The sequence below is a fragment of the Paenibacillus sp. genome (genome assembly GCF_048976745.1).
Lineage (GTDB): Bacteria > Bacillota > Bacilli > Paenibacillales > Paenibacillaceae > Paenibacillus.
Window position 1 is genome coordinate 173,015 of sequence record NZ_JBHGUU010000006.1, and the last position, 115,343, is coordinate 288,357.

Sequence of the window (115,343 nt, forward strand, 5' to 3'; positions counted from 1 at the left end):
ACAGGCTGGAGTGAAACCGGAGATGGGCAAGATTCTGGTTACGGGTGCAACGGGTGGTGTTGGAAGTATGGCAGTTGCGATTCTGGCGAAACTTGGCTTTGAAGTAACAGCCAGCACAGGCAAGAAGGATCAGGAGGAGTCATTGCTCCGAAACTTGGGTGCCTCAGAGGTGATTACTCGTGAAGAAGCTGATGCTCCAGCCAAAGGAGCCATGGGGAAACAGCTATGGGCGGGCGTTGTTGATCCAACAGGAGGACCAGCTCTCGCGGAGCGATTGAAACAGATTCAATACGGAGGTGCGTTAGCGGTATCCGGGTTAACAGGCGGCACAGCTTTTGAATCTACGGTACTCCCGTTTATTTTGCGTGGTATCCAGCTTATTGGTATAGACTCTGTATTTTGCCCAATGGAACGTCGGGAACGGCTGTGGGAACTGCTTGGCGGAGAATGGAAACCGGAGCGCGCGCTGGAACTGGGAATCCGGGAAATTTCCTTGGATCAGTTGCCTCATACGCTGGAGACGATACTCCAAGGTGGTGCAGTAGGTCGGACTGTGGTCAATACAATATCAGATCTGCCATCCGCATAAGATTCTATGTCCTTAGACATGCTAATTCTACCTGATTGGGTCACAGTATACGTGGCTGGAAAGGAAGGATTGGCATGTGGTTTGGTAGAAAAGGGCGAAATATAGTTCGAAGAACAATGAAGTCGGTACTTGTAAGTGGAGTGCTGATCACGAGTGTCTGGTCCCTGGTGGCTTGTTCGGCATCATCCATTGAGCAGGAGCGGAAGGTCTACACCCGCGAAGCAACACATGAAGGAAATGTGCGAGCACAGAGTCAGGGACACGGATTAAACGGTGAATTGGTGAGTGAGATCAGTAAGAGTTTTGAAGCCAAAGGCATTCAGCTGATGAATAATATGTTTGAAGATGATGGCCATGGTGGGATCTCTTATATGTACTTGTTGAATGGAAGTGGCAGGCACATCGTAAAAGTCCATATTTTCAGTGATGCAGCAACCCGGGCTGCCAGCATGAGACAAATGTATAGTGAGAATCGTGATGAGGCTGTCTTGGAGAATGCGCTTGGCCGGACAACGATTCGAAGCAAAGGATACGTCTCACTTGTTTATACAGCTTCGGGTGGGGAAAAGGACAAGTATGAACAGGATGTGTTGCAGGTGTTCCAACATGTGCTGGGGCAACTAAGGTAAGTACAGCGAGATCCCCTTCGTACTTTACAGCTGAAAATAAACCCAAAAACCCGTCTGATCCTTCAGACGGGTTTATATATTTCACGCATCACATGCCGCAGCTCGGGCAAGATGAGTTTTTCCATGGCCAATTTGACAGCTCCTTTGGAGCCTGGCATGGAGAATACGGCTGTGCGTCCAATCGTTCCAGCGACAGCTCTGCTCAGGATCGCAGCGGAACCGATATCTTCAGTGTAACTGAGAAAACGGAAGATCTCACCAAAGCCGGGGAGTTCCTTGTCGAGTAGTGAGGATACTGCTTCGTAAGTTGTATCTCGGGGTGCAATTCCTGTTCCGCCGCTAAGCAGCACGGCTTCAATATCATCACGAACCGCTGCATCTTGCAGGATGCTTCGAATGTTCTCTGTTTCATCAGGTGTGATGATGTATTCAACAATCTGATAGCCCGCTTCACTCAGAAGCTGGTGCATGAGCTGACCACTGGTATCGGTGTCTTTGGTGCGCGTGTCAGACACGGTAACAATCATGCAAGATACCGTGGTCGGCGCTTCCTGGCGATGTTGTTCCACTGAATTAGTCATGAAACTTCCTCCTTCAATCCACATGTCCTCCATAGCATAGACCATCCGTTAGAATCAGGCAATGTACTGGGGAAGAGTTGAACGTTATTGCACAACGAATACGGGATGGTGTACACTCGCTAGATACAGAGATCAGGTTACAAGAAGGACAATCAGAGAGGTGTAAACGCATGAATGAAACGATTTTAAAAGAACAATCCATACCTGTATATATACTGTCAGGTTTTTTGGGAAGTGGCAAAACAACACTGCTTGTTCAGTTGATTGAACATTGGCAACAGCAGGGTTTGCGTCCCGCAGTGGTTATGAATGAGTTAGGCGAGGTCAATCTGGATGGTCAGATTGTGGATTCCACCGTTCCCATGACAGAGATGTTAGGTGGGTGTATCTGTTGTACCGTACGTGGTGACTTGGGATTGCAACTTGCCGATCTCGTTCAAGAGGAGTCACCTGATGTGATCATCATTGAAGCAACCGGTGCGGCGAACCCAATGGAGATCCTGGATGCGGTCACGGAGACCTCACTCTACATGCGTCTGGAATTGAAAAGTCTCATTACTGTTGTGGATGCAGCACATCTGTCTGGACTGTATCAGGAGCAGAAGGGGCAGACCTTTAAACTGATGCAGGAGCAGATTCGTTGTGCATCTGTGCTTCTCTTGAATAAAACGGATCGGGTGAGTGCACAGGAACTGAAGGATCTGGAACAGCTTTTGGCAAAATGGAATGGCTTCGCACCTGTAATCCCTACGGTCAAATGTGAGGTGGAGATGGATCTGTTGCTTCGCAGCGGGGCAGACGTACACGTGCGTGATTCAGCTTCTGAAGTAGGTAAACATGCTCAACAAGAGCATCATGTGCATACGGAAACCTGTGATACACATGGCTGCAGTCATGGACATGAACATCATACGATCCAAGGTGATGCTACAAATACTGACGCTTCCTATAGCCATGACCACGGTCACGAGCATGTAGCTCCTCATGCCTCACACGAACATGTCATGGTGTACACGCACTATTTCAGTCATCCGGTGAACAGCGAGGCGTTTGAACAATTTGTATCTGCATTGCCACGGGATGTGTATCGAGCAAAAGGCATTTTATCTTTTAGTGACACGGCGAGCCGCTTCTGGTTCCAGTATGCCTACCGCGAATCCGATTATATGAAGATCACACCTCAGGGAGATGTCCCTAATGTTGCTGTGTTTATAGGTGAACATTTTGACCAAACTGTCATTCGTGACCAATTACTGGAATTGGAAGCGATAAAGTAGGTTAGATGATTCAACATTCCTCCGTCCTGGGTATTAAGAAGCATAGCAAACTTTGCCTGGGAGGTAACTTTAAATGACACAACAACAATATCAACAATGTATCGATGCTTGCCTGGAGTGTATGAATGCTTGCAACATATGTTACATATCGAGTCTGAAAGAATATGATCTGGCGATGCTGCGTGATTGCATTCGTTTGAATCGGGAATGTGCGGAGATCTGCAGTTTTGCTGCACAAGCAATGACACGGGGAAGTGATTTCATTGCTGAAATATGCGAATTGTGTGTGAAAGCTTGTGAGGCTTGCGCCGCAGAGTGTGGCAAACACCACCATGACCACTGCCAAGCATGTGCAGAGGCTTGCCGCAGATGTGCAGAAGCTTGCCGGTTGATGGCAGCAGTAGCGTAAATATTAATGCTTTGAAATATCATAAAATTAAAATTATGTTGGTCCCCTCAGTGAATGTAGCGGAACCTAGGACATCTGTGACGATGTGCTTAGACGTTATCTTCTGGAGGGGATTTTTAAGGTACAATTTTGTGCGCCAGCGAGTACATTCATCTCGACGTAAATCCTCTGGTTGCCATCTCAGACCAAGGTATGTATAATGATGGCAATGAATTGAAACGAAGAATATCCATGATCGGGAGAGTAGCCAGATCCATACATGACAGCGAGCCGGGAGAGGTGGAAGCCGGTATGACATGACCTGAGTGAACCGCACCCGTGAGATGGTTATCCGAAAAGATGTACGTATCCCGATTGGGGATAGGCCATATCTGTCTGAGGGTAACCCGGCTTGCGACCGTTATACGCATTGAGCGGAACAGGTTCTACGGGTATGCATGCTGATGCATATGAAGTGCAACTGTTCACCTAGAGTGGTACCGCGGGAACTGTTAAGTCAGCTCTCGTCTCTTATGTAGAGACGAGAGCTTTTTTGTGTTTATTTTCAGCCAATAATGAATGGATAAGGAGTGTTCAATATGTTGATGAAGCAGGCTGCGGCCGATATTGCCCCTTTAACGGGATTGAATGAAGAAGAGGTTCTAAGATTACTCGAAATTCCACCTCAGGCGGAGATGGGGGATGCAGCATTCCCTTGTTTTGCATTGGCGAAGCCATTAAAAAAAGCACCGGCAGTCATTGCGACTGAACTCGCAACTGGATTGCAGGCCTCTGGAATTGAAGCGACTCCCGCCGGGCCATATGTAAATATCCGTTTCAATCGGGAGAAGATCGCGCCCAATCTGTTAAAGGAACTGGGGAATGCTGCATTTGGTAAGCTTCAGCTTGGTCAAGGTTCGCGTGTTGTGATTGATATGTCTTCCCCTAACATCGCAAAACCCTTCGGAATTGGACATTTGCGTTCTACTGTAATCGGTGCAGCACTGTATCGGTTGTATAACGAAGCGGGTTATACCTCTGTAAGTGTGAATCATCTGGGAGACTGGGGCACTCAGTTTGGCAAGCAGATCGCAGCGTACAAACGGTGGGGCAATGATGAAGCTTTGCAGGAAGACCCGATCCGTACGTCTCTGGAACTGTATGTGCGCTTTCACGATGAGGCGGAGAGCGATCCTTCTCTGGAGATTGAGGCACGGGACTGGTTCCGCAAGCTGGAGCAAGGGGATGAAGAAGCACAGCGGTTATGGGCGTTCTTTGTGGAAGTGAGCATGCAGGAATTCAATCGGATGTATGAACGTCTGAATGTACAGTTCGACCATACGCTGGGAGAGAGCTTTTACAATGACAAGATGGGTGCGGTGGTTGAAGAACTCCAGGCGAAAGGTTTGCTTGAAGAGAGTGATGGAGCACTCGTGGTACGTCTGGAGGACGAGAACATGCCCCCGTGCCTGATTATCAAAAAAGACGGAACGACAATTTATCCCACACGGGATTTGGCTACAGCGGTTTATCGTCATGAGGTGATGAAGGCAGATCGGTTGTTGTACGTGGTCGGAGGCGAGCAGAAGTTACATTTCCGGCAGGTATTTGCGGTCCTATCCCGCATGGGGCATGAATGGTCTGCGAAGTGTGAACATATCCCGTTTGGATTGATGCGTTTTGAGGGACGGAAAATGTCCACACGCCGCGGTAAAGTCGTCTTCTTGCAGGAGGTGTTGGATGAGGCAGTCGCTCGTGCCTTGCAGATTATTCAGGAGAAAAACCCGAATCTGGAGAACCCTCAGAAGGTAGCCGAGGCTGTAGGGGTAGGTGCCATTATCTTCGGTGATCTGCGTAATAATCGGTTAAACGATGTGGACTTCTCACTGGAAGATGCGGTGAGTTTTGAAGGAGAGACCGGACCTTATGTGCAATATACCCATGCCCGGATTCAAAGTGTGCTTGCCAAGGCAGAAGAGGCAATCCGCGTGGAAAATGAAACCCATCTGACCAACCCCAGCCTTGCAGATGGTGAGAATGAAACAGTGAGCACTTCATTCTTGATCGGAGATACCTCTTGGGCGTTGCTGAAACTGCTTGGTGAATATCCTGAGTATCTGGCAAAAGCAATTCATCGGAATGAGCCTTCGGTCATTGCCAAATATACAATAGATGTAGCTCAAACGTTCAACCGCTTCTATCACGCCGAACGGATTGCGGATGCGTCATCTGATGTAAGGTCCTTCCGGGTGGCATTGGCCAAGCGTACTGCTGAACGACTCTCGCATAGTCTGTATTTGCTTGGTGTGCAGGCTCCAGAACGGATGTGACGCCAAGTGATATGGAGTAAACGTGGACTTTCCAACAATTCTGATCAAGTTGCACCAGACTCATCAGATGGAGGTATATTGCTTCAACAAGTGAGCAAACAATTAGGTAACACTCAGGTATTGAATCAAATTAATCTGGAAGTGAAGCAAGGAGAATGTGCTGTGTTTGTTGGCCGAAACGGCTCAGGCAAAAGTACATTGTTACGTATACTGGCGGGTATTTTGTTACCTGATACAGGGTCGATTCAGCGTACATTGAAGGATTCTGAGAAGTATGCAGTAGATGGCCTGCCGCGTGTACCTTTCACCTCAAGAGAGTACTTGTGGGACATGGGGCGGATTCGGGGCATTCGCCCCGAAATACTGCGTGAGCGGATTAGAGAACTTAGTGAACTTTTATATCTGGATACCGCGATCGATCAGAAGTTATCTCTATTGTCAAAGGGCACACTGCAAAAAGTGAATTTGATTCAGGCCCTGTTACCTGGACCGGGTGGTCTTTTGTTGCTGGATGAACCGTTATCCGGTTTGGATATTCCAGCTCAGGAGGCAGTTGTATCCTTATTGGGGCAATGGAAGGATGAAGGGACATCCATCGTTACAGCTTGTCATGAACCTTTGCTTATTGAACGTTTGGCAGACCAGGTGATTGTGTTGAAAAAAGGCCGTGTGCTCCGCTACTGGAGTCGTGAGGATATACTACAAACCGGTGAACCAGTTGTACGTATTCAAAGTCTGACGAAAGCTGGTGAGGATCTAGCTAACGATCCATCCAGTGTACAACAACCGGGAGTACTGTCTTTAGTTCGTAATACGAGCTTGGGGAACGCAAAATCTTGGGTGTGGGATTGGAAAGTGGTTCAAAAATCAACAGATGATGTCCTCAGAATGATCCTGGCATCTGAAGGTTCGGTTGTGTCTGTACAACAGGAAGAAAGTCAATTACATATGGAAAGTCTGCTGGAAGGACAACATCCAGCTGCACATGCGAGTCTTGGAGGTGTCACAGAATCTGTGGACTTAAGCTCTTCCATGGATGATGCGGGGGGAGAAGCCGAATGATCTATCTGACCGGATATTTGTTAAGGCATCACATTCGCTCACAGAAATATTTTGCACCCGTTATCTTGTATATCATCACCATGCTGCTGATCTATTCCTACAAACCCAACCCAATAGCGGACAGTTACAGTGTCACGGCTATGTTGTTATTTCTGGCAGCAGCTTGGCATGGAGTCATGGTGATGAATACCGAACCTGCGAAGCAGGTTCAATTACTCGTCCTTCATGCAGGGAGCAGGCGTAAGGTTGTAATAAGTCAACTCATCTGTGCCTGGACAATGCAATTCATTCTCACCGCAATCACTGTGCTGTATCCCGTGTTCGCTGGAATGTTCGAAAGACAACCGACAGGTGAGGAATGGATGATGACCTGGTTAGGACATCTGGGATTATCGTTGCTGGGATTGGGCATCAGTGTATTCTTTCAAAAATCGTACATTCCCATGCTTAGTCGCAGTATGCCTGCCCTCATTATTGTATTATTACTTTCATTTATCCAAGGTTCCTTAAGTGAACGTTTGCCTGAATCGTTAGATTGGCTTGGGCGTATTCTTCCACCAGCCTTTTATCTGGTTCGTGAGATGATGTTATTTGATGAATCAAAGATGGACTCGTTTGTTTCGGTTATGCTTTGGACTGTGCTCTACGCAATGGGGTTACTGATTATCCATGTGTGGCTGTCCGGTAGAAGAGATCTGCGGGGTTAGAAGACGCGCTTCCTGATAACTTGAATGTTGCTCTTGGTTTGGTTAGGATAGAGGGACATGGAATGGATACCATTGTACGGTTGAAGGAGGCGCTCGCAATGCAAAATACAGATATCCAGAATGGTGACATGCTGGACAGCGAACACTCCAGGGAATTGTTTGCCTATTACGGATTGGCAGTTTACTACGGGCAGGCGCTTGAACAGCAGCTGGTCAATCTGATTTTATTAATGAAAATGTCTCAGGGCAAGGCTGTGTCTGAAGAAGATCTGGAAGATCTGTACGAACGAAAAATGAGTAGTTCACTGGGGCAGCTCATTCACGAAGTGCGCCATCATTTTACATTCTCTGAGGAAGAGACTCGCCAATTGAATGAATTATGGCAGCAACGTAACCGTATCGTACATCATTATTTCAAGGAACGCATTCATGAGACATTCAGTCCGGAAGGACGTTCACGCATGATTAAGGAATTGGAGGATTTCAAAGACCGTGCACAGGAGTTGGAGATTCGTCTTCAGCAATATACGGGTGCCTGGATTGCAGAGCTTGGTCTGGATGCCGAATCCGCAGCAGCTCTGCAAACGCTGGAGCGTATGCATACCGAGAGTATGCAAGCAAGGGCTTTGGAAGAGGATGAATGACAAGCAGAAGGATAACGAAACGCTGGATATTAATTATGGCTCTGACTGTAGTATTTGTTGGAATCCTATGGACCGTGGTTACGGCAGTACGAATATCTTCATATACGAATGAGGATTCATCGAGGGTATCGGATGCAGCAATCATTCTGGGTGCAGCCGTGGAGGGAGATAACCCCTCACCTGTATTTCGTGAACGTATCGAACACGGGATTGAATTATATCGCCAGGGTACGGTTCGGAATTTGCTTTTCACAGGTGGATCAAGTGGTGAAGGAGAACATACGGAAGCTGAAGTTGGTCAGAAGTATGCCATCACACATGGAGTAGATCCTGCGAACATTCGCATAGAGACCACATCCAGAATCACCGAGGAGAATCTGGTCAATTCAATTCCAATCGGTGAACAGGCCGGTTATGAAACGTATACGATTGTGAGTGATCCTTTGCATATGAAACGAGCCATGAAGCTGGCTGCTGGACTGGGTATGGATGCTGTACCTTCTCCGACACGAACAACAGCTTATCGAACCTGGCGCAGCAAGTTTCCTTTTCTCGCAAGGGAGACCATGATGTACATGGGGTATACGATCAAAGGATGGATAGACAATCCGCAGCAGCCGTGAGGTTGTGCGCGGATTGTTTTTTGTCTGGGCGAAATAAACAGTAACAGAACAAAGTCCAGATAAAAATAAAAAAACTGATCTACACCGCGAACCCCTAAGGTAGCCGTGTAGATCGGTTTTTGTGTTGCCTGTTGAGCGCATATATATTATGCATTTCCTCCTGCAAATGAGGCTGATGTTTGAACAGTCTTGCCCGACGGATTCTCCGCAGTTACGATCGATGCTGCTTGCGTACCTTGCTGAAGCTGATACATCTTATAATAGCGGCCTTTAAGCTCCATCAGTTCATCATGTGAACCCTGCTCAACGATACGCCCACGATGCAGAACCAGAATCTGATCTGCCGAACGAATGGTGGAGAGACGGTGAGCAATGATGAAGGTGGTACGTCCTTTTTTGAGGACTTCAAGTGCGTTCTGAATGAGTGCTTCCGTTTCCGTATCAATATTGGCAGTTGCTTCATCCAGAATGAGGATGGCCGGATCAAACGCCAGTGCCCGAGCAAAGGAGATCAACTGACGTTGTCCAGCAGACAATGTGCTTCCTTTTTCGATAACAGGTTCGTCAAAGCCTTGAGGCAAATGAGCCAGTATACGTTCAGCACCTACATCACGCAGCGCCTGTTCAATTCGTTCACGGGAGATCTTCTCATCGCCGAGACTGACATTGGAAGCAATGGTGCCTGTGAACAGATACGGGTCCTGCAATACAATCCCCATATGCTCGCGAATCCACTGTTTAGGCAGATCCTTGACGTTCTGACCATCGATTGTGATCTTGCCTTTTTGCGGATCATAGAACCGGAACAGCAGATTGATGATTGAGCTCTTACCCGAACCGGTGTGACCGACCAGAGCCACCGTCTGACCTTGTGATGCTTTGAACGAGATATTGTTAAGCACGAAGTCCTTTTTATAGGCAAAGGATACATCGTCGAAGACAACATTCCCCTTGTATCTTGGCATGGAGCCATCGGTTACGGCTTCTCCCTTTTCATCCATCAGCTCAAAGACGCGACCAGCGGATACGAGGGAGGAGTCCAGGTTGGCGAGCTGATTCACCATTCCGGTAATTGGCTGGAACAAGCGGCCCAGGACATCAACGAAGGCATACAGAACACCCAGGGAGATAATACTTGTGCCATCCAACACGCTGGAACCGAAGTACCACAGGACCACCGCAAAGGCGATATTCCGCAATACGTTAACCAGGTTGTGTGAGGTGAAGGCATTCAGGTTGAGCATTTTGTTCTGGTGTTTCATATAGTCATCATTCAGATCCTCGAATTCCTGTTTGGTTTGTTTCTGATGGCGGAATACGCGGATAATGGACATCCCCTGAATGGACTCGTTAATGATTGCATTGATCTCACTCAGTCGTGACCGAATGATCGTGTTGTAACGAGTGGCGAATTTACGATAGAGCACAATCCATGTAATGAGCATCGGTACCACGAATAATGAGATCAGACCCAGACGAACATCAAGCAGGAAGAGTGCAACATACACACCTGTAATCGTGATGATCCCTGAGAAAAAGTTCGAGAGAACAGCAACGAACAGATCCTTGACGGCCTCTGTATCGTTCGTGACCCGGGATACAACCTTACCTGCGGGCAGGTTATCAAAAAAGTGCACCGGCAGTCGCTGGATGTGGGCATAAACATCGTTACGCAGTCGTTGAATGACCTTGTTGGCCGAGGACTGCAGCCAGAATGTTTTACCAAACTCCATAATGACCGAAATCACGAGGAAGATCATGTAATACACAATTAATTGATAGATGCTGGGCATCTCCGGTTTGTAAAAAGCAAACAGTTCACCAGCGGACAGGGGTGCTGCCGCATATTGGCCCGTCACTTCACCTGCGCGTGTAACCGTGAGGGTTCCATCCGCATATGTGCGGTCCCCGTCAGGTGCATTGACCGGTTCGTTTACAAAATAAAAACTCTTGCCGGCTTGTAATACCCGCACTTCGGAACCTTTTTTTTCATCCGGTTCGAACAAGCCTTCGCGTTTATAGTTCTTACCATTGTAGACTGCGGCTTCATCTGAAGCTGTTGTCTCATAGAACGGTTGCTCAATCGCGAGCAAGTGATTGTCGATCATGGATTTGGCGATGAACGGCCCGGCAAGCTCGGCCGCAACACCAATGGTAAGCATAATTAATGCGGCGATAAATGTTCCTTTGGCTTTCAAGGCGTAATCAAGCAGCCTTTTGCCTGTATTAGACTTCAATGAATTGACCTCCTACGTGGACAGATTGGACTCGACCTGTTGCCGTTCATACTGTTCACGGTACCAGCCGTTCATGGCTAACAATTCCTGGTGAGTGCCTTCTTCCGTAATTTTTCCGTGCTCCAGAACGATGATTCGGTCAGCATGTTCAATAGCAGACAGGCGATGAGTCGAGATCAGCGTGGTTTTACCCGAGCGTTTGTTGCGAATATTTTCAATGATTTTGGCTTCGGTACGTGCATCGACAGCAGACAAGGCATCATCGAGGATCAGAATGTCAGGATTAGCAATAAAGGCACGCGCCAGCGATACCCGCTGTTTCTGTCCACCGGACAACGAGATTCCTTTTTCACCAACGAGTGTATCCAGTCCATCGGACAAGGTTCCCAGATCCCCGTCAAAAGCGGCGGTACGAATGGCCTCCATGATGACTTCATCACTGGCTCCAGGTTTACCGAATTGAATGTTTTGACGAACGGATTTGGAGAACAGAACCTGTTCCTGTGGTACGTACCCGATCCAGCTGTGCAAGTCATCTTTGGCGATCTCCTGAATCGGATGACCCGAGATGCTTAATGTGCCCGAACCGGCAGGGTATTCATGAAGCAGTTGTTTGAGCAGAGTAGACTTACCACTACCCGTACGACCCACAACACCCAATGTTTGGCCCCGTCGCAGCGAGAAGCTGATATGACTGAGATTGTCAACTGTGGAGCTGGGATAACGGAAAGTAACGTCCTGCATCGCAATTTCTTCCGGATTCGTAACATGAGTTGGTTGCTCCACATCCTGTACAGCGGGCTCTACCGATAAAGTCTCATTGACCCGATCAAGGGAAGCGCTACCGCGCTGCATCAGGTTAATCAACTCACCGATGGCGAACATGGGCCAGATCATCATCCCCAGGTACATATTGAACGATACGAGATCCCCCAAAGTAATTTCATTATGAAATACAAGATATATGCCGTAGGCAAGTGCAATCACATAACTGAGTCCAACGAAGAGTCGGATCGTCGGTTCGAACAGGGCATCCATTCTGGCAACAGCCAGGTTTTTGCGATACACATCTTCGGTTACGTCGGCGAACCGTTTCTCGTCCAGACGTTCCTGCACATAGGCACGCACAACACGAATCCCTGCAATGGATTCCAGCACTTGGTCATTCATATCTCCGAATGCATCCTGTGCGAGGGTATAACGTTGATGTACAGCTTTACCATAGATCATCATGGCAATGGCGATAAAAGGCAAAGGCAGGATTGCCGCCAAGGTCAGTTTCCAACTAACCAGGAAACCCATGGCGAACAATACGGTGGCCAGAAAGGCTGTAGAGTCTGTTAAGGTCAACATGCCGAAGCCTGCTGTAGTGGCAATGGAACGAAGATCATTGGTGGCCCGAGCCATCAGATCTCCCGTTCTGTTTTTCTCAAAAAAAGGAGGAGTCATCCGTAACAAGTGGTCCATAAAGCGTGAACGGAGCAGCCGTTCCACCAGATTGGCACCTCCAAACAGTTTGTGCATCCAAACGTATGTAACCAGATAGATAATGATGACCGTTCCCAGAATAAGCAAGATATAACGGGTAAGTGAGGTGCCGGTAATGGAACCGCGCACAATCTCATCTATGGCATTGCCAAGAAGACGAGGGGGCAGCAGTTCGGCAATGCCCACCAGAATAAGCAAGATGACACCGGTTAGGTATCGTTTGCGTTCCAGCCGGAAGAACCAGGCCAGGTTTTTAAGTACAGAGAACAAGTGTTATCCCTTCCTTTCGATGTCCGAGAAATGCAGATTCCGTTCATGTATGCCGAAATGTACCCACAAAAAAAGACATACCGCACGCAGGCGGTATGTCTTCATATAATCATACGGCAGCATGGCTCCGAGAACAGAGCCGTCACCATATATAAGTTCGATTGTGAGTAAACATCACAGAGGTTCTAATGAAAGAACGCCTTGTCATGCCGACTTATGAACGGAATAATGATTTCGGGTGTGCTCCGGTATTTAATTGTGTGCTGAATTGACCTATCATATGTTTGTTAAACACCGTAATCACCCTTTCTTTTTTGGAAATAAATACAATGTAGACCTCGTATGTTTGCATCTTAACACCAGCTTTTACAATCTGTCAAACATTTTTCACAACTTAATTTGTCTTCATATGCTCTCCCGGGTTTGTATTCAAGTCCCTGTCGAGATATGATGGAACATATATATACAGAAGGAGCTGACACCGAATGAGTACCATACATGTATCCGATCAAGCTGCTCGCTGGTACAAGGAAGAACTGAATTTGAACGAGGGAGACAGCATTCGATTTTTTGCCCGTTATAGCTCTGGCGGAGGTCTTCATCCTGGATTTTCGCTCGGCATTGCTGTGGAGAAACCAAGACATCCTGCGGATCAGACCGAAGTGTCGGGGATTCAATTCTTTATGGAAGATCATGATTATTGGTATCTGAAAGGGCACCAACTGCATGTCGATATCGTTGATGAAGGTCAGGATATCGAATATCGTTATACCGAAATCTAATTCTTGAAGTATCTCTAGGTAATAGGTGAATTACAGGTCGCCACCGGCTTCCGAGTAGGAGGAGGGGATAAGCAGTGAATCTGCCACCACGAGATTTGGCCCAGTATATCGCAAAACGCTCTCATATTGTTGTTAAAGCAGCGGTGCGGGCTGAGAACGAACAAGGTGAATTACTGCTGATTCAGCATGCCGGGCACGGTCATTGGCGGCTGCCAGCCGGTGAGATGCGCCCGGGGGAGGCCATTGAAGATGCTGCACATCGGGAGTTATGGGAAGAGACAGGTTGGACTGCTGGTACCATGACTCTGGAAGGGCTGTATTCGGGGCCTGATCTTCGGTATCTGCATTCCAGCGGAGATGAAGAGTATTACGTCATTGCCTTGTTCCATACACTGATCATTCAGAATGACCTTGTAGAATCGCGTGTAAATAGTGATGCGGGTCTGAAGTTTTTTGCCATGGAGTCGTTACCACCTCTGAATGAGATTAGCCGAATCCTGTTAGCGCGGGATATTACAGAATAACGCGGAATAATGCGGAATAAAATAAGTGCTGACGCAAAAAAATGACCTTGGCATCCACGATAAAGTGGGTACTGAGGTCATTTTTGTATTCGGGATTTTCACGCACTCCATGATGAATTACACCTGATCCAGCGGTTCATCATCCATCGCAAAATCAAAATCATCAATATCAAATACCTGTACAGGTGATTCGGACTCAATGATACGTGCGATCAGTTCAACCTGATCGGTAAGAATCGGGATACTTAGACGCTGGGATGTCAGCAGCAGTTCGGTCTCAATGGGATCGAAATACTCCCCGTACTGTGCCGTATCTATTGCATTGATAATGGCAATGGATACTTGGTCACCAAATAAAATGGAGGGGCTTTTGGCCCATGGAACAAGTAACGCACGTTCTATTTTTTTCTTATTCAGTGGTTCCTCGAAATAAGAAATCATTTCATTGATTTTGGATTTCACATGTTGATCATCTGCCGGGTTATCCATCATGGGATCAGGACTGGTCTGGAATTCATATAGCTCAAGGATGGTGGTATAAGGAACAATATATTCAACAGGCGCGGGCGGCGCTAGCAATTGACCGTAAATGGCCACCATCACGGCTTCTGTAATAAACTGACGTGACATGGTTCCTTAATCCTCCTGCGCCATTAATAGTTGCAAAGTGAACTCGTGTACATCATTTGCCTGAATAGAAGTATATCACACAACGGTGGGAAATACAGCCAATCTGCAGAGCATGTCAGGACACGACCCTCACCACTCGAATCAGGATTTGCCCAGTAGCAATGATAAAATACCTGCTGCAATCAATGGTCCCACAGGTACACCCTTGAACAAGGCAACCCCAAGTACCGTTCCGATCAACAGTCCTGCAACGATAGTTGGCTGTGTCCCCATCAGCGTAGCGCCACGTCCTCCTAGATATGCCACCAGTAATCCTACACCAATGGCGAGCAGTGACTTCCAGTGCAGGAAAGACTCCCCGATCGTCTGCAGACTCATCTTGCCACTGGCAAGAGGTGCCATCACGCCAATAGTCAGAATGATGATACCCAGAGTGAGTCCGTATTTTTCAAGCCATGGAAATGCCTGATTCAGGTTCAGGACTCGTAGTAACAACAGAAATACCATCGCTACGGTCACAGGTGTGTTGCTGCTGATAATCCCGAGAGCCGCAAATACAAGCAACAGCAGGGAGGTCATATCCATGGTTTTCATTTCCCTTCAGTCTGTCCACGTTGTCTGCTAACGATATGTTCCGCAATGTACCGTCCATGCCAGCGTCCGGATTCAATAAAGACTTCATTGGCATTACGCCCCGAAGCGATGACTCCGCCCACATATACACCAGGTACGCTGCTTTCCATCGTTTGTGCGTCATATAGAGGTTTATCCATATCATCAGACATCTCCACACCTACCGAGGTGAGTAGTTGACGATCCGGACGGAAACCGGTCATTGCCAGAACAAAGTCATTATCCAGTTCACGAGTGGAACCATCCGTGTGTATTATACGAATCGAATCATCCAGTATTTCATTCACGCGTGATTCTAGGTGCAGGGTGATACGCCCTTTTGTCACCATGCTCTCGAATAACGGACGTACCCATGGTTTAATATGCTGGGACAGACCACTGCCGCGATAAACCATATCAATATGTGCTCCGACCCGAACCAGTTCCATGGCCGCGTCAACGGCTGAGTTGCTTCCGCCAATAATGGCGACACGTGTACGGGTATAAGGGTGGGCTTCCCGGAAGTAGTGAGTTACTTTATCTTTATCTTCTCCAGGGATGCCCAGATAGTTAGGATGGTCAAAATAACCGGTAGCTACAACGACATTACGTCCAACATGTACGATGGCCTCCCCGCGGCGATTGAGCGTATGTACCTCAAACGTGCCATCATCCTTGCGTTTAATTTCACGGGCTTCCTCATAGTTATGAACACGCAGACCAAAATGTTCGGCTACCCTGCGATAATAGGCAAGTGCTTCATAACGAAAAGGTTTATCATTAGGTGTGCTGAACGGAACGTTTCCGATCTCAAGCAGCTCGGCTGTGCTGAAAAACTGCATATGGGTTGGATACAGATAAATAGATTGAACGATATTGTATTTCTCAACGATCACAGCGGACAGTCCCAGCCGCTCACATTCAATGGCAGCAGATAGACCGCATGGGCCTCCGCCGATAATAATGACATCTTCCATGTTCTTAATCCTCCTTATTTCAAGCAATATAATCCTACCGTAAATAACGAGCCAATGCCAGTTCAAGCGTGAGTTTAACTCAGACAAGCTTAATTGAATCCAAAGGAGTTGACGTGGAGAGAAGAAAAGAATAATATCAAATTAGATATTTATCTAATCGAAAGTGAGATGAACGATGATGCAGCTGGAGAAAATTGTGGCTTATCATAAAGCGTTGGCTGACCCGACCCGGCTTCGCATGCTGCTGTTGCTGGCACAGGGTGAACTGCACGGACAGGCACTTGCCGAGCGGTTGAATCTGTCACAGCCAACCGTGACACATCATGCATCCAAGCTGAGAGAGGCGGCGCTGATTAAGGAGCGACGGGAGAAAAATACAGTGTATTTCACACTGAATCCTTCGTTTATCCGTGAGAATGCACAGGCCTCGGTTGATTTTATCTTTAAGCGAGAGGAGGTTACAGATATGAGTGATGTGAACGAAACATTGAAAGCGTCGGTCATGAGAAATTTTTTCTCCAAAGATGGACGACTGCGTCAGATACCGGCTCAATACAAGAAAAAACTGATTGTACTTGGTCATCTGGTCGAGCAGCTTGAATTCGGTCGGAAGTACACGGAGAAAGAGATTAATACATTTATACAGCAGTATCATGAGGATTTTGCGACCATTCGACGGGAGTTTATCATGCATCAGTTCATGTACCGTGAAGAGGAGATCTATGAACTGAATCCGAAGGAAATGTGGACGCGCTGGGATCAGGTCAAATAGATTTCATTGGTAAATTATTTAATTTGGGCTTGACAACTACAGAACGAAGTGTGTAACATATGGATAATTCTACAAGGGAGGCGATTGTTTATGACAAACTTAAATGCAGTATACGTTAATTTGAATATGAACAGCGTCTCCGGAACGGATCAAAGCATGTAATTTTGCGTTAGTTGGATAGCAGTATCCATTTTAACGTGAAGTATCACATGCTCAGATGAAGCCACGGGTGACGCACCCGTGGCTTTTTTGTTTGCCGATAAAAGGGTGTTCCTGAATTGTTTATAGCGGATGGCTATGTATGCTATCCGGTATATCTACGAGAAGGGATGATCTTCGATTCGGCTAACTGCTTATTGCCGCGGGTGTATTTCTACTCGTGGTTTTTTGTTTTGATCTGAACCGGAGATGATTGTTCACTTGGCTTGAATGAAGTAAACAAACTTATTTTGGGAGGAATTTTTATTTTAGATAATCATATTGAGAAGTACGGCTGGTCTGCAAAGTGGCAGAAACTGTGGCAAGAGACAGGAATGGGAGAGCAGGAGAAAAAGCCAGCCAGGATTGTCGCAGACCATGGACATCTGCAACGTTTGGTTACAGAAGAGGGTGAATGCTGGGGAAGAATATCGGGCCGAATGCGTCATGATAGTCTGGATACCAGCTTGGTACCAGCGGTTGGAGATTGGGTGGCGATTACAGGTCAGGCAGGTGAAGAAGCGATTATTCACAATCTGGTGCCACGTCAGAGCAGGGTATCGAGACAGGCGGCAGGTCCGGTGACCAAGGAACAATTAATCGCCGCAAACGTAGATACACTGTTAATCGTGGCTGCACTTAATCATGATTTCAACCTTAGACGACTCGAAAGATACGTGATGATGGCTTGGAATGGTGGCGTAAGGCCAGTCATTGTCTTGAGCAAAAGTGATCTGTGCAACAATGTGGAAGAACAGATCCGAAGTGTAGAAGGAATCGCTCCTGGTGTTGAAGTGCTTGCGATATCTGCAGTGGAGGGTCACGGCAAATCGTTACTGGAACGATATTTGCAACCAGGGTTGACTGTTGCGCTTACAGGATCTTCTGGCAGTGGCAAGTCTACCCTGGTGAACTGGATGATGGGTGAGGATGTGCAGCTTACACAATCCGTCCGCGAGGGAGACAGCCGTGGGAGACATACGACAACACACCGGGAGATGTTTGTACTTCCACAGGGAGCCGTATTGATCGATACGCCAGGAATGCGGGAGCTTAATCTCTGGGATGAAGGCAATGACGGGCTGTCGCATGCGTTTGGAGAAATTGAAGAGCTTGCAGTCACGTGCAGATTTCTGGATTGCAGTCATACACGGGAAGCTGGATGCGCAGTGAAAGAGGCCATACAGGATGGTTCATTGGATGAGAAAAGACTGAATAATTATCTGAAAATGCAGAAGGAATTGCAATATCAGCAACGCAAGGAAGAAGTGGCATCCAGAAGGCGTACCGCCTCCAGCAAACCGGCCAATAGTCGTAAACCCAAGCACTCCCGTAGTGTGAAAGAGTGGGAGGAAGCCTGAAATCAGGCGGGCATCATCCGGCACCTTGCATAAGATAGGTCAGGAGGGATGTCATTATGCCAGATTACAGGATTATTGTAGATCTGTCTGACCACATGTTATATCTTCTGGATGGCAATCAGGTGATCAAGGGTTATCCTGTGGCAACCGGAAAGATGCTCACACAGACTCCTAGCGGGGAGTTTACTATTATTAACAAACAATCTAATCCAGGTGGGCCATTTGGTGTGTTGTGGATGGGACTATCTGCACCCCATTATGGCATACATGGAACCAATGAGCCTTGGTCTATTGGCAAATCCGTCTCGCATGGTTGTATACGCATGTACAACTCGGATGTACTGGATCTGTCTTCCAAGGTATCTGTAGGTACGAGAGTGACAATCCGGCCGTAGGGCCGGATTTTACTTTAGAAGAGGTAGTTCAAAAAGTCTACTTTTGATTACGAATCATGCCTAGCGGCATCAGGACTATCAATTTGGAAATTAAGAAAGAAGAACATATAATATGGTAAAACTATGGAAGTTACGAGAGAAAGCGAGTGATAGCTATGCTGATCAGGCCGGCGCGTGAAGGGGATGCGCAAGGTATAGCCCATGTACATACAGAGAGTTGGAAAACAACGTATCGGGGAATTGTGCCCGACGATTTTTTGGATCATTTGACTATAGAATCAAGATTGTCTCAGTGGGAGAAGACCATTCGTTCTGGCGAAAAGGATCAGATTCTGGTGGTAGCTGAACAAGATGATGGGAACATTATCGGATTTGCTTGTGGGGGTAAGGAGCGTGAAGGCAAATTACCTTATGATGGAGAGTTGTACGCTATATATTTGCTGAAGGAAGTGCAACAAATAGGGATAGGTCAGCAATTGGCGACACATGTTGTTAATCATCTGCAAATCCAAAATATGAAACGTTTGATCATATGGGCTTTGGAGCGTAATTCAGCATGTCGCTTCTATGAAAAGATGGGAGGCACACCCGTCCAGACACAGTCCATTCGCATTGGTGGTCAAGATCTGATCGAAGTTGGCTACGGATGGGAAGACTTAAACCTCTTTGGAGAGAAGAGCCTGCCCGATTGTTGAAAGACGTTCAGATGGCGACAGAATACTGTGGGGTGCATTTTTTCCGTAAGCTTAAAGAATGGAAGAGCTGATTCAGGGCTGTACGTTTGCGTAAATCTGAACAAGGTTAATGATGTATTACACCGTTGTGCAGGTGTGACATCTAATCTTGATCAGGAGGCGTATTTACATGACTTTAATGGACACCGAACATACAACATGGACGAAACAATATATTAATGGCCAATGGGTAGATGGCTCCGGTGAGAAAACAATGGAGAATATCAACCCTTATACGGGAGAAGTTTTTTCCACATGGCGCTCTTCCAATAAAAAAGATATAGATAAGGCTTATGAGTCAGCTCAGAAAAATTCGATGGAATGGGCGAAGTCATTACCTGCTGCGAAAGAAGAGGTACTGCGTAAAGTTTCATCCCTGATGGCAGAGCGAAAAGAGGAGATCATTCAACTCTTGATCACGGAATCCGGGAGTACCCGAATCAAATCGGAGGCGGAGTTTGCAGCGGCCCAACGTATTGTGGATGAAGCAGCATCTTTTCCTTATCGCATGAAGGGTGAGATCATCCCGTCCAATACCCCTGGGAAAGAGAACCGTGTGGTTCGTGAGCCGAAGGGAGTAATTGGTGTTATCGGGCCGTGGAACTTCCCTTTGCATCTATGCCTTCGATCTGTAGCTCCAGCGATTGCTCTTGGTAATGGTGTAGTGATTAAACCAGCATCAGACACTCCAATTACGGCAGGCTGGCTCATTGCCGATTTGTTTGAACAAGCGGGTCTGCCTGAGGGTGTGCTGAATGTCGTTGCCGGAAGTGGCAGCGAGATCGGGGATTACTTTGTTGCTCATCCGGTTCCCAAAGTGATTTCATTTACCGGTTCCACAGAAGTTGGACAGGGGATTGGTAAACTGGCGGGTGAACATTTAAAAGAAACGGCACTGGAACTAGGCGGCAACAACGCCATGGTTGTGCTGGAAGATGCGGACATTGAACGTGCTGCCGAAGCCGCGGTTTTTGGCAAGTTTCTGCATCAGGGACAGATATGCATGGCTTTGAATCGGTTCATTGTGCATGCCGATATCTACGACCAATTCGTCGATTCATTTGTTAACAAAACGAAAAATGTCCAGGCAGGTGATCCAACGGATGCCAAAACACTCGTGGGTCCTCTCATTCGGGAAAAAGAGGTAACACGATTGCTGGAGCTTGTGAACAAAGCCAAGGACGAAGGCGCACGGTTATTGCTCGGGGGGACCAGTAAAGGCAGTTTACTGTCTCCTACTGTACTTGCTGATGTTAAACCTGAACAAGATATCGTACAGCAGGAATTATTTGGCCCCGTGGCAGTGATCATGAAGGCTCAAGATGAACAGGAAGCTGTACGTTTGGCGAATGATACTCCTTATGGACTTAGCGGGTCCGTATTCACCCAAGATCTGAATAGAGGATATGAGGTTGCCCAGCGCATTGAATCTGGTATGGTGCATGTAAATGATCAGTCTGTGAACGATGAAGCGCATGTGATGTTTGGCGGTGAAAAAGCTTCAGGGATTGGACGTTTCGGTGGGGATTGGGCTATTGAGAAGTTTACACGCACTCGCTGGATCAGCATTCAGCACCAATATCGGGAATATCCGGGAGTGAAATAAGTCGAAAAAGGTTGAAGTGGCAGAGATATTTATGAATGATTAGAATGGGTGCAAAAAGATCGACAAATCATGCGAAAGTCCGTATCCAGCTTGGTGGAACGGGCTTTTTGCACAATTTTACACCGCAGCAAAATACGGCTTAATATAAGAACGGAAAAGCTGTTTGGGGCTGACGCTATCTGGTTATTTATGGATACACGGAAGAATCGATCCGTAAATCCAATGGCAAAGGGGCTTGTCATTCATGTCCATTGACCGCTTTATTCTGAGGAAACTGAATACCTGTCAGGAAGAACATACACGTGCCAATTTGGTTCGGCTGTTTGTCATTCGTATTCGTAAAGCCGAGATTGCGGAAGAACATGATGCCGCCTATGTCCTTAGCAAACTGCACTGATGGATGATCATGATTGCGATTGGTTGTTCATGTGCATACAACTCAAAAAAGGAAGCTTGTCTTTAGCGACAGCTTCCTTTTTCATGTCTTGTAATGAATGTGGTTTGAGTGACTCCTTTTAATATAACGATAAAGCAAGGGAGTCGTTTTCACTTCGACTGTGGAGAATGGCCTCTCCATTTACAATTTCAATACTAATTAAAGAATGCAGACATTTTTGAATGGCGCGTTTACCGTTGCTAATCTTATGCTCCAGAGCACTGCTAAGCAATCTTAATGTCTTCTGCATAGGTTGTTTGTTTTCTTGATTAAAATATACAGGGATTGATTTGTTTTGAAAGGTTATTAGGGTTCTCACTTGAAATCACCTCACGGTTGTTATTTCATACAGGTAATATTAAATACCAATGCTTAAAATTACCTTAAAATCAGCTTATGAAAACATAAAGGTGGGTAATGTTTGAAAAGTGTTCACAATTCAATTGTGGGCGAAGGAATAAAAGTCCTGAAAAATGAAACTTAATTTCCATTTAAATGGAACAAAAAATAAAAAGTTTCGTATCCTCGCAATATTTAAATGCATAACTGCCACGAAAGTTCTGAGTCGAATGTACGATATTTTAATATATACGTGGGTCATATGTAACAAAATTACAGGTGGTACATTGCAAACAGGGTGTTTATGTAAGAAAATAGGGTTGATATACCGATTCATTCTCTTTTTTTTGATTTAATCTGACAGTAGGACAATTTACATATGAGACCATGGGAGGGATTCGGATGATTCTAACCGTGTATTCCGGCCGCGAGGAAGGTGAATGGTTCGACATCGATGTTCCGGATGAATGTACCATTGTACATTTAAAGACATTACTCGGCGTTCGCATTTTTGGACAGGCACCGGGAGACGGCATTCAGTACATCCTTGAAGCCAAGTTTCCGGAAGGTCTGTGGTTCTCTCCGCAGAACGCACAGCAGTTGATGGAAACAGGGCTGCGACAAGGCAGTTGCGTACGTGTCCAGCGGGCTTTTTCAACGACTTCGGAAGATGCGCCTGTATATGGAAGACGTTCATTGTTTCAACAGGACAGCAACGAATAGGGCTTTTGAACGTATACATTCTATTGAACGAACTAAAGGAGGTCTTCTCTTCGTGAATGTGTTATATCAGCGTTCTCCAAGAATGACACCGGTTCTCAAGGAAGAAGGACTCGAAATACTCAGGCCTCCAACAGAACCGAGCAAACCCACGTTTTCCATGATATCCATTATTGTGCCGATCATGATGACCATGGTCAGCATTGGTTTCTACGTATATATCAATATGACCGGCAAAATGGGCAACAGCAGTTATATGATGTTTCAGATGATGACGGTCATGATGATGCTTACTTCTTACACCATTCCATTCTTCGTGTATCTGAGCAACAAGAAATCATATCGCAAAAAATTGGAAGAACGAAAAACAATGTATCTTGCCCAACTGGACAAACACCGGGAAGAACTGAAAGAAGCTCAGGCGGAGCAAGTGAAGAGCCTGTACGAAATCCATGGTGATCCGGGTGTGTGTCTTCAAGTGGTGAAGAACCGGAACAGTTCCTTGTGGGAGCGTTCACCAGAGGATGATGATTTCCTTCAGGTGCGCATTGGTACCGGAGAGATTCCATTCCGAATCAAACTACAGGTCCCGCGGATTGATGGTTACGAGAAGGATGAGCTGATTGAAGCGGCCCATGAACTTGCGGCTGAATTCCAGACGGTACCGGATGCTTCCATTACATTGCCATTGTTCCAATCGAAGGTTATGGGACTTGTCGGTGATCGGGAGGAAGTGCTTGCTTCCCTGCGAGTCATCATCTCACAACTGACGGTACGCCATTCCCCGGATGAACTGAAGCTTGCTGCTTTTTATGAAGAAAAGGACAGCAAGGAATGGGATTGGCTTCGTTGGATGCCCCATATCTGGGATGAAGACCAGGGACAACGCTATATGGCCGACAGGCACAGCGGTGCGCATCAATTGGCGGACAGCTTGTTTTCCGTGTTGAACCGGCGCCGTAACAATAAGGAAGACCGCTACAAGAAAAGCATACAAACGCCGTGTTACGTTGTGATTCTCTCCGATACGCAATTGATCGAAGAAGAACCGTTACTTCCACTGCTACTGGAGTCGGCTCAGGACATCGATGTATGCACCATCATACTGGCTAATCGCAAGGAGTCTCTACCGATGCATTGTCAGTTGATTATGGATGCCTCCAAAGGCAAAGGCGTGTATATCAAAAAAACGGAAGATGCGGATGTTATTCAACAAACGTACAAGCCTGATGTGATCACGAAGGAAATGGCAGAGGCGCTTTCCCGTTATATGTCACCGATCCGCTTAAAGCGGTCATCTGCTTCAGATATCCCGCAAGTACTTCCGTTATTCGATATGCTGAGCACGTCACGCGTGGAAGATCTGGATGTGGTGTCCAGATGGGGACAGACAAGGTATCCTGACACACTGCCCGTGCCAATGGGTGTACGAGCTGGCGGCAAAAAAATAGCGATAAACCTTCATGACAAAATTGAACGTCAGGGTCATGGCCCCCATGGTCTGATTGCAGGTACAACCGGGTCAGGCAAAAGTGAAGTCATCCAGTCCATCGTAGCTTCACTGGCTGCTGAATTCCATCCCCATGATTTGGCCTTCATGCTGATTGACTACAAAGGTGGCGGGATGTCCAATACATTTGTTGATCTTCCTCATGTGGTGGGGACGATCACCAATCTGGATGGAAATCTGATCGAGCGGGCGAATATCTCACTTCGTGCCGAACTGGTCAGAAGGCAAAAAATATTAAATGATGCGGGAAACCTCCAGCATATTGATGAATATTACAAGATTCTGCGCTCCAGACATGAACAGCCACTTCCACATCTGGTTATTATCATTGACGAGTTTGCTCAATTGAAGCGAGATCAGCCGGAGTTTATGGATGAATTGATCAGTATCGCGGCCATTGGCCGGACACTTGGGGTTCATCTAATTCTGGCAACCCAAAAGCCAGCTGGTGTTGTGGACGATAAAATATGGAGTAATTCGCGTTTCCGGATTTGCCTTCGCGTACAGAGTGAGGGAGATAGCAGGGACATGATCAAGATTCCAAATGCTGCCTGGATTACGAAGCCTGGTCGCGGATATTTCCAGGTTGGTAGTGATGAAGTGTTTGAAGAAATGCAATTTGCCTGGAGTGGTGCACCTTATAACCAGCAGGAGGATTCAACGACGGTATTACCTGTTATGGAAGTGCGTCTGAACGGTAAGCGGGAGCCCCTGTTAACGGGAGAGCGCAGAGCTGTTCTTAAAGGCGAAGATGTTCCGAAACAGCTTCAGGTATTTATTGATTATGTTGCGCAGTCTGCAGCGGATGCGGGTATCCGTCGTTTGCCAGGACCATGGTTGCCACCTCTACCAGAGACATTGGAATGGGAAGGTCTTCAGGAATGGCAGGAAGAAGAGAATCGTGATCTGCTGCTTGATGGCGGGGCCAGTGGTCTGAAACCACTGGTTGGTTTGCTGGATGATCTCCCTAATCAGCGCCAACAACCGCTCGCATTGCCTGTGGATCAAGGGCATCTGGTCGTTTACGGCATGCCGGGACTGGGAAAAACAACATTTGTTCAGACCTTGCTCATGTCTCTGGCCCGTTCCCACAGAACTGAGCCATGGCATGGTTACATTATCGATATGGGGCGCATGATGAAGGACTTTGCAGCACTACCTCAGATCGGTGGCGTGATGATGGCTGAAGAGGAAGACCGAATCAAACGGTTATTCCGCTATATCCTCAAGCTGTCAGCGCAACGTAAGGATATCATCTCGGAGGCGGGGGTCAAAACGATTTCGGCTTACCGTCGGACAGCTCACGCGGCTGTCCCGCAGGTTGTGGTCGTTATCGATGGTTATCTTTCATTCCGCAATGCCTATCCAGAAGAAAATGAACTTCTGGAGACGATCCTGCGTGAAGGCGGAAGTCTGGGTATCACCTTTGTGCTTACTGCCAATCGGGTAACAGATGTATTTGAAAAATTCAGAAGCAATATTCCCAATGCGGTTTCATTTGAGTTATCCGATCCAAGTGATTATTATTATGCCGTGGGAAGACCTTCCAAGGCGCCAAGCCAACTTCCGCCAGGAAGAGGTCTGGTCAAAGGGCAGGTGCCTCCGTTGATGTTCCAGGTGGCATTACCTTCTTCCGGGGCAGATGAGGGCAAGCGTTCATCGGCATTGCGTCGTACGATCGCTGAGATTCGCCAAGGCTGGACAGGGGAAGAAGCGCCGCAGATTGCTCCGCTTCCGGAAGAGATCAAGCTTAAGGATCTGCTCATTCGGACAGGATCATATGGTCAGGCTTGGGATACCTCATCTGTAACTGTCCCTGTGGGACTGCTTACGGACGATCTGGAGCCATTCCAGCTTAATCTGCTAGAAGGTCCGCATTTCATGGTAACGAGTCCGATGGAAGGCGGCAAAACGACATTTTTGTTGACATGGATGTTATCACTGGCTTATCATGCTTCTCCGGAAGATGTACAAATATATACAGTAGATATGCGTTATGGCTCAGGTGGGCTGGGGGAAATCAGCAGTTTGCCCCATATCCGTGGACATGTATCTCGAGAAGAACAGCTTGCACCTGTGATTCAACAGTTGTACGATGAAGTTCTGAAAAGAGGCGAGATTTCCGGTGGACCGGAACTTGTGCTTGTCATCGATGATGCGGACACCTTGTCCAAGCAACTAAACGATTTTAATGTAAAAGATCAATTGGGAGCGATTGTTCGTCAAGGAAGGGATCGTGGTGTACACGTGATTCTATCCGGGGTTCCGGCAGACTTCCCGACCTTTGGTTCTGACTGGGTAACAGATGTGAAGGCTTCCCAGAGCGGAATGCTGTTCGGGACTTTAGACCCTAACGACCTCTCGTTCTTCCGTATACCTTATTCGGAATCCGGAGGTAGTTCAGGTGGGCTAAAGGTACTGCCTCCGGGTCAAGGTTATTATGTAAAACGTAAATATTCCAGGGTTAAAGGTGCAGTTCCATGTGATGACAGCTGGAAAATGACCGATTGGATTTCTGAAATTCGTGACCGATGGCATGTTGTAGTTTGAGGGGAGGTGGCTCATAATGTTGACGGTTCATGATTCTAAGCAAAAGGTAGTCACGTTGCAAACAAAAGAACTTTTTTTCCTGGCCGGTATTCTCGGTTCAGACCGACTGCTTGGTGTGGAAGATCCGTTTCGCGGCTATATGGCGGAGGATATCGCGATGGAGTGGGAGCATGTTAAAACCTCCCTGCTTGACAAAGGATATCTGATTCGGGATCAGGATACCGATGAGCTGATCATGACACCGACCGTTTTCTCCAGGGTAGCCATTGCCGGATTGTCCGATAGAGCTTGTTGGATTCGCTACACGATCAACGGCAAGTCGCATGAGAGCTATATACATTGCACGGATGAGCGGGTCGTTGAAGTTTCCCGTGTTGACGACGTACCGGACTCGTTCCGGCTCAGCGACCTGGGGAGTGTTCGTGAAGCGATTGATGTTCTGATAGAGCGGATGAAATGGAGCGGCCATTCTCCAGCGGAGAAACCGGCCCTAATGTGCTCCAAGAAAAAATTTTATGATGTCATGAATGAGCTTGAAAACAGCGGGGTACAGACCGTAGCAGAGGAACTCGAACAGGAGACAAGTGATCCTGAGGGCTCACTTGCACTGGCACGCTGTCTGGTGGGTAAGGAGTCAGACGGGGAGCTCAGGTTGCTCGTATGGAATGAAGATGGGTGGAAGTCGCAGTCAGCAGCCTTTGCTGCAAGTGCGGTATCCAACTGGTTGTTCCGGATGAGCACTGCGGCTTCAGATGATTGGCTTGTTGCAGCACTGACGACTAGAGAACAGTTTCACGAGATGCTGCTGGACTGGCTTAAACAGCCTGCAGGGGAAGAGGAAAGGTGATGGTAAATGCGCATTCGTGTGGAACCGGATGTGCTTCGGGCACTGAGCAAGCAGATTCAGTATGCAGCGGAGCAAATACAGCAAAAGATGACAGTGTTGGATCAGGCGATTCATTCGCTGGAGTGGGAGGTTGAATCCCGCGCAGCGGTGATGAATGAATGGAATCACAGTAAACGACTGGGCGAGGATGCGCTTCGTCGATTAATGGACTTAAGCGTACAGCTGGGACGCAAAGCATTGTTATTCCAGCAGGCAGACATGGAGTATCGTTCCGTGCTGAGTCATGTGAACACAGCCTATGGTAATGCGGTCAATATGCTGAATGTTCTTCAGAACAATCGTACAGGAGAAATCATGCCTGCACATTCTGCAACTGTAGCTGTAGTATCCGATCCCCTTTCCGCAATGGCGGCCGTATATCGTGCACAGGATGCCGCTCCGCCTGACGGCTCCCCGGCTACACTGGTCCAGGCCATGCAACCTGAGCCTGTAGCATGGAGATTCACAGATCCTTCCTTTCGGGGAAGAAGAGGGACAGAGCCTGTGGTTTCCTGAACAGGAGAATAAAAGTAACAGCAGAAAGTGAATCTTTTTTTGTAAATAGGCTGTTAGGAGAAGTTTCAAGTGCTGAAAATGGGGTAAATAGGATTAGGTCCTTCGGCTTTTGTCCGATCGATCCTGGTATAGTACAATTTGAACAAGTCAAAATTTAATTGCACAAACCAAGGAGGAATTTACCAATGGCAGGACGTATTTTAGTTACCCCAGAGCAGCTTGATCAGGTTTCCAATCAATTTAAACAAAGCGGTGAGCAAAGTCAGCAAATCGTATCTACCTTGACTCAATCCATCACAAGCATGGAAGGACAATGGGAAGGTATGACCAAGCAACGCTTCTTCCAGGAGTTCCAAGAAGCTAGCAAACAAATGCAATCCTTCGTTCAAACGCTGAACAGCATCAGCGCTGAACTTACAGCTATTGCTAACAAATTCCGTACAGCTGACCAAGCTCGTTAATCTGCTTTACATAGATCAGGCCGATTTGAAATCTGAATTCGCCCTGAGATTATAGGCGGGTAGCAAGCTGAAGATGTACAACTACAGCAAAAACCGGGCGTTGTCACAACACCCGGTTTTTGCTGCAACTATGACACTAGGACAGAGAGAGGGATAAGCATGTCTTTTCAACCAAATCCCGGGGATGAAGTGGTGATTAACGACATTGCCTATACGATTGGGCAACATCCGGCTGCGCCGGGCCTGGCTTATGCCCAAGCCGGAAGGCAGGGGATTGTTTATCAGTTGTTACCCCGAAATGGTTCCATTCATGGGGCCAAAGCACTAAAAGTATTTTTTCCAAAATTCCGTATTCCAGCTATGGTATATCAGTCTGAGCATATGGAGTCTTATAGTGAACTGCCAGGTTTGCAGGTATGCAAGCGTGATGTGCTCACTCCGGAAAGAAACGGAGCGCTCATTGGAAAACATCCCGATCTGTTATATGCGGTGTTGATGCCATGGGTGCAAGGTCAGACCTGGTTCGATGTGATCAGTGATCAGAGACAGTTGACGGCTGAGGAGAGCCTGAAGCTGGCCAGAGCGCTTGCTGGAACGGGTTCGGCTATGGAACAACGTGGACTGGCTCATTGCGATATGTCCGCTCCCAATGTAATGATTCCGTTTTTTTCCGAAGTGGAGAACCTGGGGAAGGCGTCTGCGGTAGAACTTGTGGATGTCGAGCAGATGTACGGTTCCAAGATGGATCGTCCTGATGCCCTGCTTGCCGGGTCGCCCGGTTATGCAGCCCATCGAACAGTGCACAGCGGTTTGTGGAGTTCATATGCTGACCGATTTGCCGGAGCTGTTATCATTGCTGAAATGTTAAGCTGGTCGGACCCCGTGATTGTAGAGAGAGCGTGGGGCGAAAGTTATTTTGACCAGCATGAAATGCAAACGGTGAGTGAACGGTATTATGCGATGCGGGAGTCCCTAGAGAAACGTTGGGGTTCCAAACTGTCCGATCTGTTCATTCGAGCTTGGGAAAGTCACGATCTGAGCAGCTGTCCGACGTTTGGCGAGTGGTATGTTGCATTGGCTGCGGTAAATGTGGATCAGGCCAATGCTGCTGCTGCGACATCGGAAGAAGAAGCTGCCAATGCGTCCGAAGCTGACGAGAATCTGAAAAAGAGCTCAGAACCAGTAAGTGAACCGGTGAATACGAAAGACGGGGACATTCCTCAAACGCCACAATCTCCCGATCAGGAAGCGGTTGTGAACCGTCTGTTCCTGCAAGCAAGATCCTTGGAGGATGAAGATAAACCGGCTGCGGCATTGGAAGTGTATCGTTCGCTTTATCATTTCATACCTCATAACAGCGCGATGCAGATGGAAGTCGAGGCTGCAATTAAGGAACTGGATGCCAAGCTTAATCCAAAAGAAGACACAGACAAGCCAGTACCTGTGCCATTCTACAGATCCAAAAAGTTCATGATTTCCTCCGCTGTGCTTATTGTATTGCTGGCAGGTGGTGTGCCAACCGTCAAAATACTTGCCGATCAGGCAGAAGTGAAGCAGAAAGAACAGCAGGAAGCAACACGATTGGCAGAGGTCAAGGCTGCGGAAGAGGCTGAAGCTGCAAAGGCAGCTGCGCTCAAACAGCAGGAAGAGCAAGAGAAGCAAAAGGCCGCAGAAGCTGCGAAACTGGAAGCAGAGGAAAAGAAAAAGCTTGCGGAAGCCAAACAGAAGGAAGCGGAAGCAAAGAAAAAAGAAGAAGAACGTAAGGCATTACAGGCCAAATACGACAAACAGGCGAAATATGAGGCCTATCTGGTGAAGCAGGAACAGCAGAAAAAAGAAGCTGCCAAGAGAGCGCAGCAGGAGAAGTACGATAAACAGGCAAAATATGAAGCTTATCTGGTCTGGAAAAAAGAGAATGATGCCAAGCTTGCAAGACAGGAAGCGGAGCGTAAAGCGGCAGCGGAAATAAAAAGGCAGCAGGAGATTGCTCAGAAAGCCGCGCTCAAGAAAAAACGTGCCCAGAATGTGGTCACATTGATTGCTCATTACAATAAAACGTATAATGCACAAAAAGGCAGAAAAATTGAAAATGCGGAAGCGTATGCCCGTGATTTCAAAAATCTATATAATACCGATGCTGCTTATTTCAAAGGGGTCGGCAAAGTGGCTGCTCGAATGAGTGCCATTAACAAATTCCTGAGCAACACTAATTATACGTTGCCCAACTTATAAAATAACACGTGAATGACGGAGGTGACTCACCCTAGATGAACTACACGATTCAAGCATCACAGCGTACACCTGCACTTATTATATATTTAATTGATATTAGCGCCTCCATGAATATGGTTCTGGAAAATCGTCGACGGATTGACGTCGTCTATGATGCCTTATCTCTCGCGATCCGCCAAATGGTATTTCGCTCTACAAAGGGTAATCGTCTGACACCTCGCTATCGCATAGCCATATTGGCATACAGCGATGATGTATATGACTTGTTAAACGGTATCAAAGGAATTGACGAGATCGCTGCAGTTGGTTCTCTGCCTGACTTGACACCGAAACGGTTTTCGGATTCTGCGAAGGCTTTCTTGCAGGCGGAAAAGATTCTGCAGGCCGAAATTCCGAATATGCAGGATTGTCCTGCTCCACTTGTGTGCCATATGACCGATGGGGTAGCCACAGGTGAAGATCCCGAGCCCATTGCGAAAAGAATCATGGGCATGAGTGTACCTGATGGCAATGTGCTGGTGGAGAATATTTTTATATCGGATCATCTGCTGGAAGGACCAATTGCTGAACCTAGAAGGTGGAAGGGAATCTCTTCGGAAACCAATCTACAGGATGAGCATGGTGAGAAGCTGCGGAATATGTCATCCGTCCTGCCCGAAAGTTATCGGGAAATGCTTGTTGAAGCTGATTATTTGCTTGCACCCGGTGCACTCATGATGCTGCCAGGTACCTGCGCAGAATTGGTATCGATTGGGTTCCAGATGTCCGCTGCTACGCCTGTGAGATAGGAGGGGAATGATGAGAGGGATGCGTTTGGCAACATTGTCTGCTGGAGATAAGGGGGGCCATGCCGAGCAACGGCATGGCAACTTTCGCTATGTGAGTGTACAGACGGGAGAACAGCCACTAACCCGCTATCAGGGCACGTTTAAGTGCAGATATGGTTATGGCAGAGCGGCTGAGACGGTACATCAGGGAGATACCGGACAAGACTTTGCTGCGGTACGTATGAAAGGAAATGTCTGCAATTTTGTATTGTGTGATGGGGTAGGCATGAGTTATCTGGGAGATTTTGCAGCGCGTTTTCTGGGGAATGCCTTGCTGGATTGGCTGGAAACCACGCAATACCCGACGGAAGAGGGCGTTGAGCGACTTCTTCATGATCTGACTCTTCCCGCATCCGAGCAGCTGGAGAAACTGCAGCCGCTGGACAGTTCCCCTCTTTTACTTCGGGAAGTACTGATGGAGAAGCGAAGTCGGGGCAGTCAAGCCATGTACGTATGTGGGCGGATTGAGCGTACAGGAGGCGGCCGTAAAAGTCGGGTTTGGCTTGCGTGGCAAGGGGATTCCCGTATTCGCCTCTGGCGTAATGGTCAGGAACAGTCTGCATTATTTCAGAATCACTGCAAGACAAATGAGCGCTGGTCTACACTTGAAGGACCTGTTGGTGGTAAGCCGCACATCTACGAGACAAAAGGGTCCGTAAACGATTCCCTGCGCCTTCAGTTATATACAGATGGACTCAATGATCTGGATGCTATCCAAGCTTATGTCCCTGATGAACACATTCAGGTACTGCTGGACGCTACACATACCGGCGGTCTGGAAGATGATGCCGCTTTCATTGAGTTGGAATGGTGAGTGCAGGATATCAAGTTGTGGTTCGATCCTTAAGCTGCTGTGACATTGGTGTAGTCCAAACGTGAAAAAACTTGCTGGTGTTGATTTAAAAGACACTCTTTTTGGGTAATCTTGTGAAGAATTGGCTAATGAAAGCTTGAACGTACATTCTTACATAATTGCTAATCAAAGGAGTGGAATGGATAATGACACAACAAAACGGCAGGTCACGGTTTCAAGGTAAGGTTGCGATTATTACCGGAGCAGGCTCCGGTATTGGAAAGGCCACTGCGGTCAAGCTGGCAAAAGAGGGTGCACATGTTGCATTGTTTGATTTGGTGAATGATCGAATCTCGGAAACGGAAGCAGAGATTAATGCGCTGCATCCCGGTGCGGCAAGAGCATTTGATGTAGACATTTCCGACCCGGCACGTGTGGAAAAGGCTGTGCTGGAAACCGTAGAGTTATTCGGCGGTTTGGATATTGTTTTTGCCAATGCGGGCATTAACGGTGTGTCGGCACCCATTGAGGAGATTCAGGTTGAAGATTGGCAGCAGATTATTACAACCAACCTGAATGGTACATTTTTCACCATTAAATATGCATTGCCTCACGTGAAAAAACGGGGTGGCGGCAGTATTATTATTACGAGTTCCATCAACGGGAATCAGCGCTTCTCAAGCTTTGGCATGTCGGCGTACAGCACGTCCAAGGCAGGGCAGGTTGCTTTTGCCAAGATGGCTGCACTGGAGCTTGCGAAGTTCAAGATACGTGTGAATGTGATCTGCCCAGGAGCGATTGCAACGAATATCGATCAAAGTACGGTCAAAACGGATGACCTGCAACAGATCATTATTCCGATGGAGTTCCCGGAAGGACAGCAACCGCTTGCAGACGGGCCGGGTCAGCCGGAACATGTTGCCGATCTGGTAAGCTTCCTCGCATCGTCCGAATCCAGACATATTACCGGAGCAGAGATTGTCATTGATGGTGCCGAGTCATTGCTCAGTTAAGAATGAGCATGTTGAACAATTTTCATTTTGGTAAATAACTGTGTCTGCGATAGTCGTTCCTCTGGAACGGCTTTTTTTGTTATAATGCTAACATTCGATTAAAGAACTGAAGAGCATTAGGGTACATTCATTAGGAGCGATCATATGCAGATAGAGTTACCAATACAAGAGATTATTCCTGAGTTAAAACAGTTATTTCGGGATCAAGATACAGGTGTGTTAATTGCAGAGCCGGGGGCGGGGAAAACCACGGTTGTACCACTGGCTTTGTTGGACGAGCCATGGGTTGCGGGACGGAAAATCATCATGCTGGAACCCCGAAGGCTGGCTGCGCGTTCGGCTGCGTCGAGACTAGCGGCTACGCTTGGGGAAAAAGCGGGGCAGACCGTAGGATATCGTGTACGCATGGATACCCGGGTGAGTCAGGAGACGCGCATTGAAGTGGTGACGGAAGGGGTATTGACCCGGATGTTGCAACAGGATCAGGGTCTTGAGGATACGGCGATGATTATATTCGATGAATTCCATGAGCGTCACCTACACGGTGACTTGGGTTTGGCTCTGGCATTGGAATCCCGAGCGATGTTACGTCCAGATCTGAAATTGCTGGTCATGTCGGCTACCCTTGATCCTGTTCCTGTCTGTGCATTGCTTGGTGAAGGTACAAGATCAATTCATTGTCCAGGTCGCACATTTCCGGTGGAAACACGATATGTGCCGAGACCAGCAGCCATGCCATTGGAACCATTCACGGCTCAGACGGTGATCCGGGCATTAACCGAACAGGAGGGGGATGTGCTTGTTTTCCTTCCAGGCGCAAGAGAGATACACCGCACAGAGCGGGAATTATTAAGCGGTTCTCTTCCTTCACATGTGAAAGTTCATTCTCTCTATGGCAGTATGCCGGTGGAACAACAGGATGAGGCCATACGTCCGGCGGCTGAGGGTACGCGCAAAGTGGTGCTGTCCACCTCCATTGCGGAATCCAGCCTTACACTTGCTGGCGTTAAGATAGTGGTGGATGCAGGGCTGAGTCGTGCATCGGCATTCTCGCCGCGAACGGGCATGAGTCGGCTTGTCACCCTGCCGGTATCCAAGGCGTCAGCCGACCAACGGCGGGGGCGTGCGGGGCGAATTGCCCCGGGGGTGTGTTACCGGCTATGGAGCGAAGAGATCCATGGGGGACTGCCTGAGGCAGCTCGCCCGGAGATCACCTCCGCGGATCTTGCGCCGCTGGCGCTTGAGCTTGCCGTCTGGGGTGTCCAGTCCCCAGCAGAGCTGCAATGGCTGGACACCCCGCCTGACGCCGCCTACGGCCAGGCACAGGCGCTGCTGCGCCAGCTGGGCGGCCTGGATGACGCAGGCCGCATCACGCCCTTCGGGCGGCGGATGAACACGCTCGGCGTGCATCCGCGACTGGCCAGCATGTTGCTCCGCGCGGCGGAGCTTGGGCTGACCAGTTACGCCAGCATGCTGGCGGCACTGCTGCAGGAGCCTGCCGGCCTCCGCAGCAGTGGCAGTGCAGGCGCGGGCACGGACCTCCGCCCGCGCGTAGAGGCGCTGCTGACCGCGGACAGCAGCGGCATGCCGCAAGCGGCAGCGGCTGCCCTAGACGGCGCGGCCGTGCGGCGCATGCTCCAGGAGAGCCGCCAGCTGCGCTCGGCGCTCGGCCCGGCGGCCGATCCGGTACGGCCGGATGAAGACAGCTGCGGATTGCTGCTGTCCTTCGCCTATCCGGACCGGATCGGGCAACGCCGGGAGGACGGCCGCTATCTGCTGAGCAGCGGCCGCGGTGTGCGGCTTGCAGCGACAGAATCGCTGAGCCGTTCAGCGTATCTGGTCGCAGCCGAGGCCGACGACCAGGGCGCAGATGCGCGCATCCTGCTGGCTGCGCCGTTGCAGGAGCAGACATTGTTGCAGGCAGGTCAGCATCTGCTGCACACTGAAGTGCAAGTGGCCTGGGATTCCAATACCCGCAGCGTACGCGCACATAAGAGACTTCGTATTGGAGCCATTGTGATGAAAGAGAGCAGTATTGCACAGCCACCTGAAGATCAGGTGCTGGAAGCATTGTTAACCGGAATACGAACGGAAGGGCTGGATTGTTTGCCTTGGACCAAAACATCCAGACAACTTGCGGACAGGCTGCGGTTTCTGCATCTCCATCTACCCGAGTGGCCAGACCTGATCGAAGATGATCTGACCGAAGAGTTGGCAGAACATCTGACACCTTATCTGACAGGCATGCGTTCGGCGGCCGACCTGAAGAGATTGTCGATGCAAGACGTATTGCTTGGTGGCCTGAGCTGGGCGCAACGACAACAACTGGACGATGAAGCTCCGACGCATATACAGGTGCCCAGTGGTTCACGTATTCCTGTGGACTACAGTCGTCCAGAGGCCCCTGCTCTGGCGGTAAGATTACAGGAGATGTTTGGACAACAGGAGACACCGCGTATAGCTGGTGGGCGAGTCCCGTTGACCATCCATTTGTTATCGCCGGCTCAGCGACCTGTACAAGTCACACGAGACTTGGCTAATTTCTGGCGAGAGACATACTTTGACGTCAAAAAAGATCTGAAAGGTCGGTATCCGAAGCACTATTGGCCGGATAATCCACTTGAAGCAGTCGCCACCAATCGAGCCAAACCACGGGGGAAATAGATAAATTATTTTTGTTTTTTCAGATATCAACGACATGTGTCTGGAGCAGAAGGTGAAGCGGGAGGGCTAACGAACCTGTGACGTCTTATTCAGCGATTTGAAGCACCTACAGCAATCTAAGGAATCTGAGACACGTTATATTCGAATAATTAGCGTTTACTACGGGTTTGTCAGGTGATTTTGGTAAATAACGTGTCTCATGTTTCTTACCCAATAAACGGAGGACGCAATTGCAAAATAAGACGATCTCAGTTCCTTAGAAAATCGTCTGGATCATTCACCAGGATCAGCCAGCCTGTACTTCAAGATGTTCTGGACGCCGACGTCCTCCCACGTAAGAGTATGCCTGACAACGTATCACATGCCTGAGTTGGAGCGCGCACCCTGATGAGGAATGAAAAGGAGAGAGCCTCAGCCGTTCATTGCTATTAACACATATTATATTGACTTGCAAACGTTTGAAAGAAACGAAGGCGGGTAATAACATAACGAACCACTCAATAAGATGAGGAGGGATTCATTATGCAAAAGAAAATCGTAGGTGTGTTTAATACAGAACGTGAAGCATCACAGGCTATCGAGGGTTTGAAGGCACAAGGATTCACTTCAGACGAGATCTCCGTTGTTACCCAGGATCGGGATGAATTGAAGGCGATTCGGGAAGAGACAGGTACCAAAGCCCCTGAGGGTGTGGCTGCAGGTGCAGCAACAGGTGGTGTACTTGGTGGCGTAGCGGGTCTGCTTGCAGGGATCGGTGCACTTGCTATACCCGGCATAGGTCCCATTCTGGCCGCAGGTCCGATTGCAGCAGCATTTACCGGTGCAGCTGTGGGTGCAGGAGCTGGCGGATTGGTGGGTGGACTTGTGGGTCTTGGGATTCCGGAAGAGGATGCTAAACAGTATGAGGAGTATGTACAGAATGGCAAAATTCTGCTGCTTGTAGACTCCACCGATCGGGATACCGATGTGTACGATGTGTTTAGCAGCAACAGCCAACTTAATCGGGACAGAGCGCAAGTTCATGGTACAGATGTACCTGCTGAACGGCCGGATCTGGATATGGAAGAACGCAGACTGGAAGCTCAAACCAAAGCAGCGCGATTGGGTAACAATACATTCCTGTAATCTTACCGCATTCGGTTGATACGAAATAGAACCAAATGATATTATATCTGCCAAACGGAATGACATAAATGATCCACAAGCTGGTCATTAGCCGGTTTCCTTAAGGGAAGCCGGCTTTTGTCCCTGTGTTGCATGGAGTTCAATAATGGCGACTGGTGTTTTCACCCAGTCAAGCAGGGAATAACAATACATATAACAGTACAGCCAAAGCGAGTCCAATCACCAGTAACATCAAAGTGAGAAATCGAATTAATCCTGTCGATGCCAGAAACGTCTGCTCATTGATTTGTGTACGCTTCCGATGATAGGCTGCTGCCGAATACACAATGATGGATATACCACCAATCAGAGATGTGATCCCGGTAATCATCGCCGCAATATGTGCGAGACGATCATACGCCGACGAATTGAAGCCAAGTCCGGCAGCAAGAAAGCCGATACCCGCCATGGCAATACCTGTGCGAACCCAGGCCAGAAAAGTTCGTTCGTTAGCCAGATGTTGCTGAACATATTTGGAGTCGATAGTGGCGATGTCCTTGTCAGCTAAAGAAATATGAATCACCCCGTTCATCAGATATACGACTTCATTTTCATTATATCTTTTATCGTAAAACCAAGAAAGGATGGCTGAATGTATGCCTCGCAAAGAACGAATTACAGAAATAGAGAGCTTAAGGGGAATCGCCTTTGGAGCGGTGGTTCTTCAGCATTCCATCGCACATTACTCTTTTGTCCCGGAAACGAAACTGGAGGATGGCGTGTTACTGGCGATACTGTTGATGCTCTCCAAATTTGCAGTTCCTTTATTCATATTCATAACAGGGTTGGTACTGTTTTATAACACGGGAGACAAGCTGCATTATGGCCCGTTCATGAGAAAAAGAGTAAACGACGTCATTGTGCCTTATCTGATCTGGTCACTCATTTATTTTACACTTGCACCGCGTGGCTGGACCGGATTCGGATGGAATGATATCCCGGACCTAGGCCTGAAGTTGATGACGGGCAAAACAACTTCACACTTTTGGTACATCATTATGTTGATCCAGTTTTATCTGTTATTTCCGCTCTTTTTGCGTGCAATTCGTTTTGTATATCACCGATATCAGGCCAAGGGGCGTATGATCGCATTATTAATTTCTGGTGTGGTGTATCTTGTGCTTGCAGATCAATTAAGAAACATCGCCAAATTCATGGAACGGCTGAATATCCCGGTGCTGACAGATGCTTTTACAACGTATGCAGACCGTAATTTCCTCTATTTCTTTTTTTATTTTGTACTTGGTGCAGCAGCGGGGTTATCCATCCAGCATTGGAATGAATGGATTCATCGATTGCGCTGGATATACTGGACAGTGTTTATTGTTCTGGGTCTTAGGTTTACTTACTTATTAATGCAGGAGTTTCAGAAGCCGGAGGGAATCAAAATTACGTTTTATACGGTCAGCCTGATCCGCCCTGATATGGCACTCTTTCTGATCGCTTCCATTATGGTCATGTACCAGTTGTCCGGGAAACTGCATAATCTCAGGGCTACACGATTGCTCGGATGGATTGGCGGTGTATCGTATGGCGGTTATCTGATGCATATGTTGATGCTGCGATACAGCTATATTCCGGATGAGTTGTTCTATGTTGCTATGGGCTGGAACCCTGTTGTTCGCATGATCATTACCTGGTTGCTCGCTCTTACATTATCCTGTGTGCTGACATGGCTCATCTCGCGTATAAGTTGGGGTAAATGGATTGTGGGAGCCGTGCCGAAATCTGTCCATACCAAATGAATCCATCAACATATGAAAAATTCATAACAGAATCACAACTGTACAGGGTCAATTTTGGTATAGGAATTCAGGATTGGCTACACAGGATTCAGGTGGTAGGATACAGGATTCAGAAGTTCCTGAAATAAAACAAACTTTTCAATACTATTTAAAATTTCAATACATGAAAAATTCACAAAAGAAGACTTTTTTCCGTGCTTCCTCAGACTATTCCGTATCCACACGGTTTCATGCTCACCCTCTTTGAAGTTGGATAAAGGGGAGGTAAAGCGGAGAAAGATGGCAGAACCCGAACATAAGTTTTATAATACTAGATAAATAGGTTCTGACAGGAGGGGAATGAACGTGGCTTTTATGATTGCACAGCGGGCATTTATCAAGCTGTATCTGATTACGATGGTTGAACAGCACAGGGGGTATGGTTACGAGATGCTGGAGGCGATGAAGCAGGAATTCAAAGACTACGGTTATGTTCCACCCCAGAGCGAGATATATCGGGCACTGCATGAATTGGTACAGCAGGGGGTATTTTATCGCACGAAGAAGCTGAAAGGTAATGATCCTAAGGTCGATTTTCAGGAAATCGTTCTATATCATTTCACGGATGATGGTGCGGAGAAAGCGGAGTTATACAAGAAACAGGTCAAAACGGATCTGGATCGTTGTCTCGGCATGTTACACAAGGCAGAAGAGGACAATTACGGTACGAAAGGAAGATGAGCATGAACAGACAGTTACAGTGGGGTGTACTCGGTACGTCAACCATTGCCAAAAATGCAGTCATTCCAGCAATCCAACAGTCCGAACGTGGTGAAGTTTTGGCGATTGCCAGCCGTAGCAAGGAAAAGGCGGATGCCCTAGCCGGAGAACTCGACATTGCCAGATCGTATGGCAGTTATGAAGAGCTCATCGCTGATCCGGACATCGAAGCCGTCTATATTCCTTTGCCTAACCATATGCACAAAGAATGGACCATCAAAGCGGCACAGGCTGGCAAACACGTGTTGTGTGAGAAACCAGCTGCCCTGAATGCAGATGAATCAGCAGAAATGATTGAGGTGTGTGAGCAGCATGGTGTTCTTTTTGCAGAAGCGATTATGTATCGATATCACCCCAAGCACAGACGTGTGCAAGAGATTATAGCCAGTGGGGAGATTGGTATCGTCAGAGCCATCCATGGTAACTTTACGTGTAATACCGCTGATGACAAGGAAAATGTAAGGTTCAAAAGAGAGATGGGCGGCGGATCTTTATTCGATCTTGGCGTGTATCCGATCTCGGCAGCCCGGATGTATCTGGGACAGGAACCGGAAGCGGTGACCGTACACGCTTTATTCTCGGACGAGCATGATGGCGTGGATATGATGGCCTCGGGACTGGTCGAATTTCCGAATTCGGTAGCCTTAACTTTTGATTGTGGCATGTGGGCTTCAGGACGAGCGGAGATGGAGATTCTCGGGACGGAAGGGCGGATTGAACTGCCAAAAGTGTTTGGCTGGGAGAACAGTGATATTCCACCTCAGATTATTGTGCACACCGATTCGGTTAGCCGTGAGGAGCGTGTGTCGGTGTCGAATTCCTATGTGCTTCAGGTGGAGACATTTGCAACGGCTGTGCTTGATGGAGCAGCCCTACCTTTCAGTCCGGAAAATACCATTCAAAACATGCGCGTGATTGATGCGTGCCTGGAATCCGCCCGAACGCGTCAACGTGTGCAGATGGACCATTAGATTAGGCCAAGTGAGATTAAACATACTAGAAAATGCAGACTCCATCTTCCAGGATGAGAGTCTTTTTTTCTGTCTTATAATGTTATAATTATAATATTTTACAATTTAAACGTCTGAATTTGATATTTATACCAAATTGATGTGATATAAATAGTCATGAGATGACTTGTTTACTATAATCTAGCAGAACGAACAACCAGAAAATTACAGCTTGCAGGTTGCATATCGTGACAACGTTCATCTACTTTGAAGGATCGGGAGGCCGGATTATGAAAAAGCTGATATCCACCGCATTACTGGCATTGTTGTTAACGTTTGTTTTCCTCACAGGTTCACAGTTCACTCCAGTCGGACAGCAGAAGGCGTCTGCTGCAACATGTACCATCATCAATACGTTTACGGGTGTAGCTAACTATTTGAGTGCAAACGGAACGTTGCCATGTAACTTTATTACCAAATCACAAGCCACAGGACTCGGGTGGGTAGCGTCACAAGGAAACTTGGCGGTAGTGGCTCCCGGAAAAAGCATTGGCGGAGACATATTTGGCAATCGGGAAGGGCTACTACCAGCGGCCAGCGGACGTACATGGCGTGAAGCAGATATTAACTACACCTCCGGTTTCCGTAATTCGGATCGAATTGTGTATTCCAATGATGGACTCATCTACAAAACGACAGATCACTATGCATCATTTACACGCATGAAATAGAGGAAGCAGCAGCCATGAACACCGTGATTCTGAATGGGGATGGACCAACTACCGAATTAGCGAAGAACGACTGGGGGATGAAGCAGGCCGGGTACGAGATTTGATGTTGGAAGTACAGGTTGAACAGGCTGGATTTCAATTACGTGTTGAGAAATAGGCAGCAGATAAAGGCAGTTCAAATATAATCCGTCGAGCCAAACAGACCACATGTGGTCTGTTTTTTTGTGTTATAGGAGGTTGTCTAAAAATTGTTCAAAAAGTCCTTGTGTTGGTTACGAAGCATCTGAAAGAAGAACGAGATTGTACTTTACCTAAAAGACGTTAAAATTATTTTCACGGAGGTATTGATTTCTGCAAAATGTACGTTAAAATAAAATTAACATGAAAAATATTTTAACGTTAGGGAGTGGAAGTTCATGAATGATAGCACAGCCGTAGGCAAGCAAGGTATAGGGGAATTAATACGAATCAGGCCTTATATGCAGTTTATGCTTAGTAAAGTTGTATCCCGATTTGGTGACTCCATTGATTCGATTGCATACAGTTGGATGGTGTACATTCTGACCGGTTCAAAAGTGCTGATGGGTACATTGCTGGCGGTGAATTTTTTGCCCAGTATCTTTCTGGGTCTGTTCGCCGGGGCTTTGGTAGATCGCATGTCTCTCAAAAAAGTGATTGTGATCACCAATACCGGCCGGGGGTTGTTCGTGGGTATTACAGCGCTGCTGTTTGGACTGGGGCAACTCGAAGTCTGGCATCTGTTTGTCATCACGATTCTGAATTCTTTGCTGGAATGCTTCACTACTCCTGCGGAAGTGTCCAGTGTTCCCCGATTGCTTCCCCAATCGATGCTGCTTTCGGGTAATGCCATGTCTTCTTCCGCAACCCGAGTGGCCGAACTCGCAGGACTTGCAGTAGCTGGTACCCTTATTGCTTTAATAGGCATTGCCTGGACGATCCTGATTGATGCGGGGTTGTTTGCGCTTAGTGCTTTAATAATGAGCCGAGTTGGCTACCCTGAAGGTTCAACATCTGCTAACAAAGAAGATAAGACATCATCTGATGTGAATTCTGTTCCATCCGAAAAACGTAGTATATTCTCCGAAATGGCGGAAGCTTTTTATTTTCTTCGTAAACATGCCTTATTATTAATTGTCTCCATCTTGTTTGCCTTCGTTAATTTCTGCCTGATGCCGTTCAATGTGCTCCGTACACCCTATGTGATTGAAACGTTGCATGCTGGCGCTGGGGGATTAAGTCTGCTCAGTGGACTGATGGTAGGAGGCATGGTGCTTGGTGGGGTGTGGATGACGCAGAGGGGTGCCAATTATCGTAAAAGTGTTCTGGTCATCAGCGGTGTTGTTATGTTAGGTCTCAGTTATGCCATGACGGCACTCCCGGCTTATATGACCTCCTTCCAACTGCCTGTTGCAGCAGTCTTTTGTCTTCTGATGGGATTGGGTATTCCACTGGCTACGACCCCGCTGGCGACGTATCTGATGGAGGTTACCCCTTCCGAAATGCTGGGCAGAGTGTATGCTCTACAGAGTATGCTCGTCGTGAGTGTCGCCCCCCTTGGAAGCCTGGCTTCGGGAGTACTTGCAGATTGGATGAGCATGCCTGTTCTGTTTATCGTCTTCGGTATTATGCTTGCCATGTCCGCAGGTATGCTGTTATTTAGCAAAAGTTTTCGAAGTGCTCTGTGAAGTATATTCAGAAGCAATCATTAGCTGATTTTCTGTATCCATTCATTTCCGGCTCGTTTTGACCGAAGCCCAGACGGAGCGGTATAATAGAGACATTGATGGACAACAGGTACCCCGGAAATGAGGATACAGGAATGGAGCACAAGGTTCTTTCAACCATTGAAGAAATTAAAATCTACTCCGATCCGTATCGGATACAGATTATGAATATGTTTAACAGGCAGGGCAGACCATCCACTGTCAAAGAAATCGCCGACCAGATGGGTGAGGTGCCAGCCAAAGTTCATTATCATGTAAAAAAGCTGGAGAAAATTGGTCTGCTGACGATCGTTTCCACGCGTGAGATTAATGGCATTATCGCAAAATACTACGAACCATTCTCCGGAGAAATCCATCTTCGTCATGAAGATGAAGACAATGAAAATTCACCCCTGAAACAGGTGTTTCGGTCTGAAACACTCAAATTATTAAATGAGATGTTCGAACAGAGTCGTCAGCGGTTCATGCATCAGGCTGAAAACGAAGATCGGATGTTTCTCTCGGACATGACGCTGTATGCAACTCGTGAGGAAGTAGAGCAGTTATATAAAGACATCATAAAACTCTGTGAACCCTATACAACGAAAGAGAATCAACAAGGGGAACAAGAGGTCTTTCAATTATTTTCTGCCCTCTCTAAACCTATAATGCAGACACCTGCTTCCAAGACAGATACGAAAGAGAAAAAGAAAGCCACTTCGGGTAAGTCTAAATCAACTCCGAAAGCATCCCGATCTGTTTCGAAGCGGCAGGAATCTGCATCATCTGATAATGAGTCGGAAGAATAAGCGGACGGAAAGTGTTCAGTGATTTGGTTGAAAGTAAGTAACGGCAACACGTGGGTGACTACATTGGAGAAAACTAGAAAAAGCCGCCATTGGCGGCTTTTTGATGCGTGATGAGGATGGCTACGGGTGAGCAGCCTATTGAATTCAATTCAATTTTGACGCTTACCGTTTCAGTTCATAACGATGTTACATGTTCTCATCATAGTCCTTCACATCACGCTTGGCTGCCGTTGCAGGGGAGTTGGATGTGCCGTATTCTTCGACCGCTTCCCAGGCATCTGCATTGTCGAACTTGCCGGCGTTACGCTGTCTTCCTTCTCCAGCACCACTTGGAGGCATGGTCATTACTTCTTCTTCAACGGGCCGATCGTTGCTGATATCCCGATTAGGCGTGTCATCAATACAGTAAGCGGTATAGGGGATAGCTTCGAGTCGTTCAAAGGGAATATCTTCTCCGCACGTTACACAGGTTCCGTATGTACCTTGTTCCATACGTTCCAATGCGTCGTTCACTTGATTGAATTCGTCTGTTAATGTATCGTCGATCGCCAGATCACGGCTGCGTTCAAATGTTTCCGTACCGGCATCTGCCGGATGATTATCATAGGAGGACAGCTCACCTGTTGAATCTTTCAGCGATTCGACTGGAGCACCGTCTTCCATGCTGGATTCAAAATGGCGCTGCAAGTTTTCGCGTTGCTCTAAAAGGGCGTTTTTTAAATCTTGACGTTGATCTTGGGTTAATGTACTCATAAGAACATGCTCCTTTCCCGTTGTGGGGTGTAGAGAGTCTTTACCCGAATTGCATGAAAAGCAATCATTTTCGTGATTAATAGGGGCGTATCATTTTATATCTGACGGATTATGTGTTATAAAAAATAGAGAGAGAAAATGCCGTATGTTCTGTATAGGAAATAGAACCACGGCTTGGCTTATAATGGAGGTTGTCAATATGGATGAACATATGAAACGAAGATTGGATAAACAAAGACAATTGTTTAAACAATTGGGTGTACAGCTAGATGCGTTATCGATACATGAAAAACAATTTAATTATAAACTTCGTGGTTATGATCCGGATGAGGTAGATGCTTATCTTGATCTGGTCATCAAAGATTACGAACGTTTCTATGCCAATATTGCAGATCTGATGGACAAATGGCAAGAGCAGCAGTTAACAATCCGCGATCTCAAGTCGTCCGCGAAACCGGTGGAAGATCCGACCAAGATTGATCGCAAACAGCTGGATGATATTGTGAAACAACTGGAATACAGTGTGCGGCAGCTCAAGATCAGAGCACGTCCGGAAAAGGATCTGTTCTCTGAATAACGTCAGCATGTCCTGAATTATATTAAATAAAGGTGGTTAATCATGAGTACTCATTTTTCGGTCAGTGTGCATTGTTTGTTGTTACTGTCACTCAGCGCGCCTGAACGAATCACGTCTGCACACATTGCAGGTAGCGTGAATACCAACCCTGTCGTCGTCAGACGTATTCTGGGCGGGCTGAAAAAGGCGGGATTAGTGAACTCTTCTCCTGGAACAAGAGGTTTCTATCTGGCAAAGCCGGCAAGTGAAATTACGTTGGCCATGATCTATCAGGCTGCCAAGGACGAAGGTCCGTTGTTCCCAATTCACGGAAATTGCAACCCGGATTGTGAAGTGGGCTTGCATATTGACAGCCTGCTGACCAATCTGTATCAGATTGCCGAGGAGAAGGTAGAGCAGTTCTTTGCATCCATTACACTTGAAGATATGGAACGTTCCAGTTCACAGATGCAAGCTGTTTCATCGCAGACAGAATAGATTGTAATAAGGACTTAAAGTACAAATTCAAAAAGGGTGGTGTTCAGTACCGAGAAGATGGGATGAAGCTAGAAATAGAGTAGCGGAGCGTAGGAAACTATGTGAGGAACGGACATTTCGGCTGAATTCCATATTCGATGCTGATGATGCACTAGGCATCTTTCGTAATCAAAAGCGGACTTTTTGAACAACCTCTTAAAGGAAAGGTGGGTTGTGATATGAAAAAAATTGTAGTCATTTCCGATACGCATTGTTCACGTAAATCACAGAAGTTACCTGCCAGGCTCGTTGATGTACTTGCGAGTGCCGATCTCATTCTTCACGCCGGTGACTGGTCGGATTGGAGCGTATACCCATTGCTTAGTGAGTATGCACCTGTTGAAGGGGTAGCTGGTAATACGGACCCGTCCGAAATTGCTGAAAAACTGGGATATTCCCGCATTGTTGAAGTCGAAGGACTGCGTCTGGGTCTTGTGCATGGTCATCTCGGGTCAAAGGGTACGGAGCAGAATGCCATTCACACCTTTGCAGGCCAGCATGTGGATGCTGTGATCTACGGACACTCACACATCCCGGTGATGCATACCGTGGACAACACGCTGGTATTTAATCCGGGGTCACCTACGGATAAACGTTTTCAGAAGCAATACTCATTTGGAATCATGACAATAGATCAGGGTAAAATACAGGCTGAACACGTGTTCTTTGATCGGGAATAGAGAGAGAGAGAGGATTTAATCCTTATATATAAAATAAATGATTGTACAAGGCATCTTTGAACAGAATTGAACTCTGTTCCAAGGATGCCTTTTTTGATATGAGATCATAAACTGATCTTGAGAAGTTATCTCTGAATGGGGAATGTGCGCTGTTCGTTATCTGTCATTCATCTGTTGCCGTTTTCCCCTATGGGGACGTTCAGTGGAGTGATACAATGCCTTTACGACATAAAATGAATACGTTTACATAAGGAGATGGATCATGATGAAACTGTCTGTATTCACCGTGGCTACCCCTGACCTGAATGCAGAAGAATTGGCATCGGCTGCGGCAGCAGCGGGGATTGATGGAATAGAGTGGCGTTTCCGCGGAATACCTGAGGATGCGATATCCGAGGAGCCTTCTTACTGGAGAAATAATCGATGCTCGGTAGATCCAAGCCGCTGGCAGGAACAGGTTCCTGTTTTTCGTGAAGCGGCGGTAGGGCAAGGCAGGAAATCCATTGCACTTGTACCTTATCTGAACTGTGGAGATTTGTCTGCCACCGAGCAGGCGTTTCAGGCTGCGGCTGGATTAGGAGCATCTATGATGCGTGTGGGTGTTCCAGGATATGATCGCAAAACCAGTTACCCTGAGTTGTATCGTAAAGCCGTTGATTACCTGAGTGAAGTGCAAGATCTGGCCAAACAGTACAACATCAAGGCGATTGTCGAGACGCATCATCAGACGATTGCACCGACGGCATCACTGGCCTATCGGCTTGTGCAGTCGTTTGACCCGCAGCATGTAGGTGTTTTGTACGATCCAGGCAATATGGTGCATGAAGGATATGAGAATCATCGGATGGGACTTGAGTTGTTAGGCCCTTACCTGGCTCATGTGCATGTGAAGAATGCCGGGTGGTTCGAATCCGAAGGGAAAGATTCGCAAAAGGCTGATGTGACTGAGAAGAGCGGCGGAGTGGCGCTGAATACAGCATGGAACTGTCACTGGACGCCGCTGACTGAAGGCATGGTCGATTGGGTGCAGATGGTCAGGGATCTTCGTGCCGTCGGGTATGACGGATATTACGGCATTGAGGACTTTAGTGGTGCCTTGGATTCCAAGGCGATGTTACAGCATTTTGCAGACGTATTCGCCGAAATTGAGCGTCGTGTGGACGAGGAGGAGCAGTCATGAGTATCGTACGAGTAGCGGTTATTGGTATAGGTAACATGGGGGCAGCACATGCCAGAACGTTGGTGGCTGGAGAAGTACCTGGTGCAGAACTGGTCGCGGTATGTGATGTAAGAAAAGAGATGGAGAGCTGGGTATCGAGTCATCTGCCGGCTACGGTCACCTATTGGCAGGATGCAGAACAGATGATGGCTTCGGGTACGATTGACGCAGTCATTGTTGCAACGCCACACTACGATCATCCCGAACAGGCCATCCAGGCTTTCCAGCATGGCTTGCATGTCATGATCGAGAAGCCGGCCGGTGTGTATACGAAACAGGTACGCAAGATGAATGAAGCAGCCGCAGCCAGTGGTAAAGTTTTTTCCATGATGTATAACCAGCGGACCAACCCGCTCTACATTAAACTAAGAGACTTGATTGCGTCGGGGGAACTTGGTGAGGTACGTCGTACCAACTGGATTATTACGAACTGGTACCGATCCCAGAGTTACTATGATTCAGGCGGTTGGCGGGCAACTTGGGCAGGTGAAGGCGGCGGTGTGCTGATTAATCAGGACCCGCATCAACTGGATCTGTGGCAATGGACCATCGGCATGATGCCGGTGCGAATGCGTGCTTTCTGTTCGTTTGGCAAATATCGGAATATTGAAGTGGAAGATGACGTAACCGCTTATGTGGAGTACGAAAATGGCGCAACGGGGGTCTTTGTAACGACTACGGGCGAAGCACCAGGTACGAACCGATTCGAGGTCAACGGAGACCGGGGTAAAATCGTGATCGAAGATGGAAAGCTGACGTTCTGGCGACTTCGCGAATCAGAGCCTGAATTCAATCAGCGTTTTACCGGAGGTTTTGGACAGCCAGAATGCTGGAAGTGTGAAATCCCGATTACGGGTGTGGAAACGGGTCATCCAGGTCTGATTCGCAACTGGGTAGATGCGATTCGTACAGGCGTACCCCTTATTGCTCCCGGTGAGGATGGTATACACGGATTAACATTGTCGAATGCGATGCTGTTGTCTACCTGGACGGATAACTGGGTGGATCTGCCAATCGATGAGGATCTGTTCTACGAGCATCTGCAGGAACGCATTGCTGGTTCAACGACGAAGAAAGACAAGGCATTGAGTGGCAGTCAACCTGCTGATCTGAGTCAGACGTTTAAATGAAGATGTCATATAAGACGAATTCATTGTAAACAAAATTTTATAATAGGGATGGGATGACATGGCTAAAGACGGAATGTTTTATGCACCAAAAAGTGTCACAAAAGAGGTCGTATGTGGTCCGGGTGAGTTCACGATTGCTGCTGTAGCGCTGGATCATGGGCACATCTACGGCATGGTTGGCGGATTGTTGGAGGCTGGGGCTACCCTCAAATGGGTATATGATCCAGACCCGGCGAAGGTAGAAGCATTTCGGAAGCAGTATCCACAGGCTCAAGTCGCTGGATCGGAAGCCGAAGTGCTCGCCGATGATGAAGTGTTATTAGTGGCAAGTGCAGCAATCACTTCAGATCGTGCGCCGCTTGGCATGAGAGTTCTGGCCGCAGGCAAGGATTATTTTACAGACAAAGCCCCATTTACCACGTTGGAGCAGTTAAAGCTTGCACGAGAAGAAGTGAAACGAACGGGCAAGAAGTACATGGTGTATTACAGTGAACGACTGCATGTGGAAAGTGCGATCTATGCGGGGCAGCTCATCGAACAAGGGGCAATCGGTAAAGTAGTGCAAGTTATGGGTACAGGCCCGCATCGCCTGAATGCCGGAGGAAGACCCGACTGGTTCTTCAAGCATGAGCAGTATGGCGGCATTCTCTGTGATATCGGGAGTCACCAGATCGAACAATTTCTGACGTTTGCCTCATGTACGGACGCTGAGGTAGGGTTTAGTCGCGTGCATAACTTCAATCACCCACAGTTCCCGGAATTGGAAGACTTCGGTGAAGCTTCGCTGATTGGTGACAACGGAGCATCCGGTTACTTCCGAGTGGACTGGTTCACACCGGATGGTCTGGGCACATGGGGCGATGGGCGTACAGTTATTCTGGGAACGGATGGTTATATCGAGTTGCGGAAGTATATCGATGTAGCGAGAGAGCCGGAAGGTGATCAAGTCTATCTGGTAAACCATGAAGGCGAGTTTAGATACAGTGTGAAGGGCAAAGTCGGTTACCCGTTCTTCGGTCAGCTCATTCGTGATTGTCTGGATCGCACCGAGACAGCCATGACACAGGAACATGCATTCAAAGCGGCAGAACTCTGTCTGATTGCACAGCATAAAGCGATGAGCGAGCGTGTGGTCTGGAGTAGCGGAGCGAAGTAAATGTTAGGTGAAGGAGCGCAAGGGGAGAAAAGTTTGATCACTGAAGGTTATCGGCAATTCTTCTATTGTTGAGTGAGGAAAGAGCAGCCCAGGTGTGAACTGCATCCTACGTGTTAGTTAAGGCTAACATATGGGGCAGTTTACTCGGGCTGCTTTTCTGTTTTCGTGACTTCGCAGATGGATTATTATGGGGTATATTATATGTAGTTCGGATATTCGTTAAAAAGAAAGGTGTTTACGAAGTTCGTATATATGATGTTATGTGCAATCAGCTTAAATAAGAGAAAGAAAGAAGGAGATAGATGATTCAGAGTAGATATTTATTTGTATCGCGTGAAAGCAAAGTCGTGAAGATCGCTCGTCCTATAGATCATAAATATAAATCTGTTCCTCAGTTAGCAGGTGAGGACGTACTTGAAGTAATCTTGTATTACAGAAATAAAGATAGAAAGCCACATGAGCTGCTGATGGTGGAATTTGATAGATTCCGTTTGGATTCTCAGGGGAATTATGTACAGACAGAAGAGGATAGAAAAAGAGCTTTACATAATTTTCATTCTTTTGGAATGGCCAATTTGCTTGAAGGATTAGAAGATGAAAAGGAAGACAAGCCACTACCTATACCTGTTGCTCCAATAATTCCAACAGCTGCAGAGAAAAGATCATTATACGATTATATAAATGAGAAACTACCGAATTTTTCAGACGATGCTCCCTATGTAATAGAAAATAAAATCAAAGCTGCTAAAGAGAAATATGAAGAGTTCAAAAGCATGGCAAGGAAATCAAGAAATCCTTCTAAGTAGTTCGAAGAAGAAGCCGACAACACATAACATAATATTCAAGTAGCGGCTCCTTTCGGAGCCTTGGTCTGCGGGAGGGATTTCAAAGGGGAATTTCAGCAGACAACCCCTGTGGGGTTCATGAATACAGGAACGTTATAGGAAATCTGCCAAAGTCCAAACAAACATTTAGGAGAATTAAATGGAGCGTAAATACGAGGAAATCAGAGAGTACAACGAAGAGGAGATTAAAGAAATACTAGAACGACAGGTGTTGGAAGAGCTGATTTTGGTATCGCTATCGGTGGGAATGTATCATCCCAATTGGAGGGCTGCTCAGAATCTGTGTTTGAAATTAGCCGAACATTCTCATCCTCATGTTAGAGCAAATGCAATACTGGGATTAGCTCATGTTGCACGAACCAAAGGAGAGCTTAATAAAAGAATAGTAAAGCCAGTGATATTACAAGAATTGAAGAATAACGAAGAACATAGAGGGACAATTATAGATGCAATAAGTGACATAAACCATTTTTTAGAATGGAACTTGGCTGGAAAGCATGATTTGTAGGAGATTCATAGAAGTGGCTGACATCCTATAACATAATATTCACGCTGCGGGCATACGTCCTTGATTCGGCGTTCGCCGGACATCCAGCATACGCTGGGGCGTGAATACAGGAACTTTAGGTGAAAGATCGGCAGTATCTTAAAAACATAAAATGAAATGAAAGAGGAACAAGTATGACATTGATAGGACTTATAAGACATGGACTAACAGATTGGAATTATGAATACAGGGCACAGGGACAAGTCGATATACCTTTGAATGATGAGGGACGAAGACAAGCTGAACTACTTTCTAAGAGAATGGAGAACGAGGAGTGGGATTATATTTATTCAAGTGACTTATCAAGAGCACTCGAAACAGCAGAAATGATAGGAAGGATTAAGAATGTTGAAGTGATAACTGATCCACGATTAAGAGAAATGAACTGCGGTCTTATTGAGGGAACAACTGAACAAGATAGAGTTAGTAAGTGGGGATACGGATGGTCCAAACTAGATCTTGGTATAGAATCAAATGCTGAGATAATCACAAGAGGAATGGAATGCCTAATGGACATTTCTGAAAGACACCCCGACAAAAAAATATTGATAATAAGTCATGGAGCACTAATTGGACTGACTTTAAAGAAACTAATTCCGCACATTGATACAGAAGAACAACTCCATAATACATCGGTAACAATTTTAAATAAAGACCCATTCAGATGGGATTGTCAATTATATAATTGTATTTCTCACTTAAACGTTGAATATTAGGAATAGCAAAATCGAAGAAGGCCAATTAATTATCTAACATTGTATTCACGCAGCGGGGCTATCGCCCCTTGGTTGACAGATGTATAATTATGGAGGAAACACAGTCAACAAACGCCCAAGCCTAAGGTAAGAGTTATCTAAGGATTGGGCTTTCGTGAATATCAGAACGTTAGGTGGCATAGCGGAAACCATCTCTTTAAGAGGGTGAAGCCATGCAACCGGTCAATCGAACCCAGACGCAGACCATTGAAGTGCTTGAGAACGAATATTGGGACGAACTGAATTATGCATCCTCATCAGTGACCCAAGTACATCAATTAAGGAAAAAACTTTCTCCTTAGTCATCAAGAGGGATACCAGAGAAGCGGATTCATAATAAAGTGTAAACCAAAGAATATTTCTATTATGGAAAAGAGAGGATCAAATGAATTATCATTTTGGTTTTTCATGGAAGGGTCTGATCATCTTTTTATTGCCCATGATACCCAATATATTTTATTTTTTAATTCCGGCGTTAGATATATTAGGAAACCATGCAAACAGCCATTTGATTTTGGATGTTTTGGAGCACGGAAGTCAGGCGATATTTTTCTTTCTTCTAATATTTGTTGTTAGAAAACAAGCATCTGAAATGCGATGTCCGTATATAATTGGTATGGCAATAATGTTGATTTTTTATTATGGGCTATGGATATTTTATTTTACAGGCAACGCAAACTCGATTATTTTTTTGGGGATGTCCGTTCTCCCAGTCGTATATTTTATATTAGCTGAGATTTGGATTCAAAATTTTCTGGCTATTGTACCAACAGTACTTTTTGGTATGGTGCATGTCATTAATACATATTTGTCTATTGCGAATTAAAGGGAGGACAACAATCTTCTTAAATTATGATTATGCGTTCAGCATGTATTCTATATTAAGGATTAAGTCCCGAATGGTGAGGCGTAAACGGATTTGATAGGAGCAAAAGAGAGAACCAAAAGTTAAAACACGTAAAGACATATAAAGACATAAAACACACAAGACATATAAGTATATGGAATCGAAGAAGAAGAGGCAGCGTATAACAATGCATTTTTGCTTCGTCGCTGACGCTCGTCCGTCTTCAAGAGGGATTTCGGAGTGGAATCAGGCGACACATCTGTACTAACTAACCTCATCACAGCCGTCCCTTGGCGGGGACTTAAGTCGGTGGGACGTCGTGGATACAGGAACGTTAGGTGAAACTGATGCATATGCGATAAAGATAATAAAGGAAGTGAGTCATTTGGAGTATTCTGAGTTGTTCAATGTAAAGAATATTTATCTCGATCAAATATATGAACCTGAGGAGAACACCCTTAGATTACTCTTAAGTCGAAGTAAAACTAGTGAAACTCCTGAAACGATAACAATTGAAAAAATTGAAATTAAAGATACGTATTCGATTGATGTAGATGAAACATTACCCCTATTACAAATTGATTTTGAATTTTACATTGGATATTCAATTCGAAATGAAAGTTACACTTCATGGGATGATTATGAAGAATTTGAGGGTAAGATCTTTAGGATTTACAGTAAATCTAGATACTTAGACTTTATTAAAGTAGGAACATTTGCTTCTGAGGATTACCCAGGTCCCTTTAAGCATTATGGCATCGCATGTCTTAACCATATCGTGGATGTTGTATCCGTTTCTGAACCAATTATTAAGGAAGTTCAACGAACTAAATAAAATTAATGAACATATCTCAAGAAGGCATGGGCCTCAGATAATATTATATTCACGCTCCTGGCCATGTGACCCTCGGTCCACAAGGAGAATTCAAAGAAGAGGAGAGGGTGAAACCATGCTTCAAATAGATCAAGCCAAAAACCTTGAAGAGCTTGAAGGGGAATATTGGAGTGAACCGAATTTTGTTTCTTCATTAGTGATTCAAGTGCATAAATTAAGAAAGAAACCTCTTCGTGATTTGAATGATGAAGATTTAAGACTGTTGATTGGGCAACGAATGAGTCTAACTTTTCTTTTACCTCTAGCCTTGGAGAGATTAATACAGAACCCATTAAGATCAGGGGACTTGTATACAGGCGATTTATTTTGTTCAGTACTCAAGGTAGGGAAAGAATATTGGAAAGAGCATAAGGAATTAAAGAACGAAGTGGATGAAGTAATTAGAGCATATGAAGAAGCAAGAGAGACATTAGAAGAGCACATAAGTGAGTACAGAAGCGATCATTTATAAGTAAATTCAAGAAACACGGTACCCCATATAACATAATATTCAAGCAGCGGCTCCGCTGGAGCCTTGGTCTGCGGGAAGAATTCAGAGAGGCAATTCAGCAAAACTCCTGTGGGGTTCATTGAATACATAAACGTTATTTAACACAACAAAAGGAAACATAAAGGAGAAATCATTATAAATTTCAGAGTAGAGATTACTGATAAAGAAGAGATTTAAGCCTTTTACTCCATACTGATCTTGGGCTGTATAACCGCTATAAGAGAAGAGCTTCTAACTTGGGACCAGTGGAAGAGCGGTTATTCAGTCCAAACACGTTAACAAAAATAGAAAAACTAAATAATCATTCAACCCTTATAAATATCACAAATCAAGGAATGATGGAACTTAGTTTGCTTCAACGATTAAATGCATTAGGGTATGAAAAATCGATGGATGAAATAGAGAATCTTTTGAAGACATTTATAAAAGAACAAAAAATAAGTGAAGGAGAATGGAGGAACTGGATTAAATTGGACTGAGAAAAGCTGAATGTTATTCTAGCAGAATGGTACGTCACATAACAATATATTCACGCTGTGGTCATGCGCCCTTGATCCGGCAGTCGCCAGATACCCAGCATACGCTGGTTCGTGAATACATAATCGTTATAAGAATATGGCGCAAGATATTAAGAACGGGGGGATAGCTATGAAGTTCATACTGATCTTTGGCCCACAGGCCGTAGGGAAGATGACGGTTGGTCATGAATTAACGAAAATTACGGAATTGAAATTGTTTCACAATCACATGTCGATCGAGCTGTTTCATCCCTTTTTTGGTTTTGGTAGTGAAACTTGGAGGTTATCAAATATCGTAAGAAGAGAGCTTTTTGAATCGTTTGCAAGCAGCAACCAGTACGGACTTATTTTTACTTATGTTTGGGGCTTTGATCTTAAGGAGGACTGGGAATTCGTCAAGCAAACATGTAACATGTTTGAATCGAAAGGAGCAGAAATTTACTTTGTTGAATTAGAGACAAATTTAGAAGAAAGATTAAAGCGAAATACAACAGTGTTTAGACTTGAGCAAAAACCAACAAAAAGAAATATTGAACATTCTGAAATGGACTTAATCAAAACGATGGAAAATCATAGACTCAATTCTAAAGAGGGAGAAATTACTAGAGAGAACTATTTGAGAATCAATAATACAAATTTAAGTGCAGATGAAGTCGCAAGATTAATTAAAGATAAATTTAATTTATAGTTCTTGTGAGTAATTCAAGAAAGGAGCCAACATCTTATAACAATATATTCAAGCATCGGCTCCTTCGGTGCCTTGGTCCGGTATGGATTTCGAGGAGAAATTTCAGCAGACAACCCCTTCGGGGTTCATGAATGCAGGAACGTTAATTGAAATTACCCAGGAGTAATTCCATAAAGATATGCAAATTAAGGAAGGGAGAAAATTGAATGATAATGAATTTTGAACTAGCGGATAGGTTAGAAAAATCTGAAATTAATTATATGGTTGATCGAATGACTGCAATTAGAGAACGAGAAGGAAATCCTGAGGGAATTGAAATTAAACGATTCGCAGAGAGCACAGCGTTTTATAGTAAAACCATGCCCTGGGGTCTATTTAATAATGTTAAGGGCAGAATTTCTGAAGGAGTCATTGAAGATATCTTAGACTTTTATAATGAGCGGGAGCGGAAATTTGAGGTTCAAGTCATCCCCGGTAAGATAGATCAAAAAGTTATGAAAACGCTCCATAATAAAGGATTTTATCAAACAGGATTTCATACAACGCTTTTTTGTGAACCTGGGAATCTAAACTCACTAGATAATCAGAAGCTGGAAATTCGTGAACTACACGAATATGAGTTCGATACATATGCAGAAATTCATTGTTTAGGTACAGGATTATCTCTTGATGGGAAAGCACACGTAGCAGCAAATAACCGAGTATTGTTTTCCCGTCCGGGATGGCACTATTATCTGGGATTGGATCAGGGGAAGCCAGTTGCAGTAGCTGTGATGTATATAGAGGACAATGTTGCTTCATTAACATTTGCGACAACACTGCCGGAATATCGAAATAAAGGATTTCAAACAAATCTATTACTTAGACGAATTCATGATGCCTACAAAAATTGTAATCTCGTTGTTAGTCAGTGCTCATATGGCTCGCAAAGCCATCGGAATATGGAAAGAGTAGGTATGAGAATCGGATATACCCGAGCAACGTGGACTAGGGATTAATTTTGAGATGGAGATCAGGCCGACATCGCCTAACATGATATTCAAGCAGCGGTCCTTCAGCCCTGGTCTGCGGATGGATTTCGAAGAGGGATTTCAGAAGAAAACCTCTGTGGGTTCATGAACACGGAAACAACTGAAATACCAGTAAAGATCGTTAAAGACCATTGAAATCTATTATAACTAAAAATTGTTGAGGTGAGAGGCTTGAAATATTTCTATGGGTTCTTAACCATTCTGGGAATAATAATTCCTTACATGGAGTTTATTCCTTGGATTAGTGAGAACGGATTTAATCTGAAGATCCTATTATATGAAGCAACAGAGAATCGAATTAGTGCATTTGCTTGGTTGGATATAATAATCTCAGCAGTTGTTTTAATTGGGTTTATTTTATATGAAGGAAAGCGAACTGGCGTAAAGCATAAGTGGATACCGATCATTGGAACATTAACCGTTGGAGTTTCATTTGGATTGCCTTTATTCTTATTATTGCGTGAAATTAAAATGGAAAAAATGAAAGATAGTTAATCATTTTACGATTATAATTCACCTGTTTTCCAATAAGCAAATCGGAAGGAAGAATGGTTTTACGAGAAATCTGGGAAACCTTGAACAGATAATAGGAGGGATTTCGATGCAATTTAAATTGTATACGGATGTGCATGAGTTTTACAGAGACACTTATGAAGTGCTGATGCGTCATGAGGCACAAAATATGATTCCTCTTGGTAATATCATAATCGGACATGAAGGAAAAGACAAAACAGACTGGCGTGACCCTGTAAATTGGCTTATGGTAACTATTTCGGATGCTACAGGCATACAACTTACCGCATTAATGACACCTCCACACAATGTTACACTTTATGCAACAGACAACGTAATTAACCCAGAGGCTATAAGCTGTTTGATAGAAGGGCTAAAGGACCATGAAATTCCAGGTGTGACAACTGAAAAAAACTTGGCAGAGTATTTTGCCAAAGAATACACCTTGCGCAAGGGAATCGCTCTTGAAACAACCATGAGCCAACGTATATATGAACTTACAGCAGTAAACCCATACATCCAAAAAATTGGTAGAGTTCGATTGCTAAATGAGAGAGATATTCACTTTTTTCCATACTGGGCTGAAGCATTTTCTGCGGCGGCGAGTTATGGCAAAACAGAAATGTCTATCCCGCAAGATCCAGAGCCTTACCTCTACAGAATAGCATCGAAAAAACTCTATATTTTAGAGGACGACAACGGGATCCCCGTTTCTATGGCAGGATATACAAGGGAAATGGAGACGGCTATTGGTGTGGCATTCGTATATACACCTCCATATGAGCGTAAAAAGGGTTACGCTACTTCAATTGTGGCGCAAATAAGCCAACTTGCATTGGATAAAGGATTTACTAAATGCGTCTTATATACAGACTTAGCAAATTCCACTTCAAATAAGATCTATCAAAAGATAGGCTATAAACCAATTTGTGATTCACTTCAGCTCAAATTTGAATATTAGAACCTTGTGGTTCCTTGGTCTAGCCAAAACGAGAAATTGAAGAACAAGTATAAAGAAGAAAGATAATAAAACCTAATTGAAGGTGATAATTATGAAAGAATGGGACTACAGTAAGCCTTGGTTCCACGGTTCGCCAATGCTCTTAAATGAACTACTAGTCGGAAGCACAATAACTCAGGATCGAGAGTTAGCAAGAATGGAGTTGATTCATTGAAGTATTCAACTGTAGTTCTTGACTTGGACGGAACATTATTAGATTCAAAAAAAGAAGTTTCTAAGAGAAACATAGATGCGGTCTTATCTTGTTATCAGAAAGGAATGAGAATAATATTTGCAACTGCTCGACCGCCCAGGGCGGTTAATTGGTTGCTTCCACAAGGATTAGTAGATATCGGGGCTTTTGTATTTTATAACGGAGCTCAAGTGATATGTAAGGAAACCAAGATAGAAATTAATGAATCAATTCCTGCTAATGTAACTACAGAAATTCTTGATTACTGTTTGAAGTATGACCCTCAAATTGAACTGACTATGGAAGTTAAGGATGAGTGGTTTAGTTTAAGAGAGCTTGATTATATTAGCTCAATGAACACACAATCAAACCCCATGGTAAAACCTTTAGAAGAATTAAAACAATATGACGCTACGAAGATACTCCTTTCTGGCAATAATTACAGTTCGGGATTGATTGAAAAATTCCAGGGTAGAGTGAATATACTAATTACGGATAATAATAAACTAGTACAAATCATGCCTCTTCTGGCATCAAAGGAACTGGCAGTTACTAAACTCTGTGAATTATATAATGTAGAATTGAATTCTGTCATTGTGTTTGGTGACGATCATAATGATGTAGGCCTCTTTGAAAAGGCGGGATATTCTATTGCTATGGGGAATGCGATTAGGGAATTGAAGGAAATTGCTGATGAAATAACCGTTAATAATGATGAAAACGGTGTTGCTGTAATTTTAGAAAGATTTTGTAGGTAACTCAAGGTTAATTTAACAGTACATTCATAGAACGTCGCACTTACTTCTCGGTCCCAAGAGGGATATCGGAGAAAGTTGATTAAGGCGACATTCAATCAGCTAAGTCTACTGACCCGTTCCTACGGTAAGCTACTTGAAAGTCAGGAATACAACAATGTTAGATGAAATTACCAGAGTAAAGTGATGTGAACCCATGAAAAGGATTCGAATAGACAAATGGATAATTGAATATGATTTTAATAAAACCAAAGAGTTCTATAAATCTTATCATTTAATTACTGAGGGGTGCGATTGTTTAAATTGTAAGAACTTTGTTGAGGCAATTCCATTCCTACCGAAGGATGTTGTAACCTTTTTTGATAGTTTAGGAATAGATCCAAGAAAAGAAGGAGAAGTATCTGAGTACTGTGATAATTCAGATGGAACCCATTTATATGGTGGGTTCTTTCATATAGTTGGTAGATTGATTAGTGGACCTGATGTATGGAACGAAAATGATGAATCAGGAACAATAACTTCATTAGACAAAGATTTATATAAAATCGATAACTTCAGATTTGGATTTACGAATGAGATAAATTTAGTGTGTGATGGATTTCCAGAGCCAATATTACAAATTGAATTCGAAGGGATCGTTCCGTGGGTAATTTCGGAGTAGTCTGGTAACTTAATCTAACATTATATCCGCGCATCGTTGTCTGGCGGCTCCTCGGTCCGCCCGAAGGATATAAGCATCAGAGCTGAATTAGGCGGACACATCTGCACCGACTAACCGCATCGCGGCCGCTCCCGTTGGTCACTTAAGTCGGTGGGACGACATGAATACAGGAACGTTATCTGAAAACTGTTCAATAATTATTTAATATTATATAAAACAATAAGAACTGAGGATACCATATGAACAATCCCTTTAAAGAAATCTTGACTTCAGAAGATGAAATTAGAGATCTCCTAGGTTATCCAAGTGAACTTGTAAAGAAGAAAGTTATAAAGTATTTAGATATCCATTGTCGAAACTTCATTTCTTTGTCACCCTTATTATTTTTAGCTACATCGGATGAGCAAGGATTTTGCGATGTATCTCCACGAGGAGATGCACCTGGATCAGTGATAGTTATAGATGAGAAGCATTTAGTTATTCCAGAAAGACCAGGTAATCGTAGAATTGATTCACTAAGAAATATCTTATCGAACCCAAGAGTAGGTATTATATTTATCATCCCCGGACTAGAAGAAACGCTGAGGATTAATGGACAAGCTTTTGTGATTAAAGATGAAAAAATTCTAGATCTGATGAAAGCTAAAGGTAAAAAACCGACCTTAGGAATTGGAGTAAAAGTTGAAGAATGCTTTATTCATTGTGCAAAAGCATTTAAGCGGTCGGGGGTATGGGAAAGCAAGTCTTGGCCAGAAGGGGATACACTACCGTTAATTCCAACAATACTATCAGATCATGTAAATTCAACTGAATTTACAATAGAAGTAATCAGGAAAGGACTACAAGAAAGTTACGAGAAGAGATTGTATTAAAGAATATTTGTTTGTTTGTAGTTTCAAAGAAGGCACCTGCATGAGATCTAAGTGCCAATTGAGGATCAATGTGAATGTATTATCTAAAACAGCAATTTGTCTTGACGATGAATGGGAGTATCGTAGATTGTTAGATCTACTTTCAGAGGCAATTCCAAAATTACTAGATTGGGGAATTGAATTAGGAATTAACTCTAGAAATGAAGAGATTCAAGAGGCAGCAAATGACCATAAAGAAAAATAACAATTTTGTAGAGTACAATGAAATGAGAATGTAGATGTGGATCGAAGAAGTCGGTAGAGCTTATAACAACATATTCACTCATTGGGACATTCGGCCCTTGGTTCACTCGGAGGTATTTCAGAGAAGGGGGGTTCATCGGTGAAGTACGCACATTTAAAAAATCTGATTCATGCTGATTTAGTTGACTATAAAGAAGTAGAAGGAATGAAGCTAATTTTATGTTTTAGAATCCATAGAGAATCAAATGAACAAAATTATTCTGAATTAATTGATGGTGAAGGTGGGTCATTGATTAACCAGGACGATGAAAGATTTCCGCTAATTGAAATTGAATTTGATTCTTATATAGGATTTTCAATAACGAATGAAAGTTACACATTAAGAGATGAATATGAAGAGTTTGAAGGGGAGATATTCAGAACTTTCAAGAGATCCAGATATTTAGATTACATTAGATTAGCGACATTTGCATCAAATGAATACCCAGGTCCATATAAACATTATGGAGTTGCTGGATTAAATCATATTGTTGACATTATATCCTCTGATGTACCTTACATAAGAATATAATCAGTAGGATAAACTATTAGTTAAGGACGGGGATTTCAATGAGTAGCTTGTTACTAACCTCATGTGGTTTTTATACTGAAGATATTAAAAATCAATTTCTGGAGTTTATTGATGGTGATATCTCTCAATTAAAAGTCTCAATTATTACAACAGCATCCCCTTCAAAAGAAACGAATAGATATGCACAAAGAGCATTGCAAGAGTTTAAGGACATGGGATTTCGGCATATCAATTTTGTAGATATTGAATTTGATGATCCCCAAATCCTCTTACATAGAGATATTATATATATCAATGGTGGAAATCCATTTACATTATTGTATTACGCTAAGAAAAGTGGTGCTGATGAAATTATTAAAACACTGGCCGCACAAAATGTAATTATAGTTGGAGTAAGTGCAGGAACGTTATTACTGGGGCCGAATATTAACATTGTCGATTTTTTTACTCCTCAGATGAACACAATGAATTTAACGGATTTTAAGGCATTAGGCGTAACTGACAAGCTTATTTTTCCTCACTATGATCGAGAGGACATATTTAAAGATCGTACTAATAAAACAATTGAAGAGAGAATAGTAGAATTTGAATGCAATGAGAACTGTAAGGTGACAAGGCTTAAAGATGAAGAATATATCTCAATCATAATGAACCAAGCACATTGAATCGAAGAAGCCCCTGAAATCTTGCTTACACCGTATTCACGCTGGGACTACGCCCCTTGGTCTGCTCGAGGAAGTAGTATCCAGCAGACAACTCCTGTGAGGCTAACTCTTCGACCCAGTCGCTCCTTAAGTCTCTCGGGTTCGTGAATACAACAACGTTACACAACCCTTGCTAGAGTAAATAAAAAGGAAAGAGGTATAAAATGAAGCGATCCCATGATGCCTCGGGAATTATCATTATTGATGAGCATAATAGAGTGCTATTGGTTCATCAAACATATGGAAAGAAACAATGGTCTGTACCAGGCGGAGTAGTAGAAGAAGGTGAATCAGTGTGGGATGGTGCAAGAAGAGAACTGAAGGAAGAAGTCAATATTGAAGTCAATGAAATGGATTTATCAGGTATCTATTTTATGTCTCATCGGAATGGGTACATTTATACTTTTAAGTCAGATGGATATGTTGGTCGCATAGAAGTTGATAATAAAGAAATAGATGAATATGGATTTTTTGATATTGATAATTTACCAAGACCGATTTCAAATTTTACAGTAGAAAGATTGATAGATGCAGTAACGAACAATAAAACCGTATTTAAAGATCAACACATTGATAATTACAACGTAATAGAATGAATAAAGAACAATATGATAGTCACTCAAGAGGACAAGGGTAGGCGTATAACACCATATCCAAGCTTCGGTCCATTTGGCCCTCGGTCCGGCAGAAGTACGATGTTATTCGCAGAGACAGCTCAGTAGCGGGGAAGTATATTCGGCTGCATCGGGACCACCTAACCGCATTGCGGCTGCCCTTCGGGCATAAGGTGGTGGGACGTCGTGAATACAACGACGTTAGCCGAAAGAAGTTCTTATTTTAGGAGGAATCTATATGAAATTAGAAAAAGTTATAAATAAAATTACCATACAAAGTGAATATAAGGATTTGGTTGATAAGTATGTGGATCATATCCTTAACGAATTCAAAGATAAAATTCATAGCATTTATATGTGTGGCTCGATTCCAAAAGGAACAGCTACACCTTTTAAGTCAGATGCAGACTTTACGATTGTATGTGCAAATCCAGAAGATATTGATTACGAAAGATTGTCAAAGATCAAAGACAGGCTTTTGGAAGAATATCCATTCGTCACTAAGATGGATACGATCATTTGCTCGATTGATGATGTATTAAGTAGACCGAACGATTGGGGTTTTTGGGTTAAGATCATTTGTGTTTGCATATATGGGGAGGATATTGGTGAAAAAGTAGCACCGATCATAATTTCTCCACAATTTATTTTAGACTTAAATATAGAGACCAAGGAAGAAGTAGATCGTGTACGTCGTTCACTTTCTACTGCTAGTGATCACTCAATGAAAACTAGATATATTAAAGGTTACTCTAAGAGATTAATTCGTGCATTATACTCTTTGGTTTTAGAAGATACAGGGGTTTGGGAAGATGAAATCATAAAGATGAAGGATGCCATAATAAACTATTGCTCGATTGACGGCGCTTTAGTTGAGTATCTGTATGCTTGTTACTTGGATAGCGATGTATCTGTTGAAGAGTTTCTGGAAATTGCAGATGAAGTATATGACTATTTTGAGAATGCCTTAATTAGATTGGCTGCTTCCAGAACTTCCTCTGGCTAACAACAACATTTTGACGATACTGGTCACGATGAGAGGCGGTTTCGTCGTATAATATAGTATTCAAGCAGCGGCTCCCAACGGGGCCTTGGTCTGCTACACCTATTTTTTGGAAGCGCTTCATCAAAACCGTTCAACTAATGTTGAACGTTATGATTACAGGAACCTTAGGTAAAATAATGGTTATGAGAGGAGAATTAAATGCATATTAGAGGTGTAATTCTTGAAGGGTATTCCAATGCCGGGAAGACATCAGTCTTAAAAGCAATTAAACGATATCAATCACAAGAAGATTCAGCGGAACGGAGCGTAGTTATTCTTGGAGAACATTATTCTCAAATTTTGAACAATAAACATGGAGAATATGTGAGTCTAACGCGAGAGGAGCACATTGCGTTACTTAAAGAGAGAGTTGAAATGCTAAAGAAACTTAACGATTGGGCAATTCAACTAGGTCCTGCATCTAGAGGATCAAGGGGACTATTTTATGTTCTGGAGAGGTTTCACTTAAATCATCGAGCTGCATTTGCAGATTCGGATTTGGATGAGATAAATAAAATAGAAGAACAGCTGGAGTCTTTAAACGCCAGGTGTATTTTGCTTACAATCTCGCCCGAAGTTGTAGAAGAAAGAATTAAAAGCAGACAACCCGAAGAATGGATCTATAAAACAGAAGAAGAAGTAAGATCGTCGGTAAGTGAATTATTAAAAATCCAAAATGTATTAAGACATCAAGCTCAAATTTCAAGAGTGCCAACAATCGAAATCAATACAGACGGTAAGGATTGGGATGAGTATGTAAAGGTAATTATGGAGAGCAACGACTTCGCTTAACCGGATGTCCCAGCTCAGTCAAGTACACGATGTAAAACTAAACCAGAAGGAGTGATCATTTGATTATTATGATTAATGGTTCATTTGGATCCGGCAAAACCTCGACTTCTCAAAAGCTGCAGCCTCTAATACCTAATAGCATGATTTATGATCCTGAAGAAATTGGATATATGTTGAGAAAGATCTTAACAGAAGAGATCTACTTTGAAGAGGAACGAACGGATGATTTTCAGGATATAGCACTATGGAGAATACTTGTAGTACAGACAGCTCAAGAATTAATGAATAGGTATAAGAAACATCTTATTGTTCCAATGACCATTTATAAGTCCGAAAATTTCAATTACATATTAAATGGATTTAGAAGTATCGATCGAGATACTTTTCATTTTTGCCTCTTAGCATCTGAAGAGACGATCAAAAAACGAATTGAAAAACGTGGAGACAAATTTGATTTTTGGTATCAGGAGCAAACAAATGCGGGTGTACTTGCATTCAAAGATATTAAATTTCAAGAACATATTGACACAGATAATAAAGAAACAGAAGAAGTTATAAGAATAATTTTAAGAAAGATTTCTAAAATCAATTTGTAAGTAATCAACGAAATGACTGACTCCACATAACACAATGTTCATGCATCGGGCTACCCTCGCTGCGGCAGAAGTTAGAAGTGATTTAAAAGAGGTGAATTAAACAGAGAAAATCGGAATTGGAATGATCCAAACACATGAAATTCAAAAGAAATCAGTTAAAATCAAAATTAATATGAGGTGCGTAATGGATCGTAAGATTATTCAAACCGCAAAAGAGATTGCAATAAGAATTATTCGAGAAGCAGGTCTAATCTCTAAGGAGAAGTTTGATAACTTTGTTGAATTGAGATCTACAGACTCATCCGTCCGACTAGCCGCATCGCAGTCGCTCCAATTGTTCTCTTAAGTCGGTGGGAGGGTCATGGATACAAGAACGTTAGCTGAAATTGATGTAGTATAAAAAAATACAAGTCGGAGGAACATTATGTCATTTAAAGATGCATTTATTACTTTTCCTAAGCTTGAAACTGAAAGATTTATATTGAGAGAATTACGTTCTGAGGATGCGAAGGAATATTACAGTTATTTCTCGGATTATGAAGTAACAAAATATTGGGGATATTCAGGGTCCAAAAATATTGAGACCGCTGCAAAGACAATTACAAGATTTGAAAACGCATTCTCTAGAAAAGAAATGATAACTTGGGGAATCGCCACCAAAGATGATGATAAAATTATTGGAACATGTATATTGAACGATTTCGTTAGAGCATCCATGGCTAATGTATCCTACAACCTGTCCAGAGAGTATTGGAGTAAAGGAATAATGACTGAAGTGCTCAGAACCATTATTCCGTATGCATTTAATGTACTTGATATGAATCGGATACAAGCTAAAGTAATGCCTGAAAATAATGCATCTGTACAACTTTTATTAAAGGTGGGATTTGTGCAAGAGGGGCTGCTTCGGGATTTTATATTTGGTGAGACACTTACAGATACTTTGATATTCTCGATTCTAAAGAAAGATTTTATTGAAAGTTCCCCAGGGTGAATTCAATGGTGCCATCAACATCAGCTAGCAAAGTGTTCGAACATCGGGCATCCGCCCTCGGTCCCAAAAGTAGATTCGGAGAAATGGTCTGGGACACATTCTTTAAATAATCATTGTGGGTTAATTCGGACTAATCAGCGACAGCCCAGCGAGGTTAAATCCGTCGGACCCGGTGCGATATATCTTACGCCTCTCAGGTTCGTAGATACAGGAATGTTATCGGAAATATTCGTAAATTTTTATTTTTTGGGAGGGCATCTCAAGGATGAGTGAAAAAACAATAATTATTGAAGATTACAACAATGAATGGCCTGAAATGTTTTCTGATCTAAAATCCATCATAGAACATAGACTCGGGGATCTAGTACTTAGAATTGAGCACGTTGGTAGTACCGCAGTACCGGGACTAGTGGCAAAACCTATTTTAGATATTGATGTAGTAATTGATTCTATGGACTTGCTTCCAGATGTAATTCAAGGATTAGAAAGTTTAGGTTACTATCATGAAGGAAATTTGGGTGTTGAGAACAGAGAAGCTTTTGCAAGAAAAGATGAAAATGTTCCTTATAGTATAGTAAAAGTACAGAAACCTGAACATCATTTATATGTTTGTAATAAAGAGAGCAAAGAGTTATTAAGACATATATCCTTCAGAGATGCATTAATTAGCAATCCCGAATTTGTAGTCGAATATGCCAATCTAAAGAAAGAACTTGCTATTAAATATAGAGAAAATCGTCAGTCTTATACGGATGGGAAGACCGAATTTGTAAATAAAGTACTTAATGAATATGGAAAGAACTTGTAGGTTGCTCAATGGGACTAAAACATCCGATAGCAAATTAACCACGCTGCAGGGGCTAATGCCCCTTGGTCAGTTAGAGATATTTCGTGGAACTCGTATCAGACAGACAACTCCTACGATGCTAGGTCTTCGACCCAGTCGCTGGTGCTCTTTAACCTCTCGGGTTTGTGAATAAAACAACGTTATCGAAAATCTCACAAAGGATATGAAAACGTGAATACTAAAGATTTTAGAAAGGTAATTAGGGTGTATTTTGCTCCAAAACTACATGAGGTTGGGTTTATGGGAACCGATCATCATTTTGTTAAGACAACTGATAATCACTTTATTTACACTCTGGTGATTCAGGCAGATAAAACCGGTGGATCTTGTGTTATGGAGATGGGGGTACATCTAGATTTTCTCCCGAATTCTATTGGTGAATTTAAGTCTTCGAATGAAATCACGACCTATGATTGTGAATTCAGAAAACGTCTTGATAAAAAAGCAAATTGGTTTAAGAGATTTTTTACAGTGGAGCGTGAAAGATGGTTTCAATACGGAGAAACAGACGAGGATGCAATAGTTACTATAGATGAAATGACACAGTTATTTTTGGATCAAGGAATGAGTTATTTTTCGCAATTTAATGATCCTAGGGTGATTACATCAATATCATTGGCCGAGATAATAGCTAGATCTAAGAAGATTAAAGATTTTGGAGCTCCACTTGATTCAAGGTTGGTTTTGTTAATTGCACGAACGCATAAATTTCTAGGTAGTGATAGGGACGCGAAAGATTATGCTCAATGAGGATTAAATAATATTGGGGAAGCAAAAGGACTTATTAAGGACTTTGAGGCCATAGGTCTAGGGAGTTTCTAACATCATATCCGTGTTTCGGCGCCTAAAGGCTCCTCGGTCTGCCGAAGGGAAATAGCAGGGAAGTGTATCCAGCGGACACATTCGTACCGATTAACCGCATCGCGGTCGCTCCAATTGGTCGCGTGCATACAGTAACGTTATCTGCAATTACTGGGAATACATTCAGAACAATATAAAAGCTATTGTGAAAGGAACTTTAAAGAAGTGAACCCATTTCCCAAAGACTATGAATTAGTCGAATTATTCGAGTCAGAACCTAAAATTTTTGATGAAGAAGTGCCATGGTATTATAATAATTTGTTCTTTTCACTGGAAAGGAATGATGTTACTCTAGTATGTTTGCTTCAACCAGCTTATGGAACTTTATCGTTACATGTTAAGGTGAATAATAGCTCTATCTATGATCTTAGTTTTGAAAATGTGGTTGGAATGGAAATAGAAAAATATAATACAAAGGAAATATTAAAGATTATACTAAATGATGAAGACACTATAAAAACCTTATTATTAGAAACCAAGCCAAATATCTACTTGATGTCTACAACGGATAAGAGCTTTAGAATGTAACTCGATGATGTCGACAACAGCAGGAAACATTGTTTTCACCCATCGGACCTATACGTTCCTTGGGTCGCCAGAAGGTAAGGAACCAGGAAGCGGTGTCAGGCGATCAACCCTGCAGTGGCTAAGTGGAAGAGCAACTCGGTCTGCCGACCTTAGATACGTTGAGGCGTCGTGAATGCACGAACGTTATGTGAAAGGCCAGAAGAACGTATAAACCATGAAAATCAAAGGATGAAAGAATTGAGTAAGAAGACATATCTTGTGAATATAGCTTATCTAATTGACTTAACTGACGAAGAATATAAAGAAATTGATGGTGACTTGACTCCTGTACTAGAAAATGAAATTACAATAGGGAGAGATTTGAAATTACATTGGGAGAGCAGTTCCTCTGTATATCTCGATCCAGAAGCAATGAATTGCGGAAGGTGCGCAAAATGTAATTCATGGGCGACTGATAGAGAAAAACCAAATCATATTGATGAACTCAATAACGGAGCTGTTGTTGAGGGGCAATTACTTTGTGATGAGTGTTTGCCAGAGGAGCATAGATGGGCCTTCTAAAAATGGATAATGGTTAGTAATTCGCAGAAGTCTGATCCATCTCACTCTTAGAGTCATTCAGAGCTCGGTCCGGCCAAAGTAAGATAAGGATTGGGAGAAGTATTTGGTAGCTGCAGGGAAGCGGAATCAGCCGTACACATCCGCACCGACTAAGCGCATCACGCCCAGCGACTTCGCCTCTTTAAATCGGTGGGACGTCGTAGATATAAGAAAGGTTATCCAATACTCCTAATTCAAAAAACAAGCATAGGAGCAATATTATGACAATTATTTTCAAAGAAATAAAAGACATTGATACACAGGCAGTTCAAGAACTGTTTCACTCGGTGGACTGGAAATCAGGAGATTTCCCAGAAGATCTTAGACAAGCAATTAACAACTCGCATACGGTTATTACTGCATGGGATGATACCAAATTAGTTGGCTTAATAAATGCATTGTCTGACGGCGTGATGACAGTATATTTTCATTACATGTTAGTACACAAAGAATATCAATCATTAGGAATTGGAAAGAGAATGATGGAACAAATGCTTAGTCTATATTCTAATATAAAAACAAAAGTGCTTATATCTTATGATAGTGCAGAAAAATTCTATGAATTATTTGGATTTAAGCCAGAAGAAGGAACTAAAGCCATGTTTATTTCAGATATGGTATAGCATTTTGTGAGTTTATCAAAGAAGTTGGTAGAATCAGATAACAACAATTTTCAGTTCTAGGCATTTAGCTGTAGCTTTTGGAGGAAGAGTGGTTATTTAAACCAACATAGGAGGAATTAGAATGAAATTTATCGTTTCTGCTAGTGTAATCGTTCTCAATGAACATAATGAGATTTTACTCATGAAAGGTCGAAGAGGTTGGGAAATGCCTCAAGGTTGTGTTGAAGAAGGAGAGACGATTAGGCAGGCAGCAGTTCGAGAAGTGAAAGAGGAAACAGGGATTGACATTGAATTAATTAAATTTTGTGGATTGTATCAGAATATAACGCGCGGCGTATGCAACAATATATTTACTGGAAAACCGATTGGTGGAGCTTTAACTACCAGTGATGAAAGTGATGAGGTGGGCTACTTTACTTTAGAAGAAGCTGGGCAAATGATAACATGGGGGAATTTCTATGACAGAATTCAAAATGCATTAGATGAGAAAAGCCATCCATTTTTGATTGAATTTTCAGAATAAGGGCATCCATCAGAACAATAAATTCACGCATCGAGTTTACTTCCTCGGCCCGCAGACGAGACCTCAATAAATTGTAGAGAAAACGACCCCTTATGACACTCCATAAGCTCTGCATTATGATAGATTCCACTTAAAGTCGCTCCTATCTTGGTTGGTGATGTTCTAAACAAACACCATTCGACCCAAGATCGGGGCGCTTTTTTTGCTTTTTACACTTCGCAAATGGAACATTGTGGGTTATATTGGATATGATTTGGTTCTATAGTAGAGAAATGGAGAGGCGGTCAACTTTGGATGAAAATGTACGCTTTCCGATAGGACACTTTGAGCCAATTTTTAAATTCTCTAATGAAGACCGAATCCACATCATAAGTCAAATTCCCGGAATTACGAAAACCTTAAGAGAGACTACAGAACATCTCAATGATGATCAACTCTGTACTCCTTATCGTGATGGCGGTTGGACAATCACACAGATTGTGCACCACCTTGCGGACAATGACATGAACGCTTATATCAGCTTTAAGAGAGCCTTGACTGAAGATGAACCGATGGCAAGCTCATATCGAGAGGATTTATGGGCATCTTTACATGATTACGGGAACACACCCATCGAAGATTCAATTTTGCTGATGGAGATACTACACAAGCGATTTCTCACGCTGTTGTATGGTTTACATACCGATCAGTTTAGACGAAAACTCCGTACAGAAGTGTTAGGTACAATTTCACTGGATATCGCGATTCAAAGATTTGTATGGCACGGTCAGCATCATATTGCTCAAATTAAATCTTGTATCACATCGCAGAAGTGGTAGGTCTTATACACATCTCAAGTATGGAGGTAACATATGGGAAATGGAAGGATCCTAGGCATAGCTTATAATGTAATTCCAGTGAAAGATTTGGAAGTGTCAGCCGCCTGGTTTGTAAAACATTTTGGATTTAACATTCGCCACCAACGCGAAGGATATTTGAGTTTATTTCGAGGTGATCGCCCAATTTTGGACTTGATCCAAAGCGATAATGAAACACGAGCGACATTTGAAGTGCATCAGAAAAAGAGATGGGTCATTACATTTTTCACTGATGATATTGCTGTTTTACATAACTATTTAACATTAGAGAATGTGAAGGTCGGGGCAATTAGTGATGAGGGACAGTATGGGAAGTTTTTTGTGTTAGAAGATCTGGACGGCAACCTATTTGATGTGTGGGAACACCATGATTGTGAATTGAATTTCTAATGAGGAGCCTTGGTCTGCTGCTATAAGTCACCTAGGAAGTGTATGTAAACGGATTCAGAAATAGGTGAGTTACAGAATTTGATATATAAACTGAACTAATAGAATTTAATCTATATTAAGGGGGTTCGGATATTGATTGAAGATGAGAACGTAAACCCTGACTGTTCAGTTGAAATAAGAACTGTAGACATTGGCGGCTTCACAAAGCCACAGCTTATTCAGAAACTGGACCAATACTCTATTTCATTGAATAAATATGGAGAACAGTTATTAAATGATGAGAGATTTATAGTCTCCAGTAGAAAGCAAAGCTTGCAAACGGTTGAGTTAACCGTCAGACAACTTGGATTTTCGGATGGTGCTACGACTTTTGAGCTCTTTCGAAGAGCAAATGATCTTGGGTTAGAATGTTGTCCGGTTGAGTTAGGACCTTATCTAAGAATGCAATATTTGGATCAGCCCGAGATATGTTCTACCAATATTTCAGAGGGTAACAAAGCTCCGTCCGGCTCCATTACTATAGCATCTGAAGCTCTTACGGAGGATAATGATTTTCCAAAAGGTTTTTATCTCAGACGAATAAACGACACGTTATGGTTACGAGGATATCTTGCAGACCATTTGCATATTTGGAGCCCTCATGATCGCTTTATCTTTTGCAGGGCTCAGCTTCTATTGTATGAGGATCAGGAAGATGTTTTGAAAGGAAAGGAGTGAAGATCAATGGATATCAAAAACAAAAGCGGAGATGTGCTTGGAAAAATTCAAATTGAATCCTTACGCAATGATCATGCGATTGACCGGATTGTCATTGACTTAAAGTCTGGTGAAGGGAAGGCGATATATACCGCAGATGTTACAGAGAACCAATTCACGCAACAGACCAATTATGCAGCTATTCCATGGGAAGACGGTTTGGAACAATTGCAACGACTTTATTCTCCATGGCAGCAGAAATTTCCGATTGATTCTGATATAGATGCCATTCATGTATTTTATGGATTTGATAATTTAACTCCGCAAGAAATTGATGAAATGATTGAAGAAAGTAACAGGTCAGGCAGAAATGTAGTGATCCGAGACCTGAAGCCTAATAATAAGGTTGTGGGCATCAGCATCACATATAAAGAGTATGGTGGTTATAAACTTAACATTTTCGGGACAACAAAGAGTCGGATCGCATTGCCTGATCATGATGGTACTACGGTTAAGCAAGCAGCCATACGTGGCGTCCAAGCATTTTATATTTTCGATAATGAAACTTCCCAATTGATATGGATCGAAGAGGATGTGCATGGGAAGGCGCTGCAATACGAGATCATTGGCAGAAACATGTCAGAAGATCTTGTGATGAAGATTGCGAAGTCTATGAACGGATAATGTTTATATTAATCTGAGTGAGGTGCAACGATGAGTTACAAAGCTATTCTCATAGACCAATTAAACGCCTGTTATCATGACAAGAGCTGGTTTATTCCTCTTCATGATATTTTGACAGACCTCAATGCGGCGGAGGCCGCTTATGTAAAGAATGAGGGGGAGCACTCCATTTGGGCAATCGTCAATCATCTTATTTTCTGGAATGAGAAGTGGCTTGAGAGATATATTGCCGAACAGGTCGACGGACAGCATTCAGTGAATAATGAGGATACATTTGCCGTAGATCCGTCTAACTTGAATGATGTGGAGTGGGGCAAGACATTACATAGACTGAAAACCGTCTTTGGTGATTGGAACAGGGCACTTGAAGATAGTGAAGAACATAAATTGACCCGTGAAATCCCTTCCTATTTCAACGCGCCATGGTGGGGAGTTGTATCAAATCTATGTATTCATAATGCCTATCATATTGGCCAGATCATGCTGCTCAAAAAATCAATGAAACACACATAGTACAAGCTGTATTACGTTTATAAAATTATACTTAAACAAAGGAAGATGACTATCATGGAAAAAGGCAAAATTATATTTTTGAACGGTGTAACCAGCTCTGGTAAAACTTCAATTGTAGAGGCGATGCAATCATACGATGATCCGTTTTTCTATGTTGTGGCTAATGATTTATTTGAAAATACGATTGGTGATAAACATCTTCAGACGAATTACTGGAAGTATCTGAGTGAAGCGATTGTAATGATGTATCATACGGCAAAAGTATTTTCAGACCATGGAAAGCATGTTCTGATCGATGGCATACTTGTGGAAAGACCAGAGCTCGCGCCGCATTATGAACAAGTCAAACAGATTTTTGAAGGATATCCACTGGATATTGTGGAACTGCACTGTCCTCTCGATATCTGTCGTCAGCGGAACATTGAACGTGGTGATCGAAGAGAAGAGCAATCGGATGAGCAGCATCAAATCATGGCCCAAAACATTAACTATAGCTACTCCATTGATACAAGTATGAACACACCGGAAGAATGTGCAGAAAAGATTATTGCAGTACTGTTCAAGCCCCATCATGAACCATTGAAAAATATGTAAAGATGATATTACGAAGCTCTAGTGGAATCGATATCAAGTAAACAACTTTGTCCGCTTTTGTCTAGAGGGTGAAATGAGGAATCCAATGGAGTCACAAACAAGAAAAAGTATAGTTAATGATTTAAAGTCAATGGGGATAAGGGAGGGCATGACGGTAATCGTGCATTCCTCCTTCAAAGCAATAGGTACGGTTATAGGCGGCCCGGTAAGTGTTATTTTAGCTCTGGAAGAAGCCGTTGGAATCAATGGAACCATTGTCATGCCCACTCAAACAGAACATCTTTGTGAACCTTCAGAGCATGACGCGAACCTGTCTTCAGAGGAAATTGAGTTCATTAAAGACAATATGCCTATTTATTATCCTGATCTAACCCCAACCTCGTATATGGGCATCATTCCTGAGGTGTTTCGGAGGCAAGATGGTGTGTTACGAAGCTCACATCCGCACATGTCTTTTGCTGCCTGGGGGAAAGAGGCAAAACGAATAACGGAAGATCACAACTTGCATTATGCATTAAATGAGAGATCTCCATTAGGAAAAATCTATGATTTGAGTGGATACATTCTGTTACTTGGTGCGCCTACAAATAGTAACACCTCCTTGCACCTGGCCGAGTATAAACAGCAGAATACATTCGTTAAGCCAAAAGTCTGGGGAGTAAAAATGCTGGTGGATGGAATTGAACAATGGACTACATATGATGATATTAACAATGAATCGGATGATTTTGAATTGATTTTTAATGAGTTTAAGATCCAGACTACCGCTGTTACAGAAGGAATGGTAGGGAAAGCTGTAAGTTATTTGATACCCCAAAGAGAGATGGTTGATTATGCTTTGGGATGGATGAATCGGAACCGAAGAGAATATATAGAGTAGTGAATCATTTCAAAAAGAAAGAAGGGGAAATGTGATCATGACCAAAGAGATTGAAGATTTGCTTCAAACTTTTGAAGAATGGGCGTTGTTTGTCAAAACGATGACTCATCTCGATGAGAAGACCTGGAATTCCAGTATGGAAGAAGGGAAGTGGACGATAAAATCAATCGTAAGTCATATCATGTTATGGGATCGATATTTTTACGGAGAAGCGATTGAGAAGATTGCTCTGAAGCAGGCAGTTACCTTGAAACATATGAATTTTGAAGAGTTTAATCGCAAGGCTATTGAGTATGGTAACCGAACAGAGACGTCCGAAATCGTAAATAAGGCGATCACGTACCGCCATAAAATTATGAATGATATTCGCGGGCTATCGGAAGAACAGCTTCATCAGACGTATTTGGACGCAGAGGGTAACGTATTTTATATTCCCCAATACCTTAAAGATTTTATATGGCATGACCAGCATCATATGGAACCATTGAAGAAATATCTTGCCAACCTCGAAGCGTAGAGGATTTAGCCTGTAGGAGGCGGCACGGAATGCAGCATGTGGCGTGCTTTGAATATGATACGTATCCCAAACCAAGGAGGGATTGTAGTGAGTACTCATACGATTGAATTAACTCAGGAAAATCTGATTGGTTCATTTACCAAAGAGGTGACTCCTATTTTGAGCCTGAAATCTGGTGATTCCATTCGTTTTCAGACGCTGGATGCGGGCTGGGGAACGGGTGTGAGTTATGCGGAACGCATGAAACCTTTTGATCGGCAAGGTGAAAAAGATGGAGGTCATGCATTAATCGGTCCGATCTATATCGAAGAGGCGAAGCAAGGACAGACGTTGGAGATTGTTTTCAATGAGATCGTACCCGGGAGTTACGGATTTACTTCCGCTGGCGGATATCCGAACTGGCAGAACCAGAAGTTACATCTAACAGAGGTTGAAGAACTATCGCTGAATTGGACACTTGATCGCCACACGATGAGAGGAACCTGTGAAATAAACGGGAAGCCCTTCACGGTATCTCTCTCGCCGTTCATGGGAGTCGTGGGAATGCCACCTGAAGCTGGAGGAATTCATACGACTTGGCCACCACGTTATTGTGGAGGGAACATCGACTGCAAGGAACTGGTGCAGGGAAGTAAATTATACTTACCTATCCCCGTAGACGGAGCTTATCTCGCGATTGGTGATGGTCATGCACGGCAGGGAGATGGTGAAGTCAGCTGTCAGGCCATTGAATGTCCAATGGAAGTGGTGGATGTCACGATCAACGTGATTGATGATATGATTTTGACCAATCCTCGTGCACATACGCCATCCAGCTGGATTACCTTCGGTTTTCATGAAGATCTGAATGAGGCTACGGTTCAAGCATTAGACGGGATGCTCAATCTAATGGGAGAACTGTATGGTCTAAATCGAGTGGAAGCGATTGCGCTTGGAAGCGCGGTAATTGACCTGCGTATCACCCAAATTGTGAATGGCGTGAAGGGTGTGCATGCTGTTCTTCCGCATGATGCGTTTAAGTAACTTGAGGTCTGCAATACGTCATATTGAAATTTGGGGGACGATAAAATGAAAGGCAGACCACAGATCGTTTTAGATATCGCAGGTGTACTGTTAAGTAATATGTCGTTAACGTGCTGGAGAGATATGATTCAGGAAACCAACCTATCCGCAGAATCTTTGAAAGTACATTTTGCAGGAATCAAACGAAAGCTCTGGACAGGAATGATGAGGGAAGAAGAGTTCTGGCAATCGTTGAAGGAGATGTATCCCGAATTATCAATAAGCCGAGCGAAGGACATCTTGTACAATTCAATTGTTCCCTTACCAGCCACTCAATACCTTGAGCGATGGAGTGAGTCCGCCGATATCCATCTGCTCAGCAATCATTGCAAGGAATGGATTGAACCGAATCTGAGCTATTTAAGCTCATTTACCAAAAGTGTAACCATCTCTAATCAAGTGGGGTTATGCAAACCTGAGATTGAAATATACCAACGGGTCGAAACCTTCCTGGTAGCTGGAGAAGAGGTTCTATTTATAGATGATCAAGAGAAAAATTTACATTCTGCTAAGCTACTTGGCTGGAAGACATTACTGGCTGACGAAGAAGGAGACTGGGTTAATGAAGTTGAGTCATTGCTAAGGAAGTTCATCAATGCATAACAAGTATAATCCATAAGTTCTAAAAAAATGTTCGTTTACGAATCACACTCCAAATTGCTTTAGATGATGATCTAAATGTTTATAGATGCCTATACCCCATTGCTCAGGTGTTAATCTTCCGAAAAAAGGATGGGGGTGAGAGGAGCATTTTCTTTGACCAAGACTCTGGAAAGTTGTAATCTTTTGTTTCAGTTTCTCTTTCTCTACGATAAACTCTCTGTTGTCTTCTATAATAATTGTTGGGATGGTCGACATATTATGCGGTAATGGCTTTTCGTTATAAAACATCGGTTTGGCGAACCTTCCAACGAGCCTCCCTAGCAATCCTCTAGGTGGAAAAGCATTCCCCATGGGAATGTCTTGAAATGCCGAGCAATGTGCCAGCATTTGAGGGACCTGCATGTTTCCCCATTGAGGCTTGGAATTTGCACTGAGTCTATCAATACGCTCTACGATTTCCACAGCATGCGTTTTATTGAAAATACTTTTCATATGAACACCCCAATCATTGTTTTGGATTAGATTAAATGGTTTGGATTTCAGATATGCAGTGATTCGATGTCATCTCAGCTTTACTGTGTAGTCCGCTTGACTAAAGCAACTCTACTCATTCGCCTTATTGCTAAACTGTGTAATTTCCTTTTCTAAAATTTTTCCGACTTGGCCGAGAGCATTCGTTATCTCTAATAATTGCTTCGGATCAAGGTGAGCCATAATATACTGATTCCATTCATCGTACTGTGTATAGATCGCTTCCAGCACTTCTTCTCCTTTCGCCGTTAATTCAAGCAACTTGGTTCGTCGGTCTGTCGGATGGTCTTTGTACATAGTGAGCCCTTCATCGGTTAATACATCTGCAATGCGCTGTACACTTTGGCGGGCTAGCCCCATATCACGGGCGATTTTGGCTACTGTCGGTGTACCATGTCCAATGCGACCCAATACCTGCCATCGGGCACTGCTCTGATGGAGTGGACGTGTAACGATGTCCCCCGAACGCATCAATAACCCATGAATCTGAAAGATGTGGAGGGAAAACTTGCTTAGCGGATCTTCTATATTTTGGTTGTATTTCATATGTTTATCTTAATTCATTGACAGTATGCTGTCAATATATACGAAACGGGGTGGCTGTTCGGTTAATGGCATTGTTGGAGGACATCTTGAAATCGGTTGCGGGACGGGACAAGCCACAGGGGAACAATTGAATCATAAGGATACTTTTTACTAGGGAAGAAAAAAGTCTAAGGGTATATGTTTTATTATTCTACTGAAGAACAGGAGAGAATATATGAGTGATCCGCGTTCAACATACAGTATCCAAACGGCAGTTTTAAGTTTACAAGAGGAATTAGAGAGATTAAAGATGCAGGCGGTAATGGGGTGGCCCAAAGAGTTCCGAAATCTGGAATGGTATGGTTTGAAAAATGGAATGCGTGTATTGGAGGTCGGAAGCGGACCAGGTTACATTACAGAGCAATTATTAAACAGTTTGCCAGACAGCGAGCTTACCTCGCTTGAGATTGATCGTTCACTGCAAGCACAAGCCAAAGAACAGCTGAAAGCTATTCCTTCCAAGCGATTGCAATTTGTAGAGTCTTCCATCTACCAGATGGATCTGCCTGATGATTCTTTTGATTTTGTCGTAGCAAGACTTATCTTTCTTCACTTGAACAATCCTGACGAAGCTGCACGAGAGATATATCGTGTACTGAAGCCTGGCGGTCGTCTTGCCATTATTGATGTGGATGACGGCGTTTTTGGAGCAGTGAATCCTGATGTCCCTGCTTTGCATACGGTATTAATGAAAATTTCGGACTATGTGGCACAACACGGCGGTAATCGCATCATTGGCAGAAGTCTGCCACGTCTCCTCTCAGGGAGCGGGTACATCGATGTTGAGATTGATTCGGTCCTTCAACATAGTGATCTGTTAGGCATAGAAGGGTTTAAGCAGCAGTTTAATCTTAATCGTTTTGTACATTTTGCCGAAAAAGGTGTGATCAGTTCAGAGGAGTTTGCTCAGCTGCAACAAGCCTTTGATGCGATAAATCATTCTTCGGAAGCCTATGCCATGATGAATTTCATTACAGCTTGCGGCACGAAGCCTCTGTAAGAGCTGTGTACGTTTGAGGTAAGGTTTACTTGCTCGGTGCTTTGGCACTGTCTATGACAGAATAAGCTTCCTAAGAGACGGAGGATGGGAATGAATATCGTTCAAGCTTTCCAGGAGTTTGTAGTTCAAGATGATCATCAAGGCATGATTGATTTGCTGAAAGAATATGAACAATCCAGCAAGTTGTCTGTCAATGAACGAGGCTGGGTCTACTGGAATATTTCTGATGGTTATGCCTTGTTAAGAGAGTCGGAACTGCTTTATGCGAATCACCGGGCATTCTTCGAATGGGGGAAAGAAAACCTCGCCCCCGAGCAATTACACTGGATCGTTTCGGATTCGACACAAGCGTTATCATTGTCCTTGGGAAACTATTTTGACCATTGGATCGATTGGTACCATTATGCTTGTGATCATGCACCCAAGCTGGATACCAACCGAGGTGTTCGATTCGAGAGCCATCGGGCTTTGGGCGGTTCGCTTTGGGTTTTGGAGAGGTACAGTGAAATGGACAGTGTGCTTGAAAATATGAACCAACTCATACAAGAAGATGTGACATGGTCCAATATTCTTTTTGCCGGGATTACGTACAACAAACAACGTCTGGTTAGGCTTTATCATGCCGGGGATTTTGCGGGAGTCGAAGCTCTTGTAAACGAAACGATGGACTGGATTGATAAAATCAATGATGGAGCAATGCCTATTTCAAGAAAAGATGAAGTGGTCGGTAGCTGGGAGGATATTAATGTCTCTAGAAATTCGCAGAGAGATATCAACATTGCGTTGAACAATTTGGCCTGTATTTTAACGGATATTGAAAGGTATGAGGAAAGTGTGAAATTGTTTATGCAGATACAGGAACGTGGTCACCACATGAATTCATATGGTTTTTCCAAATGGATATATTCGATATGGAAGACAAGAGGGACTGAGGCAGTTAAAGATGCATTAGCAGTTAATGCTTCTTATGAAATAGCTGACCTTGTAAAACATACTCCTGAACTATTAGAGATCAAGGTTAGCATGATGTGATTGAAGTTACCAAAGGTTTGCACAACAACGGTGAAAGGAGTGATGTGATATGAGAAACAATACAATTCCGAGTAGAAGAAATAAAGTTGCCAGAGGTGTTTTTGTCTAGCGCATAGGACCCAAGGAGGAATTTCAAACAATGATTCATTTAAAACGTGTGTCGGTGGATAATTGGTATGCTTGCACTCAACTGGATGTAACTGAAGAACAGAAAAAAAGTTTTCCAGCGCCGGTTGTATATTGGATCGCTGAATCCAAGGTCATGACCGATTTTCAACCCGTGGCCATCTATTTCGATTCGGATCTGATTGGTTTTGCTGTGTACTCTGATCAACCGGATCATGAGGATAACTACTGGCTTCTTGCTCTGATGATAGATACCAAATATCAGGGCAGAGGTTATGGAAGAGAAGCGCTTAGGAAGTTGATTGATCTAATGAAAGAATCGCTGAGTTGCAAACGCATCATGATTGGACACAGGCCGGAAAATGGTATCGCAGGAAATCTGTATGAATCACTTGGTTTTCAGAGAGTAAGTGAAGGGCTGATTGATGGCGAAGTCGTTCGACTTCTAAGATGCAAGTAGAGCCAAATCACACGCGATTTGGATTTTAAAGGAGGTAGCTTGTCTTTGAAGCATATACACATTATTTTCTCATTACTCTTTATCATGTTAGGAATGGTGATTATTACAATCTCGAAAATGATTGAAGAGGTGATTCCGAAGCTAGGGTATGCAGCATTCCAGTCAGCAGCAGCTGGCAGTTATACTCCGAGTGATTATCAAGTGAATTTTGCACTGAATTATTGGATAGGCGCGATATGTATTTTGGGTGGAGTTATCTGTTTAATTAGTACAATGAATGTTGTCCGTAACTCCATTCGTGAAATGAATATAAGAAACAGAGCGTTTGATGAAACTCGTAATTATGACGACACAAGAGAACTGAAATAAGTTATGATATGACATAAAAAAAGAAAGGGCAGATCAACATGATTACATTCCAATACTTTGAACCGGAAGATTTTGATCAACTAATCGAATGGAGTGGAGATGAAGCATTTCTGCTCCAGTGGGCCGGCCCTCAGTTCCAATATCCACTTTCCAGAGAACAGCTATCTGATTATTTGCAGGGTGCGAATGATAAGAACACTTCGAATAAGTTCATTTATAAAGTGCTGGATGATTCGACTCAGGAGATTGTGGGCCATATTGCTCTTGGCGGTATCGATCGATATAATCGTTCAGGGCGGATCGGTAAGGTGCTTCTTGGCAAGCCATATCAGGGTAAAGGCTATGGGAAACAAATGATCGATGAGGCACTTCGAATTGGATTTGAAGAGGAGAAGTTACACCGGATCAGTCTGGGCGTATTTGATTTTAATACCTCGGCTATCCGATGTTATGAAAAAGCGGGTTTTGTACAAGAAGGACTTATTCGTGATGCGAGAAGATATGAAGATACCTTCTGGAATCTGATCGAGATGAGCATTCTGGAAGATGAATGGAAAAAATAGGTTCTCAAAAGGCATCATATACTTGAGAGGAGATTTACCCACTCGTCATGCTGAACATACTGAAAAAGCTGACTTTTTGGTTTGTCATTTTCTCGCTAACCGTATGTTTCATTAATTTATCAGGAAACGATGATAAGAATATTCTGATTTACCTCACGAATCCTATAAATCCGTTGCTGAATGACTGGTTGACCAAAATAAATACAAATCCAGAGACGACTTCATTGTTCAGGCCGTTGATATACTTGTTCCATTTGATTTTTTGGGGCGGAGTGGGGTTCATCCTGGATCGGCTCATCATGAAGCTTAACCGTAAAGGGTAGAAACAACGACGTGTACGAAATTTGAATGGGTGATGTTCGCCTGTCATCACATGACAGGCGAACATCACCTTAATGACTTCCTTCCTGATTTATTTCAATGATCCCCGTATCAATAAATTCCTTCACAGGCACACCATCGCTTGCGAGTAACAGGGTCTCCATCATTTTTGCACCCCAGACTCCTTCATTCTGAGAAATAACGGCAGACAATTGACCGTTTAGCAACCCGTTCTCACTGGTCGGGCTGTCACCGAATGCGATTAAATGCCGGTTCAGGCCTTTCGCTTTCCAGATCAGGGTAGAGGCAGAGACCGAAACAAAATCGAGCCCGATAATCGCATTGAAGTGAGGGTGAGCCTGAATCATGTTTTCCATATCGGACATGGCTCGATCTTCATTTCCTTGATGATAACGAACTTCCAAGATTTCGATGTCTGTTTCACTGCGGATATAGTCAATGAAACCATTAAGCCGCTGCTGCAAACCTTGCATCTCCTCCAAACCATTCTCGACAAGAATCATGCCTTGATTATGCAGAAGTCGTGTAGTCGTCATCGCAAACTGTTGACCAGTGCGATAGTTATCGGCGCCCACATAAGCGATTCGATGACTGGATGGAACATCTGACTCAAATGTAATGACGGAAATACCCGCAGCTTGGGCTGCATTAATAACGGGTGTAAGTGCAGCAGCGTCCACAGGAGATATAGCTATGCCATCCACATGCTGTTTGATCATATTCTCCATGATACGAATCTGCTGTTCGGTATTGGCTTCATCAGGTGCGTTTACGATTAACTTGATATTGTGTGTACCTGCATACTCCGTTGCATCCGTTGTGATCATCTCATACGTTGGATACGTCATTGGATATATAATTCCGAAAGTTTTGCTCGCTACAGATTTTTCTATGGGTGAAGTTGCTGGAAGTGTTGCAGCCATTGGCTGTGGACGAATATGTGCCGAACCGGATGAAAGGATCATCGGGAACAGCAGTATTACTGTAAGTAAAAGTGCAAATCTGGCTTTATTCATACATGGGCTCTTTTCTCATATCTGATGGTCTGGCCTGCGATTCTTCGGTTCCTTGAGTTCGGTATTCTCTGGGCGTAAAACCTGTTGTCTTCTTAAATATATTGGAAAAATAGTGAGAATCGTTGTAACCAACTTTGTAAGCAATCTCAAAGGTTTTATTGCTTGTCGTTTTCAGCAACTCCTTGGCTTTACCGATTCGAATCTGGGTTAGATACTCCGTTATCGTGTGACCGGTTTCCTGACTGAAAATCTTGCTTAGATGACTTGGACTGATTCTGACGTGTGCAGAAATCATTTTCAACGAGACCTGTTCGTTATTGTATTCACGGGATACATAGGCTTTCACCTGATCAATGACATCACTGTATTTTCCGGAGCACGCTGCTCTTCTCTCCCATAACAGGTTAAGCAGGGAACACAGATATTGGGTGCAATCCGCCCAGCACGTAATCTTCCGGATTGTCTGCTGCAGGGAAGTTATGTTCTCATCCGAATGGTCACTCATGCGGAACAGCTGATTTGCGAGCCGAAAGGACTCCAGCGTAAGATCATTCAACAGGTAGAAGCCATACGATGAAGACTTCCAGTCGAAGGACTGTAATGGAGCGGCAAACTCTTGCACAAAAGGGTCACGCAGATTGGGGCTGCCGATTTTGAGAAATTCAAGAAACGAATTCCTGTCGAGAAAAAGAGTTGTATGCTCACCCAGGTTGATTTCACGTAGAGAAGCTCTGTTCTGAAGGGTGAGCCGGGTAATATACTTATCCTCCTCCGCTTCCAGATACGAAACATGAATTCCTTGCAGACGCTCCTGTTGACTGCCAATGCCCAGAATCAGATTACATTTGAACGTATGCTCAAGTTCCGTACGAACCCGCCCGCGAAGCTGCTCCAGATATACGTTTATGCTGTCATCGGAGTTATATTTGAGCAAAAGCACAAGCTCCGTCCGGCTTCGAATATAAGGAAGAAGTTCTACGTGGGGATCACGAGTTTCCTCCAGTATAGGAAGAAGCTTCTTCATCAGGGATTCCGGGTCCGGGGAATGATCGGTTAGTCGAACATCGATAATCACAATGGTATAATACCTGGCTGAGAGAGGAACTGAGAGTTGTTTGGCTGATTCAATCGCATCAGTTGTCCCGATGAGTCCTCCGCACAGATCGGCCAGCAGTTTTTCTTTGGTGATTGTCCGGCTTGTGATACGTTGATGTTCTTCATCCATTTGTTTGCTGACCTTATGAAGCATTTGGATCAGGTCTGCTGCGCTAATGGGCTTCAGACAGTACTCGGTCACACCAAGCCGGATGGCCTCCTGGGCATAGCTGAATTCATCATGACCGCTCATGATAATGATTTTGATATCAGGGTGTTGAGTGCGAACGATGGAGGTCAGCTCCAATCCGTTCATAAATGGCATTTTGATATCGGTAATCAGAATATCCGGAGCCCATTCTTGAATTAAAGGTAAAGCAAGCTCACCGTCAGGTGCATCCCCGCAATAGTGAAAACCTTCCTTTTCCCAATCAATGCAGCTGCGTATATTCTCCCGAATTCCAATTTCGTCATCGACGATCATCACTTTTTTCATCGGTTAACCTCCTTGCTTTTGGGGATACGAATCATAAATGTGCTTCCTTCCATATACGTACTTTCCATTTCAACACCATAAGATGGTCCAAAATAGAGCCGAATCCGGTGATGTACATTGAGCAGACCGAATCCGCCTTCCTGATCGTCATCTTGGGGTGAACGGGAACCTGCCGGCTTCTCCAACTCTTCACGTAATTGTGCCAATCGATCTGCAGACATGCCGATTCCGTTGTCTTGTACAGTGAGGATGATGCTATGGTCCTCACTATATCCGTGGATGGATATCAGTCCCTGACCGCGTTTGTTCTTGATGCCATGGTAGAGCGCGTTTTCAATCAAGGGCTGCAAGGTCATTTTCAAAATGGGATAATCCTGAAGCTCACGATCCACGCTGATCTCGTAAGTAAGAATATCGTGGTACCTCATCTGTTGAATGACCAGGTAACTGCGCGCATGCTCAAGCTCGGTTTGAATGGACACCCAGTCGAATCCTTTGTTCAGACTCAAACGAAAGAATTTCGAGAGGGCCTGCACAAGCTTGATTACATTTTCTTTTTTCTCTGCTTCAGCCATCCATAGAATGGATTCCAACGTGTTATAGAGGAAGTGAGGGTTGATCTGAGCTTGCAGCGTTCGTAGTTCAGCTATTTTCACCTGTTCATTCTCTCGAATGCTCTTTTCGATTAACATTTTGAGCTTATCCAGCATCACATTGAAGCTTTTGCCCAGATCAGCAATTTCGTCCGAGCCGTGTGGTGTGACTTTGGCTTCCAAGTAACCGTTTGCAGCTTTACGCATCTTGTTCATCAGAATCTGGATGGGAAGAATCAGTCGATTATTCAGGAAAAAATATAACGATATCGCAAAGAAGGCGCTTAATAAAACCGTGATGATAATTAATTGGCGAATGCTATTGGCCTCTGCAATGATTTCCTGATAAGGAGCTACTCCGATCATTTTCCATCCGGTCTGTTTGGAGGTGCTGTATACAACAAACTGGGGCTTGGATCCTGCAGACAGGATAAAGCTGTCGTGCTGTAGATGTAAAGGGACCGATCGGATCTGATCCATCATGGTTATGGATGCCGGGGTGGCATCTGGCTTGAAGAGTGTATTTCCGTGTTGATCACTAATGTAGAAAAAACCGGAATCCTTAATGGGAGTACTCGTCAAAAAATCATCAATGAACGAATCATTCAAATCAATTACGATAAACCCGATGACCTCATGCGTAATTCGCTCTTTAACCGTGGTTATAATTGAAAGCGCATTCTGTTTAGGGTAAGCAAAACCATCCAGCCTGTTATATTCGGCATAGGCTGCAGAATGAGGGATGCGCAGAATGGCATCCGGATACTGGATCAGATACTTGAAGTACGGGTTACGCAGCGGATTCCGTTCGAGCTTGAAGACGCCTTTTCGTTCACTTATGCCTTTTCCATAAAAATTCACGAAGGAGATATTAAGTACCTTGTCATACTTGTAGGTTTCCCGATAAAGATTGTAGGTCTGTAGGATGGATTTGGCTTCCGGGTAGGACTCCGATTGAGAGTACAGGTATTGAAGCACTTGCGGGTTCTTGCCCAGTTCGAGCAGCCGTTCCGTATCCTCAAACAAGATGTCGATGTTTCTGGCAAGCTGGTCAGCGACCAGTTGTGTCGAGGCCTTGTTATGATTCGATACGACCGTATAGGATTTGTGGTAAGAAATTAATCCAACCACGATCAGTGGCACTGAACTGAGGATGATAAACATGCTGAGCAATTTAAGCCTGAGGCTTGAAGTAATCCACTGAATGAGTTTCAACGTATTCCACTCCATCTGAAGGGATCATAAATGTACCACTAGTATAACATGATTTTTTAATATATAAGAGATTCGCTAAATACTACACAATTAAACAAAGAAATTACACGTTTTAAATCTCCGTTTTTGAAATTGCCAAATGATTACATTAAAAAAGCATGAGACTCCATATAAGCTGGGAATGAAAGCGTTTTATAATGTGGTCACACCTCAAGGTGAAATTAAAAAGGGAGGATCACAACATGCGAACCAAAAAAAAGTGGGGACTTGCCATAACATTGGCTATGGTGATGCTGGTCAGTACGGCATGTAACAGTACGAATGGAGGAGCAGGCTCCGATAATGCAACTTCAACGAGCGGGGAAGGCAGTGCACCTGCCAGCGCCAAAACCATTACGCTCGGTTTTTCGCAAGTTGGGGCAGAGAGTGGCTGGCGTTCGGCAAATACCAAGTCGATTCAGGATTCAGCCAAAGAAGCAGGTTATGATTTGAAATTCTCCGATGCGCAGCAGAAGCAGGAAAATCAGATTAAAGCTCTGCGATCCTTCATCCAGCAGAAGGTGACGGTAATTGCCTTTTCCCCTGTAGTGGAATCCGGTTGGGATACCGTATTGAAAGAAGCAAAGGATGCAGGCATTCCCGTGATTTTGACGGACCGTGCTGTGGATTCCCCGGATAAAACCCTTTACAAAACCTTTATTGGCTCCGACTTTGTAGAAGAAGGACGCAAAGCAGGTCAGTGGCTTAGTGACCAATACAAGGACACACAAGATGAGATCAATATCGTGGAGCTGCAGGGCACAACGGGCTCCGCACCAGCAAATGACCGTCAAGAGGGCTTTATGGAATTGATTGCTTCCAATTCGAAGCTTAAAGTGATTGCTTCACAATCGGGTGACTTTACACGTGCCAAAGGTAAAGAAGTCATGCAAGCTTTCCTCAAAGCACATAAAAAAATAGATGTTCTCTATGCACATAATGACGATATGGCACTTGGTGCAATTCAGGCCATTGAAGCGGCAGGACTAAAACCAGGCGTAGATATCACCATTATCTCTGTTGATGCCGTGAAGGATGGAATGCAGGCTGCTGCTGATGGCAAAATCAACTTTATCGTTGAATGTAATCCGTTGTTAGGACCTCAATTAATGGAAGCGGTGCAAGCGGTAGTGGACGGAAAAGACATCGAAGCCCGAATCGTAACGGACGAGACAACGTTCACATCTGAACAAGCCAAAGAAGCATTGCCCACACGCGAATATTAAAAGCTGATTCGTATAACACCGAAAAGTCATTTTTCGACCAGGCTGTCGCTAAATGACTTTTTCCCATAACAAAGGAGAGGGTTATATGGCCGAGCAAGCCCCCATTTTGCAAATGACAGGTATCACCAAACAATTTCCCGGGGTTAAAGCGCTATCCAGTGTCAGCTTTCGCTTGTTTCCAGGCGAGATTCATGCCTTGATGGGTGAGAACGGAGCGGGGAAATCGACGCTGATTAAAGTTCTGACTGGCGTTTATTCCATTGACGAAGGAACGGTAACGATGGATAACCGTGATCTTTTGATCTCCGGTCCGCTTGAAGCGCAAAAGGCGGGAATCAGTACCGTTTACCAAGAGGTCAATCTCTGTCCGAACTTAACGGTCGCTGAGAATATTTATATCGGGCGGGAACCGATGCGGTTTGGCAAAATCAATTGGAAGCAAATGAACAAAGATGCGGAGAACCTGCTGCGAGACAGATTACATCTGTCCATCGACGTGAAGGCTCCTTTACAGAACTACTCGGTCGCGATTCAACAACTGATTGCGATTGCAAGAGCACTCAGCATCTCGGCCAAAGTGCTCATCCTGGATGAACCCACATCCAGTCTGGACAAAAACGAGGTTCAGCAACTGTTTCGAATTATGCACAAATTAAAAAGCGAAGGTCTCGCCATTCTTTTTGTTACTCATTTTCTTGATCAGGTCTACGAGATGTCGGATCGTCTAACGGTGCTCCGTAACGGGGAATTGGAGGGAGAGTACATAGCTGCAGAACTTCCACGCATGGAACTGGTGCTCAAGATGATCGGCAAAGAGCTTGAAGTGTTAGAGGAGCTTCCGAAGGAAACGGATGCTGTCGAGACCAAGTCGGGAGAACTGTTAATTACCGCCAAAGGACTTGGACGCAAAGGCGCGATTGAGCCGTTTGATCTGGATATTCGCAAGGGAGAAGTCGTGGGCTTGGCTGGGTTATTGGGGTCTGGTCGAACCGAGATCGCTCGCCTAATCTTTGGTGCAGATCGTTCGGAAGAAGGCAAGCTGCTTGTTGTGGATACAGGAAGTACGGTCAAGTCGCCGCGTCATGCGATTGATCAAAATATTGCTTTTTGCTCCGAGAATCGTAAAACCGAAGGCATAATTGATGATCTGACCATCCGGGAGAACATTATTCTGGCTTTACAGGCGACACGTGGCTGGTCCAAACCGATCTCACGCAAGAATCAGGATGAAATCGCCGAAAAGTACATCAACCTGTTAAATATCCATCCGAAAAACCCGGAGCATTTAATTAAAAATCTGAGCGGCGGTAATCAGCAAAAGGTGTTGCTTGCACGGTGGCTGCTGATGAACCCCGATCTGTTGATACTCGATGAACCTACGCGTGGCATTGATATTGGTGCAAAGACCGAAATTCAGAAACTGGTACTTTCTTTGTCAAAGCAGGGCATGGCCGTGCTGTTCATTTCGTCCGAGCTGGAAGAAGTGATTCGTGTCAGCCAGCGGATTGCCGTACTTCGGGACCGCAAAAAAGTGAAAGAACTCAGCGGGGATCAGATCCACCAACAGCAAATTATGAAAGCAATGGCAGGGGGGTGAAGGGATGGCGGGCAAGATGCGTAAACATCATTTGTTTTGGCCGTTATGTATGCTTGGTTTACTATTAATCTTTAATTTGCTGTACTCTCCGGATTTCTTCTCCCTGGTTATGCGTGAAGGAAATCTATATGGCAGCTTAATTGATATTCTCAATTTTGGAGCGCCTTTAATTCTGGTATCGATCGGCATGACGCTGGTCATTGCGACCGGAGGTATCGATCTGTCCGTGGGTTCCATTGTAGCGATCTCCGGTGCCGTGGCTTGTATGAGCATCAGCAGAGGAGTAGATCAGAGTTCCTTCGGGCTTGTATTGGGTGCCCTTGGATTATCTATAGGTCTTTCCCTGATCTTGGGCATATGGAACGGGGCGCTTGTTTCGGTTGCCCGAATCCAGCCCATTATTGCGACGCTTATTCTGATGGTAGCTGGACGTGGGATTGCGCAACTGATTACGAGTGGACAGATTATTACAGTATCCAACGCGAACTACGCCTATATCGGGGCCGGTTCGTTAGCAGCATTACCTTTTTCCATCTTCATCGTATTGACTGTCCTGCTTATTGCCTCTCTGTTGACGAGGAAAACGGCACTGGGACTGTTTATCGAATCGGTCGGAAGTAACGCGAGTGCGAGCCGACTGGCAGGTATTCGTTCCAGAACGGTTATTCTCACGGTATATGTCTTCTGTGGGCTGTGTGCCGGCATTGCCGGGCTTATTCTCAGCTCGAATGTATCAAGTGCGGATGGAAACAACGCAGGTCTGTGGTATGAACTCGATGCTATTCTTGCTGTCGTCATCGGTGGGACTTCACTCAATGGAGGACGTTTCTATCTAATGGGTACCGTTGTTGGAGCGCTTATTATCCAAACCTTAACAACAACGATCTATATGATTGGTGTACCGCCAGAAGTTACACTGGTTGTCAAAGCCTTTGTTGTACTTGCCGTATGTTTGATTCAATCCGATTCATTCCGCAATTCCATGATGATCCGTTGGAAAAAACGGAAGTTTCCAGCCGAACAGGGGGTTAACCGCCATGTTTCTTAATCGTAAGTATCTCCCGGTCTTTGTCACCTTCGGCTTGCTGGCCGTGATGTTTGCCATAGGCTCTTTCCGGTATACGGGGTTCTTTTCCACACAGGTCCTGTTTAATCTTCTCATTGATAACGCCTTTCTAATTATCACGGCGATTGGCATGACTTTTGTGATTGTATCGGGAGGGATCGACCTGTCGGTTGGCTCTGTCATTGCGTTGACAACCATCATTAGCGCAAGTCTGGTCGAGAAACAGGGTTGGTCACCTGCCATCGTTATACCGATGGTACTTGTCATGGGCGCGTTGTTTGGTACAGTCATGGGGGCGATCATCCACTATTTTAAAATTCAGCCCTTCATCGTGACGCTGGCCGGCATGTTTTTGGCACGAGGGCTGTGTTATGTCATCAGTCTCGATACGATTACGATTACGAATCCATTCTACACCCAGGTTGCACAGTCGAAAATTTCACTGCCCGGGGGGAGTTTTGTCTCCATTAATGTGATTATTGCACTGGTCATTCTACTGCTCGCGATTTACCTGGCACATTATACCCGGTTCGGGCGCAACGTTTACGCCATTGGCGGAAGCGAACAATCCGCACTGCTCATGGGACTGCCGGTTGCACGTACCAAAATCCTGGTGTACACGTTCAGCGGTTTGTGCTCCGCGCTTGCTGGTGTCGTCTTTACCTTTTATATGTTATCCGGTTATGGATTACACGCCATGGGTCTTGAACTCGATACCATCGCGGCTGTTGTGATCGGAGGCACGCTGCTAACAGGTGGTGTGGGATATGTGGCGGGAACCTTTATTGGCGTATTGATCCAAGGGGCTATCCAAACTATAATTAGCTTCGAAGGTACGCTCAGCTCATGGTGGACCAAGATTGTGATTGGCCTGATGCTGTTTGTCTTTATTTTGTTCCAACGACTTCTTAGCGGGCGGCGAGTATCCTCGAAATCACTGCATTAAGTTGATCAAATGAAATGATAATGAACACATATACCGAACAATAATATCGAACAATCATATTACAATATGTTCTCTGCACCAGTGGCTGTAGAGACTAACATGGGGATGGGGGGAGCATGAGTGAGAAGATATGTGAACGGGTTGTGCTTGTTCATACTGCTGCTACTGCTTGTCGGTTGCACAACACAGGAGTCTGAATCTGTGCCTCCTCCTATCTCGTCTAACAACCTGGAAACTCTCCCGTCCGTTGAGGAATGGATGGAATCAGCAGTGGCGACGGATACCTCTACGAAACCGATTGTCTTAGGTTTTTCACAACTCGGCAGAGAGAGTGCCTGGCGGCTGGCAAACTCGACGTCTATTCGAAATGCTGCGGCAGAATCAGGAATCTCTCTTGTGATAAAAAATGCAGAACAGTCTCAGACGAAACAGTTCGAGGCTGTTCGGTCGTTTATCAGGCAAAAGGTGGATGTCATTGCCATTGCACCAGTCGTGGAATCGGGCTGGGATGGTATCCTTCAGGAGGCCAAGGATGCAGGCATACCGGTGATCATCGTAGACCGATCAGTTGATGTGAAAGACACTTCACTTTTTGTGACAACGATTGGATCGGACTTTTATGAGGAAGGTGTGAAGGCAGGGAAGTACATTCAGGACCGGATGCGAAATCATCCGGGTTCGATACGAATTGCAGAACTGCAAGGCACGAGTGGTTCTACGCCTTCCATCCAGCGTGGCGAGGGATTTAGAAGCATTTTGGACACCAGAGCAGATATCATTTTCACACAAAGTGCTCCCGCTGATTTTACGGAGGATAATGGTAAACAAGTGATGAAAGATTTCCTTCAGGTTCCGGAAGTAGAAAGGCCACAGGTTCTTTTTGCCCATAATGATGAAATGGCTTTTGGCGCCATTCAAGCGATAGAAGAAGCCGGGCTGAAGCCGGGAGAGGACATCATCATTGTCTCGGTGGACGGCTCTCGCAAAGCACTTGAAATTCTGGCCAGTGGGAAAATCAACGCTGTGGTGGAATGTAATCCACTGCTTGGCCCTCAGCTTATGCAGGCAACAAAAGAAATTATTGCAGGACGAACACTTCCGAAGCGTATGGTGCCCCCTGAGGATATTTTTACACAGGAGAGTGCCAGTAGGGAGATGTACAACAGACGATTCTAGCGATCGTGAAAAAAATAGAACATTTTGGATAAAATTGAATTTACTTTAAATATAGGTATCGTTTATACTGAATTCACCTTGAACAAAAAGTGCTTATCTGAGAGAAAGTACGCAGAGAACTACATATAATTGAAAGCGCTTTTTTGAGAGGTGGAAGTTCGATAAAGAGAGGGAGTGTAGAAGGTATTATGCTGTAAATATAATATGAGGAGGTAATTTGATGTTTAAAGTAAAGCTGGCAAAGGTGGTAATGTCTCTCGCGGTTTTCGGTACCTTGTTTTCTATTCCGGCGGTGCCCGACGTTCGTGCAGCAGATGCAAGTTGTCCAAATGGTTATGTAGGTCTAACGTTTGATGATGGTCCATCCGGGAATACAACAAATATGCTTAACGCGTTGAAGCAGGCGGGTTTACGGGCAACGATGTTCAATGTTGGACAAAATGCGCAAAACAATCAATCGCTGGTTGCTGCTCAGGTGGCAGCTGGCATGTGGATTGGCAATCATTCCTACACTCATCCGAATATGACGACATTAAGCAGCGCTCAGATGTCGTCAGAGATTACACGCACACAGCAGACGATCCAGTCCATTACCGGAAGTTCACCTAAACTGTTCAGACCTCCTTACGGAGCGACCAATGCAACCTTGAAATCCGTTGTGAGCCAAAATGGCCTGACTGAAGTGCTGTGGAACGTAGATTCCCAGGATTGGAATGGTGCCAGCGCAGCCCAGATTGTAGCGGCTGTGAACACGATGAAAAGTGGTGATGTCATTCTAATGCATGATCAGTACCAGACGACACTTCAGGCGATTCCGCAGATTGCACAAAATCTGAAGAATCGTGGCCTTTGCTCCGGCATGATCTCACCAACTACTGGTCGGGCAGTCGCACCCGATGGTAGCACTACCAATCCCCCAAGTAACACAACAAAAGTGGAAGCGGAGAATATGACCAAAGGTGGGCAATACACAGGCAATATCAGTTCTCCTTTCAATGGTGTGGTCCTTTACGCTAATAATGATCTGGTTAAATACACGCAGTATTTTGCAACGGGTACTCACAATTTTTCACTTCGTGGAGCTTCAAACAATGCCAACATGGCTAGAGTTGATCTGAAGATTGGTGGACAGACGAAGGGAACGTTTTACTTTGGCGGGAGCGCTCCAGCGGTCTATACCCTGAATAATATCAGCCATGGGACGGGAAATCAGGTCATTGAGTTGGTTGTAACAGCCGATGACGGAACATGGGATATATACATCGATTACTTGGAAATACATTAACAAGCTTAAGGTTGAATGAAAAATAATGCACGATCATGAAATCCCGTTGGGTCGACCCAATGGGATTTCATCATGTTTTTGGATATTTTGTAACACCACAGTGGAGGGAAAACATTTATAATGGATAAAATTACGGATAGGAAGAATCTGGTGTGTATTGAAACCATTTATGGAGTAGGAGTGAATTGATCCAATGATCATTATGATTAATGGAGCGTTTGGTTCAGGGAAAACTTCTGCAGCAGAAGCTCTTCAGCCTTTAATTGCCAACAGTATGATCTACGATCCGGAAGAAATAGGTTACATGTTGAGAAAACTTCTTCCAGAGAGTTGTAGAGAGGAAAGGGAACGGACGGACGATTTTCAAGATATCGAACTATGGAAAATTCTAACCGTAAAGACGGCTAAAGAAGTAAAGCAGAAATACAACAAACACTTAATCATCCCCATGACCATCTATAAAGAGGAAAACTTCGATTACATCTATAACGGGATGAGAGAGATCGATCAGGACATCCATCATTTTTGCCTAACGGCTACAGAAGAGACGATTTATCATCGTTTGGCTAAACGCGGAGATAAATTTGGCGGCTGGCAGTATCAACAAGCACCAAAGTGTGTTGAAGCGTTCAAGAATGAACAATTTCAAACCCACATTGTTACCGATCATCTGGAAACCAGTGAAATTATTGAACTTATATTGAAGCAGGTCCTAAAATAAAAGCAGAAGTTATATGGGAATATATGTATAATGAACAGCAGGGGATGGATGGTAATTGACGACAGTGACTTTTGAAGAGGTAACCGAGCAGCACCTTCCTGAAATTAGAGTGATTTATAACTATTATGTAAGGAATACAACGATTTCGTTTCATACGGAGGAGTTAGATCTTGATCAGATTAAATCCTCTGTGATGAACAAGGATACGCGGTATAAAACTTACGTAATATTTGAAGATAATCAAATGATGGGCTATGTTCTGATCACCCAATATAAGAGTAAACAGGCCTATGACATCTGCGGAGAAGTCACTATATATTTGAAGCCCGATATTTTGGGAAAAGGCATGGGCAAACAAGCACTTCGTTTTATTGAGAAGGTTGCAAAAGAACAAGGCTTCCATACCCTAATTGCGACGATTTGTATGGAGAATACGAGAAGTAAATCATTATTCGAGAGAAATGGTTATGAACAATGTGCTCTGTTCAAAGAGATCGGATATAAATTTGATAGAAAACTGGATATTGGAAGTTTCCAAAAGATATTGTAAGGAGAATACGAAATGAGTAACAACCTATATATTGTATCTGGACCCCCAGGAGTAGGGAAATCTACAACTTGCAAGCTGCTGGTTCAGACATTAGATAAAAGTGCATACATCTCTGGAGATGCAGTTAGCCACCTTCCGGTTAAAGGGCGAGGTAAACCCTGGCTTGATAAGGATACAAACGACTTAACCTGGAAAAATATATCTAGTCTAGTGAAAAACTTATTGGATTACAAATACGATGTCGTTTTGGACTATGTTTCCTTTCCGGAAGACATTGATGGATTAATGGCAGAATTGGCAGACTATCATGTTCGCGTAATCTATGTTGTATTGATGGTGGATCGTCAAACCATTATTCATAGAGACTGTCTAAGGGCAGAAGAACATCAAATGAAAGAAAGAAGTGTGCTTCTGCTGGAAGAGTTTGAAAATCATCGGAATGTGAGAGCCGATAACAAATTGTATACTCATCATTTTACAGAAGATCAATTACCTGAAATCGTAAGTGAAATTATAAATAATGAGAAATATCGGGTGATGTAAATGCACGAGCGCTGACTAGCTAATAATAGTTAGGTATAAGCATTGATTGGGGGGGAGATTAAAGTGTCTCGTATTTATGGAGAAAGAATTGTGTTAAGAGAATACCAGGATTCTGACTTGAATTACATCAAACAATGGGTAAACGATTCAGAAATCACAGGGACATTATCAGATAATTTTTTGTATCCTCATTCGAGTTATGAGACGGATTCCTTTTTTAAGTCAATGGTTGAAGGCAAGTCTTCAAATAAAAGTTTTATTATCGGATTAAAAGATTCATTGGATTATATAGGTCAAATTGATCTATACAAAATAGATTGGAAGAACCGCTTTGCATCTTTAGCAATTGTAATAGGTAGAAAAGAATTTTTAGGTAAAGGTTATGGGAGTGAAGCAATCCGTGTACTACAGAAGTTTGTCTTCGAAGAGCTAAATTTAAACAGATTAGAACTTGAAGTGTACGAGTATAATGAGATTGCTTACAAATGTTATTTAAAATGTGGCTTTAAAGAAGAAGGAAGATACAGAAAGAAGATATATAAAAAGGGTAAGTACTGGGATAGTGTTTGCATGAGTATCTTAAAAACTGAATATGAGAAGTCATAGTCTATCGGTCTGGTGATAAATCTTACGAACCTGACACGTCTTATTTGCGGATTTGGGACGCTCTCCGAAATATAAGGAGTCTGAGACACGCTATATAGGGGAAAATAGTCTTTTGTAGCGTTTTTGTCAGATGATTATGGGAAATAAGATGTCTCAGATTCCTTACAATTTAAGAAGAGGACTTGAGGGCCGAATAAGACGTCCTGTGTTCCTTAGAAAATCACCTGAGTTTGAAAACATACTCTAGTCTTTCTCCTCATGATATTTGAATGTTTATGAATGCGATTACATCTTATGAAGGTGGACTTCACCTTGTCTGATTACTAATGGGATGACCAAATTGCATATCTGAGAAATACGCGATGATATTAGGATAAATCTTGCCTTTCATTACGTATAAGGAGGTACAGATGATGATATATAGGAGAAAAACCTATGTTATTGCGACTTCTTTTGTAGAAGAATTTAATGCTCTATTTAATGATATTTTACTGCCAGCCCAATTGAAATATGGATCAAGACTTATTGGGAGATGGCACACACCAATCGATGATGAAACCAGTGAAATTTTTGCGATGTGGGAATACGATGCCCTTGAACAATACGAAGAGATTGAGAAAAAGATAAAATCAGATACAGAACACGTAAAGCGAGTTCAAGCGCGTTTTGATCAGATCGGAAGACATCGTTATCAAGAAGTATTTCGAGAAGAAATTAGGCAGACATTTTTCACATCGACAGTAGATCGCGAACAAACGATTTTGAAGTGAAATATAAGAAAAAGGAGATGAGATTATGATGGAGACAGAACGACTTAAATTTCGGAAATATACCAAAAATGATTTTGATTTACTTTTTGAGATGACACGCGAGCCGAATATGATGAAATTTATAAGACATGGAGGACCCTGGACGAAGGAAGAAACCATGCAAAGCCTGGAAAAGTTCATCAACTGGAACAAAAACGATAAAGGGCTGTTCCTCGCATTTAATAAAGAGGATAACAAGTTGATTGGAACCTCCGGACTGATTCCTCAAAACATTGAAGGCACTGATGAGCTTGAAGTTGGTTACTGGGTTACAGAGCAATACTGGGGCATGGGTTATGGATATGAACAAGCAAACGCATGGAAAGAATATGGCATGGATCACTTGAATCAGAGACGATTAATATCGTTAATTCAACATGGTAATGTGGGTTCTATGAAAGTCGCGCAAAAGAATGGCATGAAACACGAGAAGGACGTAGACATCATTGGGAAAAATGTAGCAGTATACTCGATTAAGGTGAATGGATGATGACTCCATTTCCTGAATTAGAAACCAAAAGATTTCTGTTAAGAGAGATTAAACAGATTGATTCTCAAGACATATTTCAAATTTTCTCTTCAGATGAAGTTACAACGTTCTACGATGTAGAACGTTTTACGAATATGAAACAAGCAGAAGAACTCATACAAAGATGGAATGAACGATTCGAAAATGGTCAGGTCATCCGTTGGGGAATTGCTTTGAAGTCAGACAACAGAATTGTTGGAACATGCGGATTTCATGGTTGGATGAAACAACATTATAAAGCTGCGATGGGATATGAGTTAGCACCGGAGTTCTGGCAGCAGGGTTACATGACCGAGGTCGCTAAGAAGATTGTTGAATATGGATTCAAGAACCTTGAATTAAACCGAATTGAAGCATTTGTAGAGCCAGAGAACGCGGGATCAAGAACGTTACTTGAGAAAATTGGCTTCAGTGAAGAAGGCATATTGAAAGAGAATTTTATTTGGAAAAATCGATTTGTTGATAATGTCATCTATGCATTGTTGAAGAAAGATTATGTATGAGAATTCGAATTATTGGATCTTGCGGTAGTGGGAAATCAACATTAGCCAAAGAATTGTCTGATCAATATGGTATTCCTTCCTATGAATTAGACAATCTCATATGGGACAGAAGCGCCGAAAATCTGAGATATCCTGAAAGTGTGAGGGATGAATCCTTCCAATCAATAGTCAGTTCCGAGGCTTGGATCGTAGAAGGAGTACAGTGCAAGGATTGGACATTAAAGTCCATTCAGGAAGCGGATTTGATTTTTGTATTAGCTCCAAATGTTTTCATTAGAGATTATCGGATTATCAAGAGGTTTGTATTGTCCAGAATGGGCTTGCAACCGTGGAATTACAAGCAGTCATTCAAGAACCTATGCAAGATGATTGTGAAATGGAACCATCAATATAATGTAGAAGAAGTTATATGTACAATTAACGAAAATCGTAAGACTGCAACAATCACGAAGAATAAAAAACAAGTGATACAGTGGATTGAACGTCATTTGGAAGTGGTTGTAAGTGAGAGTGGAAGAACGTAAGCAAGCATTAATCGAGGATGACCGAAAGAGGAGATACAGTGGGAGATATAAACATTCAACCCGTTACACGAGAGAATTGGGAAGAGGCATTGAAGATCTCTTTGCATGAACACCAAGCGTCATTAGTTCCATCTGTTATTGAGGGAATCGCCTACGCCTATATAAAACCTTGGGATGAAGCATTTGATCCTTACATACTTGAGATCGATGGAAAGGTATTTGGTTTCTTTTATCTGAGTTATACTCCAAATAGTACAGATAATTATTGGCTCGGTGGTTTTCAAATCGATAAATCCTATCAAGGTAAAGGAATGGGAAAGCGCGCTTTAAGAGCCATTCTAGATTACATTACGAAACAGCATCCGTTGTGCAAAGTTATTTCATTAACGGTTGAACGGAATAATGAAATAGCACAAAATTTGTATAAAAGCATGTTGTTCATTAGTGAGGATAGAACGAATACAGATGATGAAGTGATCTATAGGTTGGCAATAAAATAATAAGAAATTCTAATAGTTTAAAGATTTTAAAAATCACATGTGATTATTTTCTAAGTGAGGGGACTTAAACAATGAATCGTATGAATCATGAGGAAGAATTACAAATCGTATTTGATGATCATGAAGAAGACTACAAAAACGTTTGTAATAACTTATATAACTATAACGTCTCTGAAACAAATGGATTATTAAAGAAGCCTGGAAAGACTATCAATCTTTTTTTACGGGACAAGATAGGTAAGGCAGTTGGTGGGATCTTCTGTGCTACATATTGTGAAACCTTATATATTGATAATTTTTGGATAGATGAGGAACACAGAAAGAAAGGATATGGGAAGTCTTTAATCATGCAAGCAGAAAGCATGGCTTCTGAATTAGGATGTAAGCTTGCACACACAAGCACGTTTTCATATCAATCACCGGGATTCTACCAAAAAATGGGCTAATAACGTGTTTGGAATAATTGATGAATATCCTAATGGAATCATTCAATATTTTAAGAAGAAAAGATTATAAGACGATTACCTGACATAGTATTGGATATAACGAAAGATGAATTTTATGGGAAACAGAGGGATGGCGGGTATGCGAGTCACAAGGGAGTGTTACATATCACTGAATTTAATGATCTCGAAAGAGAGATAAAACGAAATAAAGCCGAAAGCTGCATGATATACCGAGAAAACTCAATTCAATATGAATACTATCGAAATCGAAAAACGAAAGAAAAACAACATAAAGTGAATTCAATTACTAAAAGTGTGCTCTCCGCATTGATGGGAATCGCTATAGAACAAGGCTACATTGAGCATGAGGATATTCCAATTGTAAATTATTTTAACGATCTGGATGATAGCAAAAAGGGGATTACGATTAAGCATCTGTTGACGATGTCTTCTGGCATGCACTATCCGGGGAATGAAGCGATGATTCCATCTAGGAATTGGACGAAATTTGTTCTTGAACAACCTGTTGAATTCGAACCTGGAATCCAAATGAAATATAGTTGCGGGAGTTCGCATATACTTAGCGCCATATTACAGAAGGCGACTGGTATGAACACAGCCGAATTTGCTAAAAAGCACTTATTTGCACCTCTGGGTATTAACGATTTTCATTGGTATCAGGATACACAAGGAATTGCAGTAGGGGGCTTTGGTTTGCGAATGAAGATCGAAGATATGTTGAAGTTTGGGGTGTTATACTCTATGAATGAGGGAGTGGAATTCCAAACAACTCATATCTGCGGACTGGATTGCTAGAAGTGTAAGTCCTTCTCTTACTTCCAAAACGTTATATAGCTACCACTGGCGCATAATGAAAAGCATCAAGGAAGAAGACACTGAAAATAAAACGTTTTATGCTATGGGTATGGGAGGTGGACGAGGGCAATATATCTTTGTTAACCAAAAGCGAGGATTGGTTGCGGTATTCACAACGATTATATCCGAGGATAGCTTGTTGCCTCTTCAATGGTTTAACAATTATATTTTGAAAGTGTAGTCGTATATTGGAGGAATGAAATGAGCCAATGGTTTGAACTAGATGAACTTGATCCAGAATTAAGCAAATTTGCAGTTGTGATCTCTAAATACAACCATCAATTCATCATTATAAAAAATAGAAAAAGAGGAGGTTGGGAGATCCCGGGAGGCAACAAAGAAATTGGGGAAACTATTCTACATACGGCAAGTAGAGAGCTCTATGAAGAGACAGGCGCAATGCGGTTTGAATTAACACCTTATGGCGTATATGAATGGAATGGGAGCTTTGGTATGGTCTTTTATGCTGAGGTTATATCGCTCGGTAGCTTACCCGATTCGGAAATTGATGAGATATTGCTTGTGGATGTATTACCTGAAGGCATGAATTTTGGAGATATGTTTTATCTTTTCTCGGATAGATGGAATGGACTTGAGAAGTATGAGCTTAAGAAATACACCATTGAAATAACTCATTTAAATGAGTTACCTGTAATTAAAATAAGCTGATTTAACTTGAAAGAAACTCTGTTTTGAAAATAAAGGAGAGAGGCAACGACCATGATAACGTATAGAACGTTGACCCTGGATGATGTGAACCTGTTACAGGCAATAGATCGCTCGGAACATATTGATCTCATCTATGAAATGAGAGAGAACGGATTGGTTGAGCTTGAACAGAATCATGACTGCTCCAACTGGGATGAAAAGCTTTTGGAGGAGATTCAAAATCGATATGTCTACGAATTGGAACAAGGTGGCATGGCATATGGCGCGTTTGCTGACGATCAATTCATTGGATTTGGAGTGCTGGCACATCAACTTAGAGGAAGAGAACAAAATCAATTACAAGTTGACTTGATGTATGTTTCACGCGGGTACAGAAGACAAGGTGTTGGAAAACGTATTCTAAACCAATTAGGTGAAGAGGCTAAGAAACGTGGCGCACAGTATCTGTATATCTCCTCCACAGAGACGAGATCTGCAGTATCCTTTTACAGAAGTCAGGGCAGCCAGATTACAAGTGAGATTGATCAAGAACTCTATGACAAAGAGCCGAAAGATATACACATGATAAAGGAGCTGGGCACATGACAACGGTTGGCATACTTGGCACCATTCATAATCCAGAACTCAGGGAGCGATATCATTGTTCGCTTTCCCTTTACAAGGATGTGATAACTGAGTTTAAGCCAGATCTTATTTGTGGTGAAGTTCATCCACAGAGTTGGTTGAGGTATATGAAGGACAAGCATGATAGAGGATACTGGGGAGAACCGGCCAGTGAGTATTGGGATTTGGTATTCCCTTTGTGTGAGGAGCAAAACATCCCATTTGTCCCTATTGATTGGTTTGAGTTGGATGTGTGGAATGCTTTTGATCCATTTAACGGTTATTCGGGCGAGGAACGCCAGGAACTGGAACAACAGGATGATCATTGGTTTGCGGAGCAAATGGAGACGTATCGGGTTGGTGAGATTCCTTTTAATTCAAAGGAGTTTGATCGCGTAACCAGACAAAAATATGAATGGTTGCATAAGGTGAATCCGAAGGCACAGAACTTTCGCTGGGTGGTCCGTAATCAGATTATGGTTCAAAGAGTCAAAAATACAGTTGAAGCTCATTCAGGAAAACGAATTCTCTGTATCATAGGAGCCGATCACAATTACATCTTCCAAGAAGAGCTGATGAAAGAAACCGTTGAATTGCTGTATCCGTTACGATAAAGGGACTGTTGGAAGAATTACATCCGAAATATATGAGACTTATCAATGAAGGAGCATTACATGCGCAAAAAAATACGTAAAACACTCAAGTACAGTATATTTAGTATGATGTTTGTGATTATCGTAGCTCTGATATTTCCCACATGGACACCCCAAATTAAAGGTGAGAACAGCATCAGCATGTTAGAGCAGGTCGAAATTAACGGCGAAGGGCACGAAGTCATGATTAGGGGTGTTGATCGGACTAACCCTATCCTGATTTTTGTGCATGGGGGGCCGGGATGCTCGGAGATCCCTTACGTAAGAAAATATCAGAAAGAACTGGAGCAACACTATACGGTGGTGCATTACGATCAACGCGGGAGTGGGAAGTCCTATCACTTTTTTGAGGATTACTCGAATCTGACAACAGATGTATTAGTAGATGATTTGATAGCTTTAAGTGGTTATGTATCTAAGGAGTTAAATCAAGAGAAGGTTATATTAATCGGTCATTCATTTGGTACATACATCGGGATGAAAGCTGCAGCTAAAGCACCTGATCAGTTTCAAGCTTATATAGGTATTGGACAGATGGCTAATACGTTTCAGAGCGAACTGGAGAGCTTGGCGTACACGTTAGAACAAGCGAACCAGGCTGGAAACGCAGAGGACATTCAAAAACTGGAACTAGTTCGAGACTCGATTCAGCAAGGAACGGGACTGACACCTAGAACGTTGTTGCAAAAGTATGGTGGTGCAGCCAGACTCATCAATGAGAATAGAGATTATATTTCAGGTTTTCTTCTTAATCCCGAATACAATGGGCTGGATATGATTCGCTTTTACTCAGGAGTATTCGGTTTACAAGACATCTTAGTGAGGGAGGCATTAGATCAAAATTTACCGGAGATTGTTGATCATCTGGAGATTCCTACTTATTTTGTGATGGGTAAATATGATTATATGACCACTGCGAATGCAGCACGTGATTATTTTGATGTATTGGATGCACCGATCAAAGACTTCATAGTATTCAACGAATCGGCGCATTACCCACAGTTTGAGGAGAAAGAGAAATTCGTAAAGTGGTTGAACGAGCTCTTTTAAGATACTTGGAAAGTAGAAAGATCAATGCTATTTTGTTGATATTGTTGAGAACCAAGGCATGCAATCAACTTAGATGGTTAAATGAAGATTTTTGTAATAAATAGTCAAAAAACGGATCGAATATATAGATTTATTTTCCAAAAATGTGCTATTATGTTGATGAAAGACGAAAATTTCATTTGTTTGATCGATAGGGAGAGGAGGCACGAATTCTCGATTCATTCAATCTGTGAATAATAGATTAACTGCACTGCTTGTTAAAAAATAATAGAATAAGCGGAGGTACGGTTATGTTCAAAAAATGGAAGAAATTTGGCGTCAGCAGCTTGGCACTTATGTTAGTGGCTGCGGTGGCATTCACCGGATGGAGTCCCAAAGCATCCGCAGCAGACGCTTCGCAAATTGTGGCTGAGATGGGTGCAGGATGGAATCTGGGCAATCAGCTGGAAGCATCCGTGAACGGCACACCGAATGAAACTTCATGGGGCAATCCTACAGTGACTCCAGAGTTGATCAAAAAGGTAAAAGCGGCGGGCTTCAAGTCGATTCGTATTCCCATTTCCTACTTGAGCAACATTGGAAGCGCTCCCAATTATACAATCAATGCAGCATGGCTGAATCGAATTCAACAAGTCGTAGATTACGCCTACAATGAAGGTCTGTATGTCATTATCAACATTCATGGCGATGGTTACAATTCTGTACAGGGTGGATGGCTGCTCGTGAATAGTGGCAATCAGACGGCCATTAAGGAAAAGTATAAAAAGGTGTGGCAGCAGGTGGCTACCAAGTTCAGCAACTATAATGATCGTCTTATCTTTGAATCCATGAACGAAGTATTCGACGGCAACTATGGCAACCCGAACTCGGCGTATTATGCCAATCTGAACGCCTACAATCAAATCTTCGTGGATACGGTTCGTCAGACTGGAGGTAACAACAATGCCAGATGGTTGCTGATTCCAGGCTGGAACACCAATATTGATTACACGGTTGGTAATTATGGTTTTGCTCTTCCAACAGATAATTTCAGATCCTCTTCCATTCCTAGCTCGCAGAAGAGAATCATGATCTCGGCACACTATTACTCTCCGTGGGATTTCGCTGGTGAGGAAAATGGCAATATCACGCAATGGGGTGCAACGGCAACCAATCCTGCCAAAAAGTCGACGTGGGGACAAGAAGATTATCTTGAGTCGCAGTTCAAGTCCATGTACGATAAATTTGTGACTCAGGGCTATCCTGTGGTGATTGGTGAATTTGGCTCGATTGATAAAACGTCGTACGATTCCAGCAACAATGTATATCGTGCTGCATACGCCAAAGCAGTTTCAGCAAAAGCCAAGAAATACAAAATGGTTCCTGTTTATTGGGACAACGGGCATAACGGTCAACATGGATTCGCCTTGTTTAACCGTCAGAATAATACCGTGACGCAACAAAACATCATTAACGCGATCATGCAAGGTATGCAATAAAAGACGAACTAGCTTGATCCGTGCAAACGGCGTGTTCCTACAAAAGGGACATGCCGTTTTTTTGTGCTACCGGATGGTGAGTTAAACAACATTTGCCAATGCATTTTACATAAGACATATTCAGAATTCATTAAATACCACAATAGCTTTTATATACTTAATTTGCTTGATATAGCGAACTAAAAGGACTAGGTGGTAGACAGAATGTTAAAAAAACGTGATTTGCAGGAATGCCATTCACTGTACAGCTTAATGATGGACCCCGCAGTTTCGCCTTACGTTCGTTATCTATGCCAATCGTATGAAGAATATCTATTCCTTACGAAACAATTGATGTCCGAAGAAGAGCAGAAAACAGTGATTTCCCGAACGATTTTGAATGAGATAGGGCAGCCTATTGGGACGATTGATCTGTATCATATCGAGCAGCAAACCGGTTTTTTAGCCACATGGATTGGATCACCCTTTTTTGGAAATGGATATAGCCAAAGAGCCAAGTCAGCTTTCTTTGTTGAATTGTTCCTGGAACATGACATTGAAACGGTATATATGAAGATACGCAAGCAAAATATAAGATCCAGAAAAGCGGTACAAAAACTGCCATATGTGAAAATAGCCAATGATGTGTATCCAGAAGTCTATCAACGGATTAATATGCATGAACAGATGTATGATCTGTATTATGTTGAACGGTCAGCCTTTTTCGAAAATAGTATGGATCTGCACCAAGTGGTAGCCACGTAACTTATTCAGAAAGCGTCAACAGCGGCGTCAGAGATGACGGCGCTATTTTGTTATGATGTGAATGAAAATGGAACATATTCGAACAAAATGCAGGAATATGGAATAGAGAATTGAAAGTTACATAAGTGGATAAAGCGTATGCAATAGGGACTACGGTTAATGAAGGAGGCGTATTATGAACAATATCAACAAAATTTTGGGTGTAATTCTCATGCTTGGCAGTGTGTTTATTTCCACAATAGAGAGAATCTCAATACGAGTATCTGTTGCTATCGTAGAAGCAGGATATGCTTCGGGAGGGAGCAACGTGCCCCAGTTCGCTCAGACGAACGAGCATCCAACAGGTCTACTCATATACTTCATGTTCTTCGTTGGATTCATACTATTGGTCTCGGGGTTCCCGGGGAGTTATAAGATAAATCGTAATCATCGGCATAACAAGGAAGTTTAGCTTGAGGAGGGATGAAAGTGTCCGAACAGGAGGAAGTATTATCGGGAGGTAATGTGAATCAGGTTATCAGAATTGGAGAGACGGTTCGCCGGAGTACCAGACCTGATCCTTATGTGAAAGAGCTGCTGGTGCATCTTGAAAAAGAGGGATTTCATCAGGCACCGCGATATCTCGGCGTTGATACGGAAGGAAGAGAAATGCTTTCCTATCTTGACGGACACGTTCCAGGCAATGATTATCCCGAGATTGAAGCGTACATGTGGTCAGATGAATCGTTAAAGGGAGTTGCAAGGCTTTTGCGAACCTATCATGATGCGACGGTTACATACTTAACTGCTGCTCAATCCAGCAATGCCTATTCTGATATGGAGCAACATGAGGTCGTGTGTCATAACGATTTTGCACTATACAACGTGGTATTTAAGGATGGCGTGCCACAGGGGATTATCGATTTCGATATGGTCGGTCCAGGTCCACGTCTGTGGGATATTGCCTATACATTATATACTTGCGTTCCGCTGGCAAGTTTCTCTCCTCCATTTCCGATGAGTGGTAAGGAGGTTATCCCTTATTGCAGTGAAGTGCACGCAGCCGTTCGGAAGAAACGCATTGAATTATTTATGAACACATATGGAGTGGCTGTACCGCCGGATTTGAAGGCATGGGTTGTATCCCGCATCCGTTTTATGTGCAAGACGCTGGCTGATCGTGCGTCTGATGGAGATGTCTCTTTTATGAAAATGGTCGAAGAGGGCCATCTGACTCACTACGAGAATGAAGTTGTTTTTCTGGAAAAACATTGGAACGAATGGGGTTGAAATGTAACGCTAAAGGACCGCGTGATAGCCTATGGGCTGGACAGCGGTTTTTTTGTCGTCTACATCCTTTTCCTGTAAATTCCTTTCTAATCATTTTCAACAATTGTGATCAACAATACAGCAATATTGTTCGGATTAGATTGAAATAACTGTGATACAATTCATTGTAAAGCGCTATCATTGTAAATTATTAAACTATATTGCTATTTATATTCTGGGAAGGGAGATCTTTATTGATGCTAACCATACACACCCCGACGAATATTGCTTTGCAGGAAAATGAAGTCTATGTGCGATCAGAAGCAGATAATTTTCAGGATGAATGGCCTGTTCATACGCATAATGGGTATGAGATTCATTATTTTATCCAAGGTGATGCGACCTTTTTAATCGGTGATCGAATCTATAAGCCGTTGCCTGGAGATATGTTTATATTCAGAGGGGGAGTGCCCCACCGGATTAATCCTTCAAGAGAAATCGTATACAAGCGAAGTTTCGTCAATTTTACGGAGTTATGGTTACTGGACATGCTTGCTGTGAGTCAGTTGGAGAATCTGATGTCCATATTCCGGCATCCCAACGGATTGCTGGTGCATTGGTCCCTGGAGGAGCGTGAACACATCACAGGTATATTTAAAGGGATCAAGGAGGAGATGGATGCAGGAAATACAGGGCATAAAACAATGATCAAATTAAGTCTTACCCAATTGTTGCTGCGGATTTACCGGAAAACGACCAGTGAGCAATCCGCAGATCCCATTTTATTCTCTTCCCAGAAGCAGACAAGCGTAAGCCGGGTTCTTCATTATTTAAACCAGAACTACACGGAGAATGTTTCACTGGATGATCTGTCCAAAACACTGCATTTGAATAAATACTATATATGTCATTCTTTCAAAGAGACGACGGGATATACCATAAGCAATTATGTAATACGGAAAAGAGTTGCAGAGGCCAAAAAATTATTACTGTCTACGGATGCACCAATTTTGTCCATATCTGAAACATTAGGCTTCAACACACCTGTATATTTTAGCAGGGCTTTTAAACAGTATGTGGGTGTATCGCCGCAGTTGTTCCGTAAAAATGAATTACTTAACGAAGCCAAAATTCATTAAACCCTTTCAAGGAGATGTTGATATGACGAGAAGAACAACGTTTAAGCTCATCACTAGCCTGGTAATGGCCATGTTACTCATCGTGCTGACTGCTTGCGGTGATTCAGGTACCAATGCTAGTTCGAAACAAGCAACTCTGGATTTCCTGTGGTTCTCTGATGGAAAAGAAGGAGAAGTCATTAAGGAAATCATTAAAGACTATGAGCAGACCAATACCAAGGTGAAGATCAATCTGATCGAAGTTGGCTTCAAGGACATGCAAACCAAATTAAAAACGATGTTATCTGGTGGAAAGCCACCAGCCCTGAGCCGGGTCACGGATACCGGATCATTTGCTAATCAGGCGGTTGATCTGACACCCTACGTGGACAATGCCAGTCAATTCGAAGATCAATTTATCGACTCTCTTAAACCGTACTATGTTATGAATGACAAGCTGGTAGCAGCGCCTATGGATGTCACAGCGAATGGGCTTATTTATAACAAAACCTTATTCGATAAAGCGGGCGTCAAGGTACCTACTTCTCCCGATCAGGTATGGACGTGGGAGGAATATATCGCTGCATTAAAAGAGGTTATGGACATAGGTGGAGCACGATATGGCATGGTATGGGATGTCACTCCGCATCGATGGTCCACTCTTCTGTACCAGAATGGCGGAAGCATCTTAACGGAGGATGGCAGTGCGGCGGCCATTAACAGTGAAGCCGGAATCCGTTCCATGGAGTTGTTCAAGCAACTTCATCAAGATGCAATTATGCCTGAATCGGTATGGCTCGGAGGGGAGAACCCGAACAACCTGTTCCGTTCCGGGACGGTAGCTACCCACTGGGCTGGCAACTGGATGATCAGCAATTACAAGGATATCACCGATTTCGAATGGGGCGTCACCTATATGCCGAAAGGAACACAACGTTCTTCCGTGCCTGGCGGGAAGTTTCTCATGGCTTTCAAAGGCAGTGGTTATGAGCAGGAGGCAGCAGAATTCATTGAATATTTAACGTCCAAAGAAGTGAATTCCAAATATAATCAGGAATCATTGTTTATGAGTCCACGGAAGGACAGCTCCGCATTGAATTATGAATATGGCAAAGAGATGTTTGAAATTTTCTCGGATGAACTGAAGAACAGTTCACCTCTTGCAGCTAATGACTGGTCTAAGCAAACGCTTATATCTAAAATCTCAACAGATTTGAAAAATAATATTATGGACGTGCTGTCAGACAAGGCAACTCCTCAGGAAGCATTGGATCGAACAGCCAAACTGATTAACGAGGCGATTGGCAGTCAATAAACTTAAATTCTTTTAGATAATTCACATAACGGGGGCTTACCGATTCCTGTATAGCCTCCCTTTTGAATGAACGCATAAGGAAGGGGCAAGCAGATGAGTGAAGAACAACGATTAAACAGGAATACGCTGGCAAAACAGAACAGGAAGCTCGTTATTGCTCCTTATCTGTTTATACTTCCCAACCTCCTGATCTTTGGAACGTTTATCGTATTTCCCTCTTTATTGGGTCTCTATTATTCTTTCCATGTCTATGATGGATTGAACCCAATGAAGTTTAACGGGCTGGACAATTATATCAAAATCATAGGGGATCGGGAATTTTGGTCAACCATCGGACGAACGGGGATTTATGCAGCAATTGTTGTCCCGCTAATATATGGAGCAGCATTAGGCATTGCTTTGCTGCTTGCGCGCGAGATTAGGATGCGCGGTTTCTTCAGGGCCGTATTTTATTGGCCGACCATGATTTCTTACATTATCGTAGGTTTAACGTGGAAATGGATTTTTGGAGATTCATTTGGCATCTTGAATCATCTGTTAACCGTGGTTGGTGTGGAACCAGTCGGCTTTCTTACCTCTCCTTTTTGGGCAAATACGGCTGTAATCATCGCAACGGTTTGGTCTCGTGCAGGCTTTTTCATGGTCATTTTTATCGCGGGCTTGCAGGCCATACCTACGGATTATTATGAGGCTGCTCGCTTGGACGGGGCGACGGGAACAAAGGTATTTCGCTATATTACCCTCCCACTTTTGAAGCCTACAAGCTTACTCGTTGTGATGCTGTGCCTGATTGACGCGTTCAAAGCCTTCCCACTTATGTTTGCGCTTACAGGAGGTGGGCCAGGCAAGGAAACCACGTATATTGTTCAATATATTTATGAAATTGGCTTTAACAGGCAGGAGCTTGGGTTAGCCAGCGCCATGTCGGTGATACTGTTTATCCTTATTGGCGGATTCTCGGCTCTGCAATTCCGTCTATCGAAAGGAGGGGCTACGTGATGGTAATGAAACCGATGGTCAAAATCGTCATTTACAGTATGTTAAGTATTGCCGCCGTGGTGTGGCTCCTGCCTGTTCTGTGGGTCGTCATTTCTGCTCTGAAAACGAATAGCGATCTGTACAGCTTTCCTCCGAAATTGTGGCCGGAGCCAGTCACCTTCGAGCATTTCAAGGAGGCATTCAGAAAAGGTAATTTTGGCTTGTATTTTATGAATAGTACGATCGTAACTCTATCCTCAACGCTGCTCCTGTTATTGATTAATTCCATGGCAGGCTTTGCTCTCGCGAAGTACCGTTTCCGCGGAAGCTCGATCATATTAATCGCTTTTATCTCAACACTCATGATTCCGATTGAGGTCATTATGATCCCTATATTCAAGGTGCTGAGTGCACTCGGGATGTATAATAGCCTGCTCGCCATTATTATCCCGCCAGCAGCAACTCCGACAGGTGTGTTCCTTATGCGGCAGTACTTGCTAAGCGTACCTGATGAATTACTGGAAGCTGCCCGGATGGATGGAGCCGGTGAATGGAAAATTTACTGGAGCATTATTCTGCCCATAGCGAAGCCAATTCTGGCCGTGCTTGCGATCTTCTCCTTCATGTGGAGATGGGATGATTTTGTATGGCCGTTAATTGCTATTAGTGATCCATCGAAATATACGATTCAGCTTGCGCTCTCTAATTTTATTGGGGAATACAACGTAGATTGGGGCAGTCTCCTGGCCATGTCCGTCATCACGATGCTTCCGGTACTGATTGTTTTTATGGTTTTCCAGCGTTATTTTGTCAGCGGTATGATTACTTCAGGAATGAAAGGATGAGTTGAATGTCAGATATTACCCGTGACGGGACAGATACCTTGAATTATAAACCTATGAAATTAGGCGACCATCAGGTCATTAATCATTGGATAATCAGCGGCATATATACGAAGCCTGTTGCCTTTGTTCCAACAACCATGGAGGGAGATATCAATGATTGGCTTATCGATGGTTTTGCCATTCATGAGAATCCATGCAGAAAAGAATTTGTAGAACATAGGAGAACACAGCCGGTAAAACGATTTTTTGACCAATGGAGCGAGTTTCCCAGCCCGGGAGACAGCTTCGTTGGAGAAGAGGACGGGATGCCGTGGACACTATATTCTCCCTGGAATAATCCACGGGTGGAGCAATCCGGATTTTGGTTTGTACCGACACATCTGCGCAGCTACGGTGCAACAAGGCTTATTTCTGCGACTGCTCATACCGCCTCTTTGCGGATTAAGACCTATGGCAGTCTGACATTGTGGGTGAATGGGGAAGTAGTAACGGATTTTGCGCCACTCATGCGTAACAAAGAGCAGGAAATCGTTATTGAAGTTGAACTTGTAGCTGGAAACAATGAGATCTATGCCTGCTGGGAGGATCTTGCTGAGCGGGATACCATGTATGCTTTTGCGGTGGAATACCTGGGAGACGAGGAATTGGAAATTTCCCTGCCTATTGCTCCTCATTTGGCGGAGCCTGTAAAATCCGCAGAACAAGCCCTTGAACAGGCTTATTTTCCTTCGGATCTCTTCAGAGGAGAGCAGATTAAGCTCAAGCTGCCGCTTCCCTTGCCGGACATCGTTAGAGAAGTTGATATCCAGTACGGCAATTTCTTTGATGGCACTGAAAACAAGACAATACACATAGCCGAAAAGGAAACGGACCTGGTTCTGGCACACACCAATGAAATTGGTCATCATTACGTATACTTCACGCTGACGATTTCAGTTTCTAACGTCGCATTGACCAAGAAGTTCGGCTGTCAATCCTACGATACTACTTACGATGAAGCTGCTCAGCAAGCTGTGGATATTGCAGCACGCAAATCTCTGGCTCTGCAATGTATTGCTGAGAAGGGCAGTCGTAACATTCATACGGCTATCGCCATGTTAAAAACAAATGGCAATCTGCAAGAAGCGGAGAACATGCTGCTTGAAGGTGTGGAAGGGATCGAGCAACGAAAGGATTGCAGTGACTTCTATCTGGTGGGGCTGTTTCGTCTTTGGAGAGATGAACGAAATAGCGGTCTGTTCAGTGAATTATTCTGGGATCGGGTAAAAGCAAGTATTCTGGGCTATCGATATTGGATTGATGAACCTGGTGATGATGTGATGTGGTTTTTCAGTGAGAACCATGCTCTGTTATTCCATACCAATGAGTTGTTAGCCGGACAACTTTTCGGGGATGAAACGTTCAGCAACAGTGGTGAGTCCGGTGAAGTTCACCGTCAGAAGGCAGAGCAGAGGCTTGCCTTATGGTTTGAACGCTTTATGGATGAAGGATTGGCAGAATGGAATTCAAGTGCATACATTCCCATTGATGCGGTGGGGCTGCTACATATCTATGAATTTGCCCATAATGAGCAGCTCAGGCAGCAAGCTAAAAAGGCAATGGACCTACTTTTCTACTATATTACCGTTCAGATGCATCAAGGCGTCATGTCCACCACGTTTGGTCGCAGCTATGAGAAGGAACTGCTGGGTAGTTATGCAGCGGGAACGACTTCCATGTGCTGGATCGGTTATGGCATCGGCAATGTAAACAATTATTCAATCAGCAATGTTGCTTTGAGTTTATCAGATTACATTCCTCCGGCAGCATATCAGGAGCATCTGTTGCTTGGGGAAAATCAGCAATTGTTGTTCGCCAATGAGCAGGGCAAGGGAGGTTACGCCAAGCTCTATCATCATCGGACAGAGGAATATGCTTTATCCTCCATCATTCGCTTTCGTCCAGGCAAGCCAGGTTATCAGGAGCATGTTAACCATCTGTCTCTGTCCCCTGAAGCGCAGATATGGGTGAATCATCCAGCAGAAATCTACAAGCATGGGGATGGACGGCCTTGCTTCTGGGCTGGAAACGGGATATTGCCTGACGTGGTTCAGCATGAGGGGATCGCGCTGATGATGTTTGATATCCCGGCAGATCAGACTGCGGATTGGACACATGCTTATTTTCCTGCGAGCTTTTTCACAGAGTGGGTGCAGCATGAGAACTGGTATTTTGCCCGTCTGAATAAAGGGTATGTGGCCCTATATGCGGCCAATGGGACGAGTATGGAGTCTAATGGAGTGACAAGAGAGCGTGAGCTTATTTCTCCCGGATTGCGTAACGCCTGGATCATCAGAGCAGGAAACGAACTGCAATTCGGATCATTTAGCCATTTTATAGATCAAGTTCGATCCTCCAGCCCGCAATTCGACCGTACTTCTCTTACGCTCAGCCTGACCGACTCGGTATACGGTTCCATTCAGTGGGGCATGAACAAGCCTTTTCTGATTCAGGGAGAGGAAATTGTACATGACGAATACGGCGTAAGGGGACGGTTACAGTTACAGGACATCAAACGTTGAATGAGGAGCAATAAAATCTAGGGAGTGAAAGCAATCATGCCGAATCAAGAGGTGCTTCTGGAGAAAATAAGCAGGGTATCCGATGCGATGAAATCGATGAAAAATACAAGCATCAACGAACAGTTTCCCATTGGACTAATCGACATCCACCTATGGGAATGGCCGCAAGGTGTCGGCCTTTATGGTCTACTTCAGTTCCATGAAGCAACGAAGGATGCCGAGGCGCTGGAATTTCTCGAATCATGGTACAATGCAAGGCTGTTGGAAGGGTTGCCAGAAAAAAATGTGAATACTTGTGCTCCGCTGCTTACGTTGATTTCACTATGCGAACTGACTGGAAACAGGGAATATGAACGTGTCTGTGAAGAATGGAGCAGCTGGATTATGGACGAACTGCTACGAACCGGAGATGGTGCGTTCCAGCATATGATCACAGGAGATGCCAATGACGGCCAGATTCTGATTGATACCCTGTTTATGACGGTATTATTTCTGGCCAAAGCTGGGGTATATTTTAAGAAAACAGCCTATGTGGAGGAAGCCAAGCGGCAATTCCTGGTGCATATTAAATACCTGTACAATAAACAAACCGGCCTGTTCTATCACGGCTGGGATTTCAACGAAAATCATAACTATGGTGCTGTTCATTGGGGAAGAGGCAATGCATGGTATACGGCGGGCGTTGTGGATTTTCTTAATATCATTCCCATTGAAGATGGGCTGAAGGCCTATCTGTTGGATACAGCGACCGCTCAAGTTAGATCGCTTAGCAAGCTTCAGAGTGAGGATGGAATGTGGCACACCGTGCTGGATGACCCGACCTCTTACCAAGAAACCTCGGCAACGGCAGCGATTGGATATGGCATTCTCAAGGGGATCCGGTACGGATATCTGGACGAGTCCTATCGCGATAGCGGTACGAGAGCACTTGAAGCAGTGCTGCGGCAAATTGATGATCACGGAGTTGTACAGCAGGTGTCCTACGGAACTCCTGTGGGGCAGGATGCTCAGTTTTATAAAGAAATACCGATTAGCCCAATGGGTTATGGACAAGCACTTACGTTGTTTATTCTGATTGAGGGTTTGCGGGTTCCAACCGCGGTATAGAATAAGGCGGACGTGTGTGGAGGATGGGGGGATACAGTTTCCTGTATCCTCCTTTTGGTTTGGAATTCAATTCCATGAACAGGATGTAGAAAAAGAGGCAGCCTCCTGTATGATTTGCAGACACTGTCTGCTGGTAACTTTAATTGGTTAACGAGTTGGCTCCGCATATGCCCGAATCTCGATTAATTCGGCATAACTGCTGCCATTGGTGGCATCAATCATGATTCTCAGAGCCTGAACTGACACAGGCACATCCAGGGAATGAATGACTTTTCTTTTGCGGTTTTCCGTTACATTTACAATCTCGATCCATTCCCCAGACCCGCTCCATACCTCCACCCGATAATCACGCACAAGTTCAGGCATCACACGGAATGCAGTCTGAT

The 115,343-nt window shown here is 43.9% G+C and carries 130 protein-coding genes (2 of these 130 running past the window's edge); 115 read left to right on the plus strand and 15 right to left on the minus strand.

The window, feature by feature from the left end:
* A protein-coding gene (locus tag ACE3K2_RS07580; protein WP_421888630.1) for an oxidoreductase crosses the window boundary here: on the plus strand, positions 1-589 show its 3' portion. The gene continues 431 nt to the left of window position 1, outside the view; the window shows 589 of its 1,020 coding nt (coding positions 432-1,020); the start codon falls outside the window, past its left edge; it ends in the stop codon at positions 587-589.
* A gap of 74 nt (positions 590-663) precedes the next feature.
* On the plus strand, positions 664-1,218 hold the full coding sequence (locus tag ACE3K2_RS07585; protein ID WP_421888632.1) for a hypothetical protein: 555 nt from the start codon (positions 664-666) through the stop codon (positions 1,216-1,218).
* 62 nt (positions 1,219-1,280) lie between these two features.
* On the opposite strand, the gene ACE3K2_RS07590 is transcribed toward ACE3K2_RS07585, so the two are convergent.
* A complete protein-coding gene (locus tag ACE3K2_RS07590; protein ID WP_091017221.1) occupies positions 1,281-1,799 on the minus strand; it encodes a MogA/MoaB family molybdenum cofactor biosynthesis protein in 519 nt (172 codons plus the stop codon).
* 170 nt (positions 1,800-1,969) lie between these two features.
* On the opposite strand from ACE3K2_RS07590, the gene ACE3K2_RS07595 reads away from it, so the two are divergent.
* From ACE3K2_RS07595 to ACE3K2_RS07625, 7 genes are all read left to right on the plus strand, one after another.
* Entirely contained in the window at positions 1,970-3,076 is a 1,107-nt protein-coding gene (locus tag ACE3K2_RS07595) for a CobW family GTP-binding protein (protein ID WP_421888635.1), read from the plus strand.
* A gap of 73 nt (positions 3,077-3,149) precedes the next feature.
* Positions 3,150-3,485 carry a four-helix bundle copper-binding protein gene (locus ACE3K2_RS07600; protein ID WP_421888637.1) on the plus strand — a complete coding sequence of 112 codons (336 nt, stop codon included), beginning with the start codon at positions 3,150-3,152 and terminating at the stop codon, positions 3,483-3,485.
* Positions 3,486-4,063: 578 nt separating this feature from the next.
* The gene (gene argS / locus ACE3K2_RS07605) at positions 4,064-5,794 is read left to right on the plus strand and encodes an arginine--tRNA ligase (RefSeq protein WP_421888639.1); all 1,731 of its coding nucleotides are present in this window, start codon (positions 4,064-4,066) and stop codon (positions 5,792-5,794) included.
* A 6-nt stretch (positions 5,795-5,800) separates the two neighbouring features.
* Positions 5,801-6,856, plus strand: a complete 1,056-nt coding sequence (locus tag ACE3K2_RS07610) for an ATP-binding cassette domain-containing protein (protein WP_421888641.1) — start codon at positions 5,801-5,803, stop codon at positions 6,854-6,856.
* The gene (locus ACE3K2_RS07615) at positions 6,853-7,563 is read left to right on the plus strand and encodes a hypothetical protein (protein WP_421888643.1); all 711 of its coding nucleotides are present in this window, start codon (positions 6,853-6,855) and stop codon (positions 7,561-7,563) included. The genes ACE3K2_RS07610 and ACE3K2_RS07615 overlap by 4 nt, the downstream gene beginning before the upstream one ends.
* A 62-nt stretch (positions 7,564-7,625) precedes the next feature.
* The gene (locus ACE3K2_RS07620; protein ID WP_421888645.1) at positions 7,626-8,207 is read left to right on the plus strand and encodes a hypothetical protein; all 582 of its coding nucleotides are present in this window, start codon (positions 7,626-7,628) and stop codon (positions 8,205-8,207) included.
* A complete protein-coding gene (locus ACE3K2_RS07625; RefSeq protein ID WP_421888647.1) occupies positions 8,204-8,830 on the plus strand; it encodes a YdcF family protein in 627 nt (208 codons plus the stop codon). Before ACE3K2_RS07620 ends, ACE3K2_RS07625 begins: the two co-directional genes overlap by 4 nt.
* Before the next feature lie 146 nt (positions 8,831-8,976).
* Here the strand turns inward: ACE3K2_RS07625 and ACE3K2_RS07630 are convergent, their stop codons facing one another.
* Together ACE3K2_RS07630 and ACE3K2_RS07635 are read right to left on the minus strand one after the other, a co-directional pair.
* Entirely contained in the window at positions 8,977-11,067 is a 2,091-nt protein-coding gene (locus tag ACE3K2_RS07630) for an ABC transporter ATP-binding protein (protein ID WP_421888649.1), read from the minus strand.
* A gap of 12 nt (positions 11,068-11,079) precedes the next feature.
* On the minus strand, positions 11,080-12,825 hold the full coding sequence (locus tag ACE3K2_RS07635) for an ABC transporter ATP-binding protein (protein ID WP_421888651.1): 1,746 nt from the start codon (positions 12,823-12,825) through the stop codon (positions 11,080-11,082).
* A 485-nt stretch (positions 12,826-13,310) separates the two neighbouring features.
* On the opposite strand from ACE3K2_RS07635, the gene ACE3K2_RS07640 reads away from it, so the two are divergent.
* Together ACE3K2_RS07640 and ACE3K2_RS07645 are read left to right on the plus strand one after the other, a co-directional pair.
* A complete protein-coding gene (locus ACE3K2_RS07640; RefSeq protein WP_017689086.1) occupies positions 13,311-13,607 on the plus strand; it encodes a HesB/YadR/YfhF family protein in 297 nt (98 codons plus the stop codon).
* Positions 13,608-13,681: 74 nt separating this feature from the next.
* Positions 13,682-14,131: an NUDIX domain-containing protein gene (locus ACE3K2_RS07645; RefSeq protein WP_421888653.1), complete on the plus strand. Its 450-nt coding sequence runs from the start codon at positions 13,682-13,684 to the stop codon at positions 14,129-14,131.
* A 117-nt stretch (positions 14,132-14,248) separates the two neighbouring features.
* Here the strand turns inward: ACE3K2_RS07645 and ACE3K2_RS07650 are convergent, their stop codons facing one another.
* The 3 genes from ACE3K2_RS07650 to ACE3K2_RS07660 all read right to left on the minus strand — a co-directional run bounded on the left by ACE3K2_RS07650 (position 14,249) and on the right by ACE3K2_RS07660 (position 16,350).
* Positions 14,249-14,761 carry a hypothetical protein gene (locus ACE3K2_RS07650; RefSeq protein ID WP_036609214.1) on the minus strand — a complete coding sequence of 171 codons (513 nt, stop codon included), beginning with the start codon at positions 14,759-14,761 and terminating at the stop codon, positions 14,249-14,251.
* A gap of 141 nt (positions 14,762-14,902) precedes the next feature.
* Positions 14,903-15,346, minus strand: a complete 444-nt coding sequence (locus ACE3K2_RS07655; protein WP_017689083.1) for a DUF441 domain-containing protein — start codon at positions 15,344-15,346, stop codon at positions 14,903-14,905.
* Between the two features lie 5 nt (positions 15,347-15,351).
* On the minus strand, positions 15,352-16,350 hold the full coding sequence (locus ACE3K2_RS07660; protein ID WP_421888655.1) for a YpdA family putative bacillithiol disulfide reductase: 999 nt from the start codon (positions 16,348-16,350) through the stop codon (positions 15,352-15,354).
* Between the two features lie 178 nt (positions 16,351-16,528).
* On the opposite strand from ACE3K2_RS07660, the gene ACE3K2_RS07665 reads away from it, so the two are divergent.
* The 6 genes from ACE3K2_RS07665 (at position 16,529) to ACE3K2_RS07690 (ending at position 21,813) form a co-directional block, all read left to right on the plus strand.
* Positions 16,529-17,122: a metalloregulator ArsR/SmtB family transcription factor gene (locus ACE3K2_RS07665; protein WP_421891053.1), complete on the plus strand. Its 594-nt coding sequence runs from the start codon at positions 16,529-16,531 to the stop codon at positions 17,120-17,122.
* 533 nt (positions 17,123-17,655) lie between these two features.
* Complete coding sequence (gene rsgA, locus ACE3K2_RS07670; RefSeq protein ID WP_421891055.1) at positions 17,656-18,681, plus strand: ribosome small subunit-dependent GTPase A; 1,026 nt, start codon at positions 17,656-17,658, stop codon at positions 18,679-18,681.
* Between the two features lie 56 nt (positions 18,682-18,737).
* Entirely contained in the window at positions 18,738-19,076 is a 339-nt protein-coding gene (locus ACE3K2_RS07675) for a L,D-transpeptidase (protein ID WP_062833875.1), read from the plus strand.
* A 155-nt stretch (positions 19,077-19,231) separates the two neighbouring features.
* Complete coding sequence (locus tag ACE3K2_RS07680) at positions 19,232-19,771, plus strand: GNAT family N-acetyltransferase (protein ID WP_421888657.1); 540 nt, start codon at positions 19,232-19,234, stop codon at positions 19,769-19,771.
* 169 nt (positions 19,772-19,940) lie between these two features.
* Positions 19,941-21,416, plus strand: coding sequence for an aldehyde dehydrogenase family protein (locus ACE3K2_RS07685; RefSeq protein ID WP_421888659.1), 1,476 nt, complete (start codon positions 19,941-19,943; stop codon positions 21,414-21,416).
* A 244-nt stretch (positions 21,417-21,660) separates the two neighbouring features.
* Complete coding sequence (locus tag ACE3K2_RS07690; protein ID WP_164783094.1) at positions 21,661-21,813, plus strand: hypothetical protein; 153 nt, start codon at positions 21,661-21,663, stop codon at positions 21,811-21,813.
* Positions 21,814-21,931: 118 nt separating this feature from the next.
* On the opposite strand, the gene ACE3K2_RS07695 is transcribed toward ACE3K2_RS07690, so the two are convergent.
* A complete protein-coding gene (locus ACE3K2_RS07695) occupies positions 21,932-22,171 on the minus strand; it encodes a hypothetical protein (RefSeq protein ID WP_074094612.1) in 240 nt (79 codons plus the stop codon).
* Positions 22,172-22,593: 422 nt separating this feature from the next.
* On the opposite strand from ACE3K2_RS07695, the gene ACE3K2_RS07700 reads away from it, so the two are divergent.
* From ACE3K2_RS07700 to ACE3K2_RS07750, 11 genes are all read left to right on the plus strand, one after another.
* Complete coding sequence (locus ACE3K2_RS07700) at positions 22,594-22,914, plus strand: hypothetical protein (RefSeq protein ID WP_421888662.1); 321 nt, start codon at positions 22,594-22,596, stop codon at positions 22,912-22,914.
* Between the two features lie 52 nt (positions 22,915-22,966).
* The gene (gene essC / locus ACE3K2_RS07705) at positions 22,967-26,971 is read left to right on the plus strand and encodes a type VII secretion protein EssC (protein ID WP_421888664.1); all 4,005 of its coding nucleotides are present in this window, start codon (positions 22,967-22,969) and stop codon (positions 26,969-26,971) included.
* Between the two features lie 16 nt (positions 26,972-26,987).
* Positions 26,988-27,818, plus strand: a complete 831-nt coding sequence (locus tag ACE3K2_RS07710) for a hypothetical protein (protein WP_421888666.1) — start codon at positions 26,988-26,990, stop codon at positions 27,816-27,818.
* A 6-nt stretch (positions 27,819-27,824) separates the two neighbouring features.
* Complete coding sequence (locus ACE3K2_RS07715) at positions 27,825-28,373, plus strand: WXG100 family type VII secretion target (RefSeq protein ID WP_421888668.1); 549 nt, start codon at positions 27,825-27,827, stop codon at positions 28,371-28,373.
* Between the two features lie 185 nt (positions 28,374-28,558).
* Positions 28,559-28,834, plus strand: coding sequence for a WXG100 family type VII secretion target (locus tag ACE3K2_RS07720; protein WP_017689071.1), 276 nt, complete (start codon positions 28,559-28,561; stop codon positions 28,832-28,834).
* A 159-nt stretch (positions 28,835-28,993) separates the two neighbouring features.
* Positions 28,994-31,066: a hypothetical protein gene (locus ACE3K2_RS07725; protein ID WP_421888670.1), complete on the plus strand. Its 2,073-nt coding sequence runs from the start codon at positions 28,994-28,996 to the stop codon at positions 31,064-31,066.
* 35 nt (positions 31,067-31,101) lie between these two features.
* Entirely contained in the window at positions 31,102-31,854 is a 753-nt protein-coding gene (locus ACE3K2_RS07730) for a vWA domain-containing protein (protein WP_076330724.1), read from the plus strand.
* Between the two features lie 10 nt (positions 31,855-31,864).
* A complete protein-coding gene (locus ACE3K2_RS07735) occupies positions 31,865-32,707 on the plus strand; it encodes a protein phosphatase 2C domain-containing protein (protein WP_421891058.1) in 843 nt (280 codons plus the stop codon).
* 185 nt (positions 32,708-32,892) lie between these two features.
* A complete protein-coding gene (locus ACE3K2_RS07740) occupies positions 32,893-33,699 on the plus strand; it encodes an SDR family oxidoreductase (RefSeq protein WP_421888672.1) in 807 nt (268 codons plus the stop codon).
* Between the two features lie 144 nt (positions 33,700-33,843).
* Entirely contained in the window at positions 33,844-36,363 is a 2,520-nt protein-coding gene (gene hrpB / locus ACE3K2_RS07745) for an ATP-dependent helicase HrpB (protein WP_421888674.1), read from the plus strand.
* 522 nt (positions 36,364-36,885) lie between these two features.
* On the plus strand, positions 36,886-37,488 hold the full coding sequence (locus tag ACE3K2_RS07750; protein WP_421888676.1) for a general stress protein: 603 nt from the start codon (positions 36,886-36,888) through the stop codon (positions 37,486-37,488).
* 169 nt (positions 37,489-37,657) lie between these two features.
* On the opposite strand, the gene ACE3K2_RS07755 is transcribed toward ACE3K2_RS07750, so the two are convergent.
* The gene (locus ACE3K2_RS07755) at positions 37,658-38,059 is read right to left on the minus strand and encodes a YidH family protein (protein ID WP_421888678.1); all 402 of its coding nucleotides are present in this window, start codon (positions 38,057-38,059) and stop codon (positions 37,658-37,660) included.
* A gap of 64 nt (positions 38,060-38,123) precedes the next feature.
* On the opposite strand from ACE3K2_RS07755, the gene ACE3K2_RS07760 reads away from it, so the two are divergent.
* From ACE3K2_RS07760 to ACE3K2_RS07785, 6 genes are all read left to right on the plus strand, one after another.
* Entirely contained in the window at positions 38,124-39,272 is a 1,149-nt protein-coding gene (locus ACE3K2_RS07760; protein ID WP_421888680.1) for an acyltransferase, read from the plus strand.
* 345 nt (positions 39,273-39,617) lie between these two features.
* Positions 39,618-39,992 carry a helix-turn-helix transcriptional regulator gene (locus ACE3K2_RS07765; protein ID WP_421888682.1) on the plus strand — a complete coding sequence of 125 codons (375 nt, stop codon included), beginning with the start codon at positions 39,618-39,620 and terminating at the stop codon, positions 39,990-39,992.
* A 2-nt stretch (positions 39,993-39,994) separates the two neighbouring features.
* Positions 39,995-41,002 carry a Gfo/Idh/MocA family protein gene (locus ACE3K2_RS07770; RefSeq protein WP_421888684.1) on the plus strand — a complete coding sequence of 336 codons (1,008 nt, stop codon included), beginning with the start codon at positions 39,995-39,997 and terminating at the stop codon, positions 41,000-41,002.
* A gap of 269 nt (positions 41,003-41,271) precedes the next feature.
* Positions 41,272-41,712 (plus strand): ribonuclease, encoded by a 441-nt coding sequence (locus ACE3K2_RS07775; protein ID WP_421888686.1) that lies wholly within the window; start codon positions 41,272-41,274, stop codon positions 41,710-41,712.
* Between the two features lie 416 nt (positions 41,713-42,128).
* Positions 42,129-43,418, plus strand: a complete 1,290-nt coding sequence (locus tag ACE3K2_RS07780) for an MFS transporter (protein WP_421888688.1) — start codon at positions 42,129-42,131, stop codon at positions 43,416-43,418.
* 134 nt (positions 43,419-43,552) lie between these two features.
* On the plus strand, positions 43,553-44,245 hold the full coding sequence (locus ACE3K2_RS07785; protein ID WP_421888690.1) for an ArsR/SmtB family transcription factor: 693 nt from the start codon (positions 43,553-43,555) through the stop codon (positions 44,243-44,245).
* A 186-nt stretch (positions 44,246-44,431) separates the two neighbouring features.
* Here ACE3K2_RS07785 and ACE3K2_RS07790 read toward each other — a convergent pair whose 3' ends face one another.
* The gene (locus tag ACE3K2_RS07790) at positions 44,432-44,998 is read right to left on the minus strand and encodes a TraR/DksA C4-type zinc finger protein (RefSeq protein ID WP_421888692.1); all 567 of its coding nucleotides are present in this window, start codon (positions 44,996-44,998) and stop codon (positions 44,432-44,434) included.
* Between the two features lie 199 nt (positions 44,999-45,197).
* Between ACE3K2_RS07790 and ACE3K2_RS07795 the strand changes: the two genes are divergently transcribed.
* From ACE3K2_RS07795 to ACE3K2_RS08015, 45 genes are all read left to right on the plus strand, one after another.
* Complete coding sequence (locus ACE3K2_RS07795; protein ID WP_017689054.1) at positions 45,198-45,575, plus strand: DivIVA domain-containing protein; 378 nt, start codon at positions 45,198-45,200, stop codon at positions 45,573-45,575.
* Between the two features lie 42 nt (positions 45,576-45,617).
* Positions 45,618-46,052 carry an Rrf2 family transcriptional regulator gene (locus ACE3K2_RS07800; RefSeq protein ID WP_421888694.1) on the plus strand — a complete coding sequence of 145 codons (435 nt, stop codon included), beginning with the start codon at positions 45,618-45,620 and terminating at the stop codon, positions 46,050-46,052.
* Between the two features lie 218 nt (positions 46,053-46,270).
* On the plus strand, positions 46,271-46,771 hold the full coding sequence (locus ACE3K2_RS07805) for a metallophosphoesterase family protein (protein ID WP_421888696.1): 501 nt from the start codon (positions 46,271-46,273) through the stop codon (positions 46,769-46,771).
* Positions 46,772-47,036: 265 nt separating this feature from the next.
* Positions 47,037-47,951, plus strand: a complete 915-nt coding sequence (locus ACE3K2_RS07810) for a sugar phosphate isomerase/epimerase family protein (protein WP_421891061.1) — start codon at positions 47,037-47,039, stop codon at positions 47,949-47,951.
* Positions 47,948-49,120: a Gfo/Idh/MocA family protein gene (locus tag ACE3K2_RS07815; protein WP_421888698.1), complete on the plus strand. Its 1,173-nt coding sequence runs from the start codon at positions 47,948-47,950 to the stop codon at positions 49,118-49,120. Before ACE3K2_RS07810 ends, ACE3K2_RS07815 begins: the two co-directional genes overlap by 4 nt.
* Before the next feature lie 58 nt (positions 49,121-49,178).
* A complete protein-coding gene (locus ACE3K2_RS07820; RefSeq protein WP_421888700.1) occupies positions 49,179-50,276 on the plus strand; it encodes a Gfo/Idh/MocA family protein in 1,098 nt (365 codons plus the stop codon).
* 302 nt (positions 50,277-50,578) lie between these two features.
* On the plus strand, positions 50,579-51,082 hold the full coding sequence (locus ACE3K2_RS07825) for a hypothetical protein (RefSeq protein WP_421888702.1): 504 nt from the start codon (positions 50,579-50,581) through the stop codon (positions 51,080-51,082).
* Between the two features lie 178 nt (positions 51,083-51,260).
* Positions 51,261-51,629 (plus strand): hypothetical protein, encoded by a 369-nt coding sequence (locus tag ACE3K2_RS07830; RefSeq protein ID WP_421888704.1) that lies wholly within the window; start codon positions 51,261-51,263, stop codon positions 51,627-51,629.
* Positions 51,630-51,802: 173 nt separating this feature from the next.
* Positions 51,803-52,384, plus strand: a complete 582-nt coding sequence (locus tag ACE3K2_RS07835) for a histidine phosphatase family protein (protein WP_421888706.1) — start codon at positions 51,803-51,805, stop codon at positions 52,382-52,384.
* Positions 52,385-52,596: 212 nt separating this feature from the next.
* Entirely contained in the window at positions 52,597-52,725 is a 129-nt protein-coding gene (locus ACE3K2_RS07840) for a hypothetical protein (protein ID WP_421888708.1), read from the plus strand.
* A gap of 83 nt (positions 52,726-52,808) precedes the next feature.
* Entirely contained in the window at positions 52,809-53,249 is a 441-nt protein-coding gene (locus tag ACE3K2_RS07845; RefSeq protein ID WP_421888710.1) for a hypothetical protein, read from the plus strand.
* Between the two features lie 406 nt (positions 53,250-53,655).
* A complete protein-coding gene (locus tag ACE3K2_RS07850; protein ID WP_421891064.1) occupies positions 53,656-54,105 on the plus strand; it encodes a hypothetical protein in 450 nt (149 codons plus the stop codon).
* 115 nt (positions 54,106-54,220) lie between these two features.
* Complete coding sequence (locus ACE3K2_RS07855) at positions 54,221-54,616, plus strand: contact-dependent growth inhibition system immunity protein (RefSeq protein WP_421888712.1); 396 nt, start codon at positions 54,221-54,223, stop codon at positions 54,614-54,616.
* 275 nt (positions 54,617-54,891) lie between these two features.
* A complete protein-coding gene (locus tag ACE3K2_RS07860) occupies positions 54,892-55,134 on the plus strand; it encodes a hypothetical protein (RefSeq protein WP_421888714.1) in 243 nt (80 codons plus the stop codon).
* Between the two features lie 169 nt (positions 55,135-55,303).
* Entirely contained in the window at positions 55,304-55,861 is a 558-nt protein-coding gene (locus tag ACE3K2_RS07865) for a shikimate kinase (protein ID WP_421888716.1), read from the plus strand.
* A 206-nt stretch (positions 55,862-56,067) separates the two neighbouring features.
* The gene (locus ACE3K2_RS07870) at positions 56,068-56,859 is read left to right on the plus strand and encodes a GNAT family N-acetyltransferase (RefSeq protein ID WP_421888718.1); all 792 of its coding nucleotides are present in this window, start codon (positions 56,068-56,070) and stop codon (positions 56,857-56,859) included.
* A gap of 204 nt (positions 56,860-57,063) precedes the next feature.
* Entirely contained in the window at positions 57,064-57,387 is a 324-nt protein-coding gene (locus ACE3K2_RS07875) for a DUF2834 domain-containing protein (protein WP_421888720.1), read from the plus strand.
* Between the two features lie 106 nt (positions 57,388-57,493).
* Positions 57,494-58,366 carry a GNAT family N-acetyltransferase gene (locus ACE3K2_RS07880; protein WP_421888722.1) on the plus strand — a complete coding sequence of 291 codons (873 nt, stop codon included), beginning with the start codon at positions 57,494-57,496 and terminating at the stop codon, positions 58,364-58,366.
* Between the two features lie 210 nt (positions 58,367-58,576).
* On the plus strand, positions 58,577-59,356 hold the full coding sequence (locus ACE3K2_RS07885) for a Cof-type HAD-IIB family hydrolase (protein ID WP_421888724.1): 780 nt from the start codon (positions 58,577-58,579) through the stop codon (positions 59,354-59,356).
* A 193-nt stretch (positions 59,357-59,549) separates the two neighbouring features.
* Positions 59,550-60,014 (plus strand): hypothetical protein, encoded by a 465-nt coding sequence (locus ACE3K2_RS07890; RefSeq protein WP_421888726.1) that lies wholly within the window; start codon positions 59,550-59,552, stop codon positions 60,012-60,014.
* A 239-nt stretch (positions 60,015-60,253) separates the two neighbouring features.
* Positions 60,254-60,886: a pyridoxamine 5'-phosphate oxidase family protein gene (locus tag ACE3K2_RS07895; protein ID WP_421888728.1), complete on the plus strand. Its 633-nt coding sequence runs from the start codon at positions 60,254-60,256 to the stop codon at positions 60,884-60,886.
* Positions 60,887-60,956: 70 nt separating this feature from the next.
* Positions 60,957-61,130 (plus strand): hypothetical protein, encoded by a 174-nt coding sequence (locus ACE3K2_RS07900; RefSeq protein WP_421888730.1) that lies wholly within the window; start codon positions 60,957-60,959, stop codon positions 61,128-61,130.
* 138 nt (positions 61,131-61,268) lie between these two features.
* Positions 61,269-61,700, plus strand: coding sequence for a hypothetical protein (locus ACE3K2_RS07905; protein ID WP_421888732.1), 432 nt, complete (start codon positions 61,269-61,271; stop codon positions 61,698-61,700).
* A 38-nt stretch (positions 61,701-61,738) separates the two neighbouring features.
* Positions 61,739-62,365, plus strand: a complete 627-nt coding sequence (locus ACE3K2_RS07910; RefSeq protein WP_421888734.1) for a Type 1 glutamine amidotransferase-like domain-containing protein — start codon at positions 61,739-61,741, stop codon at positions 62,363-62,365.
* A gap of 203 nt (positions 62,366-62,568) precedes the next feature.
* The gene (locus ACE3K2_RS07915) at positions 62,569-63,000 is read left to right on the plus strand and encodes an NUDIX domain-containing protein (protein WP_421888736.1); all 432 of its coding nucleotides are present in this window, start codon (positions 62,569-62,571) and stop codon (positions 62,998-63,000) included.
* 256 nt (positions 63,001-63,256) lie between these two features.
* A complete protein-coding gene (locus ACE3K2_RS07920) occupies positions 63,257-64,024 on the plus strand; it encodes a nucleotidyltransferase domain-containing protein (RefSeq protein ID WP_421888738.1) in 768 nt (255 codons plus the stop codon).
* A gap of 198 nt (positions 64,025-64,222) precedes the next feature.
* A complete protein-coding gene (locus ACE3K2_RS07925) occupies positions 64,223-64,855 on the plus strand; it encodes a hypothetical protein (protein ID WP_421888740.1) in 633 nt (210 codons plus the stop codon).
* Between the two features lie 68 nt (positions 64,856-64,923).
* Complete coding sequence (locus tag ACE3K2_RS07930; RefSeq protein ID WP_338594913.1) at positions 64,924-65,451, plus strand: AAA family ATPase; 528 nt, start codon at positions 64,924-64,926, stop codon at positions 65,449-65,451.
* 424 nt (positions 65,452-65,875) lie between these two features.
* Positions 65,876-66,445: a GNAT family N-acetyltransferase gene (locus tag ACE3K2_RS07935; RefSeq protein ID WP_421888742.1), complete on the plus strand. Its 570-nt coding sequence runs from the start codon at positions 65,876-65,878 to the stop codon at positions 66,443-66,445.
* A 265-nt stretch (positions 66,446-66,710) separates the two neighbouring features.
* Positions 66,711-67,253 (plus strand): GrpB family protein, encoded by a 543-nt coding sequence (locus tag ACE3K2_RS07940; RefSeq protein WP_421888744.1) that lies wholly within the window; start codon positions 66,711-66,713, stop codon positions 67,251-67,253.
* A 210-nt stretch (positions 67,254-67,463) separates the two neighbouring features.
* The gene (locus ACE3K2_RS07945) at positions 67,464-68,042 is read left to right on the plus strand and encodes a DUF4304 domain-containing protein (protein ID WP_421888746.1); all 579 of its coding nucleotides are present in this window, start codon (positions 67,464-67,466) and stop codon (positions 68,040-68,042) included.
* A 276-nt stretch (positions 68,043-68,318) separates the two neighbouring features.
* Positions 68,319-68,681: a hypothetical protein gene (locus ACE3K2_RS07950; RefSeq protein WP_421888748.1), complete on the plus strand. Its 363-nt coding sequence runs from the start codon at positions 68,319-68,321 to the stop codon at positions 68,679-68,681.
* Positions 68,682-68,918: 237 nt separating this feature from the next.
* Positions 68,919-69,242, plus strand: a complete 324-nt coding sequence (locus ACE3K2_RS07955) for a hypothetical protein (RefSeq protein ID WP_421888749.1) — start codon at positions 68,919-68,921, stop codon at positions 69,240-69,242.
* A 260-nt stretch (positions 69,243-69,502) separates the two neighbouring features.
* Positions 69,503-69,904: a GNAT family N-acetyltransferase gene (locus tag ACE3K2_RS07960; RefSeq protein WP_421888751.1), complete on the plus strand. Its 402-nt coding sequence runs from the start codon at positions 69,503-69,505 to the stop codon at positions 69,902-69,904.
* A gap of 121 nt (positions 69,905-70,025) precedes the next feature.
* Positions 70,026-70,427, plus strand: coding sequence for an NUDIX hydrolase (locus ACE3K2_RS07965; protein WP_421888753.1), 402 nt, complete (start codon positions 70,026-70,028; stop codon positions 70,425-70,427).
* Positions 70,428-70,717: 290 nt separating this feature from the next.
* Entirely contained in the window at positions 70,718-71,245 is a 528-nt protein-coding gene (locus ACE3K2_RS07970) for a YfiT family bacillithiol transferase (protein ID WP_421888755.1), read from the plus strand.
* A 33-nt stretch (positions 71,246-71,278) separates the two neighbouring features.
* The gene (locus ACE3K2_RS07975; RefSeq protein WP_421888757.1) at positions 71,279-71,674 is read left to right on the plus strand and encodes a VOC family protein; all 396 of its coding nucleotides are present in this window, start codon (positions 71,279-71,281) and stop codon (positions 71,672-71,674) included.
* 135 nt (positions 71,675-71,809) lie between these two features.
* A complete protein-coding gene (locus ACE3K2_RS07980) occupies positions 71,810-72,391 on the plus strand; it encodes a helicase (protein WP_421891067.1) in 582 nt (193 codons plus the stop codon).
* A 6-nt stretch (positions 72,392-72,397) separates the two neighbouring features.
* On the plus strand, positions 72,398-73,054 hold the full coding sequence (locus ACE3K2_RS07985) for a DUF4367 domain-containing protein (protein ID WP_421888759.1): 657 nt from the start codon (positions 72,398-72,400) through the stop codon (positions 73,052-73,054).
* Between the two features lie 30 nt (positions 73,055-73,084).
* Complete coding sequence (locus ACE3K2_RS07990; protein ID WP_421888761.1) at positions 73,085-73,567, plus strand: DinB family protein; 483 nt, start codon at positions 73,085-73,087, stop codon at positions 73,565-73,567.
* A gap of 54 nt (positions 73,568-73,621) precedes the next feature.
* On the plus strand, positions 73,622-74,161 hold the full coding sequence (locus ACE3K2_RS07995; protein WP_421888763.1) for a phosphotransferase-like protein: 540 nt from the start codon (positions 73,622-73,624) through the stop codon (positions 74,159-74,161).
* 85 nt (positions 74,162-74,246) lie between these two features.
* Complete coding sequence (locus ACE3K2_RS08000; RefSeq protein ID WP_421888765.1) at positions 74,247-75,041, plus strand: aminoglycoside N(3)-acetyltransferase; 795 nt, start codon at positions 74,247-74,249, stop codon at positions 75,039-75,041.
* Between the two features lie 37 nt (positions 75,042-75,078).
* Positions 75,079-75,558 carry a DinB family protein gene (locus tag ACE3K2_RS08005; RefSeq protein ID WP_421888767.1) on the plus strand — a complete coding sequence of 160 codons (480 nt, stop codon included), beginning with the start codon at positions 75,079-75,081 and terminating at the stop codon, positions 75,556-75,558.
* 87 nt (positions 75,559-75,645) lie between these two features.
* Complete coding sequence (locus ACE3K2_RS08010; RefSeq protein ID WP_421888769.1) at positions 75,646-76,581, plus strand: acetamidase/formamidase family protein; 936 nt, start codon at positions 75,646-75,648, stop codon at positions 76,579-76,581.
* A gap of 45 nt (positions 76,582-76,626) precedes the next feature.
* Positions 76,627-77,223: an HAD-IA family hydrolase gene (locus ACE3K2_RS08015; RefSeq protein ID WP_421888771.1), complete on the plus strand. Its 597-nt coding sequence runs from the start codon at positions 76,627-76,629 to the stop codon at positions 77,221-77,223.
* A 42-nt stretch (positions 77,224-77,265) separates the two neighbouring features.
* On the opposite strand, the gene ACE3K2_RS08020 is transcribed toward ACE3K2_RS08015, so the two are convergent.
* Entirely contained in the window at positions 77,266-77,715 is a 450-nt protein-coding gene (locus ACE3K2_RS08020) for a DUF1569 domain-containing protein (RefSeq protein ID WP_421888773.1), read from the minus strand.
* Positions 77,716-77,826: 111 nt separating this feature from the next.
* Complete coding sequence (locus tag ACE3K2_RS08025; RefSeq protein ID WP_421888775.1) at positions 77,827-78,300, minus strand: MarR family winged helix-turn-helix transcriptional regulator; 474 nt, start codon at positions 78,298-78,300, stop codon at positions 77,827-77,829.
* A gap of 214 nt (positions 78,301-78,514) precedes the next feature.
* Here ACE3K2_RS08025 and ACE3K2_RS08030 point away from each other — a divergent pair, with 214 nt between their 5' ends.
* From ACE3K2_RS08030 to ACE3K2_RS08050, 5 genes are all read left to right on the plus strand, one after another.
* Positions 78,515-79,339 carry a methyltransferase domain-containing protein gene (locus ACE3K2_RS08030; RefSeq protein ID WP_421888776.1) on the plus strand — a complete coding sequence of 275 codons (825 nt, stop codon included), beginning with the start codon at positions 78,515-78,517 and terminating at the stop codon, positions 79,337-79,339.
* A gap of 90 nt (positions 79,340-79,429) precedes the next feature.
* On the plus strand, positions 79,430-80,371 hold the full coding sequence (locus ACE3K2_RS08035; RefSeq protein WP_421888777.1) for a hypothetical protein: 942 nt from the start codon (positions 79,430-79,432) through the stop codon (positions 80,369-80,371).
* 139 nt (positions 80,372-80,510) lie between these two features.
* Complete coding sequence (locus tag ACE3K2_RS08040; protein WP_421888778.1) at positions 80,511-80,957, plus strand: GNAT family N-acetyltransferase; 447 nt, start codon at positions 80,511-80,513, stop codon at positions 80,955-80,957.
* Positions 80,958-81,002: 45 nt separating this feature from the next.
* Entirely contained in the window at positions 81,003-81,326 is a 324-nt protein-coding gene (locus ACE3K2_RS08045) for a hypothetical protein (protein ID WP_421888779.1), read from the plus strand.
* Between the two features lie 38 nt (positions 81,327-81,364).
* Positions 81,365-81,889, plus strand: a complete 525-nt coding sequence (locus ACE3K2_RS08050) for a GNAT family N-acetyltransferase (RefSeq protein ID WP_421888780.1) — start codon at positions 81,365-81,367, stop codon at positions 81,887-81,889.
* A 392-nt stretch (positions 81,890-82,281) separates the two neighbouring features.
* Here the strand turns inward: ACE3K2_RS08050 and ACE3K2_RS08055 are convergent, their stop codons facing one another.
* Genes ACE3K2_RS08055 through ACE3K2_RS08065 form a run of 3 tightly spaced genes read right to left on the minus strand, consistent with a single transcriptional unit; the run spans position 82,282 to position 86,646 of the window.
* Positions 82,282-83,247 (minus strand): sugar ABC transporter substrate-binding protein, encoded by a 966-nt coding sequence (locus ACE3K2_RS08055; protein ID WP_421888781.1) that lies wholly within the window; start codon positions 83,245-83,247, stop codon positions 82,282-82,284.
* A complete protein-coding gene (locus tag ACE3K2_RS08060) occupies positions 83,240-84,838 on the minus strand; it encodes a response regulator (protein ID WP_421888782.1) in 1,599 nt (532 codons plus the stop codon). Before ACE3K2_RS08060 ends, ACE3K2_RS08055 begins: the two co-directional genes overlap by 8 nt.
* Positions 84,835-86,646: a cache domain-containing sensor histidine kinase gene (locus ACE3K2_RS08065; protein ID WP_421888783.1), complete on the minus strand. Its 1,812-nt coding sequence runs from the start codon at positions 86,644-86,646 to the stop codon at positions 84,835-84,837. Before ACE3K2_RS08065 ends, ACE3K2_RS08060 begins: the two co-directional genes overlap by 4 nt.
* A gap of 242 nt (positions 86,647-86,888) precedes the next feature.
* On the opposite strand from ACE3K2_RS08065, the gene ACE3K2_RS08070 reads away from it, so the two are divergent.
* From ACE3K2_RS08070 to ACE3K2_RS08220, 31 genes are all read left to right on the plus strand, one after another.
* Complete coding sequence (locus tag ACE3K2_RS08070; RefSeq protein WP_421888784.1) at positions 86,889-87,911, plus strand: substrate-binding domain-containing protein; 1,023 nt, start codon at positions 86,889-86,891, stop codon at positions 87,909-87,911.
* A gap of 85 nt (positions 87,912-87,996) precedes the next feature.
* Positions 87,997-89,508 carry a sugar ABC transporter ATP-binding protein gene (locus ACE3K2_RS08075; RefSeq protein WP_421888785.1) on the plus strand — a complete coding sequence of 504 codons (1,512 nt, stop codon included), beginning with the start codon at positions 87,997-87,999 and terminating at the stop codon, positions 89,506-89,508.
* Between the two features lie 4 nt (positions 89,509-89,512).
* Complete coding sequence (locus tag ACE3K2_RS08080; RefSeq protein WP_421888786.1) at positions 89,513-90,556, plus strand: ABC transporter permease; 1,044 nt, start codon at positions 89,513-89,515, stop codon at positions 90,554-90,556.
* Positions 90,546-91,520 carry a galactofuranose ABC transporter, permease protein YjfF gene (yjfF, locus tag ACE3K2_RS08085; protein ID WP_421888787.1) on the plus strand — a complete coding sequence of 325 codons (975 nt, stop codon included), beginning with the start codon at positions 90,546-90,548 and terminating at the stop codon, positions 91,518-91,520. The genes ACE3K2_RS08080 and yjfF overlap by 11 nt, the downstream gene beginning before the upstream one ends.
* A gap of 120 nt (positions 91,521-91,640) precedes the next feature.
* Complete coding sequence (locus tag ACE3K2_RS08090) at positions 91,641-92,696, plus strand: ABC transporter substrate-binding protein (protein WP_421888788.1); 1,056 nt, start codon at positions 91,641-91,643, stop codon at positions 92,694-92,696.
* 220 nt (positions 92,697-92,916) lie between these two features.
* Positions 92,917-93,981 carry a polysaccharide deacetylase family protein gene (locus tag ACE3K2_RS08095; RefSeq protein WP_421888789.1) on the plus strand — a complete coding sequence of 355 codons (1,065 nt, stop codon included), beginning with the start codon at positions 92,917-92,919 and terminating at the stop codon, positions 93,979-93,981.
* A 193-nt stretch (positions 93,982-94,174) separates the two neighbouring features.
* Positions 94,175-94,702 carry an AAA family ATPase gene (locus tag ACE3K2_RS08100; protein WP_421888790.1) on the plus strand — a complete coding sequence of 176 codons (528 nt, stop codon included), beginning with the start codon at positions 94,175-94,177 and terminating at the stop codon, positions 94,700-94,702.
* Positions 94,703-94,766: 64 nt separating this feature from the next.
* The gene (locus ACE3K2_RS08105; RefSeq protein WP_421891070.1) at positions 94,767-95,252 is read left to right on the plus strand and encodes a GNAT family N-acetyltransferase; all 486 of its coding nucleotides are present in this window, start codon (positions 94,767-94,769) and stop codon (positions 95,250-95,252) included.
* A gap of 12 nt (positions 95,253-95,264) precedes the next feature.
* Positions 95,265-95,795, plus strand: a complete 531-nt coding sequence (locus ACE3K2_RS08110) for an AAA family ATPase (RefSeq protein WP_421888791.1) — start codon at positions 95,265-95,267, stop codon at positions 95,793-95,795.
* Between the two features lie 63 nt (positions 95,796-95,858).
* Positions 95,859-96,401: a GNAT family N-acetyltransferase gene (locus tag ACE3K2_RS08115; RefSeq protein ID WP_421888792.1), complete on the plus strand. Its 543-nt coding sequence runs from the start codon at positions 95,859-95,861 to the stop codon at positions 96,399-96,401.
* A gap of 413 nt (positions 96,402-96,814) precedes the next feature.
* Complete coding sequence (locus ACE3K2_RS08120) at positions 96,815-97,171, plus strand: NIPSNAP family protein (RefSeq protein ID WP_421891073.1); 357 nt, start codon at positions 96,815-96,817, stop codon at positions 97,169-97,171.
* A 25-nt stretch (positions 97,172-97,196) separates the two neighbouring features.
* Entirely contained in the window at positions 97,197-97,700 is a 504-nt protein-coding gene (locus ACE3K2_RS08125; RefSeq protein ID WP_421888793.1) for a GNAT family N-acetyltransferase, read from the plus strand.
* Positions 97,700-98,242, plus strand: coding sequence for a GNAT family N-acetyltransferase (locus tag ACE3K2_RS08130; RefSeq protein ID WP_421891076.1), 543 nt, complete (start codon positions 97,700-97,702; stop codon positions 98,240-98,242). Before ACE3K2_RS08125 ends, ACE3K2_RS08130 begins: the two co-directional genes overlap by 1 nt.
* Positions 98,239-98,766 (plus strand): hypothetical protein, encoded by a 528-nt coding sequence (locus ACE3K2_RS08135; RefSeq protein WP_421888794.1) that lies wholly within the window; start codon positions 98,239-98,241, stop codon positions 98,764-98,766. Before ACE3K2_RS08130 ends, ACE3K2_RS08135 begins: the two co-directional genes overlap by 4 nt.
* 38 nt (positions 98,767-98,804) lie before the next feature.
* The gene (locus ACE3K2_RS08140; RefSeq protein ID WP_421888795.1) at positions 98,805-99,266 is read left to right on the plus strand and encodes a GNAT family N-acetyltransferase; all 462 of its coding nucleotides are present in this window, start codon (positions 98,805-98,807) and stop codon (positions 99,264-99,266) included.
* Positions 99,267-99,337: 71 nt separating this feature from the next.
* Positions 99,338-99,712 (plus strand): GNAT family N-acetyltransferase, encoded by a 375-nt coding sequence (locus ACE3K2_RS08145; protein WP_421888796.1) that lies wholly within the window; start codon positions 99,338-99,340, stop codon positions 99,710-99,712.
* A gap of 156 nt (positions 99,713-99,868) precedes the next feature.
* The gene (locus ACE3K2_RS08150; RefSeq protein ID WP_421888797.1) at positions 99,869-100,528 is read left to right on the plus strand and encodes a serine hydrolase domain-containing protein; all 660 of its coding nucleotides are present in this window, start codon (positions 99,869-99,871) and stop codon (positions 100,526-100,528) included.
* Positions 100,529-100,789: 261 nt separating this feature from the next.
* Positions 100,790-101,257, plus strand: a complete 468-nt coding sequence (locus tag ACE3K2_RS08155) for an NUDIX hydrolase (RefSeq protein WP_421888798.1) — start codon at positions 100,790-100,792, stop codon at positions 101,255-101,257.
* Positions 101,258-101,308: 51 nt separating this feature from the next.
* Positions 101,309-101,842, plus strand: coding sequence for a GNAT family N-acetyltransferase (locus ACE3K2_RS08160; protein ID WP_421888799.1), 534 nt, complete (start codon positions 101,309-101,311; stop codon positions 101,840-101,842).
* Entirely contained in the window at positions 101,839-102,474 is a 636-nt protein-coding gene (locus ACE3K2_RS08165; protein WP_421888800.1) for a hypothetical protein, read from the plus strand. Before ACE3K2_RS08160 ends, ACE3K2_RS08165 begins: the two co-directional genes overlap by 4 nt.
* A gap of 60 nt (positions 102,475-102,534) precedes the next feature.
* Entirely contained in the window at positions 102,535-103,563 is a 1,029-nt protein-coding gene (locus ACE3K2_RS08170) for an alpha/beta fold hydrolase (RefSeq protein WP_421888801.1), read from the plus strand.
* 290 nt (positions 103,564-103,853) lie between these two features.
* Positions 103,854-105,041, plus strand: coding sequence for a glycoside hydrolase family 5 protein (locus tag ACE3K2_RS08175; protein ID WP_421888802.1), 1,188 nt, complete (start codon positions 103,854-103,856; stop codon positions 105,039-105,041).
* A 204-nt stretch (positions 105,042-105,245) separates the two neighbouring features.
* On the plus strand, positions 105,246-105,785 hold the full coding sequence (locus ACE3K2_RS08180) for a GNAT family N-acetyltransferase (protein ID WP_421888803.1): 540 nt from the start codon (positions 105,246-105,248) through the stop codon (positions 105,783-105,785).
* Positions 105,786-105,960: 175 nt separating this feature from the next.
* Positions 105,961-106,236, plus strand: coding sequence for a hypothetical protein (locus ACE3K2_RS08185; RefSeq protein ID WP_421888804.1), 276 nt, complete (start codon positions 105,961-105,963; stop codon positions 106,234-106,236).
* A gap of 11 nt (positions 106,237-106,247) precedes the next feature.
* Positions 106,248-107,054 (plus strand): aminoglycoside phosphotransferase family protein, encoded by an 807-nt coding sequence (locus tag ACE3K2_RS08190; RefSeq protein WP_421888805.1) that lies wholly within the window; start codon positions 106,248-106,250, stop codon positions 107,052-107,054.
* Positions 107,055-107,290: 236 nt separating this feature from the next.
* Positions 107,291-108,172, plus strand: a complete 882-nt coding sequence (locus ACE3K2_RS08195) for a helix-turn-helix domain-containing protein (RefSeq protein ID WP_421888806.1) — start codon at positions 107,291-107,293, stop codon at positions 108,170-108,172.
* 22 nt (positions 108,173-108,194) lie between these two features.
* Positions 108,195-109,466 (plus strand): ABC transporter substrate-binding protein, encoded by a 1,272-nt coding sequence (locus tag ACE3K2_RS08200; RefSeq protein ID WP_421888807.1) that lies wholly within the window; start codon positions 108,195-108,197, stop codon positions 109,464-109,466.
* A 93-nt stretch (positions 109,467-109,559) separates the two neighbouring features.
* Positions 109,560-110,465 (plus strand): carbohydrate ABC transporter permease, encoded by a 906-nt coding sequence (locus ACE3K2_RS08205; protein WP_421888808.1) that lies wholly within the window; start codon positions 109,560-109,562, stop codon positions 110,463-110,465.
* A 5-nt stretch (positions 110,466-110,470) separates the two neighbouring features.
* Positions 110,471-111,289: a carbohydrate ABC transporter permease gene (locus ACE3K2_RS08210; RefSeq protein ID WP_421891079.1), complete on the plus strand. Its 819-nt coding sequence runs from the start codon at positions 110,471-110,473 to the stop codon at positions 111,287-111,289.
* Positions 111,290-111,294: 5 nt separating this feature from the next.
* On the plus strand, positions 111,295-113,850 hold the full coding sequence (locus ACE3K2_RS08215) for a hypothetical protein (protein WP_421888809.1): 2,556 nt from the start codon (positions 111,295-111,297) through the stop codon (positions 113,848-113,850).
* Positions 113,851-113,886: 36 nt separating this feature from the next.
* Positions 113,887-114,957 (plus strand): glycoside hydrolase family 88/105 protein, encoded by a 1,071-nt coding sequence (locus ACE3K2_RS08220; protein WP_421888810.1) that lies wholly within the window; start codon positions 113,887-113,889, stop codon positions 114,955-114,957.
* Between the two features lie 147 nt (positions 114,958-115,104).
* Here ACE3K2_RS08220 and ACE3K2_RS08225 read toward each other — a convergent pair whose 3' ends face one another.
* Positions 115,105-115,343 carry the final stretch of an FAD-dependent oxidoreductase gene (locus ACE3K2_RS08225; protein WP_421888811.1) on the minus strand. Its footprint extends 2,026 nt past the window's final position, so 239 of the gene's 2,265 nt are visible here — the last part of the coding sequence; its start codon lies off the right edge, out of view — the gene reads right to left on this strand; its stop codon occupies positions 115,105-115,107.

Coding starts and splice junctions, on each gene's coding strand:
- ACE3K2_RS07585 (WP_421888632.1), top strand. CDS start 664: ATGTGGTTTGGTAGAAAAGGGCGAAATATAGTTCGAAGAACAATGAAG.
- ACE3K2_RS07590 (WP_091017221.1), bottom strand. CDS start 1,799: ATGACTAATTCAGTGGAACAACATCGCCAGGAAGCGCCGACCACGGTA.
- ACE3K2_RS07595 (WP_421888635.1), top strand. CDS start 1,970: ATGAATGAAACGATTTTAAAAGAACAATCCATACCTGTATATATACTG.
- ACE3K2_RS07600 (WP_421888637.1), top strand. CDS start 3,150: ATGACACAACAACAATATCAACAATGTATCGATGCTTGCCTGGAGTGT.
- argS (WP_421888639.1), top strand. CDS start 4,064: ATGTTGATGAAGCAGGCTGCGGCCGATATTGCCCCTTTAACGGGATTG.
- ACE3K2_RS07615 (WP_421888643.1), top strand. CDS start 6,853: ATGATCTATCTGACCGGATATTTGTTAAGGCATCACATTCGCTCACAG.
- ACE3K2_RS07620 (WP_421888645.1), top strand. CDS start 7,626: ATGGATACCATTGTACGGTTGAAGGAGGCGCTCGCAATGCAAAATACA.
- ACE3K2_RS07625 (WP_421888647.1), top strand. CDS start 8,204: ATGACAAGCAGAAGGATAACGAAACGCTGGATATTAATTATGGCTCTG.
- ACE3K2_RS07640 (WP_017689086.1), top strand. CDS start 13,311: ATGAGTACCATACATGTATCCGATCAAGCTGCTCGCTGGTACAAGGAA.
- ACE3K2_RS07650 (WP_036609214.1), bottom strand. CDS start 14,761: ATGTCACGTCAGTTTATTACAGAAGCCGTGATGGTGGCCATTTACGGT.
- ACE3K2_RS07655 (WP_017689083.1), bottom strand. CDS start 15,346: ATGGATATGACCTCCCTGCTGTTGCTTGTATTTGCGGCTCTCGGGATT.
- ACE3K2_RS07660 (WP_421888655.1), bottom strand. CDS start 16,350: ATGGAAGATGTCATTATTATCGGCGGAGGCCCATGCGGTCTATCTGCT.
- ACE3K2_RS07665 (WP_421891053.1), top strand. CDS start 16,529: ATGCAGCTGGAGAAAATTGTGGCTTATCATAAAGCGTTGGCTGACCCG.
- rsgA (WP_421891055.1), top strand. CDS start 17,656: ATGGGAGAGCAGGAGAAAAAGCCAGCCAGGATTGTCGCAGACCATGGA.
- ACE3K2_RS07675 (WP_062833875.1), top strand. CDS start 18,738: ATGCCAGATTACAGGATTATTGTAGATCTGTCTGACCACATGTTATAT.
- ACE3K2_RS07680 (WP_421888657.1), top strand. CDS start 19,232: ATGCTGATCAGGCCGGCGCGTGAAGGGGATGCGCAAGGTATAGCCCAT.
- ACE3K2_RS07685 (WP_421888659.1), top strand. CDS start 19,941: ATGACTTTAATGGACACCGAACATACAACATGGACGAAACAATATATT.
- ACE3K2_RS07690 (WP_164783094.1), top strand. CDS start 21,661: ATGTCCATTGACCGCTTTATTCTGAGGAAACTGAATACCTGTCAGGAA.
- ACE3K2_RS07700 (WP_421888662.1), top strand. CDS start 22,594: ATGATTCTAACCGTGTATTCCGGCCGCGAGGAAGGTGAATGGTTCGAC.
- ACE3K2_RS07710 (WP_421888666.1), top strand. CDS start 26,988: ATGTTGACGGTTCATGATTCTAAGCAAAAGGTAGTCACGTTGCAAACA.
- ACE3K2_RS07715 (WP_421888668.1), top strand. CDS start 27,825: ATGCGCATTCGTGTGGAACCGGATGTGCTTCGGGCACTGAGCAAGCAG.
- ACE3K2_RS07720 (WP_017689071.1), top strand. CDS start 28,559: ATGGCAGGACGTATTTTAGTTACCCCAGAGCAGCTTGATCAGGTTTCC.
- ACE3K2_RS07725 (WP_421888670.1), top strand. CDS start 28,994: ATGTCTTTTCAACCAAATCCCGGGGATGAAGTGGTGATTAACGACATT.
- ACE3K2_RS07730 (WP_076330724.1), top strand. CDS start 31,102: ATGAACTACACGATTCAAGCATCACAGCGTACACCTGCACTTATTATA.
- ACE3K2_RS07735 (WP_421891058.1), top strand. CDS start 31,865: ATGAGAGGGATGCGTTTGGCAACATTGTCTGCTGGAGATAAGGGGGGC.
- ACE3K2_RS07740 (WP_421888672.1), top strand. CDS start 32,893: ATGACACAACAAAACGGCAGGTCACGGTTTCAAGGTAAGGTTGCGATT.
- hrpB (WP_421888674.1), top strand. CDS start 33,844: ATGCAGATAGAGTTACCAATACAAGAGATTATTCCTGAGTTAAAACAG.
- ACE3K2_RS07750 (WP_421888676.1), top strand. CDS start 36,886: ATGCAAAAGAAAATCGTAGGTGTGTTTAATACAGAACGTGAAGCATCA.
- ACE3K2_RS07755 (WP_421888678.1), bottom strand. CDS start 38,059: ATGAACGGGGTGATTCATATTTCTTTAGCTGACAAGGACATCGCCACT.
- ACE3K2_RS07760 (WP_421888680.1), top strand. CDS start 38,124: ATGCCTCGCAAAGAACGAATTACAGAAATAGAGAGCTTAAGGGGAATC.
- ACE3K2_RS07770 (WP_421888684.1), top strand. CDS start 39,995: ATGAACAGACAGTTACAGTGGGGTGTACTCGGTACGTCAACCATTGCC.
- ACE3K2_RS07775 (WP_421888686.1), top strand. CDS start 41,272: ATGAAAAAGCTGATATCCACCGCATTACTGGCATTGTTGTTAACGTTT.
- ACE3K2_RS07780 (WP_421888688.1), top strand. CDS start 42,129: ATGAATGATAGCACAGCCGTAGGCAAGCAAGGTATAGGGGAATTAATA.
- ACE3K2_RS07785 (WP_421888690.1), top strand. CDS start 43,553: ATGGAGCACAAGGTTCTTTCAACCATTGAAGAAATTAAAATCTACTCC.
- ACE3K2_RS07790 (WP_421888692.1), bottom strand. CDS start 44,998: ATGAGTACATTAACCCAAGATCAACGTCAAGATTTAAAAAACGCCCTT.
- ACE3K2_RS07795 (WP_017689054.1), top strand. CDS start 45,198: ATGGATGAACATATGAAACGAAGATTGGATAAACAAAGACAATTGTTT.
- ACE3K2_RS07800 (WP_421888694.1), top strand. CDS start 45,618: ATGAGTACTCATTTTTCGGTCAGTGTGCATTGTTTGTTGTTACTGTCA.
- ACE3K2_RS07805 (WP_421888696.1), top strand. CDS start 46,271: ATGAAAAAAATTGTAGTCATTTCCGATACGCATTGTTCACGTAAATCA.
- ACE3K2_RS07810 (WP_421891061.1), top strand. CDS start 47,037: ATGAAACTGTCTGTATTCACCGTGGCTACCCCTGACCTGAATGCAGAA.
- ACE3K2_RS07815 (WP_421888698.1), top strand. CDS start 47,948: ATGAGTATCGTACGAGTAGCGGTTATTGGTATAGGTAACATGGGGGCA.
- ACE3K2_RS07820 (WP_421888700.1), top strand. CDS start 49,179: ATGGCTAAAGACGGAATGTTTTATGCACCAAAAAGTGTCACAAAAGAG.
- ACE3K2_RS07825 (WP_421888702.1), top strand. CDS start 50,579: ATGATTCAGAGTAGATATTTATTTGTATCGCGTGAAAGCAAAGTCGTG.
- ACE3K2_RS07830 (WP_421888704.1), top strand. CDS start 51,261: ATGGAGCGTAAATACGAGGAAATCAGAGAGTACAACGAAGAGGAGATT.
- ACE3K2_RS07835 (WP_421888706.1), top strand. CDS start 51,803: ATGACATTGATAGGACTTATAAGACATGGACTAACAGATTGGAATTAT.
- ACE3K2_RS07840 (WP_421888708.1), top strand. CDS start 52,597: ATGCAACCGGTCAATCGAACCCAGACGCAGACCATTGAAGTGCTTGAG.
- ACE3K2_RS07845 (WP_421888710.1), top strand. CDS start 52,809: ATGAATTATCATTTTGGTTTTTCATGGAAGGGTCTGATCATCTTTTTA.
- ACE3K2_RS07855 (WP_421888712.1), top strand. CDS start 54,221: ATGCTTCAAATAGATCAAGCCAAAAACCTTGAAGAGCTTGAAGGGGAA.
- ACE3K2_RS07865 (WP_421888716.1), top strand. CDS start 55,304: ATGAAGTTCATACTGATCTTTGGCCCACAGGCCGTAGGGAAGATGACG.
- ACE3K2_RS07870 (WP_421888718.1), top strand. CDS start 56,068: ATGATAATGAATTTTGAACTAGCGGATAGGTTAGAAAAATCTGAAATT.
- ACE3K2_RS07880 (WP_421888722.1), top strand. CDS start 57,494: ATGCAATTTAAATTGTATACGGATGTGCATGAGTTTTACAGAGACACT.
- ACE3K2_RS07890 (WP_421888726.1), top strand. CDS start 59,550: ATGAAAAGGATTCGAATAGACAAATGGATAATTGAATATGATTTTAAT.
- ACE3K2_RS07895 (WP_421888728.1), top strand. CDS start 60,254: ATGAACAATCCCTTTAAAGAAATCTTGACTTCAGAAGATGAAATTAGA.
- ACE3K2_RS07910 (WP_421888734.1), top strand. CDS start 61,739: ATGAGTAGCTTGTTACTAACCTCATGTGGTTTTTATACTGAAGATATT.
- ACE3K2_RS07915 (WP_421888736.1), top strand. CDS start 62,569: ATGAAGCGATCCCATGATGCCTCGGGAATTATCATTATTGATGAGCAT.
- ACE3K2_RS07920 (WP_421888738.1), top strand. CDS start 63,257: ATGAAATTAGAAAAAGTTATAAATAAAATTACCATACAAAGTGAATAT.
- ACE3K2_RS07925 (WP_421888740.1), top strand. CDS start 64,223: ATGCATATTAGAGGTGTAATTCTTGAAGGGTATTCCAATGCCGGGAAG.
- ACE3K2_RS07930 (WP_338594913.1), top strand. CDS start 64,924: ATGATTAATGGTTCATTTGGATCCGGCAAAACCTCGACTTCTCAAAAG.
- ACE3K2_RS07935 (WP_421888742.1), top strand. CDS start 65,876: ATGTCATTTAAAGATGCATTTATTACTTTTCCTAAGCTTGAAACTGAA.
- ACE3K2_RS07940 (WP_421888744.1), top strand. CDS start 66,711: ATGAGTGAAAAAACAATAATTATTGAAGATTACAACAATGAATGGCCT.
- ACE3K2_RS07960 (WP_421888751.1), top strand. CDS start 69,503: ATGACAATTATTTTCAAAGAAATAAAAGACATTGATACACAGGCAGTT.
- ACE3K2_RS07965 (WP_421888753.1), top strand. CDS start 70,026: ATGAAATTTATCGTTTCTGCTAGTGTAATCGTTCTCAATGAACATAAT.
- ACE3K2_RS07975 (WP_421888757.1), top strand. CDS start 71,279: ATGGGAAATGGAAGGATCCTAGGCATAGCTTATAATGTAATTCCAGTG.
- ACE3K2_RS07985 (WP_421888759.1), top strand. CDS start 72,398: ATGGATATCAAAAACAAAAGCGGAGATGTGCTTGGAAAAATTCAAATT.
- ACE3K2_RS07990 (WP_421888761.1), top strand. CDS start 73,085: ATGAGTTACAAAGCTATTCTCATAGACCAATTAAACGCCTGTTATCAT.
- ACE3K2_RS07995 (WP_421888763.1), top strand. CDS start 73,622: ATGGAAAAAGGCAAAATTATATTTTTGAACGGTGTAACCAGCTCTGGT.
- ACE3K2_RS08000 (WP_421888765.1), top strand. CDS start 74,247: ATGGAGTCACAAACAAGAAAAAGTATAGTTAATGATTTAAAGTCAATG.
- ACE3K2_RS08005 (WP_421888767.1), top strand. CDS start 75,079: ATGACCAAAGAGATTGAAGATTTGCTTCAAACTTTTGAAGAATGGGCG.
- ACE3K2_RS08015 (WP_421888771.1), top strand. CDS start 76,627: ATGAAAGGCAGACCACAGATCGTTTTAGATATCGCAGGTGTACTGTTA.
- ACE3K2_RS08020 (WP_421888773.1), bottom strand. CDS start 77,715: ATGAAAAGTATTTTCAATAAAACGCATGCTGTGGAAATCGTAGAGCGT.
- ACE3K2_RS08025 (WP_421888775.1), bottom strand. CDS start 78,300: ATGAAATACAACCAAAATATAGAAGATCCGCTAAGCAAGTTTTCCCTC.
- ACE3K2_RS08030 (WP_421888776.1), top strand. CDS start 78,515: ATGAGTGATCCGCGTTCAACATACAGTATCCAAACGGCAGTTTTAAGT.
- ACE3K2_RS08035 (WP_421888777.1), top strand. CDS start 79,430: ATGAATATCGTTCAAGCTTTCCAGGAGTTTGTAGTTCAAGATGATCAT.
- ACE3K2_RS08040 (WP_421888778.1), top strand. CDS start 80,511: ATGATTCATTTAAAACGTGTGTCGGTGGATAATTGGTATGCTTGCACT.
- ACE3K2_RS08050 (WP_421888780.1), top strand. CDS start 81,365: ATGATTACATTCCAATACTTTGAACCGGAAGATTTTGATCAACTAATC.
- ACE3K2_RS08055 (WP_421888781.1), bottom strand. CDS start 83,247: ATGAATAAAGCCAGATTTGCACTTTTACTTACAGTAATACTGCTGTTC.
- ACE3K2_RS08060 (WP_421888782.1), bottom strand. CDS start 84,838: ATGAAAAAAGTGATGATCGTCGATGACGAAATTGGAATTCGGGAGAAT.
- ACE3K2_RS08070 (WP_421888784.1), top strand. CDS start 86,889: ATGCGAACCAAAAAAAAGTGGGGACTTGCCATAACATTGGCTATGGTG.
- ACE3K2_RS08075 (WP_421888785.1), top strand. CDS start 87,997: ATGGCCGAGCAAGCCCCCATTTTGCAAATGACAGGTATCACCAAACAA.
- ACE3K2_RS08080 (WP_421888786.1), top strand. CDS start 89,513: ATGGCGGGCAAGATGCGTAAACATCATTTGTTTTGGCCGTTATGTATG.
- yjfF (WP_421888787.1), top strand. CDS start 90,546: ATGTTTCTTAATCGTAAGTATCTCCCGGTCTTTGTCACCTTCGGCTTG.
- ACE3K2_RS08095 (WP_421888789.1), top strand. CDS start 92,917: ATGTTTAAAGTAAAGCTGGCAAAGGTGGTAATGTCTCTCGCGGTTTTC.
- ACE3K2_RS08100 (WP_421888790.1), top strand. CDS start 94,175: ATGATCATTATGATTAATGGAGCGTTTGGTTCAGGGAAAACTTCTGCA.
- ACE3K2_RS08110 (WP_421888791.1), top strand. CDS start 95,265: ATGAGTAACAACCTATATATTGTATCTGGACCCCCAGGAGTAGGGAAA.
- ACE3K2_RS08120 (WP_421891073.1), top strand. CDS start 96,815: ATGATATATAGGAGAAAAACCTATGTTATTGCGACTTCTTTTGTAGAA.
- ACE3K2_RS08125 (WP_421888793.1), top strand. CDS start 97,197: ATGATGGAGACAGAACGACTTAAATTTCGGAAATATACCAAAAATGAT.
- ACE3K2_RS08130 (WP_421891076.1), top strand. CDS start 97,700: ATGACTCCATTTCCTGAATTAGAAACCAAAAGATTTCTGTTAAGAGAG.
- ACE3K2_RS08135 (WP_421888794.1), top strand. CDS start 98,239: ATGAGAATTCGAATTATTGGATCTTGCGGTAGTGGGAAATCAACATTA.
- ACE3K2_RS08145 (WP_421888796.1), top strand. CDS start 99,338: ATGAATCGTATGAATCATGAGGAAGAATTACAAATCGTATTTGATGAT.
- ACE3K2_RS08155 (WP_421888798.1), top strand. CDS start 100,790: ATGAGCCAATGGTTTGAACTAGATGAACTTGATCCAGAATTAAGCAAA.
- ACE3K2_RS08160 (WP_421888799.1), top strand. CDS start 101,309: ATGATAACGTATAGAACGTTGACCCTGGATGATGTGAACCTGTTACAG.
- ACE3K2_RS08165 (WP_421888800.1), top strand. CDS start 101,839: ATGACAACGGTTGGCATACTTGGCACCATTCATAATCCAGAACTCAGG.
- ACE3K2_RS08170 (WP_421888801.1), top strand. CDS start 102,535: ATGCGCAAAAAAATACGTAAAACACTCAAGTACAGTATATTTAGTATG.
- ACE3K2_RS08175 (WP_421888802.1), top strand. CDS start 103,854: ATGTTCAAAAAATGGAAGAAATTTGGCGTCAGCAGCTTGGCACTTATG.
- ACE3K2_RS08180 (WP_421888803.1), top strand. CDS start 105,246: ATGTTAAAAAAACGTGATTTGCAGGAATGCCATTCACTGTACAGCTTA.
- ACE3K2_RS08185 (WP_421888804.1), top strand. CDS start 105,961: ATGAACAATATCAACAAAATTTTGGGTGTAATTCTCATGCTTGGCAGT.
- ACE3K2_RS08190 (WP_421888805.1), top strand. CDS start 106,248: ATGAAAGTGTCCGAACAGGAGGAAGTATTATCGGGAGGTAATGTGAAT.
- ACE3K2_RS08195 (WP_421888806.1), top strand. CDS start 107,291: ATGCTAACCATACACACCCCGACGAATATTGCTTTGCAGGAAAATGAA.
- ACE3K2_RS08200 (WP_421888807.1), top strand. CDS start 108,195: ATGACGAGAAGAACAACGTTTAAGCTCATCACTAGCCTGGTAATGGCC.
- ACE3K2_RS08205 (WP_421888808.1), top strand. CDS start 109,560: ATGAGTGAAGAACAACGATTAAACAGGAATACGCTGGCAAAACAGAAC.
- ACE3K2_RS08210 (WP_421891079.1), top strand. CDS start 110,471: ATGAAACCGATGGTCAAAATCGTCATTTACAGTATGTTAAGTATTGCC.
- ACE3K2_RS08215 (WP_421888809.1), top strand. CDS start 111,295: ATGTCAGATATTACCCGTGACGGGACAGATACCTTGAATTATAAACCT.
- ACE3K2_RS08220 (WP_421888810.1), top strand. CDS start 113,887: ATGCCGAATCAAGAGGTGCTTCTGGAGAAAATAAGCAGGGTATCCGAT.